This is a genomic window from Acinetobacter sp. ANC_7504 (assembly GCF_056779995.1).
On the sequence record NZ_JBWYIZ010000012.1, the window covers coordinates 1 to 86,041 of the forward strand.

Here is an 86,041-nt window from a genome sequence, read left to right on the forward strand (position 1 = left end):
TTTGCATTTTGACTAACTTGCTGTTGCATCAAACGTTGATCAAATTTTTGAACAAGCTCAGCACGTTTGGCATCTGTGAGCGGTTCACCTTAATATTCAATCACTTAGTAGTGAGTTGAATTGAATTATGCGGATTTTTTTAAGTCTGGTTTAACGAGTGGTTGATTTGGTTTGAAATAAACTTTACATACACCGTTGATAGTCTGTTCACCCACTTTGATTTGAACTTTTTTACCGTCAGTTTGTCCATTGCATGCTTGAAGTTTTGCATTTTGACTAACTTGCTGTTGCATCAAACGTTGATCAAATTTTTGAACAAGCTCAGCACGTTTGGCATCTGTGAGCGGTTCACCTTTTTGTGAACGGTTAGCTTGGGCCGAAGTTGGCTTTTCAGCTTTAAATTGGGCACGTGCTTGCTCATGCATTTTTTTCATATCAGCACGATCCGCTATGAAACGGATATGACAAGTACCATCAATATTTTGTTTATCAGTTTTGATTTGAACAGTTTGACCTACAACTTTGCCGTCGCATGCTTGACGAATTTGCTGCATCATCGCTTTACGGTCAGCACGCGCTTGTTTGAATTGCTCGCGTTGTTCAGGTGTTAAACGTTCTTTATGATGATGTTTTTTATCAAAGTGACCCTTTTTAACTTCTTGAGGTGCTTGAGTTGTTGTTTGACATGCAGTAAGTGCGCCCATACTGATTAAACCAGTGGTCACCAATACAATTTTGTTCATCGCTTTCATTATGTTTATCCCCAAAGTTGTTTGGATTCGGTATAGGTAAAGATTAAATAATAAAGATGAAGAAACAATGGAGAGTTTTTTGAATCAGTGTTAGATACAATACTGAAAAACGAAGAAATAATGTGAGTTCAATTTGAATATACGTCGCGTACCAATCGCACTACGCTTATTTTTTACAGTACTGTTAACGACATTGCTCATTACGACGGTTAGCTTAAGTGTGCTGCATTGGACGATGCAAAAAAACTTCACCAAATATGTAGCTGATGTAGAAATGCAAAAGCTTGATCATCTGATCGATAATTTAGCGGGCGTATTCTCTGTTTATCAGGATTGGGGAAATGCCGTTCAAGCTCAGATTTTACAAATTGAAGGTGAAGCTGCACCCGATGATTATGATCGACTATCACGTTGGTGGTTACGTCGCCAATATGATATTGCATTGCAACAGCGTTATTTCAAAGAGCATACATTAATTAGCGAAATTGAGTCACAAAGAACGCAAACTATTAGCCCTGAAGAGCTGAAAGTCTTAGAAGAAAATTTACCTTCTGCATTTCAGCCATTTGAAGGATTGCGTTTCCCATTAAGTTCAAATCAGAATCAGACAAGAACGACGAACAGTTCTGATAAATCACATGAAAATAAGCTTTCTAGTTTGAGAACTTCTGAATACCAGCAGGGCAAGAAACTATTTATATCTATGTCTGATCACTTGGGTTTAAGTTCTAGACTTTCCTTATATGATGCAAAACAACAGTTTATCTTGGGGGAACCATCAGAGAATATGGTGTCGTATCGACCGATCACAGTTGATGGCAATATTGTGGGGTATCTCGGGCTAAGACCTGTTTTAGATCAAGATGATGCTTTAAGTATTAATTTCTTTAGCAATCAAAAGCGTTATTTATTTTTAATATATATTCTGACATTTATTTCGAGTTTGGTTGCTGCCTTATTATTAGCAACTTATTTTAGAAAGCCAATTCAACGCTTATTAAATGCAACACGAGAATTAACCAAAGGAAATTTTCAGCATCAGGTGAAAGTAAATCGTAACGATGAGCTTGGCGATCTTTCGACTGAAATTAATCAGTTAGCTGTGATTCTAGATCAGCATGAAAACTCTAGAAAGCAGTGGGTTGCAGACACTTCGCATGAGTTAAAAACGCCGCTGGCTGTTTTGCAAGCACAAATTGAAGCAATGCAAGATGGAATACGTAAACCAACGCCTGAACATTTTGCTTCAATGTTGGCACAAGTTTCGAGTCTGAAAAAATTAACACAAGATTTGGCTGCGTTAGCACAAGCTGAAGCACAACAACTCAATTTTGATTTCAATGAAATTGACCCTTGGAGTGTCGTGTTAAATGAGATTGAAAATTTCAAACCTAAATTTGAACAAGCCGATCTCACGATTAGCGCAGAGGGGCATGGAACGAAATTACAATTAGATGTAGATCGTTTTAAACAAATTATGGTCAACTTACTCGGTAATACTATTCGCTATACGGAAGCCGGTGGAAGAATTCATGTGCATACGATCGAAAACGATAAGACTTGGTCGGTGATTGTTGACGATAGCCCATTAGGTCTTACTGATGAGCAATTGGCTCATTTAGGTGAGCGTTTCTATCGAGCGGATGATTCTAGAACACGTAGTACTGGCGGAACTGGATTAGGTCTAGCATTATCGTGCAAAATTGCACAAGGCATGAAGGGCTCCTTGAAGTTTGACCACTCACCATTGGGTGGATTGCGCTGCATCCTCACATTTCCAAAGAAATCGTTTTAAATTGAAGAAGGGTGACATATGAAACATGTGATGCTGGTTGAAGATGAAGTAGAACTTGCTCAATTGGTGCGAGATTATCTTGAAGCAGCTGGCTTTGAAGTCAGTATGTTTCACGATGGTCAAGAGGCTTATGATAGCTTTTTACAACGTAAACCAAGTCTAATGGTTTTAGATTTGATGGTACCTCGTATGGATGGTCTCACGATCACCCGTAAAGTCCGTGAGCAGTCTGATTTGCCTATTATCATGGTGACAGCACGAACGGAAGAGATTGATCGTGTACTTGGTTTGAATATGGGGGCGGATGATTATGTTTGTAAACCATTTAGCCCTAAAGAGTTAGTTGCTCGTGTTCAAGCAGTGTTGCGACGTTTAGATCGTAAAGCAGAACCTGAAGAAAATAATTTATTCCGTATGGACAAAGGTCAACAACGAATTTGGTATCAAAACAAATCTTTAAATTTGACACCTACAGAATTTCGACTTCTTGAATTATTTTTAGAACACGTAGGTCAGGTGTACTCTCGTGCGCAATTATTGGATCATATCAACCCAGACAGTTTTGAAGTGGCAGATCGTGTGATTGATAGCCATATCAAAAACTTGCGCCGTAAAATCTCGGATGCCGCGGAAACAGGTAATCGCCATGAATGGGTTCAAGCTGTTTATGGGGTGGGATATCGTTTCGAATATCCTGAAGATTGATTCTTTGTGATAAAAAAAGCGAATCTAGAAGTTCGCTTTTTTTTGGTGCGTTGGTTTTGGTTAGGGTCTCTACAATTGGCCATTTCATATGCAACTTTCATGTAACTTTGTTAGGATATGAGCTTATTAGAGGTGGCTATCGTATTTTTATTTAAAGTAAGCTTCGACTCTAGCTTTTACTATAGGATCAACATCATCAACCATATAAAAGCAATATCTATATTTTTCGATCAAAACACTAATATATTTTTGTTTATCAGGAACTGTGTGCTTTAACATTATCTGTGCAGCTACGGTTATTAAGTTATTTGATTGGCGCATCAAGGTGATCAGCATCTCATCTTCATATCCCATAACATCTCTAGTAAATGACTGTTTTCCAGTATGTACTATGGAGTTAAGTTGCTTCAAATGATATTTTTTGAAATCACAAAGGGTCTGAATTATTGGCTGAGCAGGTAAGTTTGCAGCACCAAGCTTATCAAGCATTTCAGAAATCATTGGACATGTGTCGAATTCAAATTGCTCTTCAAATGTGTAACTAAATTGCAATTTTGATATTTGATGATTACTTGCAAGAAATAATAACCAATATGCTCTGACTACAGCTTCAAATTGTGATCTAAGTAGAATCATAGCTTGTGTTGGTAGATTTGAAGATAATAAACCACTTACTCCAAGCCCATGCTCAAATGAGATGTAAATACATTGTTTAACTAAGTCCAAACGCGGCCCACAATCGATAATGTCACTATTAATAATTTCTTGTTTTAGCTCTAAGATCATCTGAGTTGATAATCCAAAAAGTTGTTCTATATCCATAATGAATATCGTACTCATAGAGTTGTAATGATATAACCCAGATATAGAATAAGTTTTTCGTATTACTACTATTTATTAATTTAGCGTAATTATTGTTATAGAAAAGCAATTTTTAACTTTATTCAAATGACTCTGAGTAAAGCGATATGCTTTTGTTCGGCTTTTTTAAGGTTCGATACCACAAGATTATAGGAGTTGGAGATCAAATCTTTGATAAGCTCTTCATCCAATTCAGATTCATCATAGATTGAAACCCAGTGTCGTTTATTCATGTGCCATCCAGATCGAATATAAGGATAAATATCTTTTAACATATGTCCACGATCTGGTTCGACTTTTAAATTAATCGCAGCTTTGCCTTGTAAATGAAATGCGAGCAAAAAGACTTTATCCATAATTTTATAAACATCACATCCCTCACCAAACGGTTGACTGACAGTGACTTCAGGAAGTTTTAAAGCTTGTGATGCTGCCAATTGATGTAAATGCATAGTAAAAACGAATGGGTATTGTGGATAATGATTAAATTATCCACAGAATGAGAGAGGTTTGTGAATAACTTATGATGAACAACTGACTTGAATTTCAGGGACGTCGCTAGCTAAAGGGCCTAAGTCTTCTGGTTGTTCAAGATGTTCTTGTTTGGTGTATGGTGTTTGAAGAAGTTTGAACAAGCGATCAACTTCAGAGAAATCATCACGTTCAGCAAGTTCAATTGCTTTCTGTGCCATATGGTTTCGTAGAACGTAGTGTGGATTGGCTGTTAACATCGCTTGATCGAGATCGTCAGTGTCTTGATTTTCCCGTATTGAGAGATATTGGTGAAGAAACCGCTCAAATGCGATACGATCAAGGCAATCATCTTTGATTTGTTCATACGCTTTATTCTGTAAACGAATAAAACTTTGGGTGTAATCAAGTTGTTCTGTTTGTAAAATATGTAGAAAAGCCATACCACAATCAAAGCTATCTTTATGAAAACTTGGTAATCCCATTTTTTGACTTAAACCAAGTTTATAGTGTTCCAGGAACGTTGGTTCATAGTGCTCTAAACAGTAAGACAAGTCTTGTTTCCATTGCTCTCGATCATAATTTTCTGGACAAAGATGAATGAGACTATTTAACCAAGTCCATAAATTCCAGTGCCCGATACTCGGTTGGTTCTGATACGTATAGCGTCCTTGGTAATCAGAATGATTGTTGATCCAATTAGGACGGAAACTCTCCATAAAACCATAAGGTCCGAAATCTAAAGTTGAGCCGGTAATATTCAGGTTGTCAGTATTCATGACCCCGTGCGCAAAACCAATCAGTTGCCACTTGGCGATCATGATCGCAGTACGTTGAATGACTTGAGTTGCAAAAGAAAGAACAGGTTGTTCTGTCTCCAAACATTCAGGGTAGTGCCATTCAATGCACTTTTGTGTAAATTCTTGCAGTAGATCTGGCTGAAATTGATTAATCCACTCAAAGTGACCTAAGCGAATATGTGTATCACACGTACGCAACATCATCGCGCCACGTTCAAGTTTTTCTCGTTGTACACCTTGATCTGATGATACAAAACCAATCGCATTACTGGATTGAACACCTAGGGCATTGAGGGCGTGTCCAGCCAAATATTCACGAATAACGGAACGTAACACTGCACGACCATCGCCTCTCCGAGAATAGGGGGTAGAGCCAGCACCTTTAAGATGTAAATCGACCGTGTTGTTATTTTGATCCAGGATTTGAGCAATGAGTAAACCGCGACCGTCACCAAGCTGTCCAGCCCATTGTCCAAATTGGTGACCCGCGTATACCATCGCCAAAGGTTCAAACTCAGCAAAAGTTTTTTGCCCGCTACAGATTTCTACCCAGTTCATCTTATCTTCTTGAGTCCACAGTAACTCATCTGCAAGTGCTTCATTAAAATGACCAGGTTTAGCCCCTTTTAGCGGAAGAGGTTGTTGATGATGATACAGTCGAGCGGGTAGTGTGTTATAGCGAGAATTGAACTGCATATAATTTTTCAAAATGTGATGAACAACTTTGACTATAGCAAAATTCGATACATAAAACTGTGACTGCTACATTGGAAATGGTATCGAAAAAATAAAAAAAGCCCCGATCAACGGAGCTTTGGAGTAACTGAAGAGTCTCTTGAATGAGTTATTCAGATACTGGTGATTTCTTTAAATTACGAACCAATAAGTTCAATGTCTCTCTATGATGAGATAAACGTTGTTCAACCAATTGGAATTCAACTTTCAGTTTACTATCCATTAGGTGAATTTTTTCAGCAACAGCTGCTTTTTTGGCATTAATTTCTTGCTCTTTAAGCTTCGCCCAATCATTTAAAGTTTGCGTAAATGCTTCATATTCTTGAGCAATTTTTGTTTTAACTGTCACGATATCATCATTCACGTTATGGCCGTAAACAGCGAGATCTTGTTGGGCATATTTAAACTTCATTGCAAGCTCAGCTTTTTTAATATTAAAACTTGGAATACGTCGTAAGTTTTTTGCGAGCCCTAGTTTTGAACACGTCCAGATCAACCATTTAGTTGGGTCGTACTGCCACCATTTTACGCCATTGCGATAGTCGTATTGGAAGATATGATGGTAGTTATGATAACCCTCACCCCAAGTCGCAATAGCAAGAACAAAGTTGTCACGTGCAGTATTTTCATCTGTGTACGGACGTTTGCCCCACATATGGCATAGCGAGTTGATAAAGAAAGTCACATGATGGCTTAAAATTAAGCGCATTAAACCACCCAACAATAATACTCCCCAGACATCACCAACTGCCCATCCAATAGGAAGAAGAATAGCGGCATGAACGACAATCACGAGAGGGATGTAATATTTATCTTGGAACATGACAATTTTGTCAGCCAATAAATCAGGGGCGTTTTTGTAATTTGCTTCAGCTGCTGGATAGTTGCGTAGCATCCAACCGATGTGCGCGTACCAGAAGCCATTGTTAATTGAGTAGGGATCTTTTTCTACATCATCAACATGACGATGATGGGTACGGTGACCTGAGGCCCAATACAAAATGCTGTTTTGTACAGCAAAGGTTCCCATAATCATTAAAATGATTTTGAGTGGTACAGTCGCTTCATAAGCACGATGTGCCCATAAGCGGTGATAACCTGCGGTAATGCCAAGACTGCTCAGACCCAACAGCGCAAACATACTGATCCACGCAGCAAGCGAGAAATCATGATGATAAGCATAAAGTGGAATCGCAATAACGGCGACAATAGGTAAAAACACCAATGCAAATACTGCAATCCAGTTGATTGGGGCTTTGGGTAGGGGAGCATTCATCTCCAACAGCACTCCTAGAACCTTTAATAGGTTAAAACTAAATCCACTCACAAATTTGTGAGGTTAGACTCGTTAATACTAACATGGGCGAACATGTGTTCACTAGCATTATTGTACAGTTGTATTGTTTAAACCGTAACAGAATACATCATTGTATAAATTCGACTTTGGACGAATTCCAAAAAATAAATTAGAAAAAATAATCAAATAAGTTTTTGAATTTGAAAGTATTATAGGTGAGACATCATTAACTTGGGATAATCAGTAATTAAGCCTTGAACTCCTAAATCCTTAAGCTGTTTAGCACGATCTATATGATTGACTGTCCAAATACTAATATTTAAATTTGCGGAAAGTGTGGAGGCAATGATCTCATTTGTAGCAAGTTCGTTCATCCAACCAATTTGACAACATTCAAATTTCAAAGCTTGATCAATGGCTGCATGCTTTATATCGGTTTCAACCAGTAATCCACGCTTAAACCTTGATTTTTGCTGTTGAAGGGCTTGATGAATTTTAGGATCGAAACTGGTGATAATGGCGGAATCTTCAAAGCCTATTAATTGTTGATCTAAGGCTTCGACAATCTTTTCTGCGGCCTTCATCGATTCAACAGCTTTGACCTCAACTTCAATATGATTAAAATTATGAATAATTTTGAGGGTTTGGTCGAGTAGCGGTGTAGCTTCGACTTTATTCCATTCAGACCACGTTACGGCATGATTATACTGCGCTAAATCTTGCTCATCACATTCGTATAAATGTTTAGCTTGGCCTGTAGTACGAATAAAGTCATCATCATGCATCACGATCAGCGCATTATCTTTGAGTTGACGAACGTCAAATTCTACAGCGCGGATACCAATATCTTGAATATATTGAAATCCACCGAGGGTGTTTTCAGGTGCTTCCCCACGCGCACCACGATGACCAATTATTTTCATAAAACACCCTGAAATTTCAGGGTGATTTTAGTGCTAAATCATGAATGAAATATGACGATTTTAAATCAAAATTTTGATCAAAAAAGCATTTTAAGTGGATGGGGCAATCAACATGAAGACCTTTTTTACACTTTTAAGGTCAGGGCTCAATTGTCTCATTGATATTCTTTTGCCAAAGCACTTCTGAGCCACCTTCAGCACGTTGTAAGGTACGAGATGCGACGAATAACCAATCAGATAAGCGGTTCAAAAGTTGTAATGATGTGGCTTGGATATTTTGATCACGTTGATGAACAGACATCACGCTACGTTCAGCTCTACGGCAGACAGCACGTGCTTGATGAGCAAAACTGCAGACTAATGTACCAGCTGGCAAAATAAAGTCTTTTAGCATGGGTAATGCTTCGTTCATACGATCAATATCATTTTCTAAAAATTCAATACATACTGGTTGAACCAAGTTAAATCCAGGAATGCAGACTTCGCCGCCTAAATCAAATAACCAATGTTGAATCAGACTGAGTGATTTATCCCATTGAGCTTTGTCTTCAATGCTACTTAAAGCAATGTACGAACGTAATACACCAATGGTCGCATTGAGTTCATCGACATCACCTAACGCATCGATACGTAAATCATCTTTAGGTACACGTGAACCATCGCCTAGTCCGGTAGTGCCCGTATCTCCCGTGCGGGTATAAATTTTACTTAAACGGTGACCCATGAGGTTTCCTTTAAATTTTTTTAAGTGCTAGATATGAAAAGAATCATGCCATAGGCATGACATGATTCTCAAAAGTATTTATGAGTCAAAGAATGCTTAGTATCTGAATGTCACACCAGCAGAAGCTAAACGTCCACCATTGACATAATATTGCTCACCAGCACTGTGAACAGTTTTATAGTTCACATCACCAACGTTTTCAATATTGGTAAACAGTTTTACATGCGGGTTAAGGTTCCAGAATGCATTTAAGTCTACTCGAGCATATCCTGGAATATCTTGGCTAAAATCCTTTGCTTTTGATTTGGCAACGAGCGAAGCACTTAAACCATAATTTGCATTTTGTAAACCTGCTGAAACAGTAACTGATTGACGAGGACGACGTAATAACTCAGTATTTTTTTCAGTATCTTCAGTTTTGATATATGTATAGCCTGCATTGATAAAGTACTGATCATTTGTCCACTGTGCTGTCAATTCACCGCCTGTCATTTGTGCTTTATCAACGTTTTGGTTTTGGTAAGTTGGGAACGTATTCACCCAATCGCCATCACAAGTACTGACGCAGATTGAATTAATTAGATTATCAACTTTGGTATAGAAAGCAGAAGCACCCAATGAAATATTAAGTGGGAGTTTTTGATCAATACCAATTTCATAAGAAATGCTTTCTTCTGGCTTAAGTTGTTCATTACCACCATAGGCATATAGATCATTTAATGTAGGTGCTTTAAATGCAGTGCCAATATTGGTGTAAATACTTGTTGTAGGAAGCAATTGGTATCTGAGTGCACCCTGCATGACTGTGTGTGAACCAAACTTTTCATTGTCTTCTAAGCGGATGCCAGCTTGCGTACTCAAGCCATCGGCTTGATATTGATGCTGAATATAGTAACCTGTTGAATTAATATCTTCGTTTAATGTATCGGTTTTAGCTTCAGTATTACGTTGGGTCACACCAACTAGAATATTTTGGGCTGGTACAAAATTCCATTTGCTATAAAGCTCAGCCTCTTGAGTCGTACTGTGTACAAAACTATTAGAAGTTACTTGCTCCAAATCATCTTTAAATTGGGATAAACGTGCATGAACTTCAAGCTGATCAGTTGGGTTAATGCGTCCCTTTGCATTTATGATTTCATTTTCAAAATCTTGACTTGAGAATGTACCCCAGTTGTTGTATTCCCCATTTCCTGAGTTCTGACTGAAATCTAAAGATGCAGCATAACGTTTTTGATCTATACCAAACTTGGCACTATAACCTTTTTGATCAAAGCTATAGTTACGTTTATCATTCATATTAAATACTGGCGTACCGTCAGTTTCTAATATTTGACCTCGAACTTGTGCATAGATGCCATTTTCAGCTAAATCTGCGCCAACAATCGATTTATAGGTGTTATTTTCACCAATTTCACCTGTAATAAAAGCTGTAGTTTTTTCTGGTGTGCGCGTGACAAATTGAACCACCCCTCCAATTGCATCAGTTCCATAAAGTACAGATGCTGGACCTTTTAGAACTTCAATTTGTTTAAGATCGGTGGTGTCTAAAAATGGAATCGAGGCAGCACCAGTTGTCGCTGTATTTAAGCGGACGCCGTCACGTAGCACTAGAGTTTGATTTGAATTCGTGCCTCGTAAAAAAATTGAAGTTTGTTGACCGTAACCGCCAGATTGAACCACGTTAATGCTAGGATCTGTTTTAAGTAGGTCTGGCAGAGCTTTAATTGGTGACTGTTCGAGAATCTGTGGCTGGATAATTGAAATACGTGCAGGTACGTTTTCAAGCTTTTCTTCTGAGCGAGTAGCTGTGATTACAATAGTTTCTAAAGTTGCATTAGAAGTTGTTTGTTCTTGAGCAAAAACTGATGTAGTAAAACCCATCGCAATAGCGATTGCACCAACCAAAGCTGTTGGTTGACATTGAATAGACATAACGTGCTCCATACATTCACTTCCCCGTGAATGATTGAGTGGAAGAACACAACAAGCAGGTATCCGGACTCAAATGTAGTAACTGGATTACTTACATTTCCACCTTCCCACATATGACATGCAGTGGTGTAGATCTCTAAAAATCAGAAATCTATTGAGAAATGCTTTTCATTTTTTACCGTTGCGGGGGCAGTGTTGGATTTTCACCAACTTCCCTAAAGCGATTGCTTTGACTTGTTGCAATTTGAGCGCAGTATAAAGAGCGCTTCTCATTTAAACAATCTTCACACCGAATATTCTGAGTGAACTTTACGCAAGATGAAAAAATTGCTTTACAATGAAGCGCCCAAAAATGATAGATCGGCTATGATGAGGGTGGATTAGAGCTAGAATAGATGCGAACTCGTGCAAAAATATGCGGAATTACCCGATTAGAAGATGTCCAAGCTGTTGTGCAAGCTGGTGCGGATGCCATAGGATTTGTGTTTTTTCCACCAAGTCCAAGACACGTAGATGTTGAGCAAGCATCACTGTTGGTTCAAGCGATTCCTGCTTATGTGCAATCAGTTGGATTATTTGTTAATAGTTCAGCCGAAGAGATCCAAAACATACTTAAAAAAGTCCCTTTAGATATTTTGCAGTTTCATGGCGATGAAAGTCCAGAACAGTGCAAACAAATTGCTCAAGCAGTGGGTCGCCGCTGGTATAAAGCAATTCAAGTAAAACCAGAACTAGATATCGTTGAAGAAATCAATAAATATCAAAAGTTTGGTGCGAGTGCTGTGTTGTTGGATGCATGGCATCCAGATTTAAAGGGCGGAACAGGCCACAGCTTTGATTGGACAACATTTCCAAAATTAAATATTCCATTGATCTTGGCAGGAGGACTAAACCCTGACAATATCGAGCAAGCAATTCTTACAACACAAGCATATGCTGTGGATGTGAGCGGCGGTGTAGAGTCCGCAAAAGGTATAAAAGACCAACAACTCGTAGAACGCTTTATGCAAGGAGTCCATCGTGGATCAGCAAACCGTTAATCAACAAGATCAAGTGATTGACTATACCCAATACCCTGATGCAAAAGGGCATTTCGGTATCCATGGCGGACGTTTTGTGTCAGAAACTCTAATGGCTGCACTAGAAGATCTAGAGCAACTGTATTTCCGAATGAAAAATGACGAACAGTTTTTGGCAGAATTCGACCGTGACCTCGCTTTTTATGTAGGTCGTCCAAGTCCGCTTTATTATGCTGAGCGATGGTCAAAGGAGTTGGGTGGTGCACAAATCTATCTAAAACGAGAAGACTTGAACCATACTGGCTCCCATAAAGTAAATAACACGATTGGTCAGGCTTTGCTGGCAAAGTTATCAGGCAAAAAACGTATTATTGCTGAGACTGGTGCAGGTCAACATGGTGTGGCAACAGCGACCATCGCAGCGCGTTTAGGGCTTGAATGTGTTGTATACATGGGTGCAGATGATGTGAAACGCCAAGCGATGAATGTATATCGTATGCGTTTATTGGGCGCGACTGTTGTTCCTGTCGAAAGTGGTTCTAAAACATTAAAAGATGCCATGAACGAAGCCATGCGTGATTGGGTAACAAATGTCGATTCTACTTATTACGTGATTGGTACAGTTGCAGGTCCACATCCATATCCTCAATTGGTACGTGATTTCCAATCGATCATTGGTCGTGAAGCTCGCCGTCAAATTCAAGAGCAAGCAGGTCGTCTACCAGATGCACTGGTTGCTTGTGTCGGCGGTGGTTCAAATGCGATGGGCTTGTTCTATCCATTCCTGAATGATCAAGAGGTGAAAATGTACGGTGTCGAAGCTGCTGGTTACGGTATTGAAACTGGTAAACACTCTGCTCCATTAAATGCTGGTCATGTTGGTGTGCTGCATGGTAACCGCACTTATCTTATGTCGGATGCACAAGGTCAGATTATTGAAACACACTCAATTTCAGCAGGTTTGGATTATCCTGGTGTAGGCCCAGAGCATAGCTTCTTAAAAGATATGAAGCGTGTTGAGTATGTTCCAATTAATGACAATGAAGCATTACAAGGCTTCCGCGACTTAACTAAGATTGAAGGTATTATTCCTGCACTTGAAAGTTCGCATGCGATGGCATATGTGACTAAGTTGGCTCCAACGATGTCTAAAGATCAAATTATTATTGCGACGGTTTCAGGTCGTGGTGATAAAGACTTAATGACAGTTGCATGCATTGATGGCGTGGAAATGGTAGAAATGTAATTCACCCTTTAAGCCTCTCCCTTTGGAATGAGAAGCACTGCTTCGTAAGGGGAGAGGTGCTATTTAGAAAATCGCATTTAAGCCATTGGATGCGATTTTTTTATGCGCTCTAGAAAAGCTAAAATATTTTCCTAAAATTTGATTTTTGGATCGGTGACATGGATGTCGTCTGTATTTCTGTGATACAGGGAAGTATCATCAGAAATACAAAATGATTTTGTTACTTTTACCGAAAAAAAGTAAGGCAGTTTGGAGTGTGAATCTATTTGAGATTCAGATTTGAAGAGCTATTTCATGGACTTACTTTTACGTTACTTTGGAAAAGCCCAAGTAACCGAAGGCTTTCTGTTGAGCAGATATTACATTCTTGTAATATCTGCTCAACGGGGACATCCATGTCGCCACCACGTATCCAATATCGTTGAATTGGTCAGCTTAATCTTTAAACCCTGTATAAAAATCAGTAACACAGCCAATCCATTCTTTTCAGTAGTGGCAAATCCAAATTCAGGTATGATTAATGGTCTTGTCAAAGCCAAAGGAAATCAACCATGCCAAGCCTATTTCTTGTAATGCTCGGTGGTCGTCATGCACGTGCCAATACTGAAGTGCATGATGTGGTTTTGGCTGTTGGGGATTCACTAGAAGAAGTCTATCCTCAACTCAAAAATGCTTGGTTTGGTGAGCAGAAAGGCTTACATATTGATGCTTGGGCGAAGGTAAATGGAGTGGAATATAATGAGCAGCAATTCCAAATCCATTTTACAGATGCAGCTCCTAATGAAAACGAAATGAAACTCTGGTTGATTAATTTAGGTGGGTACCACGTTAATGAGTTCGGAGAGTTACATCGTTATGTATTAGTACCAGCTTTAAATACTGCATCGGCTAAAGAGCGTGGAAAATCATTCTTTGGAAAAGATTGGCAAAAACAGCATACAGATCGGGTTTTGGACGTTGATGATTGTATTGCCATTGATCATGTGCATGGTCGTTATGTGCAATTGATTGAGGGTCAATTTAAAGAAGGGTACTGGGAAAATACATACATCACGATCGGATAATTTTTCATAAAGAACAAATTTACTATTTATATGAATTTATGTGCTAAGAAAATCCAAATAAAATCTTTATGTGGAATAAGTGCTAGAATCCAGAGTTTGTCTATATATCAGTGATTTGAGTGATTACATATCAATAAAACCGCTATTAAATATGTAAAAAACGCATTTTATTGATAGATGAATAAAAGCTATGCTGTGCTTCGTTAAAATTAAACTACTAGCTGTACGCCATGTATTTATATACTGATTTCGATCAGCAACTGATCAATGAACGTGTTGCACAATTCCGTGATCAAACGGAACGTTATTTAGCTGGAAAGCTTACTGAAGATGAATATCGTCCATTACGTTTACAAAATGGATTATATGTTCAGCGTTATGCGCCGATGCTTCGCGTCGCTGTACCTTATGGTTTGATGAACTCTAAACAGCTTCGTAAAATTGCTGAACTCGCTAAAGCGTATGACCGTGGTTATGCACACGTTTCTACTCGTCAAAATTTTCAATTTAACTGGCCAGCATTAGAAAATGTGCCAGACATGTTGCAAGAGTTGGCATCAGTTCAAATGCATGCGATTCAAACATCTGGTAACTGTATTCGTAATACAACAACAGACCAATATGCAGGTGTCGTTGCTGGTGAAATTGAAGATCCAAGACCGACATGCGAATTGATTCGTCAGTGGTCAACTTTCCATCCAGAATTTGCATTCTTGCCACGTAAGTTCAAGATCGCAGTTTCTGCACTTGCTGAAATCGACCGCGCTGCAACAGCATTTCATGATATCGGAGTGTATATCGTTCGCAATGAGGCGGGTGAAATGGGCTATAAAATCATGGTTGGCGGTGGTTTAGGTCGTACACCGATCATTGGTGCTGTGATCAAAGAGTGGTTGCCACGTGAAGACCTTATTGCTTACTTAGAAGCAGTACTTCGTGTGTATAACTTACACGGTCGTCGTGATAACAAATATAAAGCTCGTATCAAAATCTTGGTAAAAGCTTTAACACCTGAAGTTTTTGCTGAAAAAGTTGAAGCTGAATTTGCACATACAATTAAAACTTTAAAAGTTGATGCAGATACTCTGGCGAAAATGGACCAGAACTTTACACCATTTGCGTACCAAGATTATGCAGATGAAGATTTCTCAGAACTGTTTGCTGCACATCCGAAATTCAAACAGTGGTTTAACATCAATACCAATGCACACAAAGTGAAAGGTTACCGCATCGTAACAATTTCATTGAAACGTGCAGGCGTTGCACCAGGTGACGTGACCACTGAAGAAATGAACTTGATTGCTGATCTTGCAGATAAGTACACTTTTGGTGAATTGCGTACCACGCATGAGCAAAATATTGCCCTTGTTGATGTACCGCAAAAAGATTTATTTGAGCTTTGGACGATTCTTGAAAAGAATAACTTGGCTCGCGCGCACATTGGTTTCTTAACCGATATTATCTGCTGTCCAGGTGGTGATTTCTGTTCATTGGCAAATGCTAAATCCATTCCGATTTCTGAAGCGATTTCACGCCGTTTTGATGATCTAGATACAATTTACAACTTAGGTAAATTGGACTTGAACATTTCAGGTTGTATGAATGCCTGTGGTCATCACCATGTGGGTAATATTGGTATTTTAGGTGTCGATAAGAAAGGCGCAGAATTCTACCAAATTACATTGGGTGGTAATGCAGACCATGATGCATCGATTGGTGACATCTTAGGACCATCATTTGCTGCTGAAAAAGTACCAGATGTGGTGGAAGAAATTTTGAACACTTATCTTGATTTACGTCAAGAAGGTGAAGAGTTCATTGATACTTACCGTCGTGTAGGAATTCAACCATTTAAGGAGCGTGCATATGCTTAATACCGCACTACAAGTGCTCTCTAAGGATGGCACGATTGCAGACAATACTTATCAACTGATTGGTGAAGATGGCGTATTGCCACAAGGTGATGTGGTTTTAACGGTGGAGCAGTTAGACCAGCTTGCCAATGTTTCAGGTAAAAAAGCACTTTACCTAACCGTAGATGCCTCACCTGAAAACAATGAATTCCCACTTGATCAGCTTGATGCAATTTTTATTGAGTTTGCAGGTTTTAATGATGGTCGTGGGTATTCATTTGCCGCATTGTTACGTCGCCAAGGCTTCCAAGGCGAACTTCGTGCAACAGGTGATGTATTCAAAGACGTGTTGAACTACATGAAGCGTGCTGGTTTCGATACTTTCGTGATTAAAGAAGGTAAAGACATTGCAGAAGCAGCGGCAGGTTTAAACGACTTTACTCAACCTTATCAAGCGTCGACTGCTGTACCAAAACCAAATTATCAAACGGGTGCTTAATTTTATTAAGTGATAAAAAAGCTGAACTTAGGTTCAGCTTTTTTTATTTAATGGAAACAAGATTTAGGTATTCATAGTTCAGCCTAAGCGCTATTCAAAATGACACATAGAAGGTCAAAGTTTAATCATATGTCTATTTAGAGCAGAATTTTTTAATTCATTCAGAAATATATAGCGACAAAGCCTTTAGTGCAGCGGTTTTTTATATGATTCAATTGATCGATTAACACTGATTTAAATGATAAATTTGCTCCAAAAAAGTGCAGTTTATTGTAGTATGTTAGTATTCATTTGATCATTTTTGGTGCGGGTTTTTCTCCATTCAATCAGACTGTTTTGCGGTATATGTTTAGTACTCAGTCTAGTGATCTTGCCATCATTTAAATAGTGAAGCAGTTGTTATGCAAAATTTGATTCGTATTGGTATTGTCGGTTATGGCAACCTCGGTCGTGGCGTTGAAACGTCAATTCAAAAGAACCCAGATTTAGAGCTTGTGGGAATTTTTACACGCCGTGCACCTGAATCAGTGTCTCCTTGCTTTAGTGACACGAAAGTTTTTCATATGGATGACTTAAATGACCTTCAAGACAAAATTGATGTGTTGATCTTATGTGGTGGATCTAAAGATGATCTTCCAAAACAAACACCAGAATTGGCAAGTAAATTCAACACAGTAGATAGTTTTGATACGCATGCACGTATTCCTGAGTTTTTTGAAGCAGTGAATGAGCCTGCACTTGCTAACAAAAAAACGGCAATGATTTCGATTGGATGGGATCCAGGCATGTTCTCAATTAATCGTTTATTTGGTGAGGCATTATTACCAGATGGTGAAACCTATACTTTCTGGGGTAAGGGTTTGAGTCAAGGTCACTCAGATGCGATTCGCCGTGTGGCGGGTGTTAAAGCAGGTGTTCAATATACTATTCCATCACAAGATGCGATTGATAAAGTTCGTAGTGGTTCACGTCCTGTATTAACCACTAAAGAAAAACATACTCGTGAATGTTATGTTGTGCTTGAAAATGGTGCTGACGCTGAAGCCGTAAAGCAAGCGATTGTGACCATGCCAGACTATTTTGCAGATTACAACACGACTGTGAACTTCATTGATGAAGAAACGCTTCGTAACGAGCATAATCGTATGCCCCACGGCGGATTTGTCATTCGCAGTGGTCATAGTAGTGCAGAGCAGACTCAAGTAATGGAGTTTTCGTTGAAATTAGATAGCAATCCTGAGTTTACTGCAAGTGTACTTGTGGCTTATGCACGTGCATGCTACCGCATGAATCAAATGGGTCAATATGGCGCGAAAACTGCATTTGACGTTGCACCAGGCTTATTGTCAATGAAATCTCCAGAGCAACTTCGTAAAGAAATTCTTTAAGTCTAATAATTCAAAGTTATGCTTTGAATTGAGATTATAAAAAAGCCTCTAGCTAAGTAGAGGCTTTTTGATTTCCCCTCCTTTAGTCAAGGAGGGGTTAGGGGGGAGATTTAGATTAACTCAATCGCTACTGCAGTTGCTTCGCCACCACCGATACAAAGCGCAGCAATACCACGTTTACCACCTGTGCGTTTAAGTGCATGGATTAACGTTAAAATAATCCGTGAACCTGTAGATCCTACTGGATGTCCTAAAGCACATGCTCCGCCGTTGATATTTACTTTTTCAGGGTCGAGTTTGAACTCATCAATAGGACACATCGTGACCATTGCAAAAGCTTCGTTGATTTCCCAAAGGTCGACTTCTGCGACATTCCAACCTGTTTTATCGAGAACCTTTTGGATTGCACCGACTGGTGCAATCGTAAATTCAGACGGATGTTGTGAATTAGAAGCATATGCCACAATTTTGGCTAAAGGATTTAAACCCTTTGCATGTGCTTGCTCAGATGAGCTGATAACCAAGGCTGAAGCACCATCAGAGATCGAGCTGGCATTGGCAGCAGTGATCGTACCATCTTTAGCAAAAGCAGGACGTAGAGTTGGGATTTTATCGATGTTTGCGTTAAAAGGTTGCTCATCTTTATCTACAATGACATCTCCTTTACGAGTTGAAACAGTCACAGGAACGATTTCATCATTGAAGTAACCTTCAGTAATCGCAGTTTGAGCGCGTCTTAATGAACGTATTGCAAAGTCATCCATTTGCTCACGGGTATAGCCTTTAGTGTTGGCCATATCTTGAGCAAATGAGCCCATCAAACGACCAGTTTCAGCATCTTCTAAACCATCGAAGAACATATGATCTTTGATTTCACCATGACCCATGCGGTAACCACCACGTGCTTTAGGTAAGACGTAAGGAGCGTTGGTCATAGACTCCATACCACCTGCAACCACAAAATTTGCTGAACCAGCTTTAATCATATCAGCTGCTTGCATCACAGCTTTCATGCCTGACCCACATAATTTATTGATTGTCACTGCACCTGTCGAGTCAGGTAGTCCAGCTTTGCGCATGGCTTGGCGAGCAGGGCCTTGTTTTAAACCTGCAGGCAAAACGCAACCCATAATGACTTCTTCAATGTCTGCTGGCTGCAAACCCGAGCGTGAGATAGCCTCTTTAATGGTCACTGCACCCAGTTCTGGTGCAGTCACACTTGATAAACTTCCCTGAAAGCCGCCCATTGCTGTACGTGCACCATTAAGGATGACGATATCAGTCATTATTCTCTCCAGTTTATTTAGCTTTGTTTTACAGCTTGAGTATATGTAATATCAGGCCAATTAATATTGGCTATAGTGTGTAAAATGTGACTGATAAGTTGTCATTCACATGTCTTAGTTTCTTCAAGACGAGTCTGTCCCATCATTGAAAGTCTAACGATTAGATTTGATTTATTTGAATGTGCACAGTATTTAAAATGTCCCATTGATCCACGTGGTAAACCAGAGTCTGGTTGGAAGGTGATCGTATTCTTGCTGGTAACACCACCTTTCCAACTGAAATCACCATATTGGTAATCTGTCGAAGTTGCTTGAATAAGCTTTTCGTGAGGATCGAATTGTTGATTGTGATTCTGATCTAGAAAGATGATAAACCCTTTATGCCATTGACTGTTCGTACACGATTTTAACTCTTGAGAAGCACAGATCATCACAGGGCTTCGGTAAATTACAGCATTGGCTTTAGCTTGGCTGATGGCCTGCCGTACCGTGCTAAGAATTTGCGCCCTTTCTTGATTTTCACGAAATTCATGATAATGAGGGAGTGCTAACATCACAAGAATACTAATAATGACGATCGTGAAAATGAGTTCTAAAAGGGTAAAAGCAAGAGATTTACAATAGGAATACATTTTAAAGCTTCTAGTATTTGTTAATTATTTGAATTTATAGATAATCTTGGTGAAGTTATATTATAAGCTGAAGTGCTAAAAAATGATTACTATCACCTTTGAATGCTGTTAATATACCAAAAATGAAAAGATAAGTTATTCATGCAGATAAATTGAGTAAAAAATTACCGAATTACAACGGAAATTGTAAGTAATTTTGTCAATAATTTACTTGATTAAAGTAATCAAACACTTGGAATTCACTTTAAGTGTTTGTATGATTCAACATGAGTAGCTTAAAAAAAATACTGGGGTATAAAAAAGCCTATCTCAGGAAGCCATAATTATTTTAGGCTGAGCTTGAAAAACAATTGTTATCTCTGGAGGATATCCATGAAATTGAGTCGTATCGCACTTGCTATGCTTGTTGCTGCTCCATTCGCTGCTGCTAATGCTGGTGTAACTGTTACTCCACTATTAGTGGGTTACACATTCCAAGACACTAAACACAATAATGGTTCTGATCACCTTACTGGTCAAGGTACTGGATCTAATGCGGTAAGTGGTCCTGAACTTCAGGACGATTTATTTGTAGGTGCTGCACTTGGTATTGAACTTACTCCTTGGTTAGGTTTTGAAGCTGAATATAACCAAGTAAAAGGTGATATCGAAGGCGCAATTACTGGTAACACTCTTCAGAATGCTGAATATAAGCAAACTCAAATCAATGGTAACTTTTACGCTACTTCTGATTTGATTACAAAAAACTATGACAGCAAGATCAAGCCATATGTACTTTTGGGTGCTGGTCATTACAAGTATGAATATGAAGGCATGAGTGGTCTTAAAGACGACGAAGGTACTTTAGGTAATGCGGGTGTAGGTGCTTTCTGGCGCTTAAATGATGCTCTATCTCTTCGTACAGAAGCTCGTGCAACTTATAACATCGACGAAGATTTCTGGAACTACACAGCACTTGCTGGTCTTAACGTAGTTTTAGGCGGTCACTTGAAGCCTGCTGCTGAAGTAGTAGAAGTTGCTCCAGTTCAACCAGCTCCAGCTCCAGTTCAACCAGCTCCACAAGAGTTGACTGAAGATCTTAACATGGAACTTCGCGTATTCTTCGATACGAACAAGTCTAACATCAAAGATCAGTACAAGCCTGAAATTGCTAAAGTAGCTGAAAAATTAAACGAATATCCAAATGCAACTGCTCGTATTGAAGGTCACACTGATAATACTGGTCCACGTGCGTTGAACGAACGTTTATCTTTAGCTCGTGCTAACTCTGTGAAATCTGCTCTTGTAAGCGAATACAACATTGACGCTTCTCGTTTAGCGACTCAAGGTTTCGCTTGGGATCAACCAATTGCTGACAACGCAACTAAAGAAGGTCGTGCAATGAACCGTCGTGTATTCGCTACGATTTCTGGTAGCCGTACAGTAGTTGCTCAACCTCAAGCAGCAGCTCAATAATCTTTACTAGATTGTAAAAAACAGCTCTTAGGAGCTGTTTTTTTTACCCCTTTTTTATAAATGTGATATATTTCACAAAATATAATCAACAACACAATGAGAATAAAGATGAAATATAGCTTGATAGCAAGCTTATGCATTGCTTTAACTTTGGCAGCTTGTACAACGACAAAGACGCAATCAACTAATGGTGTACAAGACTTGGATCAAAAGATACTAATTGAATTAAAACAAGGTCTACCGCTGTATTTTAATCACAATTCCCGTCAAATAGATGTCCGATATGAACCTTATTTAACAGCAGCTTCAAAAATTCTGGCGCAGAATAAAAGTTTTATACTTCAAGTAGATGGGCATACAGATAATCGAGGGTCTATAGCAGCGAATCAAAAAGTATCACTTGAGCGAGCAAATGCTGTCCGTAATGAATTGGTGATGCAATATAATGTTGATCCTAAACAAATTTCGACTCAAGGTTATGGCCCAAATCAGCCAATCGCTGATAACACGACAGAAGAGGGTCGAGCATTGAATCGTCGAGTGAATTTGACCTTAAAAATACAATAAGATCAGAATCTAATAATAAAAAACAGCTCAATTTGAGCTGTTTTTTTATTTTATTAGTCTTGATCGACTTGAATTGGTTTTACATCCATATCTTGATATTGAATCAACTTGGTTTTGTACTTGAACTTATAAACTAGCCATATTGCTAAGAATAAGAAGATCCCAATATATGTGGAGACTACTGCGATCCACTCCCCATCAAGTACGGCTTGATAATTTTGACCTAACACAACGATTGCACACAAAATAAAAGCGAACCACGGTGCAAAAGGGAAAAATTTTGCACGATATGCTAAATCTTCTAACTTATATCCTTGAGCCAAATAGCCTTTCCTGAATCGGTAATGAGAGATTGCGATACCGAGCCATACGATAAAGCCACACATACCAGACATATTCAGAAGCCAATTAAATACTTCCTCTTCACCAATAAATGTCGTCAAGAAGCATAGTGCTGCGATTGCTGTCGTAGCATAAAGTGCATTCATTGGTACACCGCGACCATCAAGTTTGGAGAACACTTTGGGTGCACTTCCATTTTTTGCCATATCAAACAGCATTCGTGTGGAAGAGTACATTCCTGAATTTCCGGCAGAAAGGATAGCCGTAAGAATGACTGCATTCATGACACTTGCAGCGAAAGCAAAGCCTGCTTGTTCATAGAGTAAAGTAAAAGGTGATAATGCAATATTCTCATCTGAAGCAGCTTGCATTAGACGAGGATCATCATACGCAATCAATGTACCGATAATAAAAATACAAACGATATAGAATAAGAGAATACGCCAGAAGATCTGTTTAATCGCAATAGGAATGGTTTTCTTCGGATCTTTCGACTCACCAGCGGCAACACCAACCATTTCAGTACCTTGAAATGAGAATCCTGCGATCATCGCGACACCAATTAATGCTGACAAACCACCTACAAATGGCGCTTCACCCTTTGACCAATTTGCGAAAGTTGCAACATTGGGTGTCATCATGATTTTGGCAATCATGAAAATACCAATGATGATAAATGCAATGATGGCAAGAACTTTAATGAGTGAGAAAAAGAACTCAGACTCACCAAAACCTTTGACTGTTAAGGCGTTAATACCAAAAACGATAGCAAGGAAAATGGCACTCCAATAGAAACCTGGGATATCAGGAAACCAAAATTTCATGATGAATTGAACTGCAACAAGTTCAAATGCGACGGTTATCGCCCAGTTGTACCAATAGTTCCAGCCTAGTGCGAATCCAAATCCACCTTCGACATATTTGGTGCCATAGGTGAAGAAAGCACCTGATGTTGGATTATGTGTTGCGAGTTCGCCTAAGCTGGTCATGAGGAAGTAAATCATTACGCCAATTAAACAATAGGCAAGTAATGCACCACCAGGGCCAGCATTGGCAATTGTTGCACCCGAAGCTAGGAATAGTCCTGTACCGATAGAACCACCAATGGCGATCATATTAAGATGGCGTGCTCCAAGCTTTCGCTTAAGTTGACCGGTTTCGCTCATCGAAAGTTCCTTATGATTTCTTTTGAGTACTTGCAAACAGTACTTTAAAGCCTTGTTGATCAGTCAAAGTTTCACATTGACCAAAATTTTGCTCAATGAGAGTTGGGTAGTTTAAAAAACGATTTGCCACGATCCAAAGTTCACCACCAGATTTTAGATGGCGACGTGATGTCTTACAAAGATTCTCACTCGCATTGTAATCAGTGTATATACCCTGGTGGAAAGGAGGGTTACTGACGATGGCATGTAAAAATAGTGGCGCATCTTCAATGCCAGTCACAGCTTTGATTTCGAGCTGTTCTGGTGACAAATTATTTTTTTCAAATGTTAGGCGGGTGGAGGCGAGCGCAAAAGCATCCACATCAAGCGCAAAAATACGATTTTTGGGATTCAATTTGGCTAAATATGCACTGATAATGCCAGCACCACAACCGAAGTCAGCGATTTTACCTGAACTCACTCGATTGAGGTAGGGGAGAAATACAGCTGTACCAATATCAAGTTTATTTTGACTAAATACACCAGGTAAAGCATAAATCTGTAATTCGCCATTCGGTGTTTGAATTGTATATTGTTGAGCCCAATTCTCTAAAGCTCGAGGCGTAGGAGTCTGATCGATAATTAATTGCCACATTTGACAATGACGAGCGCTGTCTAGTTTGACACATTTGCCAAATGGAGCGAGTTGTTTTGCTGCTCGTTCAACGCCACCTTTCTTTTCACCCACAAGAAAAATTGATCCACCAAGACCGAGTTTTAATACCACACTGTGTAGTAAGTAATTCAAAAGCTCTTTGGCTTTAGGCACAAAAACAATAACTTGATCATATTCTGCTTCAGGGATATCCGTCCCAAAATGAACAGGAGTATTTTGATTTTGGAAAAATAGAAAGTCGTTATAATTCCATGTCCATACTGAAGCCTGAATATTTTTATCGAGCTGAGTGCTTAAGTCATCAGTTGGTGCATTGACTAATAATATTCGACCTTTCAGAAAGTTATGTTGACGAATAACAACTTCACTTTGAGGAACCATATATTTCTCCACAGAATAAAAGAGCCCAGACAATGCTGGGCAGTCTTTGATTCAATCTAAATTATTTCTTTGCTTCAGGTAGAACGAAGTTCAAGATCAAGGCTGCAATGCCGCCAGTTGCTACACCAGAGCTAAATATATTACGAATGAGTTCAGGCATATGTTCAAGAATCTGTGGAACTTGAGCAACACCTAAACCAAGAGCAAGTGAAATTGCAATAATAAGCAATGCACGGCGGTCAAGCTGAATACCAGAAAGGATATTAATCCCTGATGCTGCAACAGCCCCAAACATCACCATGACAGCGCCCCCCAGTACAGCTTGAGGAACAGCTTGGATGATGGCAGCCACTGCTGGTAGTAAACCCAAAATAACTAATAGAGCAGCGATCCATATACCCACGTGGCGACTAGCGACACCAGTTAATTGGATTACTCCGTTGTTTTGAGCAAAAACAGAACTCGGGAAAGTATTAAATAAACCAGCGAGTAAGGAGTTTGCACCGTTGACGAGTACACCACCTTTAATGCGCTCCATCCATTTCGGACCATCAACAGGCTGATTAGATAACTTAGAAGTCGCGGTGATATCACCAATCGCTTCTAATGAAGTAACCAGATAAATAAATGCCATTGGTATAAATAAACTCCAAGAGAAGTCTAAGCCAAAGTGCATTGGTGTAGGGATTTGAACCAAAGGTGCATTTTCTAAGCCAGAAAAATCTAAATGGCCCATGAAGCCTGCTAGCGCATAACCTACAATCAGTGCAATTAATATCGCACTACTCTTAACCCATGTAACATTTAAGCGGTTTAAGAGAATGATTAATGCCAAAACTGTACAAGACATAATGAGATTGTCTGTATTGGCAAAAGTGTTATTCCCCATCGCTTGGTAACCACCACCCATTGAGATTAAACCTTCTTTAATCAAGGTTAAGCCAATGAGAAGTACGACAATACCAGTCACAAGTGGAGTAATGAGTTTTTTCACCCATGGTAATATGCGTGAAACTCCCATTTCAATGAATGAGCCTGCAATCACGACACCAAAAATTGAACCCATAACAGTTTCAACTGGAGTTCCCGCGGCAACCATTGCTGAGCCAATCCCAATAATAGGACCGATAAAGTTAAAACTTGTACCTTGAACAATCAGTAAGCCTGCACCGAAAGGACCAACCTTTTTACTTTGTAAGAATGTCGCAATACCTGAAATCACCAATGACATGGAGAGGATCATGTTTGTATCTTCTTTAGAAACACCTAAAGCCAAACAGATCAATAGACCAGGAGTAACAATCGGAACAATAATGGCAAGTAAATGCTGAATGGCAGCGAGAAAAGCGATGAACGGTTTTGGTTTATCGTCTAAACCATAAACAAGATCGAGTTTCGGTTCTTGAGATTGGTCGGGAGTAGACATGGTCTATACCATCTAGATTAAGCGAAAGTGCCGACATTCTAATCGAGTTACATGCGTTTACAAAACCGAAACATAACCATTCGTCAAAAAAAAATGAAATTGTAAAGAAACAGTCACTATAAAAGTTTAGGATTTTTCTGTATAATTTGCCCTCAAATTTAAAGCGTATCGAATTTACATGTCAGATATTAAAACTCTCCGTAATATTGCCATCATCGCACACGTCGACCATGGTAAAACGACTCTTGTCGACAAACTTTTACAACAATCAGGTGCTTTGGGTGAACGCGCGGGTGAGATCGAGCGTGTCATGGATTCAGGCGCTATTGAAAGTGAACGTGGTATTACCATTCTTGCAAAAAATACTGCAATCAAATGGTTAGATAAACGTACTGATACTGAATACCGTATCAATATCGTGGATACCCCGGGACACGCCGACTTCGGTGGTGAAGTTGAGCGTGTAATGTCGATGGTTGACTGTGTACTTCTTTTGGTAGACTCACAAGAAGGTCCAATGCCACAAACTCGTTTCGTAACGCAAAAAGCGTTCGCACGTGGTTTGAAACCAATCGTAATTATCAATAAAGTTGACAAGCCTAATGCGCGTCCTGACTGGGTAATCGATCAAGTATTCGATTTATTTGATAACCTTGGTGGTACTGACGAACAGTTAGACTTCCCTGTGGTTTATGCTTCTGGTCTTCGTGGTGTAGCAGGTCCTTCACCAGAAGAATTGGCTGAAGACATGACTCCGTTGTTCCAAACAATCGTAGACATCGTTGAGCCGCCAGCAGTGGATGTTGATGGTCCATTCCAAATGCAAGTGTCTTCACTTGACTATAACAGCTTCGTTGGTGTTATTGGTGTTGGTCGTATCCAACGTGGTTCAGTGAAATTGAACACACCTGTAACGGTAATCGACAAAGATGGTAAAACACGTAACGGTCGTATCTTAAAAATCATGGGTTACCATGGTTTGGAGCGTATCGACGTTGAATCTGCTTCTGCAGGTGACATCGTATGTGTAACAGGTATGGACGAACTTCATATCTCTGACACGATTTGTGATCCTAAACATGTTGAAGCATTGCCACCGCTTTCTGTAGATGAGCCTACAGTATCGATGACATTCCAAGTTAACAACTCACCATTCGCCGGTAAAGAAGGTAAGTTTGTGACCTCACGTAACATCCGTGAACGTCTTGACCGCGAATTGATTCACAACGTAGCACTTCGTGTAGAAGATACTGACAGTCCTGACCGTTTTAAAGTGTCGGGCCGCGGTGAACTTCACCTTTCGGTATTGATCGAAAACATGCGTCGTGAAGGCTTCGAGATGGGTGTATCTCGTCCGCAAGTAATCTTGAAAGAGATTGACGGCGAAATGCAAGAGCCATACGAAAACGTAACATTTGACGTAGAAGAACAGCATCAAGGTGCTGTGATGGAACAAATGGGTAACCGTAAAGGTGAAATGACCAATATGGAAGTCGACGGTAAAGGTCGTATTCGTATTGAAGCAACTGTACCTTCACGTGGCTTGATTGGTTTCCGTTCAGAATTCATGACCATGACTTCAGGTACTGGTATCATGACCTCAAGTTTCTCGCACTATGGACCAATGAAACAAGGTTCTGTTGCAAAACGTCAAAACGGTGTGTTGATTTCTATGGTTCAAGGTACATGCTTGGGCTATGCATTGTTCAGTTTACAAGACCGTGGTCGTCTATTCGCTAAACCTCAGTTAGAAGTTTACGAAGGTATGATCATTGGTATTAACTCTCGTTCTGACGATATGGTTGTAAACCCAACTAAAGCGAAACAATTAACAAACGTTCGTGCATCAGGTACTGATGATGCATTAACACTTGTTCCTGCGATTGAATATACGTTAGAACAAGCACTTGAATTTATTCAAGATGATGAGCTTGTTGAAGTTACACCTAAATCAATTCGTATTCGTAAGCGTTGGTTGACTGAAAACGAACGTAAACGTAATAAATCTTAATTGATTTAAATAAAAAAACCGCTCAAAAGAGCGGTTTTTTTATATCTTGACTACATCATTTAAGATATGAAATAAAAGTTGTTGAATTGTTGTAGTTGATTTGGACAAGATCTTGTTTATTTAAACAGAGATACTTATGATTTTGGTGGAAAACCAACGAGTTTAGACGGAAATATCATTAAGAATAATGTATATTATGTCACATTAATGCATAGAAAAATTTTGGAGAAAAAATGAGCATTATTAAAGAGTTTAAAGAATTTGCCGTGAAAGGCAATGTAATGGATCTGGCGGTCGGTGTGATCATTGGTGGGGCGTTTGGTAAAATCATCGATTCAATGGTGAAAGATGTCATCATGCCAATTATCAGTTGGATCTTAGGCGGTGATGTTGATTATTCAAACTGGTTTGTTGTATTAGGAGATAATCCAAATAACCTTACAACGCTTGCTGCCGCTCAAGAAGCGGGTTTAAATGTTTTGGCTTACGGTAATTTCTTGACGATTCTCATCAACTTCATCCTGCTTGCATGGGTGGTATTCTGGTTAGTGAAATTGATGAATAAAATGCGTCGTAAGCAAGAGGAGGAAGCTCCAGCACCTGAAGCTACTCCAGAAGATATCGAATTACTTCGTGAAATTCGTGACGAATTAAAACGTAAAGGTTAATGCTTTTACAATGAAAACGGCGCTAAATGCGCCGTTTTTTATATCTCATCATTTTTTTAAAATCGCCCGAAATCCCCCTTTGTCAAAGGGAGGCTGGGAGGTATTGATTCTTAGCTCTCCCTTGCGAAGCGATGCTTCTCATCTCCTAAAAGGAGAGGGAAATCCAGGAAGTTTAAAAATCCATACGAAATTTAATTTCGAGTAAATGCCAGCCGAATTGACTCTTAATTGGTCCATGTAATTCACGTTCAGCCAAACTAAAAACTGCCTTATCGATAGGACCAACCAATTGTCCTTTCTTTACCTCACCTAATTCCCCTCCTTTTTTTCCTGAGGGACAAGTTGAGTGTTGCTTAGCAATTTTAGCAAAATCAGCACCGTCTTTAAGCTTTTGTTTAAGTTGGATACACAGGTCTTTATCTTTGACTAAAATATGCCGAACAATTGCTGATTTCATTTGGATTTTACCTTTGATACAGGATTCTTTGAGGCTTGAGGTCGCTTAAGCGGTTGACACTCAGGGCAAAAAACAGAAGCACGTTGCCCGAGCTTAATATTTTCTAAAGTTGTTTCACAGTTGATGCACATTTCACCAGCGCGCCCATAAGCCAATAGCGTTTGTTGAAAGTAGCCATTTTCGCCCATGGCATTGGTGTAATCACGTAAAGTAGATCCGCCTAAATCAATTGCTTGTTTAAGTATTCGTTTGATTTCAATGACAAATTTTTCAATTTGTGGCCGTGTAAGACTAGAGGCGGGTTGTGCAGGATGAATGCCCAAATTAAACAGACTTTCAGTTGCGTAAATATTTCCAACACCCACAACAATGTGGTTATCCATAATTGCAACTTTGACTGCAACACTCTTATTTTTAAATTTCTGCTCTAGATAGTCAGCATTAAAAGATTCACTTAAAGGTTCAGGTCCAAGCGTATCTAAAAGTTTGGATTGAGCATGATCATCTAGCCATAAAATGCAACCAAAACGACGAGGATCGTGGTAGCGTAATTGGATATCATCGAATTGTATGATGAAATGATCATGCTTTCTCAACGCATCACGTGAATCACTCAAACGAAAGCTTCCTGACATTCCCAAGTGCCATAACATGGTCACATTTTCAAATTGTGCCAAAATATATTTGGATCGACGTGTTAGCCCTATTAGTCGTTGACCGACCAATTGATTTACATCATTTGGTATAGGCCATCTCAGACTTGAATTATTGACTTGAACAGAAAGTACTTTTTGATTCAGCAAAGGGAGCAAGCTGGTTTTCGTGGTTTCAACTTCAGGTAATTCAGGCATGGAAACTCTGTTAAATGGGCGAGTAGAAAAATATTGGGTTAAATGAGGATATTGCAAGCAGCATCGAGTGAACTACAAGATATTACGCTTGAACAGAATATGATACACAATCCATCTAGTGCCTTCATGGTTAAGTTTTAAAATGTTTTTTAAAGCATTCAATGATGAAATGAACTTAGATGATTTATCACGTAAATGCGTTGTACACTGCTACAAATAAATCAATTTAAAATCAGGGAGATTCAGTGTGGCAAAATTATTTGAGCCAATTCAATTCGGAAATTTATCACTCAAAAATAGAATTATTATTGCTCCCATGTGTCAGTATTCTGCGAATGAAGCAGGGGAGCATAGTTTTTGGCATGAACAACAATGGGCGAGTTATGCATTGTCGGGTGCTGGATTATATATTATTGAAGCAACTGCGGTACAAGCTGTAGGTCGTATCAGTTTTGCAGATTTAGGGTTGTGGAATGATTTACAACGTGCACAATTAAAAGCATTGATTGATAAGGTAAAATCGATTGCTCCAACGCCAATCGCCATTCAGTTAGCGCACGCGGGACGTAAAGCTTCAACTGATAAACCATGGTTGGGACGTGGTCAATTCTCATCGAATCATGAACATGGCTGGCAAACGGTATCTGCAAGTGATTTACCATTTAATCCAGATGATCAGGCTCCTCATGAATTAAGTATCGAGGAAATCAAAAAAATTATCGATGACTTTGCAACTGCAGCAGTCAGATCTGTAGATGCAGGTTTTGATCTCATCGAAGTCCACGCGGCTCATGGTTATCTATTACATCAATTTATGTCCCCTTTATCTAATCGAAGAACAGATGAATATGGTGGAAGTTTTGAGAATCGCATTCGTCTAACTTTAGAGGTTTTTCAGGCGATCAAAAATGCTGTTCCAGACAACTATCCAATCGGTGTTCGTTTGTCTGCAACAGACTGGATGGAGCAAGAAAAGGCATGGAATATTGATGACTCAATTGGGTTATCAAAGGCATTAGAAAAACTTGGTGCAGTTTATATCCATGCATCATCAGGGGGATTACATATCGATCAAAATATTCAGATTGGTCCTAATTACCAAGTTCCATTTGCGGAAGCAATCAAGAAACACGTAGACATTCCAGTGATTGCTGTTGGGCTGATCACTGAACCTCAACAGGCGGAAGATGTCTTACAACAAGGCAAAGCTGATGCAATCGGGCTCGCAAGGGCAATACTATTTAATCCAAGATGGCCATGGCATGCTGCTGCTCAATTAAAAGCAGAGGTTGAAATTAGTCCGCAATATTTACGATGCCAACCGCATGATGTGAAATCATTATTTAAGCCATATGCTGATAGATAAAATAGGCATAAAGGTATACTTAAAAAGTCATCCTGGGTAATTACGGCTGTTGTATGATAATTTGACTAACTCATACAATAGCTAGGGATGCTAAGTCATGGTTTTATCGGTCATTATTCCGATTTTTTTACTGCTTTTTTCGGGATATGCCTCGGTTAAACTGAATTTACTTAGCAAGGAACAAGTCTCTATTGTTGGTACATTCGTCATTCGAGTCGCTTTACCTGCTCTATTTTTACAAGCGCTTTCATCAAAAGATCTTGATGCGATATGGCAACCTAAACTTTTCTACAGTTATATTGTGGTGACTGCCTTTGTATTTGCAATCGCTTTATGGATTTTGGTAAAGCATTTTAAAAACAATTTAAGTGATGCTGCCATTCTCTCAATTGGAGCGTCAATGTCTAATACTGGACTACTTGGTACGGCCATTTTAAGTCTATTGATTGGTCATATCGCGCTTGCCTTTACTTCTTTAATCGTAATTATCGAAAGTGTTTTTCTTGTTCCAGCAGCTTTATTTATTGCGGGATTGCAAGCTCAAAATCAGCAAGCACTACTCAATACATTAAAAAATAACTTTATAATCCTATGTAAAAATCCATTGTTTATTGGTGTGGTAATCGGAATTGTGTGCGCGGTTTTTCAGGTTAAACTGCCGCATTATATAGATCAAGTTTTCTTAATGATTGGTCAGACGGCATCTCCTTTGGCGTTATTTGTGATTGGCGGAAGCATCGCAGGTTTAACCCTAAAATATGTCAATCAGCAGAGTCTTTATATTGTTCTATCGTCCAACTTTATTTTTCCAATACTCATGTATTTGACTCTACGATTTATTGCTCAAGCACCAATGGATATCGTGTATGTAGGGACATTGATTGCAGCTTTACCTACACCTGCATTATTTGGAATGTTGGGAAAAGCATATGGGCTCAATGATCGTGCAATTACACCTTTATTGATGAGTACAGTAATTGGATTTATTGTGACTGCTGGATTAATTATTTTATGGTGGTAATTGAGTAAAACCTAAAATGTAATCATAAATATCCTTTTCATATAAGAAAACCCTATCTCGTGATAGGGTTTTTGTATTTGAGCAGCGGTTTAAAATTTAAATTAATGCTTATGATTTAGCTTTCGTATTTGCTGCAGGTTTTTTTGCATTCTCAGCAATCAGTTTGTTCACGATCGCTAGATTTTCTTTGGCTTGAGGAATATTTTCATCTGCTAAAGCACTAAATATTTTTTTTGCCTCAGGTAGGTTTTGCGGAACGATATTTCCGTTTACGAACATGTTACCAATGGCCATAAGCGCAGGGATGTATCCTTTTTTACCTAAATCTTGAATGCTCGCTAAACCTTTTTTCACAGGCGCTTCAGTTTTGGTTTTGAAGCCTAATGAAATATCGTATAAAGCACGAGCATGAATGGCTGGATAACTTCCTTTCTTAATTAAAGGATCAAGTTTTTGCAAAGCGAGCTTATCAGATTGTTCTTTACCTTCAGAGAACAGTAGAACAGCAGATTCAACAATCGCATCTTCAAAACCTTGAGCTGCAGCTTTATCTAAGTATTCACGAGATTTTTTTTCATTTTTGGTCAGCCCCAAGCCGCCAGTGGCATAGTTTTGCGCCAATACATAATTGGCTAAAGGATAGCCTGCAGTGCCAGCTTGTTCATAAAGTTGTACTGCTTTTTTGTTGTCTTGTTTGGTTCCTTGACCAGCTTGAGTGAGATATGCCAAGTTATAAGTCGCTTGAGGATTCCCTGCTTTTGATAAGCGTTCAAGTTCTTGGTAGGCCGCATTGTAATTCTTTGCTTGAATCAGTTCCTGTACTTTGCTGAATGCAGGATCGACTGGTGCGGCAGCGAAGCTAAATGAGGTGGCAACAGCGAGTAAAGCACCACATAATATTTTTTTCATAATTGTTTTATACCTATCTTAAAAGCAACCCTATTTATTTGATGTAAATAGAGTTTTACACCATTTCATCATAGTCCGAATTATGTGAATGTAAATATAGAATATGTATACATCCTTCAAATTTAGCTTCGCTTTGTGAATAAAGTGTGTGTATTGCAGTATAAGCATATAAACGACACTGGATTTATGTTGTTCAGCCTTGAATATATGGATTTAACCAAAATTTTAATCCACTAGTAGTTCTTCGATGGTTTTGCTTAAATACGCATTGTGCAATGAGGTGTTCAACGATGTTTATAAAAGGCATTAAACGTAATTACGATAAAGTTTTTCAAGATGATTCAATCCCAGATGAACAAAAGATAGATGCGCTCTTATTGAAACTTGGCGAGCAGTATTTGGTGAGTCAGGAGAATCGAGTGTATGTATTCCAAAAAGGTGATTTAACCGTAAAGTTTGATGCTAAACACGCGAGAGCATTTCATTTTAAAGATTATGTGGTGAAGGATATGAATAAATTATTTCATGGCTTTTAGAAAAAAACCTCCTAGCGATATAGGAGGTTTTTTATGAGTCATCTCTCAATCGATTGACAGTTAAAATCTATTCCATCTAACGCCTTGGTCTTATTTTCATATCTTTATCAATAAAAAAACTCTATTATAAAACGATACGAAACGTATCGTTTTATTTGTGAGGATTTCATGACAGTCGATGACAAAAGTGCACGACGCCGATCATGTATTTTAGCTTCAGTCAAACAGGCTTTGAATGAAGTGGAATATCACCAACTGACAGTAGAAGACATTGCTTCACGTGCTGGGGTGGGAAAGTCGACTATTTATCGATGGTGGTCACATAAATCTGAATTGGTTCTGGACACCTTTAAAGAGCTCACACTCTCAATTTTTGAGTTTGAGCCAGAGCTCGACCTTGAACAAAATCTTAATCAACAATTGCTTCGTTTGGCTAAGGCTTTAGATCATCCAGTAGGACGAGCGATGTTGGTGGTTATGGCGAATCATCGTGAATTGGCTGCAACATTCTTCAAGCAATATTTATTACCTAAACGAGTTCAACTGCACCAACTGATCCAACAGGCGATTGAGGCGGGGGAGCTGATTGAACATGATCACTATGATTTGGTACTTGATCGACTGTATGGTCCTATTCATTACCAAATTATTTTTTTTAATCATTTGCCTGATGAGCACTATATCCGTCAATTGGTCAAACTGAGTTTAGATCCATTACGTCCTCACGCCTAAACATTAATGCGACAAGAGTAGATTTTCATGAGTGAAACCACCGAACGACTTTGGAATCGTTCATTTATCTTGTGTGTATTAAATAATTTATTTGTTTTTATTTACTACTTTGCCATGTTGGCTGTCCTTCCGATTTACATTGTGAAGGATTTAGCGGGATCAGTTGAAGAAGCAGGATTAGCGTTAACGCTTTTTCTCGCCTCATCAATAGCAGTACGACCATTTTCAGGCATGATCATTCAAAAAATGGGTAAGCGACTCACTATGCGTGGATCGAGCACGTTTTTTGCGGTCTTTGCATTTGCTTATTTATTCATTGATAACATGTGGTCATTGTTGCTTATACGATTTTTACATGGGATATGGTTTAGTGTGTTGACCACTGTGGCTGTTCCAGTCGCGAATGACTTTATTCCTGAGCATCGTAAAGGTGAAGGCATGGGTTATTATGTGATGTCCACTAACCTAGGTGTGGTATTTGGACCATTAATTGCGCTTACCATGATTCAATTTTATAGCTTCCAAATTTTATTCGGTGCTCTCGCGGTGCTCATCAGTTTAGGTCTAATTTTTAGCTGGCTATTAAATATTCCAGCGAATCAGATACCTCAGCAAAATAAAATGAATAAAAAAGGTTTTAAGCTAGATGATTTTCTTGAGCCTAAAGTTTTTGCTGTAAGTGGTGTTGCTTTACTTACAGCTTTTGCTTACTCGAGTATTACCAGTTTTATTACGGTTTACAGTGAGAGCAAACAGCTGCTGGCGTATACCAGTGTATTTTTTATATTGTTTGCGGTTTCGATGTTAATTGTAAGACCTTGGGTTGGTAAAATTTATGATCGTCAAGGTCCGCGTGCTGTTATCGTTCCTTCTTTTATATTTTTTGCGATTGGACTTGTGGTCGTAACACTAGTCAATAATCAGTGGATGTTGTGGTTATCTGCAATTTTTATTGGAATTGGATATGGTTCAGTATTTCCTTGTTTGCAAACGCTCACCATTCAAACCGTAGATAAACATCGGATGGGGCATGCAATATCAACATTCTTTATTTGTTTTGATATTGGTCTGGCAGTTGGTTCAGTTGTAATGGGATTGGTTATTGCACAATGGAGCTTTGAATTTATGTACTGGTGTTGTGCGGTATTGGTCATATTAAACCTGATCATTTACCGGAAATATGTTCCAAATCCTCAGCCTATTAGTTAATAAAAAAACCTCCTAAATGGAGGTTTTTTTGAATAAATGTAAATTTACCATGAGCCAGAAGCACCACCACCGCCTGAGCTACCGCCTGAATCTCGTGATGAAGATGAGTTGGTACTAGATGAAGAACTATGGCTTGAAGAAGAGCTTGATGAATCCGATGAGTTATTGGTATTAGTCGTGGATTCCTCACTCTTAAACCAGTCAGCATAGAACCTTGGATAGAGGGATTTATTTTGTCTCACAATCAAAATTGTTAGAAGCCACAAGAAGAACAATGGCACACTTAAGTAAAAAAATACAACAAAGACAGATCCGATTGATAACTTATCCACCTTTTTTGCAAAAGCCGCAGCGAAAGCAAAACAAATAGCCAATAATAGAATTTTTTCTTTAATTGAAATAATTTTCCACTTACTGTGTAGGTCATATTTATGGTGAATATACGATAATGTCACCAACAGTAAGAGCGTACTGAAGAAAAGAACGAGAATATTTAATCCAGTTAAAAACCAACAAATTAATAAATGGATGGGCAAAATACCGATCAAAAGTTTTTTATAACCCTTAAAATATTCTTTACCTTTTAATAGATAGTCATAAATAGGTGATAAATAAATGATTAACATAGCACACACTAAAAAATTCCATAGCGCAAAAATCCAGTAATTAGTCACGAATTTAGAAGGTTTACCCAAATTGATTATATTGTTTTCTGTTTTCGAATCGACTAAGGACTCAAATTTAATTTTATTTGATGATGAATTTTCTAAGGATAAATTGGCTATAAGTTTTCTTTGAAGATGTGAAAATCCACTAAAATAATTATGATTTTTAAAGTTAGGTGCTAACGTATTTCTAATTAGGTGTGCTGCCTCTATATCAGTGAAGTCACCCTCTAAACCATAACCAACTTCGAAGCGCATTTTACGATCGTCTTTTGCAACTAAGAGTAATAAACCATTATCGGGCTTTTCGTTGCCAATTTTAAGTGTATTAAAAACATCCAGTGCATATTGCTCAATAGATTCACCATTAGTGTTTGGAATCATTAGAATTTTAAAATCTACATTACTTTCTTGATAAAGCTGTTCATTTTGCTCTATAAGTTCAATGATTTCAGATGTACTCAGCGTATTTGTTGTATCTACCACATTTTCTTTTTTAAGCTGCTCTAATAATCGAGCATCAATTCCAGCATAGCTTAGTGTTGGGGCAATTAGACTAAGCACACAAATAAAAAAAAATAAAAATGTTAAAGCGTAAAGGAAAAGAGTAATACATTATTTGTTATGTCTATTTTTACTTTGCTGACATTTTAAGGGAGTGCATAAAAAAAGCCAGAATAATTGATATTCTGGCTTGTAATTTGAGAATGAACTTTACTGTGGTCTAGCCACATCACCATTTAAATACTCAGGCAAATCTAAAACAGTCACGTCTAACTCTGCTAATGCTTCAGGGCGTGCCACCACCAAAGCGATATAACCATTTTCAAATGCAGCACTATTGACCACTTGTACGCTTTTATCGAGTTGTTCCGCTTCTGCAGGCACAGCACCTGTACCTTGAATCAGATGTAACCACGCTTTCGGTTTGGCTTTAAACCATAAGCGTGCAATGACTTCCTGACCCAAGTAACAACCTTTGTCATAGTGAACGCCTTCACGTTGATGCAAACGAAGTTCTTGGGGTTGGAACACATGTTCAATGGCTTGATCAATATACGCTTGACCTTGTTGAATGGCTTGAACTCGCCAAGCGGCAATGTCTGTTAGTGCTGCTGAGAATGTAGTGGCGTCACCTTGAAGCGTAGGGTACACCTGACCGGCTTCTTCGAGTTTCATTTTGGAAAAAGCACCAAACTTTTTAATGTGTTTGGAAAATTCTTCCGCTTGGTCTTGTGTGGTCACAATCATAAAGCTTTCAGGATTCAGCTTTGTTAGCCATAAACCAAAGTGAATTCGACCTTTTAAATCACAAATTGCTGTGTAGCGCGTGATATTTTCTTCAAGGCGTTCAACATGCAATGTGACCTGACCTTGAAGGAATTTTTGTGCATCGACACCATTTAAGGTGAATGAGGAGAACGCTAAATTGCTCATTTATTCATCTCACGAATCAAGTCTAATACTAAAGAATTAGCCTAATTTTCCACTATTTTTCAAAAAAAAGCACATAACTGCTAATTTAACTGCATTATTTGAAACAAAATATTTCAAAAACCCTATTTTTTGTACCTAAGTGGATGAAATATATAAGATTTGGGAAATGGACTTTCAGCAGTGTACTATGCCATCACAAATGATGAAGTCTCATCAACAACAAAATGTTTAGAAAGTTTAGAAAAAAGATGCTCAAGGCAAGGCAGGAACGCGATGAATAACAACTACCGTAAACCACTGCAAGGTACCCAGCTCGAATATTATGATGTGCGTCAAGCCGTTGAGGATATTCAGCCAGGCGCATACGCAAAACTCCCATATACTTCTAAAGTGCTTGCAGAGCAATTGGTACGCCGTTGCGACCCTGCAATTTTAGAGCAGTCTCTTAAAGAATTAATCTTTAACAAACAAGACCATGATTTCCCTTGGTATCCAGCACGTGTGGTCTGCCACGATATTTTAGGTCAAACAGCATTGGTGGACCTTGCAGGTTTGCGTGATGCGATTGCCGATCAAGGTGGAGACCCATCTAAAGTCAATCCTGTAGTACCAACTCAGTTGATTGTCGATCACTCACTCGCAGTCGAGTACGGTGGTTTTGATCCTGATGCATTTGAGAAAAACCGTGCGGTGGAAGATCGCCGTAATGAAGACCGTTTCCATTTTATTGAATGGACCAAAACAGCATTTGAAAATGTTGATGTAATCCCTGCGGGTAATGGCATCATGCATCAAATCAACTTGGAGAAAATGTCTCCAGTGATTCAAAACCGTGGTGGCGTGGCTTTCCCTGATACGTGTGTGGGTACAGATTCACATACACCACATACGGATGCTTTGGGTGTGATCTCCATTGGTGTCGGTGGTTTAGAAGCTGAAAACGTGATGCTTGGTCGTGCATCTTGGATGCGTTTACCTGACATTATTGGTGTAGAGCTTGTTGGTCAGCGTAAGCCGGGCATTACGGCAACTGATATCGTATTGGCTTTAACAGAGTTCTTGCGTAAAGAGCGTGTAGTCGGTGCTTATTTAGAGTTCTTTGGTGAAGGTGCAGACACCATGTCGATTGGTGACCGTGCAACGATTTCTAATATGACCCCTGAATATGGTGCAACGGCGGCGATGTTCTATATCGACCAAAACACCATTGATTATTTAACGCTGACAGGTCGTGAGCCTGAGCAAGTCAAACTTGTTGAAAACTATGCTAAAGAAATTGGTCTTTGGGCAAGCGAGATGAGACAAGCCAAATATCCGCGTGTACTTCGTTTTGATCTTTCAACGGTCACTCGTAACATTGCAGGGCCATCAAACCCACATGCGCGTGTATCAACAAGCGATTTAAAAGCCAAAGGTATTGCAGGTAATTTAGACGCTGCTCGTGCACAAGAAGCAGAAGGCTTAATGCCTGATGGTGCAATCATCATCGCTGCTATTACATCATGTACCAATACCTCTAACCCACGTAATACGGTTGCAGCAGGCTTGCTTGCACGTAAAGCAAACGAACTCGGCTTAGTACGTAAACCGTGGGTAAAATCATCTTTTGCACCGGGTTCTAAAGCGGCAGCTTTATACCTTGAAGAAGCAGGGGTATTGGGTGATTTAGAAAAACTTGGTTTTGGTATCGTTGCGTATGCATGTACGACTTGTAACGGGATGTCAGGTGCGCTAGATCCAAAAATCCAGCAAGAAATTATCGACCGTGACCTCTACGCAACGGCTGTTTTATCAGGTAACCGTAACTTCGATGGTCGTATCCACCCGTATGCAAAACAAGCATTCTTGGCATCTCCACCTTTAGTTGTGGCGTATGCGATTGCAGGGACGATTCGGTTTGACATCGAAACTGATGCGCTAGGGTACGATAAAGACGGTAACCCAATTTACCTCAAAGACATTTGGCCATCTGATGAAGAAATTGATGCACTGGTAAAAGTTGCGGTAAAACCTGAGCAATTTAAGAAAGTGTATATCCCAATGTTTGATTTGGGTGAGAAAGTTCAAGCTGCAAGCCCATTGTATGACTGGCGTCCGCAAAGTACGTATATCCGCCGTCCGCCATATTGGGAAGGCGCACTTGCTGCACCACGCACTTTAGCCAATATGCGTCCGCTTGCGATCTTGGGCGATAACATCACCACAGACCATTTATCACCATCGAATGCGATTATGATGGATTCGGCAGCAGGTGAATATCTACATAAAATGGGCGTTCCTGAGGAAGACTTTAACTCATACGCAACGCACCGTGGTGACCATTTAACAGCGCAACGTGCGACCTTTGCCAATCCGAAATTGTATAACGAAATGGTAGTGCGTTCGGACGGTACAATTAAGCAAGGGTCTAAAGCACGTGTAGAGCCTGAAGGCGAAGTGATGCGTATGTGGGAAGCGATTGAAACCTACATGAACCGTAAACAGCCTTTGATCATTGTTGCAGGTAAAGACTACGGTCAAGGTTCTAGTCGTGACTGGGCTGCGAAAGGTGTGCGCCTTGCAGGTGTTGAAGCGATTGTGGCGGAAGGTTTTGAACGTATTCACCGTACCAACTTGGTCGGTATGGGGGTGTTACCGCTTGAGTTTAAGGCAGGAACTGACCGTAAAACTTTAGATTTGGATGGTACTGAACTTTATAGCGTGATTGGTAATATTGCACCTCGTTCGACTTTGACTTTAGTTATTGAGCGCTCAACGGCGGATGGTAAAAATCAAACGATTGAAGTGCCTGTAACGTGTCGTTTAGATACCGAAGAAGAAGTGTCTGTGTATGAAGCGGGTGGGGTATTGCAACGCTTTGCACAGGATTTTTTAGAGGGGAATGTTTAATAATCTCCACTAATCCCTCTTTCATAAAGAGGGGAAATCCCTCCTTTTAATAAGGAGGGTTGGGAGGGTTAAATTTGTTGATATTGTTTAAAAAACTACTTTTGAGTGGGTTTTTTATGTAAAAGGTTAAATGATTAAAAGTGTCGGAATTAAAAAAATTAAGTTTACCTGGTGCTGATGGACAACTTGTAGAAATTCAATCAACACAAAGTCTTTTATTTATTGGTGCTAATGGTTCTGGTAAAACTCGCTTAGGGGCTTGGCTTGATAGCCAATCTACCCAAAAAAAAATTAGTATTTAGAATATCAGCACAGAGAGTTATTAGTATTCCAATCAAGACAAGTGTAACAACAATAGATGAAGCAGAAAGTAAACTAGTATTAGAAAAAAACTCTTTTCAATATAACCAGAAATGGAAAAACAAACCCGCAATAACTCCGCAGGCAGATTTTGAGCAATCGATGATTTATTTATTCTCAGAAGAGATTGATACAAATGCAGAGTATAAGAGATTATGTTTAGAGAGTGAGGAAAGAATAGAACCTTTAGTTACAAAATTGGATATATTAAAAAAATTATGGGAAAAAATTTTACCTCATCGCTGTTTGATTATTGGTGGTCTCAAAATTGATACTTGTATAAAAGGGCATAGTGATAAAAAATATCATTCATCTGAAATGAGCGATGGTGAGCGTGTTGTATTTTATTTGGTGGGCCAATGCTTGGCTGCTCCTGAGAATAGTATAATTGTAATCGATGAACCTGAAATACATTTGCATAAATCAATTCAAATACCTCTGTGGAATGAAGTAGAAAAATTACGACCTGATTGTCTATTTGTTTATTTAACTCATGATGTTGATTTTGCTTCAGCAAAAGAAAACTCAAAAAAAATATGGTTGAAAGGGTTTGATGGGCAAAATTGGGATTGGGATGAAATAGCTGAAGATAATAATTTTCCAAATGAGTTACTTATTGAAATTATAGGTAGTAGAAAACCAATAGTTTTTGTTGAGGGTGAGAATGGCAGTTTTGATGTTAGTTTATATAGAGAAATACTTTCAGACTTTTTGGTCATACCACGTGGTAGTTGTACTCAAGTAATTCAATCTGTTAAAGCTTTAAGAGCAAATAGCCAACTTCACCATTTAAATGCTTATGGGATTATTGATCGTGATAGACGTCCACAACATGAAATTGATGCACTCCAGCAGGATTCAATTTATGTGCTAGATGTTGCAGAAGTAGAAAATTTATTTTGTACGCCTGAAATTCTTTCAATAATCAGCAGTAAATTAGAAAGAGATATTGCACAAGATTTTGAAACAGTATCAGTAGCTATTTTTAATCGTTTAAAAAGTGAATTAGAAATCCAAATATCATTACATGTAAGTGGGGAAATTAAATTTTTGCTAAATATGTTTGATGCTAATAAAAAAGGTGAGCAACATATCAATCAAGAATTGCAAAGACTTTGTTCAAGTATAGATGTATCTAAGCTTTATGCTTTAACTAAGCAAAAGTTTGAGAAAGTATTGGTTGATAATAACTATATTGAATTGCTAGCACTTTATAATAGAAAAAGTTTAGCTGCTCAGGCTAGTGAAGCATTAGGATTAGCTAAGAAAAGTTTACCTGAAACTGTTGTAAGGTTTGCAAGAGGTAATAGTAGAGATGAGATAAAGAATGCTCTCAAACCTTACTTTGGTGGATTTGCACAATTAATAAATTAATATTTTTAGCATTTATGCCATCATCATTTGTCGAAATGGACAATAAAAAGCCATTCATAGTTCGTTATAGTGATCTCACCATTTCTAAAATTATACGGAGAACAAAAATGGTTACAGCTGGCTCTAAACCAGGAACAGGTTTCTATTTTTGCGTTAAATGTGGGCATCGTGCTTACTTAGAAATTGGTACTGATCGTTTACCACCGTGTACCAAATGCTTAAGCAATCAATTTAAAAAATAATTCGCTCAAGCAAACACACTAAAACAGACACCACTGTTTTAAACTAAAGCCCTGTTACTCCATAGGGCTTTTTTGTTACCTTAAGAAAATTAAAAACATATAAATAAAAAGGTTTGCTATGGAAACAATACTCGGTTTATGTCTTGGTATAGGATTAAGTGCTGCATGTGGCTTCCGCGTATTTGTTCCCTTATTGGTGATGAGTATTGCCGCTATTATGGGCATTTTTGAACCCATCAAAGGCTTTGAATGGTTGGCGATGCCATCAGTCTGTATTGCACTCGGTTTTGCCACACTGTGTGAAATAGGCGCTTATTACATCCCATGGGTAGACAACTTACTCGATACCATTGCAACACCTGCCGCGATGGTGGCTGGAACATTGACGACCATGGCGGTAAGCTCTGGTGAAATGTCGCAATTTGCAAGTTGGGCTGCCGCAATCATCGTCGGTGGTGGAACAGCAGGAGCAGTGCAACTTGGGACAGTGGCAGCACGGGGTGTATCGACCGCAACCACGGGTGGCGTGGCAAATCCTGTGGTTTCTACAGGTGAGTGGGTCAGCGCATTGGTGATTTCCGTATTGTCATTCTTTATACCAGTATTGGTAGTGATCGTTTTACTAATTGGTGTGGTTTGGGCAGTACGCTGGATTCGTCAGAAAAGACGCATGGTAAAGAATGCCGAAAGTCCCCTTTAAAATCTCAATGGAACATCATAAAAATATGTTGAATCACGATTACCATTCCAATTCATCTAAAAATTATACTGGCTAAAAACATTATAAAAATTATAAAGGAGCTCAGCAGATGCCTGTGCTAAAAATATTAAAGCGTCATGGTATATCAGTGGCGATACTTATGGCATGTTCGATTGCTTCAGTACCGTTATGGGCGAACACTCCACAGCATAAAACACTAAGCCCAGAAGAAATCAAACTTCAACAGCAGGCAAAAAAATTTAAGGACTTTATTCCAGACCAATACTTTCTATTCGATGTCGTAGAAGGTGATTTGAATCAGGATGGTCAAAAGGATGCCGTACTGATTGTAAAAAAAATTGATCCCAAAGGGTGGGTGAACCATCCTGTTCAGGGCAAGCTAGATCGTAACCGACGTGGCATTCTGGTGCTATTACAGAATCAATTCACATATCAAAAACTGATGCAGAATCTGACTGCATTTTCATCGGAAAATGAAGAGGGAGGTGTTTATTTTCCGCCAGAACTCAGTGTTGATATCCGCAAGAATATTCTGGGGATCCATTATGGACACGGTCGTTATGGCTATTGGAGTTATAAGTTTCGTTTAGAGCAGCAGGATATGCGTTTGATTGGTTATGATCTTTCTAGTAATCATGGCCCGTATACTGATTATAGAGTAAGTATTAATTTTCTCAGTCATCAAAAAAAGCATTCACAAAATATCAATTTGGCGGATCGGGGTCTTCAGGAAAAATTTAAGCATACCTGGTCTAAAGTGAATTATTCACCAATCTATCTGTCCAAAATCAAGGACTTTGATGAGCTCAATTTTGAATAGTTTTTTTAATAAGGTTGGTGCGAATTTTGCTTGATCATTTACAGTAAAAATGATTGCAAGAGGAAGAATCACATGGAAATGAGCAGCATAGCTGAAAATGAAAAAACGTTTTTAGGTGTTAAAGTTCATTTGATGGCAGGCTGGCCAATTTTACTGTTACTCATTGGTGGCGCAGTAGGAGCGGTACTGGGCATCGTTGCGTATGTGATTAACCTCAAAATTTACAAATCTGAATTATCTCAACTACAGAAAGTACTCGCTAATCTTATGTGTGGCATGTTTGCCATGATGTTGTGGTGGAGCATTGCATCTTGGATTCAAGCAAGTCTCTAAAATGGAAGGTCAGCTTGAATTTTAATTGCAATATTTAGCTCAAAAACGCTAAAAAAAGTGTATCAATGAGCCTATTTGGGAAAAAATATTATATTTATAAGGTGACATGAAATATTTTTTTATTTGATGCTGAAATTCGTTAATCTTAGGAAATTAATCCCGACGCAGTCTCGCTATTATATATCTCAAGGGTGTGACGGGATCGAAAAGAGTAGATTGCTACCAGTTGCGTACAACGTGCGTGTAGTACTTACCCAAAAGGTCTTGATTCGGCTTAGGACGCTATAAATCAGAAGTTTATAGGCAATAGGGTTATAACTTACAAAGTTATAATAGTTGAAGTAAACAACATGTTTTCCCTGACACCCTCAAAATTCTCTTAAAAAAAAATTATAATTCTCAATTCTCAATTCTCAATTCTCAATTCTCAAATCGCTCATCTTATAAATTGACACTGAGTTGATCAGTTGCTATTTTTCCGCATCCCAAAGAAATGCTCTGTTCACATGCCTTTAGACGATAATTTTGTATATATGCCACCTCAAGGTCCGCTTAACATCGTCTATGAAGATGATGATTTGGTGGTCATTGATAAACCAGCAGGACTATTGTCTGTGCCAGGACGCTTGCCTGAGCATCATGACAGTGCGTATTTAAGAGTGATAGCTCAATATCCAAATGCAAAAATTACCCATCGTTTAGATATGGCAACCTCTGGAATTTTGATGTTTGCAAAACATCGTGATGCTGAAGTGGCTGTGAGCAAAATGTTCCAAGCGCGCACCATGAGAAAAAATTATGTGGCATTGGTGCAAGGTAAAATTGCACAACAGGGACAAGTAGACTTGCCTTTAATTACGGATTGGGAAAACAGACCGAGACAAATCGTTCATTTTGAACTGGGAAAACAAGCCTTAACACTGTTTGAATTGGTCGCTTATGATGCGCATTTAGATGTTAGTCGTGTGTTGTTGACGCCAATTACGGGGCGTTCTCATCAATTACGCGTACATATGCAAGCTATAGGTCATCCGATCACAGGTGATAAACTCTATCATCCAAACCCTAAACTCAGTGATTTAGGGCGTATGGCTTTGCATGCGAGTTATTTAGAGTTTCAACAACCGTTGAGTGGTATTGAAATTAAAATTGTGAGTGAAGTTCCATTTTGAATGAAACGCTTCAAGCAAAATACGTATTGTGAGTGCCTAACTAAAATTTAACAATTACGATCATATAAAGTTAAGAACAATTTCTAATGAATTCTTCTCCAAAATGAAATAAATATAGGCTACTCTAGGATATTGTATACGCAATAACCACAATAAGGATGAACGTATGAGCCGTGATTTAGAACAATTTCCAAATGATGATAATGGCGATGTACTGTGGCAAATGTTCCAGGATGGAGATGATTTAAGCGAGCCGCATGAGATTGAGTACTCAATTGCTTTTAGCTCTAAAGACAAAGCTGAAAAATGTGCCTTGTTCTTGCTTCAGGAAGAACAAAAGATCAGTTTATTTATTGATGAAGAGTCTGAATCCGCAGAATGGATTATCACGATTTATGTGTATATGGAGCCAGAATACTCAGATATTGTGGATTTAGAAGAGTGGTTTACCAAAATAGCCAATGACTATGACGGTGAGTATGATGGATGGGGATGTATGGCATATGTATATGATGATGAAGATATAGAAGATGAGTTTCAAAGCTAAACAAGGCTAGAGCCAATAAAAGAAACTAAGTGATTGAACTTAGGTTTTTTTATTTAAACCTTATAAAATTTAAGGTTTTTTTCTATTCGCTAGATGAAAGTGGTATATTGAGCAAAATTTTTTTAATTTTTTGGATTTTTTTATGTCTTTGCCAAATTGCCCAAAATGTTCCTCTGAATATACTTATGAAGATGGGGACCTCTTGATCTGCCCAGAATGTTCACATGAATGGAAAGAAGGAGAGACACTCGAAGAAGTGGTTCAGATCAAAGATGCAAATGGCAATCTTCTTGCAGATGGTGATACCGTAACGGTTATCAAAGATTTAAAAATTAAAGGTTCATCATCCGTAATCAAAGTCGGTACTAAAGCAAAAAGTATTCGTTTGTTGCCAGATGCAACGGATGGTCATGATATTGATTGTAAAGTAGATGGTTTTGGCGCAATGAAACTTAAGTCCGAATATGTAAAGAAAGCATAAGCTTTTATAATGGCTTCAGTGAAACTGGGGCCAATTTTTTATGCGAAAATAACTCGTCATTGGTTTTCTGATCATAATGATAAGTTTTAATAAATAATGGTTGTTTTTTATCAATTTAAATTGAATTTTAGATACAAATTAGAATAAAAATTTCTTTGCTTGGCACAAAATAACATTACACTTTTTCTTTAAAAGTGTTAACTTCATCACACTAATAACAATAAGGTCACATCATGTCTATTCAGATTGAGGGTAATGTTGTTGCTGCTCATGAAGTATTAGCGCAATTAAAAGAATGGGATTCAGCATTAGTGGGTAATAATGTTGATGCGTTAATCGAAAAATGTGCACAAAATGTAAGTATGTTTGATGTCAGCACTCAACTTGAAGGGGCTGAAGCTTATCGAAAAGAATGGCAAAAATTTAGCCCATATTTCTTTGATGGGATGCAAATCACTCGCCGTGATGTAAAAGTGCATGCGAGTGATCATTTGGTTGTATTACACTGTCACTCTAAAGTGGAACATAAAGCCTTAAAAGGTCAGCTGCAAATGCCTTGGTGTCGTACAACATTATGTCTACAAAAAACCAATGAACAATGGGTGATGGTACACCAACATATTTCTATGCCTGTAGACTTAGCAACGGGAAAGGCTATCATCTTGAAGGATAAATCAAAATTAAGGCTTGTGGTTTAGCTTATCTTGAGCATTTAGATGGGCTTAAACAGTGTTATCTTTCATGAATGAGTTAAATTCTGGAGACGTGTCATGGGATTTTATGATTTTTATCGTTTGAGTTCTCATGCGGTGATCACCAACCCAGAGGGACAAGTCTTATTACTGAAAGCAAACTATTCCAATTACAGTTGGGGGTTGCCAGGTGGTGGTTTAGATCAAGGTGAAACCATACATCAAGCTTTGCTCAGAGAGTGTAAAGAAGAAATAGGTTGTGATGTAAGCATCCAATATTTATCCGGGGTCTACTATCACGCACAGGTAAACTCACATACCTTTATCTTTAGATGCGTGATTGAAAATAATGCCCAAATTCAACTCTCTGAGGAACATACGGAATAAGCATGGTTTAGTCCAGAGCAACTGTCTGAGGTTCAACGCACTCGCGTTCAAGACTGTCTGAATTTTCAAGGTGAAGTTCGGAGTTATTCATTCTAGAATTTAGAAATTAGACAGTTGGCTTAATGTTTTGAAAATGATTGAGCTTAGCAATGATTTCATCTACTTGTTTCAGACGTTTCACTTCATCCCATAACAGTTTTGCTTCAGGATAATGTTTAGACATCATACCTAGCCATTGCTTGTAACGTCCGACCATATTCATTTCTTTTTTATAAGAACCATTTAAGAAGCGAATTTGGAGTGTAATTAAATCGCTCCATTGTAATATCGCTTCGTCTTTATTTTGTCGGATGCATTGTGTGACATCGGGTGTTGTCACTGCTGCACGACCAATCATTAGATCTTCACAACCTGACTCTAGTAAACACTGGCGCGCATCTTGATTATTCCAGATTTCACCATTGGCTATCACATTAATGCTAAGCGCATGACGAATGGGTTGAAGTTTATCCCAAAAGGCGGGTGGGGTATAGCCATCTGCTTTTGTTCGTGCATGAACGGTCACCCAAGCGGCACCAGCATCTTCTATAGCATGTGCATTTTCTAGGGTGAAATTACGATCCATATAACCTAAACGCATTTTTGCTGAAACTGGTATTTCAGCAGGCACTGCATCACGTACAGCTTTAACCAGTTGATACACTGTTTCAGGTTCATCCAATAATACAGAACCACCTCGATGTCGGTTAACTGTTTTAGCTGGACAGCCAAAATTCATATCAATTGCAGGTGCACCTAACTCCACCGCTCGAACGGCATTTGCAGCCAACATGGTTGGATTATTCCCTAAAAATTGAACATGAACGGGTGTTCCTGCTGCTGTTTTGCCATCGTTCAATAATTCAGGACAGTAAGAATGATAGATGTGATCTGGGAGGACAGAATCAGTGACACGGATAAACTCAGTTACACACCAGTCGAAGCTGCCGACATGTGTGAGAACATCACGCATGATGGGATCAGTTAAACCTTCCATGGGTGCTAAAACGAGTTTCACTTGGTCACCTGAATATGGGAAAAACGGTGTTATACGGTGTTTTGTATAGCTTGTCTAGTCAGAAATTTCACACAAAAAAAAGCCCAAACTTATGTTTGGGCTATTCGCTTCCAATTATTGATATTTAGCCCATTGTAGGTCTGCATTTTTAATGGCGATGAAATCATTGGCATTCACATCATCAACTTTATTTAAATTTTTATATTCATTTTTGGGAATATAAATATTTGTACCAGCACCCATTGTATTGTGTTGTTGAACACTAGTATACGGTGGGACACCTTGAGAGCTGATATTACCAAAGATTCCATTTTTTTCACCGATACCACATGCCGCACTACCTTCAACATTGCTTCTTGCTAATACATCACCATAAATTTGTGCACATGCACCAATACGCACAACTTGATTAGACATCAAGGCAACTAAACCTAGTTCTAACTTTGTTGTTTTTTTATTATCAATAATCACTGTATCAAGCGTACCGTCAGGTAATCTATTGGTATTTTTATACATCGTATTCGCATCTTGACACAAATTTACTGGCGTCAAGAATTTGTTCGATAAAGTTGCAGGTGTCGTTGCAGGAGGACTAACACTAAACTTAGTATTAGACGTGGTGGCTAAATTACGTGAACAAATTAAGGCATCTGTTGCATTTGGATTTCGCGTGATATTGCGAGGTGAATAAATACGAGGTGACATCGCAATCGCATCAATATCACCTTCTGCAAGGAAGGTATTGGTGAATACAGAATCAGTACTATCCGCCGCAAGATTCGCTTTACCAGAAATAATTAATTTACCTTCGAAATACAGAATACCTGGAGCAAAACTTGCGTTATCGAATGTAGATGTATCCATTGAACGAATATACCAAGTGTCTGGTAATGTATAATCGTAATCTTTAGGCCAACCAAATATAGTTCGGTCTTTACCATCAAGACCATTAAAATCTAAGCTGACACGTGGAAGATATCCAATAATTTGACTTGTACAATAACCGCTTTTATGGTCAGTACGTAGCCCTAAACTATTGGTCATGATCTGTTCTTCATGAATAGTTTCACAAATAGCACCGACATAATCTTTGCTATTCAAGCTGTATTTACCTAAATAGAAACCTTGTTCATTTAAAAGAATCGGTTCTTGATTCCCTACCTGCTGATATTGTTTTCCATCAATGTAGAGATAGGTTATTTGAGTGCTCTCATTGCGAAGATGATTTAAATAAACGCGAGCAGCACCATACTGGCGTGTAAAGATATAATTTGCATTCTCTTTATACGGTCTTACATCGACTCTGGTTTCAAACGTCATACTTTGAATTGCTTCTTGAATACTGGCTATGGTTTCAGAAACATCGTATTTAGGAATATCTGGAAAAGTACTGAGCTGAGGGATGCTTGTGAGTTTTTCATAAATTTTTCCACTAATTGCATTCTTCAATCCTTCAACTACACCATTCTGGTTTGAAGCACTAAAGTTGGCAAGATAGACATCACCTTTTACATCTTCAGTAATAAGACCATCTAGTAAGCGTAATGGACCGTTAGAATACACATTTCCACCGATCCAACTCGTGCTTAAACGAACCCCAGCTTTAAATGCTCCGATACCTTCCTTCGATTGATTGTGAGCATAGGCTGATTGTTCAATTTTAGAGAGGGTATCAAGATCGATAAACTCTTTAGCTCTTACACTGCCTTTAACATCACTACTAGAAATATTAACTTTCCCGCCTGATGTAATATCACCCGTAACAACACTAGTTCCGATCATTGTTACGTTGCCACCTGCCATGACATTTCCGTTGACTTTACTAGAAACGGAAATATTGACATTCCCTTGGTGTGTGGTGATAGAAGACACTTCGACATTCGTGCGTAGTGTTACATCTTTATTGGTATGTAAGTTTGCAGCATAGCCTCCTTCTGTAAGACTAATATTTCCGTCAGTGGAAATATTTTGAGCCTTAGAACCAAGAGAAAGTGTGACATCACCAATTGCTTTAATATTTTCTGCTTTGACATTGGTTAACAGTTTAACCCACTCACCAGATGAAATATTGCCAAAATTTCCGCCGTTAATAATATGAACATAGCCCTCAGCATTGATGTTAATTACAGCCCCATTTCTTGTACCACAGGCATCAATTAAACAATCAATATAGACATTTCCACCTTTACCATCTTTGTCTTTCTTAACGTTAATAGTTAAGTTTTTGATATTTTGGATTTTGAAACCAGCTTGTAAGGACAGGCTACCACCATCGACATTCAGTTCGACATATTCATCTGGTTTAGTTGGATCTTCGCCGGAAATAGTAGTGCCAGACATAAATGTTTGACCAGTGAAATTAATAACACTCTTGTACTTAATCAGGTCTGCTGCAAGATCATAGATTGCTTGTATCGTAGTAGCTGATTGAGCTGACCCACTTTTCGACAGAATATTTGCGATGACAATACATTTGGTTCCAGTAGAACCATCTGGGTTATTGGTTAAACCATTGCAACCTTTTACATCTTTTACTTCAACCGTGACATAACGTTGGTTGGTATCATCATTTAAAAGCTGAATTTCACCTGTATTTAATAGGCTTTGGCGAAAGTCATTAATATCGGTATCCTTATATTTTTTTAATAAATATTCACGAAAGGCACTAACACCTGACCATCCCATGAGTTGTACGTTGGTTTGTGCATGCGCAGCAACATTTGCTTCTTTGTTGGAGATGAGTGATTTTGCGACAGTCGATGTTATGATCATCACTGTGAGCCCGATGAGCAAGACCAAAAGAATAGTGGCCATGCCTTGCTGCTTTCTTAAACTATTCATCTTTAATCTCGCTCTTAAGGATTAATAATGTTATTGAGACAAACAGTATTACTCACTGTTTGACCAATATTTGAATCTTTCATGTCAACTGCGTATTGACGATTGGCAGTAATCGTCAGTTGGCGCGTACCTTTGGAGTTGTTTTTATCAATTCCAAATGGCGTACAATTTCCCGGTGTTAATACAAAGTTAAAAACGGTGCCTGTTTCTAAGGTCTTAAAGGAAACAATATGCTGTTTTTCATCAGGTTGGCTAAAAGTTTCAATATTTAATACTGCTTCAGAACCACAGTTATTCTTTTTAAGAAAGAACAAGCGATATGTATCACCTTTTTTTTCTTGAGTTAATGCTTCACAGTTGTAATTAATCGTTGTATTTGCAGACATTAAGCTAGTTACAGGATCTGGATTTATTCGCCAGAAAACAGCAGGTAAATTTTGAGTGTCCACTCCTACAGCAATATCTGATGTTTTTCCAGAACCATATCCTGCATTTTGAACCAGCTTCTGTGCGACTGATAATGCTGTACGTATTTGAGCATCGTATTCCGAATCACGAGAAGAACTAATACCAATTTGAGTCGTTTGTTTAAAAAGCATGAGCATCATGATCATACATAGCATGGCTATGACCAAGCCAACCATCAATTCAACGAGTGTAAATCCTTTTTGACTCATGATTTATCTCCCGACTCGATAACAATCTAAACCATCTATACTGCCTTCAGCACAGGTTTTGGCATGAGATTCATTAGTGCTGGCGGCTAATACAGGCCATGTAATTTTTGTGCCCGCGACACCGCTCGTTTCACTCATATTTTCAGAATTCAAATTGCAATAAATGTAGTAGGTATTGCCATTTAACTTGAATGATTTACTCTCGGCAGGTTGGTTATTGAACGAAGCGCAAACATCAGTTGAGTCATTGGATATAGTGATGGTTTGTAAACGATTTTGCAGTTCGTTTATCACTATATTGTCAATATTCATGTATCGTTGCGTGTTCAACATTTTACTGATTGCTAAACCGCTACCAAAAACAATAATTGAGAATATAAGTAAACCAACAAGTGACTCCAACAATGTGAAACCACGTTGATTAGTTGATTTGAATGTTTGCTGATTCATTATTCTTCTCAACTATAATGGTTAAATCTAAATTTGAATTACACGTAGCCGATGCTGAACTTGCAGCAACCAACATCCCATTTGAGTTAAACGATAAACAAAAAAACTCAGCATCATTACCTTTAACTTTAAAAATTACATTCGATGCATAGGGGATTTTTTGAAGGATATAGTTTTGGTCAGGCGAGTTACCGTCACTTGTTGAACACGCATCAGTATTGTCCTTAGCAACACGAATGACTCTAATTTCTTGATGGGTTTTATCTATACAAACAGATGCTGCTGCAAGTGAAGACTCTTGATTATTCGTGTTTCGAATTGCTGCAGAACGAGCTTGATAAGTCGCATTTTTAATACCTGCTAGCGCTCCATCAACATGACTTTGATCTACCCAAGCTCTGGTTAAAGAAGTACCTACAAATAACAAAATAGCCAGTACAACGATCGTAATCATTAGTTCGATCAGCGTGAAACCAAGTTGTTTTCTATAACCAGTATTTTGCATATTATTTCACCCAGTCAGTATATGAACCACAACCGGACACGGTACGAGTTCCATCATTTTTGAGTGTTAATGTACAACCTAAAACTCTTGCTTCAGTTCCTATTGCCTGAACCGCATAATTCACACCATCTGATGAAGTGTACGTAAAATTAAATGAATCAGAACTCGGATTCCAAGTTGTAAATTTAGTTTTTACTGCATTGGTATTTGACAAGGTTTCATTAGGGTAGTTTAGTGTTCTTTGATATGCATTTTCAGCACCTAATGAAAGTGCGATTAAATTGGACTGTGCTTCTTTGATTTTGGCTTTGGTGACGTAGTTTTGATAACTAGGTACTGCAATTGCGGCCAAGATTGCAACAATAATGATGACGATCATTAATTCGATTAAGGTAAAACCTTTTTGCAATTTCATACATACCCCAAAATAATCATCAAAAATATCCATTTACTAACTGTAACATTAGTTACTAACCTAAATAATAACAACTTATAGGAGATTAGTGGGGGCTATTAAGCGATGAATAGATTGTTAATATTAATTAATTAAATAATTCAAATAATATTAACTATTATTTATTAAATCATCATGAAGGTTTAATGTAGTTTTTATTTTAAGTAATTGATTTTTATTACTATTTTCAATATTAAAATTTTATTTATACTTAAAATTTATGTATCTATATTTTAAATGTATTTAAAATATATAAAATTTAATATGATGTGATATTTATTTAATTATTATTTATTGTGATTTAAATCACACAATTGTTATTTTCCTAGAATCATTTCTAATACAAATTTTGATCCAATAAAGCCTATTGCAAGTAAAATAAAACCAATAATGGTAAAGCGTCTCGCTTTTTGACCGCGCCAACCAAAACGATAATGTCCAAATAAAAGTGCACCGTAAACAAACCAAGAAACAATACTAAACGCTGTTTTATGTGCCAAATGTTGTGCAAAAAAATCATCAATCGTAAAAAAGCCGAAGATAAGTGCAGTACTTAATAAAATGAAACCTGTAACAAGCATATCGAATAACAGAGATTCCATTGCTTGATAGGAGGGTAATAGATTTACCCAAACACGATGTTTCTGTTTGTTTTTTAACTCACGATCTTGTAACCACAACAAAACTGCGTGAATTGTTGCCATTAATAGCACTGCATAAGCCGAGAGTGACAAAATAATATGGACATCAAGTCCAAGCGTGTTCTGTTTAAGTGTAAGTGTAGGCTGGCTCAGGGAATAGCCTAAAATTAAACCCAATGCAGCTACTGGTATTCCAATCAGATTTAGCGCAAGTACAGGTCGATAAGTGCTATAAAGCAGGCTCAATAACAGCATGAGTGCTGAAGTAAATGAAAGGAGATTAAAAACATTATAGTTAATGCCGAAAGGCGTTTTCATATCTATCAATAAGACAACAGCATGCAAGATCAAGCCTAATCCAGCTACGAGACTGATAAACCAATGATTAGGGACACGTTTAGTCATTAAATGGGTAAATAAATACCAAAAGGCAGTGGTATAGGCGATCAATGCTAAAATTGTGTAAACCAAAGGGAGGCTAATCATGTCAAACCTTTTTATGGATGCTGAATATTCATCTAATAAGATATAAATTCCAAACGAACTACAGTATCCTATAGCATCTTATGCATAAATTTTCTATTTTAAGAAAGATTTTTTTGCAACAACCATTTTAAGCGGATTTTGCAATGTTTGATACCTTAACAGAACGACTCACGCAGAGTTTAAGAAATGTTACTGGCTCTGGGCAACTGACCGAAGACAATATTAAAGATACGTTACGTGAAGTGCGTATGGCACTTCTTGAAGCCGATGTTGCACTTCCTGTAACTCGTGAATTTATCGCGAAAGTTAAGGAAGAGGCATTAGGTCAAGAGGTGATGTCACAGTTATCTCCAGGCCAAGCATTCGTCAAAATTGTTCATGATGAACTCACCAAAATGATGGGTGAGGCAAATGAAAGTCTTGATCTTGCTGCAAAGCCTCCCGTTGTTGTTTTATTGGCTGGTTTACAAGGTGCAGGTAAAACGACGACTGCTGCAAAATTAGCTCGTTTTTTACAAGAGCGTCAAAAGAAAAAAGTCGCAATGGTTTCTGCCGACGTCTATCGTCCTGCAGCGATTAAGCAGCTCCAGACTGTAGCAGGTGAAGTCGGCGCGATTTTCTTTGAATCAAGTGCTGATGAAAAGCCAATTACGATTGCAAACCGAGCAATTGAACAAGCCAAAATTCAATTTGCGGATGTATTGATTGTCGATACTGCAGGTCGTTTACATATCGATGACGATATGATGGGCGAAATTAAAGAATTGCATGCAGCGATTAATCCTACAGAAACACTGTTCGTTGTAGATGCAATGACCGGTCAGGATGCTGCAAATACAGCAAAAGCATTCAATGATGCATTGCCTTTAACCGGTGTGATTCTTACAAAAACTGATGGTGATGCGCGTGGTGGTGCGGCACTTTCTGTTCGTGCAATTACTGGTAAGCCTATTAAATTCTTGGGGATGGGGGAGAAACTCGATGCCCTTGAACCATTCCATCCTGAGCGTGTAGCACAACGTATCTTAGGTATGGGTGATGTGCTTTCTTTGGTCGAAGAGCTTGAACGTAAAGTCGACAAAGAAAAAGCTGAAAAAATGGCGAAAAAACTGCAAAAAGGCGGCAGCTTCAACTTTGAAGATATGCTGATGCAGTTTGAACAAATGAATAAAATGGGCGGTATGATGGGCTTCTTAGACAAGTTGCCTGGCATGAGTAACTCAGGAATTCAGGATGCGATTGCTCAAGCAAATCCTGAAAAGCAAGTGAAGAAAATGGAAGCGATTATTCAATCGATGACCATCAAAGAGCGTCGCAATCCTGACTTGATGAATCCAAGCCGTAAAAAACGTATCGCAGCAGGTTGTGGTATGGATGTTGCTGAAGTCAATAAGCTGATCAAACAACATGCCCAAATGGCAAAAATGATGAAAAAATTTGCGAATCCATCGGGTATGGCGAAAATGATGAAATCATTAAGCGGTATGCAAAAGAAATTTGGTGGCGGCGGTGGCGTTGGTCCGTTATTTGGTGGCAAAGATCCAAAATAACTCCCATAATTTAAAAAGGCGCTTTGGCGCCTTTTTTCATGCTACATAATTTTGCAAACTTACTATTTAGTTTAAAAAATAATCAATTCATGATGTTGAGAATATAGTCAAGAGTGCAAGAAAATGACACAGGTTTATGTTGTGCATGGATATACGGCAAGCCCTGAAGAAAATTGGTTTCCATGGATACAACAACAAGCTGATCAGTATGGTATTCCATTAAAAGTATTGAGATTAGATCCTTCTGCGACGCCACAATTAGGAACGTGGGAACAACAAATGAAAGAGCAAATAGCTCAAATTGATGATCAAACAATTTTTGTTGCTCACAGTCTCGGGTGTATTGCAACTTTACATTACTTAAGCCAAGTGCTTTTAAACCAAAAAATCAAAAAATTAATTCTAGTTGCTGGTTTCAATGGACGTTTAGGGCGTCTTGAGCAAGTCAATCCATTTATTGATGCTGCTGATATAGATTTTGAACTCATTCGTGACCAAGTTCATGATCGCGTGGTCATTTATTCTGAAGGTGATGAGCGCGTTCTGCCTAAATTTAGTTTCCAGCAAGCTGAAAGTATTGATGCACATGTCGTTGCTGCTGAACATCAAGGCCATTTTATTGATTCAGAAGGTTGTACGGCATTGCCTGAGGTCTGGGCTGAGATTATTCGAGATTAATTCAGAAGCTATAAGCTCTCACTGACGTGTTTAACGTGATGTCACCCACATATTGATTTCTGCTCTAAAGACAAGCGCTTGGTTTTGATCATGGACTTCGATACACGCTACAAATCTATTTGGTATGGATTGACCCGTTTGAATTGGCGTCAGAGGATAAGCAACTGCTGTTAAATCGGTCGTTGCTTTTTTAATATAGTTGACTTGCATACCATCGGGTATCCATCGATGGCTTGGTGGAAGAGTGACTTCTGTCATTAGACCACCAGTAAGCTCTGCCAAATTACACAATGCGATCGCATGTACACTATCAAGGTGATTTAAAACCCTTTTTTCTTTAGACATCTGGACCTGACAAAAATCTGGTCTCAATTCAATAATTTTCGTGCGAATCGACTTGAAATAAGGTGCTTTGAGTTGGATCACTTGATTGAAAAGTATTTTCCCAAAGGGCAGTTTCTTCGCGAATTCCAAACGTTTAACGTCCTGTTATTCATGTTGTTCAGCCTGTTTTTTTGTATTTTGGATGTGTGTACTGACACTGAGTGAATAATTTTTTGTTTTAAGAGACACTCAGTTCAGCAGACCTGATGACCAAGTTATGTTTTTTGTTGCGTGACAGCAAGATAGCGTTGTAAGCCTTTTAATAATAAATCGGTTTCAATTTTCGGGTCATAGGATTGTAAATATTGAGCAAAAAGTGCTGCATCTCCACCTGTAAGGATTAATTTTCTTGGAGATGTTGTTAAAACTTTTTCGATCATACTGACCAATCCCAATAAAATACCATGATGAACAGCATCCATTGTATTTTGCCCAGGACTTAACTCATCAAATGCAGCATCAGGGATTTTGATCCCTTTGGTATTTTGAATAAGTGAGTCTCGTTGTAGATAGAGATTAGGTACGATATATCCCCCTAAATGTGTAAATCCATCTGCTAAATCAATTGTTAAGGCCGTTCCACAACTGATCACGCAATATTTCTCTTGAGGATCGGTGACGACCGCTAGAACTTGTAGCCAACGATCGATACCCAATTGATTCGGTTCTGTATATCCACATTGGAGTCCTGCATATTCTTGATGAACTTTAGCAACGACAATTGGGATATCCAGCAGTTTTAAAATTTTGAGTATACGATCGTTATTTTTCTTGTCTTGAACAGATGAGATACCGACTTCTGATAGGTTTTGAGATTTAAAGTGTTGGATGAGACCCAACATTAAGTCCGCAGGAGATTGTAGATGAAGCTCCGCCACATGCTCCAAGATTTGCTCACCTTCCGTGATCCAATATTTTAAACGCGTATTGCCTATATCTAACCAAAGACGTTTCATCATGTATTCGCTGACCTATCTTTTCTTTATTTTTTTAAGCGTAAACGCCCTTGATACAAACCGATTAAACCTTGTTCAGTCAAAATATTAATTCGACCATCATCTCCAATACCTTTAAAGATACCTTGTACTGTTTTATTCACTTGCTCAAACTCTACAGTCTGATTCATAAAAGCAGCATAGTGATTGAAACGTCCCGAGAGGTTATAACTTCCATGCTCAAACCATTGTCCAGCTTGCATGATTGCGAGATAAAGCTCTGAAATAATCTTAATTCGATTTGGATGAGCTAAACCCAATTGCATGATTGATGTGGTTTGCTGTTCGATTGCTGCATCAGAAACAGGCAATAAATTAATACCAACACCAACAATCGCCTGATGTGGGGTTACAGGCTCTACCAAAATGCCCCCCCATTTGCCTTGCGCACTATAAAGGTCATTTGGCCATTTGATTTGTAAATGATCCAATGACTTAAATGAAGGAATTTGCAAAATATTAAGTGCAATCTCAAGGGATAGTCGACCATCTAAGGGTGTTTTGGTTTCTAGCAATGTGCTTAAATAAATATTCCCGACTGGGGAAACCCATTGTCGTTGATGTTGTCCACGTCCCTGAGTTTGAGTCTCACTGCATACAAGAATACCCTGTACACCTTTTTTGATGAGTGCGCGTACTTCATCATTGGTTGAAGTGGTGCTCTGTTTTAACAGTAAAACTTCTGGAAGTTGTTGAGCTTCAGTTAAAAGCTGACTGAGGTGGCGAGTCTCTAAATCCATGTTGAATCTGAGAAGAGTAAAAGATTTATGGAGTTAATCATATATTTAGCTATTGGTGCAATCGCTGGTTTTACTGCAGGGTTGTTTGGCGTGGGCGGTGGATTAATCATCGTACCCATTTTATTTATTGTATTTACCCAAATGGGTTATGACCCAACTGTCATTATGCACATGGCGCTTGGAACATCATTGGCTACGATTGTGGTCACATCGATTAGCTCGGTTATGGCACATCATAAAAAAGGTGCAGTGCTATGGTCAGTATTTAAAAATTTAGCGCCAGGTTTGGTACTGGGTTCATTTTTTGGTGCTGGATTGGCCAGTATTATCTCTGGACCAATGCTGCAATTGATTATCGGTTGTTTCGCAATTTGGGTTGCATACCGTATGTTCCGTGGTGCTAATGTGGTGGTCGATCAATCTAAGCAACTACCTTCTGTACCTGCTCAATTGGCTGCGGGAAGTGGAATTGGGGTGGCTTCAGCAATTTTTGGGATCGGTGGAGGAAGTTTAACCGTACCTTATTTAAATCATCATGGGGTGGTGATGCAAAAAGCTGTTGCAACATCTGCTGCATGTGGACTGCCGATTGCTTTAGCAGGTGCATTTGGATTTATGTTCTACGGACAAAAAGCACCTGCTGAAATAGAAAATGCCATTGGATATGTTCATGTTTATGCATTCATTGGCATTAGTGTAATGAGTTTTATCACCGCAAAAGTAGGAGCAAAAGTTGCACATAAACTGTCAGCAGCGATGTTGAAAAAATGTTTTGCAGCTTTGCTTACAACTGTAGGGATTTATTTTATTTATCAAGGCGTATTTTGAGAAAAATATGCCAAATCATTCTCGAAAATAATGATGTGTATTGACTTAAAAATTTGATAAATTGTCAGACAAAGACATAGTCAGTATGATGCTATTGGTATAAAAACAATAAAATAGCATCATGCTTGATGAAGTGTGAGTAAAAAAATAAATAGGAATATTATGCAATTGGAAGAAGTGGACAGCCTTTCAGAGCAAATAGCCAGACATATAAGTGAACAGATTATTAGTGGCGAATTGGTCGAAGGTGAACGTATACAAGAATTGCGTATCGCTAAAGAATTAGACGTGAGTCGAGGTTCGGTACGTGAAGCTTTGTTATTACTTGAACGCACGCATTTAATTGAAATTTATCCAAGACGCGGCGCAATTGTGTCAGAAATGTCTGCTCAACAAGTGCGAGCTTTATTTGATACGAGTGCACTTATGTTAGGGCAGATCGTCCAGCGTATGAGTGAAACTTGGCGTAATCATGAAGCTGAGGCGCTTCAGCAACTTATGCAATATTTAATTGAACAAGTTAAACAAAGTAATACTGAAAAATTTTACGATGGTGTATTTCAATTTTTAGCTAAGCAACAAGATATGGTAGCCAACCCATACTTAATGAAGTTTTATCGCGAACTGTTGCCATCTATACGTCGTAGTTATTTTTTAACCTTAAATACTTCGCGTAGAGAGCTTCAAGAAGCACTTGAATTAATTAAGCTTGTGATCGATGCAATTTTGATCCGAAAATCACAACAAGCTACTTTATTTATGGAAGATTTTTGCCGACACTTGCGCAATCTAGTGTTAGAGTCACTGACACGAATGAAACAAATTGAACTAGCTTGGGCGCGGAGATCGCGCAGATAATCAGGACACTATGCGATTAAGCAGCTTAAAACTCTCTGGCTTTAAATCTTTTGCGGATAGCAGCACCTTACAATTTAAAGCCAACCGTACCGCAGTCGTGGGACCAAATGGTTGTGGTAAATCCAACGTCATCGATGCAATCCGATGGGTGATGGGAGAGTCAAGCGCACGCCAGTTACGTGGTGGAAGTATGCAGGATGTCATTTTTACTGGGACAGCAAAACGTAAACCAGTGGGAATGGCGAGTGTAGAATTACGCTTCGAAAACACCTATGGAAAACTAGGTGGAGCATATAACGCTTATAGTGAGTTGGCGGTACGTCGCCAAGTCAATCGCGAGGGTAAATCTGAATATTTTCTTAATGGTACAAAATGCCGCCGCCGTGATATTACAGATATTTTTTTAGGAACAGGCTTAGGTCCTCGTTCGTATGCGATTATTGAACAAGGCATGATTAACCGTTTGGTCGATGCAAAACCAGATGAAATGCGCGTTTATATCGAAGAAGCTGCTGGAGTATCACGTTATCAAGCACGTCGTCGTGAGACGATGCAACATTTAGAACATACTCATCAAAATTTAAGTCGTCTAAATGACATTGCTGTTGAATTAAAATCCCAATTAAAGACACTAAAGCGTCAAGCAGAAGCTGCACTTCAATATAAAGCCTTAGAGACTGAAATTCGAACTTTGAAAGTTGAGATACTTTCATTTCAATGCCATCAAAGTGAACGAATTCAACAAGAATATACAACTGAAATGACTGAATTGGGTGAGCAATTTAAGCTTGTTCGTTCTGAACTCACCACTGTTGAGCATGATTTAACAGCAACAAATGAGTTATTTCAGCGATTAATGCAACAATCCACACCACTTCAGCAAGAATGGCAACAAGCTGAAAAAAAACTGGCTGAATTACAAGCCAATTTGGATCAAAAACAGCAATTGTTTGCTCAAAATACTTTAACTTTAAAGCAGCTTGAAGAGCAAAAAATACAAACCAAAGAGCGGATGCAACTGATTGATATTCAGTTGGAAGATTTGATCCTCCAGCAAGAACATCAAGCAACAACATTGAGTGATACTGAATCAAATGCACAGCTTGATTTACAACAATTCAATGAGCTGAAGGCAAAGCAACTTGAAGCGCAAAAATCATTTTCTGAAATAAAAGCATTGGTTGAAAAGCAACAACAGCAACGTGCACAAATGTTGGCGCAGAGTGATCAATTGGCTAAAAATGTGCTTCGAATTGAGCAGCAAAAGCAAACTTTGCTCGAACAAAAATCTCAAAATCAAGCACAGTATGAACAGGATGATATTGACAATCTCCTGCATGAAAAACATGATGTACAGATTGAAATCGTTCGTCTAGAAGAAAGAATTGAGCAATTAGAAACTCAATTGAAACGTGATCAAATCTCATTGACTGAGCAAAAAAGTAAATGCACAGATTTGAATTCACACATCCAGATTTTGAAATCTGAACAAAAACAATTACAACAGCTTGTGGTGAAAGTCAGTCGACATGCATCGAAGAGCAATGACCCTTTAATGCAAATTTTGAAGCTAAAAGATCAGGCGAAACCATTTACAGCATTGGTCGAAAAATTTCTGTCAAAGTGGCTGCATGCGAATACGTTAAAGAGTGAAGATTTATTTCAGACCGAATCAGCCCGTCAATTAAAAGTTATTCAGCAAGATGTATCTGGGACTGTACTTGGTTTACCCACATTAGCGAGCTGGATTGATTTCCCCCAAAACTCATTATGGTTAAACGTTGCGATAGCTCAAGATTTTGAGCAGGCGCTTCAATTACAGCCTCAATTAAAACAAGGTGAGTCTATTTTAAGTTTGGATGGCTATCATATTGGTCCTGACTGGATGATTGGTCTGTACTTTGATGAGTCGAGTCAAGATGCTCAAGGAGCACTTAGCCACCGAATTCGATTAGATGAAATTGATTCAGAGTTGACACAAATGGTGAAAGCGCATGAGTCAATGACGCTCGAACTCGCTGAGATGCAATTAAAGCTTGAACAAAAAAATAGTGAATGTACGGAGTTACAAAAAGCGTTAAAAAATCATCAAGCTCTTGCTCACCAATTTGAAGTGAAGATTGCAAAACAGCAAATGGCTCAGCAGGCTTTTGAATCGCAAAATCTACACATCGAGTCGCAAATTGCTCAACTTGATGCGCAGCTTGAAGAAGATGCGATGCAAAAAGATGATCTCGAAATCGATTTACATGCATTGATGCTCAAGATTGAGCACAATCTTCCACACTACAAAACTTTAGAGTTTCAAGTTGAAGAATTGAATAATCAGGTTGAGCATCTTCAGGACTTAGTTTACAAAAAACAACAAGAGTTAGAAAAAAACCGCCGTACTCATACGCAAAATCAGCAACAAATTGAGCTGTTGGAAAAAGATGCAAGTTTTCTAAAAACTCAATATAAGCAGATCATCACTCAAATTACACAAGCTAAAAATTTCGTGGATCCGATTCAATTAGAATTACCCACTTTGCAAAGCCAATATGAGGCTCAAAAGCAGCAGACTGAAAAGTTACAAAAGACTTGGTCCTCATGGCAAGTCGAGCTTAATGAAATACAGTCTAAGCAACAAAAATTGACGGAGCTACGGTTAAATCATCAGCAATGTGATGAGCACTTTAGAACCCAGTTAGAAGAGAAGCGTTTAGCATGGCAAGTGGCTAAATCTGATTTACAACATTATGCTGAACAATTAAAAGAGCTTAATGCAGAATTATTAGAAAATGTGAAAATTGATTTGAGTCAGCACCAACAGCAGTTAGAGCAGGCACAGCGTCAGTTTGACAAAATAGGCGCTGTGAACTTAGCAGCTTCAGAAGAGTATGAAGAAGTATCAAAGCGCTATGAAGATTTAAGCCATCAAATTGAAGATCTTGAAAAAACAGTCGCACAATTAAAAGATGCGATGAAAAGCATTGATCAAGAAACTAAAAAGCTATTCATGACTACCTTTGATCAAGTAAATGCGGAATTGCAAAACTTATTCCCAAAGGTGTTTAATGGTGGTGAAGCAAGTTTAAGTTTAGAAGATGATTGGCAATCTGGTGTAAAGCTAATGGCTCGACCACCAGGAAAGCGAAATAGTTCTTTAGCATTGTTATCAGGCGGTGAAAAAGCACTAACAGCACTAGCATTAGTTTTTGCTATATTTCGACTGAATCCAGCACCATTTTGTGTATTGGATGAGGTTGATGCACCGTTAGATGATGCAAATGTTGGACGTTTTTGTAATTTAGTAAAAGAGCTTTCTGAACAGGTCCAATTCATTTACATTACACACAATAAAGTTGCGATGACGATGGCTACTGACTTACTTGGTGTAACAATGCCTGAGCCAGGAACATCGAAGTTAGTCACTGTTGATCTAGAAGAAGCGAAAGAATACGGTTTAGCTGCGGAGTCTTAATATGGAAATCAGTACCATTATCGGAATTGTGATCGCAATCGTGATCTGTTGCATAGGGTTGTTTATGATCCTGCGCAAGCCGAGTGATGCAGCACCGTCATTAGATGCTGAATTACATATAAATGAACAATGTAATCAACCCGTCATTCCTCGTCATGTTCGTAGTCTTTTACAGGCGCAAGCCGCACCATTGGCTTCTTCTGAGCGTGTAGAACCAAGTTTGAAAGACATTGAAGCGAGTGATGTGGCTCGAGTGGATCAAACAGCTGATCAGCATGCTACAAAGACGCCTGAAAATATTCAAAAAACTGTAGAAGTGGTAGATACAGTGCAACTGAATACTTCGGTAGACCTTGCAGAGAAAGAAAGTAAATCTCTGCTCGACTCCAGTAAAAACTCGGACAGCACTGAGACTGACCCACTAGAAAAAAATACAGAAACAGTCGAGAGTAAAGCTCAGTCGATTGATGGTGTAACAGACACTCAAAGTGCAGATCTTATTTCGAAAGATTCAATCGTAGAAACTACAATTGAAGACTCGAAAAAAGTTGAGCCAAGTTTTGTATTAAATCCGAATATTCAAACTGCTGAAATCAAAGAATTTGAAGAAGAAAGCAGCATCTTGGATGTGCATTTACATGAACAGCAACGTTTTGATGATGAAAGTGCTTTAGCAAATGCCGAATACATTATTAGTTTGAATATGTATCCGAACCCTCGAAAAGCACTTTCTGGTGATAAAGCTTTGAAAGTGTTAATGAAATATGGATTGCGCTTTGGCGAAATGAACTGTTTCCATCGTTATGAAACTCCTGATGCAGTTAGCCCATTGCTGTTTTCCGTACTCAGAATCACAGATCAGGGTCCTGCAGGTTTCGATTTAGAAACATTATCTGGTGAACAAGTTCAAGGTTTAGCATTCTTCTTAGCATTACCGCATCATAATGTTCAAAAAGGCTATGACAGTATGGTGAGTATTGCAGGGCTTATTGCACGTGAAACAGATGGTACCGTCTATGATGAAAATAATCTTGAATTTACACCGCAGTTAAAAGAACACTGGCGCCATAAAGCGATCGACTATAGATCAGGTCAAGCTGTTTAATCACCTAGGTGACTTACTGAATTTGTGTAAAGTCATTTATACTGTTTAGGTTGAAATTATTGGGCGGAATTTTCCGCCCTTTTATATGGTGAAAATATGGATCAGAACGCTGTCGTTGCGCAAATGCGCCAACTCATTCAATTATTGGCTCGGCATAACCATGCTTATTATGTGATGGATCAGCCGACAATTGAAGACAGTGAATATGATCAATTGTTTTATCAACTAAAAAACTTAGAAGAACAATATCCTGATTTAGTACAGACGGATACACCGACCAATAAAGTCGGTGATAAACCTTTATCTAAGTTTGAAAATATTACACATACTGTTCCAATGTTGTCTTTGGGTAATGTGTTTAATCAGGATGAACTTTTTGCCTTTGCACGCAGAATTGAAGAGCGTTTACCTAACCAGAAAATCCAATACGACGTCGAACTTAAATTTGATGGGCTTGCGATCTCACTATGGTATGAACATGGTGTGTTGATTCGAGCGGTTACACGTGGGGATGGTGAAACAGGAGAAGTCATAACCCAAAATGTAAAAACAATTCGTAATTTGCCTAAAGTACTCATGATGTCTCAAGGTGTACCACCAGCGTTGTTAGAAGTTCGTGGCGAAGTACTAATGCCTAAAGCTGGATTTGTAAAGTTAAATGCTGAAAATGAGGCCAAAGGTGAGAAAACTTTTGCTAACCCAAGAAATGCAGCAGCAGGGAGTTTGCGTCAACTTGATCCGACCATAGCAGCATCACGACCACTTGCATTCTATGCTTATGGAATTGCGCAATGCATGCCACATCATGGTCTGAGCACGATGTCAGAGAGCTTAAATTGGCTTGAACAGTTGGGCTTTGCTGTTGGGGAAAAACATTTTGTTTGTGACAGTATTGAAGAGGTTCAAGCGGCTTATGAATCTGTAAATCAGGAGCGTCCAAACCTGTCAGTTGAAATTGACGGGATGGTCATCAAAGTCAATGATTTGAAGCAACAACAACAATTAGGCTTTTTAAGTCGTGAACCTCGATGGGCAACAGCATATAAGTTCCCTGCAGTGGCTGCGCTAACCACAGTTGAAAATATTGATTGGCAGGTAGGGCGTACAGGTACTTTAACGCCTGTAGCGCGATTAAATCCTGTATCGGTTGGCGGAGTCACAGTATCAAACGTGACTTTACATAATATTGGTGAAATACATCGCTTGGACGTGCGCGTTGGAGATACGGTGAGTGTCTATCGTAGCGGAGATGTTATTCCTAAAGTTGAAAAGGTTTGGCCAGAATTTCGACCTCTAGAAACCACTGAAATTCAATTGCCAGAACAATGTCCTGTATGTGCTTCTCCAGTTGTGATGCCTGAAGGCGAAGCTTTAGCACGATGTTCTGGTGGGCTTTATTGTGCGGCACAGCGTATAGAGGCGATCCGTCATTTTGTATCACGTAAAGCAATGGACATCGAAGGTTTGGGTGATCGTTGGGTTGAGTCTTTATTACATCTTGAACTCCTCAAAGATGTTGCAGATATTTATCACTTGCATGAGCATCGTGAAAAATTATTGACTATTGAAAAAATGGGTGAGAAATCTGTACAAAATCTCATCGACTCAATTGAAAGTAGTAAAAAGACAACATTAGCGGCATTTATTTACGCACTAGGCATTCGAGGAGTAGGCGAGACTACGGCGCGAATGTTAGCCAATACTTTCCAGACTTTAGATGCGCTGAAATCTGCTGATTTAGAAGCACTGAAGAAAACCCCTGATGTAGGTGATATTACTGCAGAATGGATATTAGACTTTTTCAAAGCTGAACATAATATTGAAGTATTAAATCGATTAATTGAGGCTGGAATTCATTGGGATGCACCGATAGCACCGACTCGACAACCTTTAAATGGTGAGAGCTGGGTGGTGACTGGTACTTTAAGCAGTATGGGGCGAGATGAAGCGACTCAACTCTTACAGGCAGTAGGTGCACGTGTGAGTGGTAGTGTATCCAGTAAAACGAAATGCTTGGTTGCTGGTGAAAAGGCGGGTTCCAAACTTGAAAAAGCAGAAAAACTAGGTATTCCGGTGATGAATGAGGCTGAGTTTATTGCATTTATGATTCAGCATGGTCAGCTCACTGAACCTGAGTCTTAAGTGTATCTTGCACATAACGAAGGGCATCAATAGATGCCCTTTTTTCTCGAGTAATTAGATATTAACCACGTTTTTTGATAATGCCATCGTCAAGTAGCTGTTGAAAATGTTCTACGATACTTGTCTCAACGTCACGATATTGCATGCCTAATTCTTGCTTACTACGCTCAGCATTGAAGTAAATGGGGTAACCCACATTCAAGTCAACGAATTTTCGCGTATAGCCAAACAGAGGAGCAAGTAATTTAAATAAAAACTTGGGTGCAATCATTCGTGGGAAAGGATAGCGTCCACCAAAATGTTGTCGTAACGTTTTGCCCATTTCGAGTAAGGTCATCGTTTTAGCATTAATAATATATCGGCCATGCGCTTGAGGATGAAGTGCTGCTAGGATATGCGCATGAGCGACATCTCGAACATCGACTAACCCATTCCACATTGGAGGAACACCAAATAAAGTCATGCCATTTCCAAATTGTTGAATGACTTCAACACTTCCAGATTGCGTAGAAGGTGTGAGTGATGGTCCAACAACCAATGAGGGATTGATACACACTAAATCCCAACGAGATTGTGCCTTTTGCATATCCCATGCTTTGCGTTCTGCTGCGACTTTAGAGTAAAAATAAGGTTGGTGTTCGGCACTACTGGTGGTATTCCAATGGCTTTCTTCAAACTGGTTCTGCTCAGTTTTCAAAATATCCACTGCATCGCCATAAGTTGAAGCAATACTAGATGTGACAACGACACGTTTTACTGTATCTGTACGATTGACACTGTTCAGTACATTGGTCGTACCTTTTAGTGCAGGGTCAATCAAGTCTGTGATTGGATCTTTAAAGTTAGTCACTAAAAAAGGTGACGCCATATGGATCACAATTTCACAGTCTTTCATTGCTTCATCAAACGAACCTTCTTCTAAGAGATTTGCTTGAAATAACTTTAAAGCGCCTGAAGTTTGAGATGCGATTTGTTCTAAATGTTGAAAACTTGAACTTTTAGTTAAGTCTCGTACAGTGGCGTGAACGGTGTATCCTTGTTCTAATAATTGTTTAATTACCCAACCAGCAATATAGCCAGTTGCACCTGTCACCAAAATCGGGGCAGTAGTCGTCATCATTGTTATTGCCTGATGGTCAAATAGATTCATTCTAAAATTAAAAAAAGGATTTGTCCTTGATCATTTTCAATATCAACTCAAATGTAATGAGAGTCACTTCGATTGGTTACAAAATTAAATAGAGCTAAAATTTGTTTAAAACTGCTCTCGAATTTTTTTAACTGTATGCAAGGGGTTATTTTTTAAGTAAAAAATAAGTGATTCAAACTGCAAATGCGTATGTTTCTCATTTTAATTATATAAAAATCATAAACTTACACATTATATTTTTTGCAAAATAAGCTCTGATTGTTCATAATGTTGCTATTAAAGAATGGAGTGATTGAAATGCGTGGCAATCCAGAAGTCGTAGATTACTTAAATATGTTGATCGGTGGTGAACTGGCTGCTCGTGATCAATATCTCATTCATTCACGTATGTATGAAGATTGGGGTCTCACTAAGATTTTTGAGCGTATCGATCATGAAATGCAAGAAGAAGCACAACATGCTGATGCTATTATTCGCCGTGTCTTATTCCTAGAAGGCACACCGAATATGAATCGTGATGATATTGAAGTAGGTGAAGACGTCGTTTCATGTTTAAAAGCAGATTTAAAGCTTGAGTACGAAGTGCGTGAAAAATTAGCGCAAGGTGTAAAGCTTTGCGAGGAAAAAGGCGATTACGTGACACGTGATATGTTGCGTCAACAAATGTCGGATACCGAAGAAGATCATACCTATTGGTTAGAAAAACAGCTTCGCTTAATTGAACTGATCGGTTTACAAAACTATATTCAGTCTCAAATGTAAGTTAAAACCCAGCAAGGCTGGGTTTTTTTATACCTGAGTTTTGTCTGAATTGAATCATTTTTAATAATTATCTAAAAATCAAAGTGAAATTGAATGATTTGCTCAATGAGTTATTGTGCTTGGCTTTATATACTGACCGAAAACGATCAGCTAAGGATTGGCAATCATGAGTAAAATCTTATTAATTACCGGTTGGGGACTCGGAACAAAACCACTTGAAAACTTAAAAACTACTTTGGATATGGCAGGATTTCAAATCGATCTGATTAATATCTTTAATGCACTCGATCCTGTGGAATTATCTAAACATGTAGAGTTAGCTAAAAAAGTCGATGTCATTATAGGGTGGTCTTTAGGCGGGCAATTAGCAACGTTGCTCACCCAAAAGGTTTTCGAGCTTTCAGGTCAGGCAAAAACGTTAATTACTTTAGCATCGAATCCTTGCTTTGTTGCCAATGAACGCTGGTCTACAGGTATGCCGCTTTCTACTTTTCAAAGTTTTAGAGAATCTTTTGAAAATGACCCCATGACCACTTTAAAGCGATTTTGTTATCTGGTCTCACAGGGCAGCCAAACTGCTAAACAAGATTGGCAATCTTTGCAAAATTCAATTACGAGTGAAGAGCTAGATTTAAAAAAGCAGGGCTTGGATTTACTATATCATCTTAATACTGTTGAGATATTGAAAAATTATGTCGGAAAACAATTACATGTATTTGCTGATGATGATGGATTAGTTAGTAACAAAGTTCTAGATAATATCCGAAAGATAGATGCAAAGTTTTTTAAATTCGAAATTATCCCAGGCTCTCACTGCTTTTCAATTTTTAGAGCTACACAACTAAGTGACAAAATCGTTCAATATCTAAGAAAGAATGAGAAATCCTGATGAATATTGTCTAATCAGGCAATTCATAACAAAAATAATTCGCGTTATGCTCTGTTTAGATTAATAAGGAAATTCTTCCAGGATGGTTGACGAATTCGATTTAGCACACTTATGGCACCCTTATACTTCGATGTTAAACCCACTGCCGACATATAAAGTAAAAAAGGCTACAGGGGTGATGATTGAACTTGAAGATGGCCGTCAACTCATTGATGGTATGTCATCTTGGTGGTGTGCCATTCACGGATATAACCATCCTCAACTTAATCAAGCTGTGTGGGATCAATTGCAGCACATGTCACACATTATGTTTGGTGGGCTTACTCATGATCCTGCGATTGAATTAGGGAAGGCATTATTAAAAATTACACCACCTCAATTAGATAAAATATTCTATGCGGACTCAGGTTCTGTCGCTGTTGAAGTCGCACTAAAGATGGCAGTTCAATATTGGACCGCACAAAATAAGAAAGATAAAACCAGTTTTATCACGACGCGTTCTGGTTACCATGGTGATACATGGAATGCAATGTCAGTATGTGATCCAGTTACTGGGATGCATCAGGTCTTTGGTTCTAGTTTACCTTCTCGTTATTTTGTTCCTGCACCGCAGACTCGATTTGATGAAGATTGGAATCCAGCAGATATTCTTGTATTGGCAGAAACTTTAAAAAACCATCATGCCACTATCGCTGCCATGATTATTGAGCCGATTGTGCAAGGTGCTGGAGGCATGCGTTTCTATCATCCTGAATATTTACGCGAAGCCAAGAGGCTATGCGATCAATATCAGGTGTTAATGATATTTGATGAAATTGCCACGGGGTTTGGGCGAACAGGTAAATTATTTGCTTGGGAACACGCTCAAGTTGAACCAGACATCATGTGTATTGGTAAGGCGCTGACCGGTGGGTATATGACTTTATCTGCAACACTGACCACACGACATGTCTCTGAAGTGATCAGCTCTGGTGAAGCTGGCGTATTTATGCATGGACCTACATTTATGGCGAACCCCTTGGCTTGTGCTGTCGCCTTAAAGAGTACTGAGCTTTTATTGTCACAAGATTGGCAGTCCAATATTCAAAGAATAGAGCAAATTCTAAAACATTATTTACATAGATTAGATGATCAAGCGCATATTCAAGATGTTCGTGTGCTCGGTGCTATCGGTGTTGTTGAGCTTAAACAAAATGTTGATATGAAAACGCTGCAACAGCGTTTCGTAGAACGAGGCGTGTGGATTCGTCCTTTTGGAAAATTAGTTTATGTCATGCCACCTTTTGTGATTTCAGATGTCGAACTTACTGAGTTACTAACGCAGTTGGTGAGTGTTGTGATGGAACTTGCAGAGGAAATGAGATGAATCTGTTGGACCACTACGCAGAGCAGTTAGACTCATTAAAACAAACTGGAAATTTTCGGCAGTTTAAATCCATCGTTCAGCATGGAAAATGGGTTGAGCTTCAGCAACAAAGAATGTTGAATCTATCGAGTAATGATTATTTAGGGATTGCGTCAGATCTACAAATAAGAGAAGCATTTTTTGATCACTGTTCAGCAGATTCAAAAAGAATGAGCTCTTCATCTTCAAGGTTACTCACAGGAAATTATCCTGAATATGAGCAATTTGAATATGACATGAGTCAATCATTCAATCAAAGGGCAGTTCTGTTATTCAACAGTGGCTATCACATGAATATTGGTATTCTGCCTGCGATTGCTGATAGTCAAACTTTAATTCTTTCGGATAAATTGATTCACGCCAGCATGATTGATGGGATTCGCTTAAGTAAAGCGAAGCTGATACGTTATCGACATAATGATCTGCTTCATTTAAAGCAATTGATCGAGCAATATCATGATGATCCCTTTTATCAAAGAATCATTGTGGTAACTGAATCAATTTTTAGTATGGATGGTGATGAAACTGATTTAACTGCGTTGGTGAGTCTGAAATATCAGTTCAGTAAAATCATGTTATATGTAGATGAAGCACATGCTATTGGTGTTCGGGGGAAGCAAGGACTCGGTTGCGCTGAACAATATGCTGTCATAGATGATATCGATTTCTTGGTCGGAACATTTGGGAAAGCACTCGCATCTGTTGGTGGATACATTGTGTGTCATCCAATCTTAAAAGATTATTTAATCAACAAAATGCGCTCTTTGATTTTTAGTACCGCACAACCACCCATCAACATGGCTTGGACGCATTTTATTTGGAATAAAATGAAAAAAATGCAGGAGCAACGTGCTCATTTAAGTGATTTGAGTCTGCAACTGCGTCAATATATTCTTGAGCAAGGTTACGAATGTCCTTCAAGCTCGCAGATTATTCCTTTAATTTTAGGTGATTCTCAGCGTGCACTTGAGCGCGCACAACAATTACAACAATCTGGTTTTTATATTTTGCCGGTTCGGCCACCAACGGTTCCACAAGGAAGTTCACGCCTGAGAATTTGTATGAATTCTCAGCTGAATCAAGATGAATTGGAGCGGTTGAAAGAACAATTATGAATGACTCTATGTTGAACAAATTTATTCAAAAAGAAATGATTGCTACTCGATTTGCAAAATCGCATTGGACTTATGCAGATCAGGCACGTATTCAACAAAATGTAGCGAAGCATTTAAGCGAGCTGATGCGTCTTTATGTTTCATCTTCTGAGCTTGCTAAAGTATTTGAAATTGGATGTGGAACTGGAAATCTAACTCAAGAGATGTTTCATCATTTTAAAATGGATCAAGTCATTTTGAATGATTTATATGCTGATGTTGAGCATACCATCAGTCATCATCAGCCTGTCGAGTGGCGTATTGGTGATGTCGAAAAAATTGAGTTACCCAAAGACCTTGATTTATGTGCCTCAAGCTCTGCATTACAGTGGATGTCTGAGTTTGAAAGATTGATACAGAAAATTTATTCGGCTTTAAAGCCCAATGGTTATTTTTGCTTTTCAACTTATGGGCCTCAGAACTTAAAAGAAATTAAATCCTTAACTGGACAAGGATTAAAATATTTTGATCAAAGCCAAATTAAAAGCTTACTAGAGCAGAACGGATTTGAAGTGATGCACTGTGAACAACAATTGGCTCAATTACACTTCGCGCACCCAAAATTGGTCCTAAAACATTTACAGGCCACAGGTGTGACGGCAACCTCACAGGGGTTTCGTTGGACGAAGCAAAGTTTGAATCAGTTTTATCTAGGTTACCGACAATTTATTGCGACTGATGAGCAAGAGAATCTTGTCTATCCTTTAACGTATCACCCTATATTTTTTATCGCACGGAGTAAGTCATGAGTGCTCAAATCTACTTTGTGAGCGGTATTGATACTGGAATTGGAAAAACATACGTCACTGGTTATTTGGCAAAAATTTGGCGTGAACAAGGGCGGAATGTCATTACTCAGAAATTAATTCAAACGGGTAATGTGGATGTTTCTGAAGATATTGAAAAACATCGTGAAATTATGGGATGTGGTTGGTTAGAGGAAGATACTCAAAAACTCACTATGCCTGAAATTTTCAGTTATCCTGCATCGCCTCACTTAGCGACACGTATAGATGGGCGAAGTATTGATTTCGCTAAAATTGAACAAGCGACTCAACAGTTGTCCTCTTCATATGAAGTTGTTTTGCTTGAAGGGGCGGGTGGCTTGATGGTCCCTCTAACAACACAATATTTAACCATTGATTATTTAGTGGATAAAAAATATCCCATAATTTTGGTGAGTTCGGGGCGTTTGGGAAGCATCAACCATACTTTGTTGAGCTTAGAGGCACTGAAGCATCGTGGGCTTGAGTTATATGCTCTAGCATATAATTTGAATGCTGAATCTGACGATGAGCTTATTTCACGTGATACATCTGCCTACTTAAAAAAGTATTTATCGCAACATTTTCCATCTGCTAAATGGATTGATATTCCTTTTATTGAATAAATGAAAAAAACCGCTCTATTGAGCGGTTTTTTTAGGGATTTAAAAAATTAGAACTTCTTAAAGCCTTTGTTAATACCAAAAGGTTTGCGTTGACCAAATTTATTTTCATTACGTGGTTTGTAATCAACAGAATTGCCGTTTACTTCACCTTTGTTTTCAGGACGCTTATTGCGGAAATCCTGATTTTCAGTGCGAGGGGCACGATTGTTGAATCGATTCTCAAAGCCTTCTTGACGTGGCGCACGTGCATTGAAACGGTTTTCTGAGCCTTCTTGACGCGGTGCGCGATTGTTAAATCGATTATCACTGCGGCTTTGATCAGCACCACCTTGACGGAAGTCACGGCGTGGTTCTTGATGCTCGCCTTCGTCACGGCGTTGTTGGCGTAAATAACCACCACGACGTGCTGCAAGTGGTTTCTCTTGCATACGTTCATTGCGGCGTTTCGCCATACCGTAAAGACCAGTACCTTGACGTGGTTTGAGCTCAACAGACTTAGTTAAGTTATCAATGTCATTTTTATCAAGTTCAATCCAACGACCTGTACGTAATTCTCGTGGCAGAATGACTGTACCATAACGTGTACGTAATAGACGGCTGACTTTCAAGCCTTGTGATTCAAAGATGCGGCGTACTTCACGGTTACGTCCTTCTTTTACAACCACTTGATACCAACGGTTAATCCCTTCACCACCAATTTCAGAGAATGACTCAAATTTTGCTGGACCATCATCGAGCATGACACCATCTGTCATGTTCTTTTTCAGTTGAGGGGTCACTTCACCCATCACACGTACAGCGTATTCGCGTTCAATTTCACTAGATGGATGCATTAAGCGGTTTGCAAGCTCGCCATCGTTTGTGAAAAGTAATAATCCTGTTGAGTTGATATCTAAACGACCAACCATGACCCAACGATCACCCGGAATTGATGGTAATTGATCAAATACAGTTGGGCGATTTTCAGGGTCGTTACGTGAACAGATTTCACCTTCAGGTTTGTAGTAAATCAATACACGACGACGGATTTCATCTTCAATTTGGAACTGTACTTTACGACCATCGATACGAAGCTCATCGGTTGGTTCGATACGTTCACCTACTTGAGCAACTTGACCGTTGACACTAACACGACCGGCAGCAATGACTTCTTCCATATAGCGGCGAGAGCCCAAACCTACACGTGCCAATACCTTTTGCAATTTTTCACTCATAACAGCATAACCTTAGAAATAATCATCAACAGTTCACCTATTTACGACTTGGGTGCGTGAGCATCCAATGCCATAAAAGCTTCCTTGGCATCCTGTAGGGGAGGCAGTTGATTTAAATCACTTAAACCAAAAGCATTTAAAAATTGTGGCGTTGTAACCAACAACGCGGGTCTTCCTGGAAGTTCCCGGAAACCAGACTCTTTAATCCAGTTCCAATCGAATAACGTTCTGAGTTGCTGACTGTTATTCGTGACTCCTCGAATTTGCTCAATATCGGCTCGGGTAACGGGCTGATGATAAGCAATCACTGCTAGAGTTTCTAACAATGATGGTGATAATTTAGTTGGACGTTCTGGCCAAGTTTGTGCAATCACTTGTCGATACTTAGCACGAACTTGAAAGCGAAAACCTTGAGCTGTTTCAGTCAGCTCAATTGAACGACCGTGTTGTAACACTGCAAGCTGTTGCAAATATGCGCGCAGTTGTTGTTTGGAAAATTGGTTTTGAAATGCCTCTTTCAAGCGTGCAATAGAAACAGGCGCTTCACTGGCAAAAATAATAGCTTCGAGCTGCATGAGCACTTCGTGGTGTAACTCATCAACTTGAAAGGAGTTTGATTGATCAATGGTCATATCATCAGCCCTTGAATTGCCAGCGGGGCTTCAATACCTGATGCAATAATTTGAACTTTTTGCTGACGTGTTAGCTCTAATATTGCCATAAACGTCACCACTAACCCCATACGGCCTTGACTTGGTTTTAAAAGTTGATCAAATTTCAAAACTTCACCTGATTTTGTCATCTGTTCAATATAGGCAATACGTTCTTCAAGCAAAACAGGTTCTTGAGTAATCTGGTGTGTAACAGGCTCTGGGCGATTAAAAATACAAAACATTGCATCGCGCAGAAGAGAGGCTTCATAACCTTCATTTACTGTATTAATTTGTCCAAGACTAACGTTGGGTAGAAAAGTATCACGGTCTAAAATTGGCATTTGACCGAGACGCTCAGCAGCTTGCTTGATCCTTAAATATGTCTCTAAGCGATCTATTAATTCTTGTTTTGGATCTTTTTCAATTTGAATTGATTTAGGTTTAGGAAGCAGTAAGCGTGATTTTAAATCTGCTAATAATGCCGCCATCACCATATAATCTGCGGTTAACTCAATATTGAGTGACTTCATACTGTCAATATATGACAAATATTGCGTTGCAATCGGAGCTATATCGAGCTGAAGTAGATCGAAACCGTTTTTTTGGATGAGGTAAATTAAAAAGTCGAGTGGTCCTTCGAAATGTTCTAATAGAATTTCGAATGCTGCAGGCGGTATATATAAATCTTCAGGAATCGTATCTTGCCACTCATCTAAAACACGGATGTGTGGAAGTGCGTCCATGGGATTATGGATAGCTTGAGTCATTACAATTATTAGCCACGCGAATTTTCAAAAGCATGTTGGGCGATTCAGGAGATCACATATCGAAATCAGTAAAAGGACAGTGATTCGAATAGCATAAAAACAATATGGGTATTCTAAATTAAATCGAGTGCTGAATATATCTTTATCCGCAGTTTTACGATAAAAAATTTGAAATAAATAGGTAGTATTTTTTAAGGTTATATAGATATATTTAGTGTTTTAACTAATAAATGTAAACTGGTATTCATTGTTAGCGTGTATTCGACGAGAAGTAAAAGAGTATGAATAATTTTCAAAAAGTAGAACAAAATGTATATGAACAAAGTGTAGGTATAAAAGTTCACTCATATACTCACCCTATAGACTCATTCAAAGCGTTGAGTGGAACGTATGTAAATTTATATCCCTTAAATTTAATTCAAAATATTGAAGAGCTTGCAAGAGATCTATTCCCACTCAAGATTACAGATGAGTTTATTTCAAGCTTTACCTATTTGCCTTACGATGCGCCAACTTCGATTGAAGATTTGTCATATAAACTCTCATCGCAATTTGGTACACAAGGGAATATTTATTATGTTATTCGCATAGCGAAAAAACCAGTGGGGTGGATCGCATTGATGAATATCGGGTTGGATGATGGAGTGGTTGAAATTGGGAATGTATACTTCTCAGCAGATTTAAAACGGTCTAGAGCTGCTACAGAAGTATTATTTTTACTGTTGAATGAGTGTTTTACTTTAGGATTTAGGCGTATAGAGTGGAAGTGTCATGAGTTGAACTTAGCTTCCAAAAAAGCCGCGCTACGATTCGGTTTTCAATATGAAGGAATGTTTAGACAACATAAAGTGGTCAAGGGAAGAAACCGAAACACGCTTTGGTTTTCAATGTTGGATGAAGAGTGGCTGACTTTAAAAGAAAGTTATTTAGCTTGGCTTGAACCAAGCAACTTTACGCAAGAGGGTCAACAAATAAAGACCCTCCAAGTAATTTATAAAGAAAAATCAGCGTAAATTAAATAAAGCGAGATGAATGGTGAGGCATTTTACTCAAAAGCACTCACATCACCCACGCCACGGCGGATAATTTCAGGTTGACTTCCTGAGAGATCAACAATACTTGTTGTTGTTAATGTGCCAAGTCCACTATCAATAAAAACATCAATTCTTTTACTTAATTGTTGTTCTATTTCATATGGATCATCCAAAGGCTCAGTTTGACCTGGAAGAATCAGGGTGCTGGTGAGTAAAGGCTCACCCAGCTCTTTAAGAAGCATTTGACAGACTGGGTTGCTCGGTACACGTAAACCAATGGTTTTCTTTTTGGGGTGCATCAAGCGACGAGGGACTTCACTTGTCGCTTGCAAAATAAAGGTGGTAATCGCAGGTGTATTATTTTTAAGCAGACGATAAGTTGCATTATCCACTTTTGCATACGTTGCAATATCTGAGAGATCCGCACATAAGATCGCATATTGATGCTTAGCACCAAGATCACGGATTTGAGCAATTCGTTCCATTGCTTGCTTATTACCAATTTGGCATCCGATGGCATAGGCCGCATCTGTTGGATAAACCACGACATCGCCTGCACGTATTCTTTCTACTGCTTGAGTAATAAGTCGAGATTGTGGATTGTCAGGATGTACTCTTAAATGAAGCATTTTATTTTCTCCTGATTATTTTTTCGTATTATTGCGTGCATAGACATTCACTTCAATGTCATGAATATATATTTACTAGACTTAATCTAGCGATGCACGAGAAAATTCATCCAAATGTAATGTTTTGCCACTTCTGAGACACTTACAGATGCACTGAATAAAGTGTTGAGCATCTCTTGGAAGCTGAGCGTCACCTGAAAAATAGCGCTGTACTTGAGCATAAACATTGTCTTTAAAAGACTGTCCATCACCACCTTCACCCGTTAAATTGTCCAGAGAAACGCGGAATTTTCGACCAAAGGCTGTGGCAAACATCCATTCTATTGCTTGAGGTTTAATTTCGACTTGTTCAAATAGGGCTTGTTGTTCAGCGGTTCGACCATCTGGTGCATACCAGTAGCCAAGATCAGGAAGAGTGCGACGATGATCTCCTGCGATTGTCCAATGACTTATTTCATGTAAAGCACTATTGAAAAATCCATGTGCGAATTGGATGCGAGCGGGTTGTTGGTCTGAGGCAGGGAAGTATTCAGGTTCAAAGTCGCCTTTGACTAATGTGACATTTAAGTGGGAAAACCAATGATTAAAGTGTAAGATAAGCCAGTCTACCTGTTGAGCTTCTGTTTGCAGATTTACCCAAGGTGCGAGTTGCACGCGGTCTAAGTGATCGGTCAAATTTGAGGTCGAAGGATAGTGTAACTGTAATGAAGTTGTGACTTCAGGTTGCGGCTGCAACTGATGCATGACTTGATTAACCCAAATGATCTGTCTGAATAAGTGCAAAATTGTATCTTAATCTTTGACAGAGTACTTATGAATTTGTAGAATTGCCGCCTTAATTATGTCAGCAAATACCTTTCCGGCACAGATTGAGCCGTTTAAATGGGCTGAACAGGGCTTCACATGGTCAGGTACACTGCCATTGTCGCGCTTTGTTCGTATATCCCGTGAAGCTGTTGGGTCAATTGATAATCAATTGATCAACATAGACTGTAAGCTATCAATGGATGCGTATCATCGTATCGTTTGGCTTGATGGTAGTGTTGAAACGAAGGTTCCAATGGAATGCCAACGTTGTTTGGATACTGTTGAATTACCTCTCGAATTGGACTTTCATCTGGCTTTAGTCGATGATGAGTCACTGATAGAGCGCTTGGATGAGGATGCTGATTTCATCGTCTTAGGTGAGAGTGAAGCAACGACAAAAGGTTCATTTGATGCACCTGCAACCGCTGATTTACTTTCTCTCATAGAAGATGAATTGTTATTGTTGATTCCTTTGTCACCAAGACATGAGTCTTGTGAGCATAAGCATCAACCTGCCCAAGAAGAAGTTGTTGAAGAAAAACGAGATAATCCGTTTGGTGTTTTGGCAGCTTTGAAGGGTAAACTTAACTAATTTTTGTGTTATACTCTTAGGTATAAGACAATCGAATTTGTTCTGATCCATTTTTTCGATCTTTGTAAGGAGCCATCATGGCCGTTCAGCAAAACCGTAAAAGTCGCTCTCGCCGTGACATGCGCCGTTCACATGACGCTTTAACCGAGAATGCATTAACAGTAGACCAAACGACTGGTGAAACTCACCGTCGTCACCACGTAACTAAAGATGGTGTCTACCGTGGTCGCCAATTATTCGCTAAAGCAGCTGATGCTGAATAATTGGTGATGTATTAAGCGTCAAGCTTAGTAGAAAAAATGGGAGCGTAAGCTCCCTTTTTTTATTTCTATTTTTTGTTGTATTTGGCAATTACCAAAGCTTTTTTTTAATGATAAATTTCGCTCCATCAAATCAGTTAAGACTTGAGTTTGATGTTCAAGATGATCGAAATGAATCAAAATTGAATAGTCAAAGCTCTGAATAAAGGATTTTTATATGTCTGCTAAACGCCTCGAGCAAGCCGTTCTTGCGACCAAAACTGCATTTGTTTTTCCTGGACAGGGTTCTCAAAAAGCAGGAATGTTAGCGGAGCTTGCAGAACAGTTTAGTAGTGTGCAAGAAACGTTTGCTGAAGCTTCTGAAGCACTCGGCTTTGATTTATGGCACATTGCGCAAAGTGGTGAAGGGTTAAACCAAACTGAATTTACACAACCAGTACTGCTCACAGCAAGTATTGCTTTATGGCGTGTATGGCTAGAGCTTGGTGGTGTCGTTCCTAAATATTTAGCGGGACATTCACTAGGTGAATACAGTGCGTTGGTTGCTGCAGAATCTTTAAGCTTAAAAGATGCAGTTAAATTGGTGAACTTACGCGGTAAGTTGATGCAAGATGCTGTTCCACAGGGCCAAGGTGCTATGGCTGCGATTCTTGGTCTTGATGATGCTAAGGTTGTAGAACTGTGTGCTCAAGTCACCGCTCAAGGTGAGGGTTCGGTGGATGCTGCAAACTATAATGCACAGGGTCAAGTTGTGGTGGCAGGTGATACTGCACGAGTTGAAGCGTTAATGGCTTTGGTAAAAGAGCAAGGTGCAAAAGCAATTACGTTACCAGTATCAGTACCATCACATTGTTCATTAATGAAGCCAGCGGCAGCAGAGTTTGCCAAAGCTTTAGCAGATGTTGATATTCAATTACCTCGCATTCCAGTGATTCAAAATGTCAATGCACAAGTGGCTGACAGTGTTGATGAATTGCGTACAGCGTTGACATCACAACTTTATGAGTCTGTCCAATGGACTAAAACACTTCAAGTATTGGCTGATCAAGATGTGAGCTATGTTGTTGAATGTGGTCCTGGGAATGTATTAACAAATTTAGCAAAACGTTTAGAACATGTTGAAAAAGCATTGCCTTTAGATACTAAATCTCGTTTAGAAGATGCTTTAAATACTGTATTAGTTGCAGAAGGGAAAATTGCATGACGCAGGAACGTAAAGTCGCGTTAGTGACAGGTGCAAGCCGTGGTATTGGTGCTGCGATTGCACAACAGCTGATCGAAGATGGTTTTTTTGTCGTAGGAACAGCTACATCTGAGTCTGGTGCTAAAAAATTATCTACACAATTTGCTGAACATGGTGCAGGAAAAGTACTTGATGTTCGTGATGGAGCTGCAATTGATGCACTCATTACAGATATTGAACAAAGTTTTGGCCCTGTACTTGTTCTTGTGAATAATGCAGGTATCACAAAAGATAATCTACTGCTTCGTATGTCTGAAGATGATTGGGATGATATCCAAAATATTCACCTTAAAGCAGTATTCCGTCTCTCTAAACGTGTATTGAAAGGTATGACGAAAGCGAGATTTGGACGAATTATCAATATTAGTTCTGTCGTTGCGCATTTTGCAAATCCAGGTCAAGCAAATTATTCCGCTGCGAAGGCTGGGATTGAAGCTTTTAGCCGCAGTTTGGCTAAAGAAATGGGCAGTCGTCAAATTACTGTCAATAGTATCGCGCCTGGATTTATTGCAACTGAGATGACTGAACAGTTAAGTGATGAAATTCAGAAAAAAATGAGTGATCAAGTGGCATTGAACCGTTTTGGTCAGCCTCAAGATATCGCAAATGCAGTAAGTTTCCTTGCTTCTGATAAAGCAAGTTACATTACTGGTACGGTATTACACGTGAATGGCGGTTTATACATGGCGTAATGCGATGTATAAACTTTCAAATATATCAAGATTCAATTAAACTATAGGCATTATACGCCGCCACAAGCAATGAGGAGAATTCCTGTGAGCGATATCGAACAACGTATCAAACAAGCAGTAGCTGAACAACTTGGCTTAAAAGCTGAAGAGATTAAAAACGAAGCATCTTTCATGGATGACTTAGGTGCTGACTCTCTAGATCTAGTTGAGCTTGTAATGTCTTTCGAAAATGATTTCGACATTACTATTCCTGATGAAGACTCTAACGAAATTACAACTGTTCAATCTGCTATCGATTATGTAACTAAGAAATTAGCTTAATCATCAGATTCAGTTCTTTTCGAACTTAAAAGCTACCTTTATGGTGGCTTTTTTTATTAAGGATTAAATTGCAATATTACATTAAGTTACCTTAAGTTTAAGAAAGATAACGGCGTTAGGTATAGTTCTTCTGTATAAAAATTAAGGGATCTAAATTATTTGATCACCAAACTGAAATAACAATAGGAGAATAACAATGGGTCTTTTTGATTTTGTGAAAGGTATTGGGAAAAAGAATACCGCACCAGCTGAGCAACAAGCTACACCAGCAACGCCAGCAGAGCCATCTGCTCAAGAAGTTGCGAATAAATTATTGGGGCATATTAAATCACTTGGCTTACCAGTAACAGGACTGTCTGTAACTTATAATGCAAGCAGTGATTTAGCGACTGTAAAAGGACAAGTGCAAACTCAAGCAGATCGTGAAAAGATCATCTTGGCTGTGGGAAATATTGATCATGTTGCTCAAGTCGATGACCAACTTACTGTTTCATCTCCAGAGCCTGAAAGTAAATTCTATACAGTAAAATCAGGGGATAATCTTTCAAAAATTTCTAAAGAGTTTTATGGTGATGCAAATCAGTACAACAAAATTTTTGAAGCAAACCGACCATTACTTAAAAATGCTGATGATATTTTCCCTGGACAGGTTTTAAGAATTCCAAACTAAAATATCAATGAATCTAAAAGACCGAGATTTAAATCTCGGTCTTTTTTTGATCCAAAATTTATTACTAAGTTTAATTTAATTATTAAAAATGAAGCTAAAAATATAATTCATTTTAAATTTTATTGGAGAAAAATTAAAAATATGATGAAGAAAAATTAGACAATGTTTTTTTTTATCAAAACAAAATTGAAATTGTATAAAAATATATCAAATAATCTTAATTATGATCTAAATTTAAATTAACTGGTAAGCTTATGATTTTTATGAAATATATTTAAATTTATAAAATTAAATTGTTGATAATTAACAATAATATTTATATTTCAGATATTAAACTTATGTTGCATGAGGTTTTATTTTGTAATTTTAAATAAAAACTATAGTAATTTTGTATTAATTATAAAGTCTCTTAAAATTTAATAAGCGAGAATATGTTTACAATATTTATTATATTTGTGATATGAATCAAACAAATGTAATTTGTTGGTGAACAAAACACTAAATATTATTTCTTTTTAAAACATATACTTGTAAATATTTATAAAGAATTAAGAGTAAATACAAAAATTTGTTAATTTAGTTAAATTTTGACTGACATTTTATGACGTTTACTTTGATTTTCTATCTGTTAAAAAAATAGAGGGTTAAAGAATATCTTAATAATACTGGGTGACGTCATGAAAAATTTAGAAATATTATCAAAAAACGATGGGGCGGTTTTAGAAAAGACTACTGCTAATAAAATCGTATTAAACCAGAACTCAATTGTGAAAATTGATGCATCAATCGAAGAGGTCTTAAACTTTCAGAAAGAAGGAAATTCTTTAGTTATTAATTTTAAAAATGGCGAACAATTAGTTGTAGAAAGTTATTTTGACGATCCCTTAAATAGTCATAATATTTTATTTAATGACAATGGTCAGCTTTATTGGGTTGAGTTCACAGATGCTGCCAATGAAATAGCTTCGACTATTAAATATTATCCAATTGATGATATTTCAGCACTTATCGCTGGAAACTCAAGTACAGCTTTGACAGGGTTAACTCCATGGTTAATTGCAGGGGGATTAGCTGCTGGAGTAGTTGCTATTGCAGATAATATGAGTGATTCAGATAAAAAATCTAATTCTGTATCGCCGGAACCAGAACCACCAATTAACGATGAATTAGAACAAGCAAAACAGCTGGTTAATGATGCAGAGAAAGCTTATCAAGATCTTAAAGATTTGATTGAAGATAAATTAAATGATGGGTTAATTACTCCCGAGGAAAAAGCTGAATTAGAGGAAGCATTACAAGATGCTAAGAATGCTAAAGATGCTGCTCAAGATAAAGTCGATAACTTGGTAGATGGCGAGGCAAAATCTGATTTACAAGATCGACTAGATGATTTGGTTGATGAAGCGTTGCCAGCAATTAATGATCAAAATGGTGATGGTGTACCAGACGATCTCGAGCAAGCTTTACTAGATGCTGAAGAAGCTGTAGCCAATGCTGAACAAGCGTACGAAGCATTAAAAGATTTAATTTTAGAGAAGAATGAAAACGGCCTGATTACACCTGCTGAAAGAGCGGAATTAGATCAAGCTAAAGAGGCTTTCGAGAGTGCCAAAGCCTTAGCAGAAACTAAAACAAATTTATTACCAGAATCAGTTCAATCTCAAAAAGATGCTTTGCAGGAACGTCTTGAAGATTTAGTGGATATCATCCTACCTGAAATTAATGATGAAAATGATGATGGTATCGTAGATGATATCGCTGAAGCACTCATTGAAGCAGAGTTGGCTGTTGCGGAGGCTGAAGCAAAGTATGCAGCTGCTGAAAATGCTTTAACTGTTGCAAATCGTGATGGATTAATTAATCCAACAGAGCTTAATGCTTTACAGAATGCTTTAGAGCAGGCACAAATTGCTAAGTCAACTGCTCAAAGTAAAGTAAATGCTCTACCTGAATCTGTTCAGGAACAGAAAGATGCCTTTCAAAATCGATTAGATGATCTGACTGACATAAGTTTGCCTGAAGTAAATGACGCAGATGGTGATGGCATTGTAGATGGCTTACCAGAAGCGATTCAGGAAGCGCAGTCAGCTGTAGAAGAAGCTGAAGCTAAATATGCTGAAGCTCTTAATAATTTAGCTTTGGCTCAAAAAGATGGCTTAATTAACCCGCTTGAACTCAGTATTCTTGAACAGAAAGTACAGGCTGCACTTGATGCAAAAGAAGTTGCTCAAGATAAGGTAAATGTATTGCCAAATGGAGCGATTAAAGATGGTTTACAAGATCGTCTAGATGCTCTTGTAAATATTGACTTACCTGAAGTCAATGATGCAGATGGTGATGGCGTACCAGACGGCGAAGATATTACACTTGAAGAAGCAACAGAGGCAGTAGAGGCGGCTGAAGCAGCATATGCTGAGGCAGAGCAAGCACTAGCAGATGCCGAATCAGATGGTTTAATCACCCCAACAGAACTTGCTGAGCTGACTCAAGCACGTGATGATGCGCTTACTGCTAAAGAAGATGCACAAGCGAAAGTTGATGTACTTCCAGAAGGAGCAGACAAAGACGCGCTGGATGCACGCTTAGATGATCTCGTTGATATCACTTTACCGCCTGTCAATGATGAAGATGGCAATGGTCGTGATGATGCGATTGATGCTGCAGCAGGTCTTGTACAAGAAGCGATTGATCTTAGAAA

Annotated in this window: 83 protein-coding genes, 2 pseudogenes and 1 riboswitch; of the genes and pseudogenes, 51 read left to right on the top strand and 34 right to left on the bottom strand. The window is 38.6% G+C overall.

All coding sequences use genetic code 11. The features are described 5' to 3' along the window. Positions 1-125 precede the first annotated feature (125 nt). Positions 126-752: a hypothetical protein gene (locus AC1M9F_RS12020; protein WP_481597874.1), complete on the bottom strand. Its 627-nt coding sequence runs from the start codon at positions 750-752 to the stop codon at positions 126-128. Positions 753-885: 133 nt separating this feature from the next. Here AC1M9F_RS12020 and baeS point away from each other — a divergent pair, with 133 nt between their 5' ends. Both baeS and AC1M9F_RS12030 read left to right on the top strand, forming a co-directional pair. Continuing rightward, a complete protein-coding gene (gene baeS, locus AC1M9F_RS12025) occupies positions 886-2,547 on the top strand; it encodes a sensor histidine kinase efflux regulator BaeS (protein ID WP_035265564.1) in 1,662 nt (553 codons plus the stop codon). 18 nt (positions 2,548-2,565) lie between these two features. Then, positions 2,566-3,252, top strand: coding sequence for a response regulator (locus tag AC1M9F_RS12030; RefSeq protein WP_092767563.1), 687 nt, complete (start codon positions 2,566-2,568; stop codon positions 3,250-3,252). Positions 3,253-3,399: 147 nt separating this feature from the next. Here the strand turns inward: AC1M9F_RS12030 and AC1M9F_RS12035 are convergent, their stop codons facing one another. From AC1M9F_RS12035 to AC1M9F_RS12065, 7 genes are all read right to left on the bottom strand, one after another. After that, a complete protein-coding gene (locus tag AC1M9F_RS12035) occupies positions 3,400-4,074 on the bottom strand; it encodes a DUF6988 family protein (RefSeq protein WP_481597875.1) in 675 nt (224 codons plus the stop codon). 122 nt (positions 4,075-4,196) lie between these two features. Next, on the bottom strand, positions 4,197-4,565 hold the full coding sequence (locus tag AC1M9F_RS12040; protein ID WP_481591707.1) for an MmcQ/YjbR family DNA-binding protein: 369 nt from the start codon (positions 4,563-4,565) through the stop codon (positions 4,197-4,199). Between the two features lie 69 nt (positions 4,566-4,634). Further along, a complete protein-coding gene (locus AC1M9F_RS12045; protein WP_481597876.1) occupies positions 4,635-6,080 on the bottom strand; it encodes a protein adenylyltransferase SelO in 1,446 nt (481 codons plus the stop codon). 148 nt (positions 6,081-6,228) lie between these two features. After that, positions 6,229-7,395, bottom strand: a complete 1,167-nt coding sequence (locus tag AC1M9F_RS12050) for an acyl-CoA desaturase (RefSeq protein WP_035265557.1) — start codon at positions 7,393-7,395, stop codon at positions 6,229-6,231. Positions 7,396-7,625: 230 nt separating this feature from the next. Beyond that, entirely contained in the window at positions 7,626-8,339 is a 714-nt protein-coding gene (locus AC1M9F_RS12055; RefSeq protein WP_180028285.1) for a glycerophosphodiester phosphodiesterase, read from the bottom strand. A gap of 139 nt (positions 8,340-8,478) precedes the next feature. Continuing rightward, positions 8,479-9,063 carry a cob(I)yrinic acid a,c-diamide adenosyltransferase gene (locus tag AC1M9F_RS12060; protein WP_481591709.1) on the bottom strand — a complete coding sequence of 195 codons (585 nt, stop codon included), beginning with the start codon at positions 9,061-9,063 and terminating at the stop codon, positions 8,479-8,481. Between the two features lie 96 nt (positions 9,064-9,159). Next, positions 9,160-10,998 (bottom strand): TonB-dependent receptor plug domain-containing protein, encoded by a 1,839-nt coding sequence (locus tag AC1M9F_RS12065; protein WP_481597877.1) that lies wholly within the window; start codon positions 10,996-10,998, stop codon positions 9,160-9,162. A gap of 37 nt (positions 10,999-11,035) precedes the next feature. After that, positions 11,036-11,251: riboswitch (cobalamin riboswitch) on the bottom strand. 142 nt (positions 11,252-11,393) lie between these two features. Between AC1M9F_RS12065 and AC1M9F_RS12070 the strand changes: the two genes are divergently transcribed. The 7 genes from AC1M9F_RS12070 (at position 11,394) to AC1M9F_RS12100 (ending at position 18,067) form a co-directional block, all read left to right on the top strand. Further along, on the top strand, positions 11,394-12,038 hold the full coding sequence (locus AC1M9F_RS12070; RefSeq protein ID WP_035265546.1) for a phosphoribosylanthranilate isomerase: 645 nt from the start codon (positions 11,394-11,396) through the stop codon (positions 12,036-12,038). Further along, complete coding sequence (trpB, locus tag AC1M9F_RS12075) at positions 12,019-13,263, top strand: tryptophan synthase subunit beta (RefSeq protein ID WP_481597878.1); 1,245 nt, start codon at positions 12,019-12,021, stop codon at positions 13,261-13,263. Before AC1M9F_RS12070 ends, trpB begins: the two co-directional genes overlap by 20 nt. Positions 13,264-13,557: 294 nt before the next feature. Beyond that, positions 13,558-13,836: a hypothetical protein gene (locus tag AC1M9F_RS12080; RefSeq protein ID WP_481597879.1), complete on the top strand. Its 279-nt coding sequence runs from the start codon at positions 13,558-13,560 to the stop codon at positions 13,834-13,836. Further along, positions 13,815-14,327: a DUF1543 domain-containing protein gene (locus AC1M9F_RS12085; protein ID WP_481591713.1), complete on the top strand. Its 513-nt coding sequence runs from the start codon at positions 13,815-13,817 to the stop codon at positions 14,325-14,327. Before AC1M9F_RS12080 ends, AC1M9F_RS12085 begins: the two co-directional genes overlap by 22 nt. A gap of 230 nt (positions 14,328-14,557) precedes the next feature. Continuing rightward, complete coding sequence (locus AC1M9F_RS12090) at positions 14,558-16,201, top strand: nitrite/sulfite reductase (protein WP_179998965.1); 1,644 nt, start codon at positions 14,558-14,560, stop codon at positions 16,199-16,201. Continuing rightward, a complete protein-coding gene (locus AC1M9F_RS12095; protein ID WP_481587188.1) occupies positions 16,194-16,679 on the top strand; it encodes a DUF934 domain-containing protein in 486 nt (161 codons plus the stop codon). The genes AC1M9F_RS12090 and AC1M9F_RS12095 overlap by 8 nt, the downstream gene beginning before the upstream one ends. 401 nt (positions 16,680-17,080) lie before the next feature. Next, entirely contained in the window at positions 17,081-18,067 is a 987-nt protein-coding gene (locus AC1M9F_RS12100; protein WP_481597880.1) for a diaminopimelate dehydrogenase, read from the top strand. Between the two features lie 110 nt (positions 18,068-18,177). Here AC1M9F_RS12100 and AC1M9F_RS12105 read toward each other — a convergent pair whose 3' ends face one another. Beyond that, positions 18,178-19,353 carry a thiolase family protein gene (locus tag AC1M9F_RS12105; RefSeq protein ID WP_481597881.1) on the bottom strand — a complete coding sequence of 392 codons (1,176 nt, stop codon included), beginning with the start codon at positions 19,351-19,353 and terminating at the stop codon, positions 18,178-18,180. Between the two features lie 101 nt (positions 19,354-19,454). Beyond that, positions 19,455-19,985 carry a GspH/FimT family pseudopilin gene (locus AC1M9F_RS12110; RefSeq protein ID WP_481597882.1) on the bottom strand — a complete coding sequence of 177 codons (531 nt, stop codon included), beginning with the start codon at positions 19,983-19,985 and terminating at the stop codon, positions 19,455-19,457. A gap of 372 nt (positions 19,986-20,357) precedes the next feature. Here AC1M9F_RS12110 and omp38 point away from each other — a divergent pair, with 372 nt between their 5' ends. Together omp38 and AC1M9F_RS12120 are read left to right on the top strand one after the other, a co-directional pair. Beyond that, positions 20,358-21,440, top strand: a complete 1,083-nt coding sequence (gene omp38, locus AC1M9F_RS12115; RefSeq protein ID WP_481597883.1) for an outer membrane protein Omp38 — start codon at positions 20,358-20,360, stop codon at positions 21,438-21,440. A gap of 108 nt (positions 21,441-21,548) precedes the next feature. Continuing rightward, entirely contained in the window at positions 21,549-22,007 is a 459-nt protein-coding gene (locus AC1M9F_RS12120) for an OmpA family protein (protein WP_481597884.1), read from the top strand. A 53-nt stretch (positions 22,008-22,060) separates the two neighbouring features. Here the strand turns inward: AC1M9F_RS12120 and AC1M9F_RS12125 are convergent, their stop codons facing one another. The 3 genes from AC1M9F_RS12125 to AC1M9F_RS12135 all read right to left on the bottom strand — a co-directional run bounded on the left by AC1M9F_RS12125 (position 22,061) and on the right by AC1M9F_RS12135 (position 25,977). Then, on the bottom strand, positions 22,061-23,515 hold the full coding sequence (locus AC1M9F_RS12125) for an amino acid permease (protein WP_092767523.1): 1,455 nt from the start codon (positions 23,513-23,515) through the stop codon (positions 22,061-22,063). A 10-nt stretch (positions 23,516-23,525) separates the two neighbouring features. Then, positions 23,526-24,551, bottom strand: coding sequence for a methyltransferase (locus AC1M9F_RS12130; protein ID WP_481597885.1), 1,026 nt, complete (start codon positions 24,549-24,551; stop codon positions 23,526-23,528). Positions 24,552-24,612: 61 nt separating this feature from the next. Continuing rightward, positions 24,613-25,977 (bottom strand): uracil-xanthine permease family protein, encoded by a 1,365-nt coding sequence (locus tag AC1M9F_RS12135; RefSeq protein WP_481597886.1) that lies wholly within the window; start codon positions 25,975-25,977, stop codon positions 24,613-24,615. A gap of 178 nt (positions 25,978-26,155) precedes the next feature. Between AC1M9F_RS12135 and typA the strand changes: the two genes are divergently transcribed. Both typA and mscL read left to right on the top strand, forming a co-directional pair. Beyond that, positions 26,156-27,988: a translational GTPase TypA gene (typA, locus tag AC1M9F_RS12140; protein ID WP_035270590.1), complete on the top strand. Its 1,833-nt coding sequence runs from the start codon at positions 26,156-26,158 to the stop codon at positions 27,986-27,988. A gap of 233 nt (positions 27,989-28,221) precedes the next feature. Further along, on the top strand, positions 28,222-28,656 hold the full coding sequence (gene mscL, locus AC1M9F_RS12145; RefSeq protein ID WP_035270698.1) for a large conductance mechanosensitive channel protein MscL: 435 nt from the start codon (positions 28,222-28,224) through the stop codon (positions 28,654-28,656). 172 nt (positions 28,657-28,828) lie between these two features. On the opposite strand, the gene AC1M9F_RS12150 is transcribed toward mscL, so the two are convergent. Further along, positions 28,829-29,113, bottom strand: a complete 285-nt coding sequence (locus tag AC1M9F_RS12150) for a peptidylprolyl isomerase (protein WP_180028291.1) — start codon at positions 29,111-29,113, stop codon at positions 28,829-28,831. After that, on the bottom strand, positions 29,110-29,964 hold the full coding sequence (gene mutM / locus AC1M9F_RS12155; RefSeq protein ID WP_481590539.1) for a bifunctional DNA-formamidopyrimidine glycosylase/DNA-(apurinic or apyrimidinic site) lyase: 855 nt from the start codon (positions 29,962-29,964) through the stop codon (positions 29,110-29,112). Before mutM ends, AC1M9F_RS12150 begins: the two co-directional genes overlap by 4 nt. Before the next feature lie 247 nt (positions 29,965-30,211). On the opposite strand from mutM, the gene AC1M9F_RS12160 reads away from it, so the two are divergent. Both AC1M9F_RS12160 and AC1M9F_RS12165 read left to right on the top strand, forming a co-directional pair. Then, positions 30,212-31,330, top strand: coding sequence for an NADH:flavin oxidoreductase/NADH oxidase (locus AC1M9F_RS12160; RefSeq protein WP_092767514.1), 1,119 nt, complete (start codon positions 30,212-30,214; stop codon positions 31,328-31,330). Positions 31,331-31,427: 97 nt separating this feature from the next. After that, complete coding sequence (locus tag AC1M9F_RS12165; protein WP_481597887.1) at positions 31,428-32,351, top strand: AEC family transporter; 924 nt, start codon at positions 31,428-31,430, stop codon at positions 32,349-32,351. A gap of 108 nt (positions 32,352-32,459) precedes the next feature. Here the strand turns inward: AC1M9F_RS12165 and AC1M9F_RS12170 are convergent, their stop codons facing one another. After that, positions 32,460-33,260, bottom strand: a complete 801-nt coding sequence (locus tag AC1M9F_RS12170; protein ID WP_092767509.1) for a tetratricopeptide repeat protein — start codon at positions 33,258-33,260, stop codon at positions 32,460-32,462. Between the two features lie 290 nt (positions 33,261-33,550). Here AC1M9F_RS12170 and AC1M9F_RS12175 point away from each other — a divergent pair, with 290 nt between their 5' ends. From AC1M9F_RS12175 to AC1M9F_RS12185, 3 genes are all read left to right on the top strand, one after another. After that, positions 33,551-33,796, top strand: a complete 246-nt coding sequence (locus AC1M9F_RS12175; RefSeq protein ID WP_092767507.1) for a hypothetical protein — start codon at positions 33,551-33,553, stop codon at positions 33,794-33,796. Between the two features lie 168 nt (positions 33,797-33,964). Continuing rightward, positions 33,965-34,528 carry a TetR/AcrR family transcriptional regulator gene (locus tag AC1M9F_RS12180; protein WP_092767505.1) on the top strand — a complete coding sequence of 188 codons (564 nt, stop codon included), beginning with the start codon at positions 33,965-33,967 and terminating at the stop codon, positions 34,526-34,528. A 27-nt stretch (positions 34,529-34,555) separates the two neighbouring features. Then, positions 34,556-35,737 (top strand): MFS transporter, encoded by a 1,182-nt coding sequence (locus AC1M9F_RS12185; RefSeq protein WP_481597888.1) that lies wholly within the window; start codon positions 34,556-34,558, stop codon positions 35,735-35,737. Between the two features lie 44 nt (positions 35,738-35,781). On the opposite strand, the gene AC1M9F_RS12190 is transcribed toward AC1M9F_RS12185, so the two are convergent. Further along, the gene (locus tag AC1M9F_RS12190) at positions 35,782-36,966 is read right to left on the bottom strand and encodes a TPM domain-containing protein (RefSeq protein WP_481597889.1); all 1,185 of its coding nucleotides are present in this window, start codon (positions 36,964-36,966) and stop codon (positions 35,782-35,784) included. Positions 36,967-37,116: 150 nt separating this feature from the next. Continuing rightward, on the bottom strand, positions 37,117-37,839 hold the full coding sequence (gene ygfZ, locus AC1M9F_RS12195; RefSeq protein ID WP_481597890.1) for a CAF17-like 4Fe-4S cluster assembly/insertion protein YgfZ: 723 nt from the start codon (positions 37,837-37,839) through the stop codon (positions 37,117-37,119). 273 nt (positions 37,840-38,112) lie between these two features. Here ygfZ and acnD point away from each other — a divergent pair, with 273 nt between their 5' ends. The 12 genes and pseudogenes from acnD to AC1M9F_RS12255 all read left to right on the top strand — a co-directional run bounded on the left by acnD (position 38,113) and on the right by AC1M9F_RS12255 (position 47,953). Next, positions 38,113-40,728 carry a Fe/S-dependent 2-methylisocitrate dehydratase AcnD gene (acnD, locus tag AC1M9F_RS12200; protein ID WP_481597891.1) on the top strand — a complete coding sequence of 872 codons (2,616 nt, stop codon included), beginning with the start codon at positions 38,113-38,115 and terminating at the stop codon, positions 40,726-40,728. Positions 40,729-40,868: 140 nt separating this feature from the next. After that, complete coding sequence (locus AC1M9F_RS12205; protein ID WP_481597892.1) at positions 40,869-41,030, top strand: hypothetical protein; 162 nt, start codon at positions 40,869-40,871, stop codon at positions 41,028-41,030. 142 nt (positions 41,031-41,172) lie between these two features. Next, positions 41,173-42,462: pseudogene (locus AC1M9F_RS12210) on the top strand (DUF4435 domain-containing protein); the annotation flags it as partial. 35 nt (positions 42,463-42,497) lie between these two features. Beyond that, positions 42,498-42,704, top strand: coding sequence for a zinc ribbon-containing protein (locus AC1M9F_RS12215; RefSeq protein ID WP_481597914.1), 207 nt, complete (start codon positions 42,498-42,500; stop codon positions 42,702-42,704). 118 nt (positions 42,705-42,822) lie between these two features. Continuing rightward, positions 42,823-43,404 (top strand): DUF4126 domain-containing protein, encoded by a 582-nt coding sequence (locus AC1M9F_RS12220; protein ID WP_481591733.1) that lies wholly within the window; start codon positions 42,823-42,825, stop codon positions 43,402-43,404. 109 nt (positions 43,405-43,513) lie between these two features. Then, the gene (locus tag AC1M9F_RS12225; protein ID WP_481597893.1) at positions 43,514-44,245 is read left to right on the top strand and encodes a hypothetical protein; all 732 of its coding nucleotides are present in this window, start codon (positions 43,514-43,516) and stop codon (positions 44,243-44,245) included. Positions 44,246-44,317: 72 nt separating this feature from the next. Continuing rightward, a complete protein-coding gene (locus tag AC1M9F_RS12230; protein ID WP_481597894.1) occupies positions 44,318-44,578 on the top strand; it encodes a hypothetical protein in 261 nt (86 codons plus the stop codon). A gap of 506 nt (positions 44,579-45,084) precedes the next feature. Next, positions 45,085-45,750 carry an RluA family pseudouridine synthase gene (locus AC1M9F_RS12235; protein WP_481597895.1) on the top strand — a complete coding sequence of 222 codons (666 nt, stop codon included), beginning with the start codon at positions 45,085-45,087 and terminating at the stop codon, positions 45,748-45,750. Positions 45,751-45,916: 166 nt separating this feature from the next. Next, a complete protein-coding gene (locus AC1M9F_RS12240; protein ID WP_035269856.1) occupies positions 45,917-46,297 on the top strand; it encodes a ribonuclease E inhibitor RraB in 381 nt (126 codons plus the stop codon). 142 nt (positions 46,298-46,439) lie between these two features. Beyond that, complete coding sequence (locus tag AC1M9F_RS12245; RefSeq protein ID WP_035269853.1) at positions 46,440-46,778, top strand: zinc ribbon domain-containing protein YjdM; 339 nt, start codon at positions 46,440-46,442, stop codon at positions 46,776-46,778. A gap of 233 nt (positions 46,779-47,011) precedes the next feature. Beyond that, complete coding sequence (locus AC1M9F_RS12250) at positions 47,012-47,476, top strand: YybH family protein (protein WP_179998993.1); 465 nt, start codon at positions 47,012-47,014, stop codon at positions 47,474-47,476. 72 nt (positions 47,477-47,548) lie between these two features. After that, a pseudogene (locus AC1M9F_RS12255) lies at positions 47,549-47,953 on the top strand (NUDIX hydrolase). Between the two features lie 10 nt (positions 47,954-47,963). Here AC1M9F_RS12255 and AC1M9F_RS12260 read toward each other — a convergent pair. The 7 genes from AC1M9F_RS12260 to AC1M9F_RS12290 form a co-directional block, all read right to left on the bottom strand. After that, positions 47,964-48,914 (bottom strand): tRNA-dihydrouridine synthase, encoded by a 951-nt coding sequence (locus tag AC1M9F_RS12260; RefSeq protein WP_481597896.1) that lies wholly within the window; start codon positions 48,912-48,914, stop codon positions 47,964-47,966. Positions 48,915-49,028: 114 nt separating this feature from the next. After that, a complete protein-coding gene (locus tag AC1M9F_RS12265) occupies positions 49,029-51,728 on the bottom strand; it encodes a bactofilin family protein (protein ID WP_481597897.1) in 2,700 nt (899 codons plus the stop codon). Between the two features lie 41 nt (positions 51,729-51,769). Beyond that, on the bottom strand, positions 51,770-52,432 hold the full coding sequence (locus AC1M9F_RS12270; protein ID WP_481597898.1) for a PilW family protein: 663 nt from the start codon (positions 52,430-52,432) through the stop codon (positions 51,770-51,772). A 3-nt stretch (positions 52,433-52,435) separates the two neighbouring features. Then, complete coding sequence (locus tag AC1M9F_RS12275; RefSeq protein ID WP_481597899.1) at positions 52,436-52,882, bottom strand: type II secretion system protein; 447 nt, start codon at positions 52,880-52,882, stop codon at positions 52,436-52,438. Beyond that, the gene (locus tag AC1M9F_RS12280) at positions 52,854-53,387 is read right to left on the bottom strand and encodes a pilus assembly FimT family protein (protein ID WP_481597900.1); all 534 of its coding nucleotides are present in this window, start codon (positions 53,385-53,387) and stop codon (positions 52,854-52,856) included. Before AC1M9F_RS12280 ends, AC1M9F_RS12275 begins: the two co-directional genes overlap by 29 nt. Position 53,388: 1 nt before the next feature. After that, complete coding sequence (locus tag AC1M9F_RS12285; protein ID WP_481597901.1) at positions 53,389-53,802, bottom strand: type IV pilin protein; 414 nt, start codon at positions 53,800-53,802, stop codon at positions 53,389-53,391. Positions 53,803-54,158: 356 nt separating this feature from the next. Next, a complete protein-coding gene (locus AC1M9F_RS12290; RefSeq protein ID WP_481597902.1) occupies positions 54,159-54,968 on the bottom strand; it encodes a cytochrome C assembly family protein in 810 nt (269 codons plus the stop codon). A gap of 143 nt (positions 54,969-55,111) precedes the next feature. Here AC1M9F_RS12290 and ffh point away from each other — a divergent pair, with 143 nt between their 5' ends. Together ffh and AC1M9F_RS12300 are read left to right on the top strand one after the other, a co-directional pair. Further along, entirely contained in the window at positions 55,112-56,518 is a 1,407-nt protein-coding gene (ffh, locus tag AC1M9F_RS12295; RefSeq protein WP_035269264.1) for a signal recognition particle protein, read from the top strand. Between the two features lie 123 nt (positions 56,519-56,641). After that, on the top strand, positions 56,642-57,196 hold the full coding sequence (locus tag AC1M9F_RS12300; protein WP_481597903.1) for an RBBP9/YdeN family alpha/beta hydrolase: 555 nt from the start codon (positions 56,642-56,644) through the stop codon (positions 57,194-57,196). Between the two features lie 30 nt (positions 57,197-57,226). Here the strand turns inward: AC1M9F_RS12300 and AC1M9F_RS12305 are convergent, their stop codons facing one another. From AC1M9F_RS12305 to AC1M9F_RS12315, 3 genes are all read right to left on the bottom strand, one after another. Then, positions 57,227-57,622, bottom strand: coding sequence for a hotdog fold domain-containing protein (locus AC1M9F_RS12305; RefSeq protein ID WP_481597915.1), 396 nt, complete (start codon positions 57,620-57,622; stop codon positions 57,227-57,229). Between the two features lie 173 nt (positions 57,623-57,795). Next, the gene (locus tag AC1M9F_RS12310; RefSeq protein ID WP_035269271.1) at positions 57,796-58,536 is read right to left on the bottom strand and encodes a type III pantothenate kinase; all 741 of its coding nucleotides are present in this window, start codon (positions 58,534-58,536) and stop codon (positions 57,796-57,798) included. Positions 58,537-58,562: 26 nt separating this feature from the next. After that, a complete protein-coding gene (locus AC1M9F_RS12315; protein ID WP_092767469.1) occupies positions 58,563-59,315 on the bottom strand; it encodes a biotin--[acetyl-CoA-carboxylase] ligase in 753 nt (250 codons plus the stop codon). Between the two features lie 27 nt (positions 59,316-59,342). Here AC1M9F_RS12315 and AC1M9F_RS12320 point away from each other — a divergent pair, with 27 nt between their 5' ends. From AC1M9F_RS12320 to ligA, 5 genes are all read left to right on the top strand, one after another. Next, the gene (locus AC1M9F_RS12320; RefSeq protein ID WP_035269256.1) at positions 59,343-60,143 is read left to right on the top strand and encodes a sulfite exporter TauE/SafE family protein; all 801 of its coding nucleotides are present in this window, start codon (positions 59,343-59,345) and stop codon (positions 60,141-60,143) included. 162 nt (positions 60,144-60,305) lie between these two features. Continuing rightward, the gene (locus AC1M9F_RS12325) at positions 60,306-61,001 is read left to right on the top strand and encodes a GntR family transcriptional regulator (RefSeq protein ID WP_481587219.1); all 696 of its coding nucleotides are present in this window, start codon (positions 60,306-60,308) and stop codon (positions 60,999-61,001) included. A gap of 10 nt (positions 61,002-61,011) precedes the next feature. Continuing rightward, a complete protein-coding gene (smc, locus tag AC1M9F_RS12330) occupies positions 61,012-64,464 on the top strand; it encodes a chromosome segregation protein SMC (protein WP_481597904.1) in 3,453 nt (1,150 codons plus the stop codon). 1 nt (position 64,465) lies between these two features. Beyond that, positions 64,466-65,569, top strand: a complete 1,104-nt coding sequence (locus AC1M9F_RS12335; RefSeq protein WP_035269249.1) for a cell division protein ZipA C-terminal FtsZ-binding domain-containing protein — start codon at positions 64,466-64,468, stop codon at positions 65,567-65,569. 96 nt (positions 65,570-65,665) lie between these two features. Further along, positions 65,666-67,711, top strand: coding sequence for an NAD-dependent DNA ligase LigA (gene ligA, locus AC1M9F_RS12340; RefSeq protein WP_481597905.1), 2,046 nt, complete (start codon positions 65,666-65,668; stop codon positions 67,709-67,711). A 61-nt stretch (positions 67,712-67,772) separates the two neighbouring features. On the opposite strand, the gene AC1M9F_RS12345 is transcribed toward ligA, so the two are convergent. After that, the gene (locus AC1M9F_RS12345) at positions 67,773-68,837 is read right to left on the bottom strand and encodes an SDR family oxidoreductase (protein WP_481597916.1); all 1,065 of its coding nucleotides are present in this window, start codon (positions 68,835-68,837) and stop codon (positions 67,773-67,775) included. 321 nt (positions 68,838-69,158) lie between these two features. Between AC1M9F_RS12345 and ftn the strand changes: the two genes are divergently transcribed. The 6 genes from ftn to bioD all read left to right on the top strand — a co-directional run bounded on the left by ftn (position 69,159) and on the right by bioD (position 74,461). Further along, positions 69,159-69,623, top strand: coding sequence for a heteropolymeric bacterioferritin subunit Ftn (ftn, locus tag AC1M9F_RS12350; protein ID WP_481587223.1), 465 nt, complete (start codon positions 69,159-69,161; stop codon positions 69,621-69,623). Between the two features lie 163 nt (positions 69,624-69,786). After that, the gene (locus AC1M9F_RS12355) at positions 69,787-70,512 is read left to right on the top strand and encodes an alpha/beta hydrolase family protein (RefSeq protein WP_481597917.1); all 726 of its coding nucleotides are present in this window, start codon (positions 69,787-69,789) and stop codon (positions 70,510-70,512) included. 82 nt (positions 70,513-70,594) lie between these two features. Then, a complete protein-coding gene (gene bioA / locus AC1M9F_RS12360; protein ID WP_481597906.1) occupies positions 70,595-71,878 on the top strand; it encodes an adenosylmethionine--8-amino-7-oxononanoate transaminase in 1,284 nt (427 codons plus the stop codon). Beyond that, the gene (locus AC1M9F_RS12365) at positions 71,875-73,032 is read left to right on the top strand and encodes an 8-amino-7-oxononanoate synthase (protein ID WP_481597907.1); all 1,158 of its coding nucleotides are present in this window, start codon (positions 71,875-71,877) and stop codon (positions 73,030-73,032) included. The genes bioA and AC1M9F_RS12365 overlap by 4 nt, the downstream gene beginning before the upstream one ends. Further along, positions 73,029-73,820, top strand: a complete 792-nt coding sequence (gene bioC / locus AC1M9F_RS12370) for a malonyl-ACP O-methyltransferase BioC (protein WP_481597908.1) — start codon at positions 73,029-73,031, stop codon at positions 73,818-73,820. The genes AC1M9F_RS12365 and bioC overlap by 4 nt, the downstream gene beginning before the upstream one ends. Continuing rightward, a complete protein-coding gene (gene bioD / locus AC1M9F_RS12375; RefSeq protein WP_092767451.1) occupies positions 73,817-74,461 on the top strand; it encodes a dethiobiotin synthase in 645 nt (214 codons plus the stop codon). The genes bioC and bioD overlap by 4 nt, the downstream gene beginning before the upstream one ends. A 47-nt stretch (positions 74,462-74,508) precedes the next feature. On the opposite strand, the gene rluB is transcribed toward bioD, so the two are convergent. From rluB to AC1M9F_RS12390, 3 genes are read right to left on the bottom strand one after another with little or no spacing between them, the layout of a single operon-like run. After that, a complete protein-coding gene (gene rluB, locus AC1M9F_RS12380) occupies positions 74,509-75,675 on the bottom strand; it encodes a 23S rRNA pseudouridine(2605) synthase RluB (RefSeq protein ID WP_081403293.1) in 1,167 nt (388 codons plus the stop codon). A 41-nt stretch (positions 75,676-75,716) separates the two neighbouring features. After that, positions 75,717-76,307, bottom strand: a complete 591-nt coding sequence (gene scpB, locus AC1M9F_RS12385) for an SMC-Scp complex subunit ScpB (protein ID WP_035269219.1) — start codon at positions 76,305-76,307, stop codon at positions 75,717-75,719. Further along, positions 76,304-77,095 carry a segregation and condensation protein A gene (locus AC1M9F_RS12390; protein WP_481597909.1) on the bottom strand — a complete coding sequence of 264 codons (792 nt, stop codon included), beginning with the start codon at positions 77,093-77,095 and terminating at the stop codon, positions 76,304-76,306. Before AC1M9F_RS12390 ends, scpB begins: the two co-directional genes overlap by 4 nt. A gap of 281 nt (positions 77,096-77,376) precedes the next feature. Between AC1M9F_RS12390 and AC1M9F_RS12395 the strand changes: the two genes are divergently transcribed. Next, on the top strand, positions 77,377-78,108 hold the full coding sequence (locus tag AC1M9F_RS12395; protein WP_481597910.1) for a GNAT family N-acetyltransferase: 732 nt from the start codon (positions 77,377-77,379) through the stop codon (positions 78,106-78,108). Between the two features lie 32 nt (positions 78,109-78,140). Here the strand turns inward: AC1M9F_RS12395 and AC1M9F_RS12400 are convergent, their stop codons facing one another. Continuing rightward, on the bottom strand, positions 78,141-78,758 hold the full coding sequence (locus AC1M9F_RS12400) for an L-threonylcarbamoyladenylate synthase (RefSeq protein ID WP_035269212.1): 618 nt from the start codon (positions 78,756-78,758) through the stop codon (positions 78,141-78,143). A gap of 81 nt (positions 78,759-78,839) precedes the next feature. Further along, positions 78,840-79,502, bottom strand: a complete 663-nt coding sequence (locus AC1M9F_RS12405) for an elongation factor P hydroxylase (RefSeq protein ID WP_180028321.1) — start codon at positions 79,500-79,502, stop codon at positions 78,840-78,842. 97 nt (positions 79,503-79,599) lie between these two features. Here AC1M9F_RS12405 and AC1M9F_RS12410 point away from each other — a divergent pair, with 97 nt between their 5' ends. The 7 genes from AC1M9F_RS12410 to AC1M9F_RS12440 form a co-directional block, all read left to right on the top strand. After that, positions 79,600-80,157 carry a YceD family protein gene (locus AC1M9F_RS12410; RefSeq protein WP_179999015.1) on the top strand — a complete coding sequence of 186 codons (558 nt, stop codon included), beginning with the start codon at positions 79,600-79,602 and terminating at the stop codon, positions 80,155-80,157. Positions 80,158-80,234: 77 nt separating this feature from the next. Beyond that, a complete protein-coding gene (gene rpmF / locus AC1M9F_RS12415; RefSeq protein WP_035269206.1) occupies positions 80,235-80,420 on the top strand; it encodes a 50S ribosomal protein L32 in 186 nt (61 codons plus the stop codon). A 214-nt stretch (positions 80,421-80,634) separates the two neighbouring features. Then, on the top strand, positions 80,635-81,621 hold the full coding sequence (gene fabD / locus AC1M9F_RS12420) for an ACP S-malonyltransferase (RefSeq protein ID WP_481597911.1): 987 nt from the start codon (positions 80,635-80,637) through the stop codon (positions 81,619-81,621). After that, entirely contained in the window at positions 81,618-82,352 is a 735-nt protein-coding gene (fabG, locus tag AC1M9F_RS12425; RefSeq protein ID WP_481597912.1) for a 3-oxoacyl-ACP reductase FabG, read from the top strand. Before fabD ends, fabG begins: the two co-directional genes overlap by 4 nt. Positions 82,353-82,436: 84 nt before the next feature. Continuing rightward, positions 82,437-82,673 carry an acyl carrier protein gene (gene acpP / locus AC1M9F_RS12430; protein ID WP_035269198.1) on the top strand — a complete coding sequence of 79 codons (237 nt, stop codon included), beginning with the start codon at positions 82,437-82,439 and terminating at the stop codon, positions 82,671-82,673. Between the two features lie 196 nt (positions 82,674-82,869). Then, a complete protein-coding gene (gene lysM, locus AC1M9F_RS12435) occupies positions 82,870-83,343 on the top strand; it encodes a peptidoglycan-binding protein LysM (RefSeq protein ID WP_481590517.1) in 474 nt (157 codons plus the stop codon). Between the two features lie 677 nt (positions 83,344-84,020). Then, a partial coding sequence (locus AC1M9F_RS12440) for a GA-like domain-containing protein (protein WP_481597913.1) occupies positions 84,021-86,041 on the top strand: 2,021 nt, incomplete at its 3' end.

Coding starts and splice junctions, on each gene's coding strand:
- AC1M9F_RS12020 (WP_481597874.1), bottom strand. CDS start 752: ATGAAAGCGATGAACAAAATTGTATTGGTGACCACTGGTTTAATCAGT.
- AC1M9F_RS12030 (WP_092767563.1), top strand. CDS start 2,566: ATGAAACATGTGATGCTGGTTGAAGATGAAGTAGAACTTGCTCAATTG.
- AC1M9F_RS12035 (WP_481597875.1), bottom strand. CDS start 4,074: ATGGATATAGAACAACTTTTTGGATTATCAACTCAGATGATCTTAGAG.
- AC1M9F_RS12040 (WP_481591707.1), bottom strand. CDS start 4,565: ATGCATTTACATCAATTGGCAGCATCACAAGCTTTAAAACTTCCTGAA.
- AC1M9F_RS12045 (WP_481597876.1), bottom strand. CDS start 6,080: ATGCAGTTCAATTCTCGCTATAACACACTACCCGCTCGACTGTATCAT.
- AC1M9F_RS12050 (WP_035265557.1), bottom strand. CDS start 7,395: ATGAATGCTCCCCTACCCAAAGCCCCAATCAACTGGATTGCAGTATTT.
- AC1M9F_RS12055 (WP_180028285.1), bottom strand. CDS start 8,339: ATGAAAATAATTGGTCATCGTGGTGCGCGTGGGGAAGCACCTGAAAAC.
- AC1M9F_RS12060 (WP_481591709.1), bottom strand. CDS start 9,063: ATGGGTCACCGTTTAAGTAAAATTTATACCCGCACGGGAGATACGGGC.
- AC1M9F_RS12065 (WP_481597877.1), bottom strand. CDS start 10,998: ATGTCTATTCAATGTCAACCAACAGCTTTGGTTGGTGCAATCGCTATT.
- AC1M9F_RS12070 (WP_035265546.1), top strand. CDS start 11,394: ATGCGAACTCGTGCAAAAATATGCGGAATTACCCGATTAGAAGATGTC.
- AC1M9F_RS12080 (WP_481597879.1), top strand. CDS start 13,558: ATGGACTTACTTTTACGTTACTTTGGAAAAGCCCAAGTAACCGAAGGC.
- AC1M9F_RS12085 (WP_481591713.1), top strand. CDS start 13,815: ATGCCAAGCCTATTTCTTGTAATGCTCGGTGGTCGTCATGCACGTGCC.
- AC1M9F_RS12090 (WP_179998965.1), top strand. CDS start 14,558: ATGTATTTATATACTGATTTCGATCAGCAACTGATCAATGAACGTGTT.
- AC1M9F_RS12095 (WP_481587188.1), top strand. CDS start 16,194: ATGCTTAATACCGCACTACAAGTGCTCTCTAAGGATGGCACGATTGCA.
- AC1M9F_RS12100 (WP_481597880.1), top strand. CDS start 17,081: ATGCAAAATTTGATTCGTATTGGTATTGTCGGTTATGGCAACCTCGGT.
- AC1M9F_RS12105 (WP_481597881.1), bottom strand. CDS start 19,353: ATGACTGATATCGTCATCCTTAATGGTGCACGTACAGCAATGGGCGGC.
- AC1M9F_RS12110 (WP_481597882.1), bottom strand. CDS start 19,985: ATGTATTCCTATTGTAAATCTCTTGCTTTTACCCTTTTAGAACTCATT.
- omp38 (WP_481597883.1), top strand. CDS start 20,358: ATGAAATTGAGTCGTATCGCACTTGCTATGCTTGTTGCTGCTCCATTC.
- AC1M9F_RS12120 (WP_481597884.1), top strand. CDS start 21,549: ATGAAATATAGCTTGATAGCAAGCTTATGCATTGCTTTAACTTTGGCA.
- AC1M9F_RS12125 (WP_092767523.1), bottom strand. CDS start 23,515: ATGAGCGAAACCGGTCAACTTAAGCGAAAGCTTGGAGCACGCCATCTT.
- AC1M9F_RS12130 (WP_481597885.1), bottom strand. CDS start 24,551: ATGGTTCCTCAAAGTGAAGTTGTTATTCGTCAACATAACTTTCTGAAA.
- AC1M9F_RS12135 (WP_481597886.1), bottom strand. CDS start 25,977: ATGTCTACTCCCGACCAATCTCAAGAACCGAAACTCGATCTTGTTTAT.
- typA (WP_035270590.1), top strand. CDS start 26,156: ATGTCAGATATTAAAACTCTCCGTAATATTGCCATCATCGCACACGTC.
- mscL (WP_035270698.1), top strand. CDS start 28,222: ATGAGCATTATTAAAGAGTTTAAAGAATTTGCCGTGAAAGGCAATGTA.
- AC1M9F_RS12150 (WP_180028291.1), bottom strand. CDS start 29,113: ATGAAATCAGCAATTGTTCGGCATATTTTAGTCAAAGATAAAGACCTG.
- mutM (WP_481590539.1), bottom strand. CDS start 29,964: ATGCCTGAATTACCTGAAGTTGAAACCACGAAAACCAGCTTGCTCCCT.
- AC1M9F_RS12165 (WP_481597887.1), top strand. CDS start 31,428: ATGGTTTTATCGGTCATTATTCCGATTTTTTTACTGCTTTTTTCGGGA.
- AC1M9F_RS12170 (WP_092767509.1), bottom strand. CDS start 33,260: ATGAAAAAAATATTATGTGGTGCTTTACTCGCTGTTGCCACCTCATTT.
- AC1M9F_RS12175 (WP_092767507.1), top strand. CDS start 33,551: ATGTTTATAAAAGGCATTAAACGTAATTACGATAAAGTTTTTCAAGAT.
- AC1M9F_RS12180 (WP_092767505.1), top strand. CDS start 33,965: ATGACAGTCGATGACAAAAGTGCACGACGCCGATCATGTATTTTAGCT.
- AC1M9F_RS12185 (WP_481597888.1), top strand. CDS start 34,556: ATGAGTGAAACCACCGAACGACTTTGGAATCGTTCATTTATCTTGTGT.
- ygfZ (WP_481597890.1), bottom strand. CDS start 37,839: ATGAGCAATTTAGCGTTCTCCTCATTCACCTTAAATGGTGTCGATGCA.
- acnD (WP_481597891.1), top strand. CDS start 38,113: ATGAATAACAACTACCGTAAACCACTGCAAGGTACCCAGCTCGAATAT.
- AC1M9F_RS12215 (WP_481597914.1), top strand. CDS start 42,498: ATGGACAATAAAAAGCCATTCATAGTTCGTTATAGTGATCTCACCATT.
- AC1M9F_RS12220 (WP_481591733.1), top strand. CDS start 42,823: ATGGAAACAATACTCGGTTTATGTCTTGGTATAGGATTAAGTGCTGCA.
- AC1M9F_RS12225 (WP_481597893.1), top strand. CDS start 43,514: ATGCCTGTGCTAAAAATATTAAAGCGTCATGGTATATCAGTGGCGATA.
- AC1M9F_RS12230 (WP_481597894.1), top strand. CDS start 44,318: ATGGAAATGAGCAGCATAGCTGAAAATGAAAAAACGTTTTTAGGTGTT.
- AC1M9F_RS12235 (WP_481597895.1), top strand. CDS start 45,085: ATGCCTTTAGACGATAATTTTGTATATATGCCACCTCAAGGTCCGCTT.
- AC1M9F_RS12240 (WP_035269856.1), top strand. CDS start 45,917: ATGAGCCGTGATTTAGAACAATTTCCAAATGATGATAATGGCGATGTA.
- AC1M9F_RS12245 (WP_035269853.1), top strand. CDS start 46,440: ATGTCTTTGCCAAATTGCCCAAAATGTTCCTCTGAATATACTTATGAA.
- AC1M9F_RS12250 (WP_179998993.1), top strand. CDS start 47,012: ATGTCTATTCAGATTGAGGGTAATGTTGTTGCTGCTCATGAAGTATTA.
- AC1M9F_RS12265 (WP_481597897.1), bottom strand. CDS start 51,728: ATGGCCACTATTCTTTTGGTCTTGCTCATCGGGCTCACAGTGATGATC.
- AC1M9F_RS12270 (WP_481597898.1), bottom strand. CDS start 52,432: ATGAGTCAAAAAGGATTTACACTCGTTGAATTGATGGTTGGCTTGGTC.
- AC1M9F_RS12275 (WP_481597899.1), bottom strand. CDS start 52,882: ATGAATCAGCAAACATTCAAATCAACTAATCAACGTGGTTTCACATTG.
- AC1M9F_RS12280 (WP_481597900.1), bottom strand. CDS start 53,387: ATGCAAAATACTGGTTATAGAAAACAACTTGGTTTCACGCTGATCGAA.
- AC1M9F_RS12285 (WP_481597901.1), bottom strand. CDS start 53,802: ATGAAATTGCAAAAAGGTTTTACCTTAATCGAATTAATGATCGTCATC.
- AC1M9F_RS12290 (WP_481597902.1), bottom strand. CDS start 54,968: ATGATTAGCCTCCCTTTGGTTTACACAATTTTAGCATTGATCGCCTAT.
- ffh (WP_035269264.1), top strand. CDS start 55,112: ATGTTTGATACCTTAACAGAACGACTCACGCAGAGTTTAAGAAATGTT.
- AC1M9F_RS12300 (WP_481597903.1), top strand. CDS start 56,642: ATGACACAGGTTTATGTTGTGCATGGATATACGGCAAGCCCTGAAGAA.
- AC1M9F_RS12310 (WP_035269271.1), bottom strand. CDS start 58,536: ATGAAACGTCTTTGGTTAGATATAGGCAATACGCGTTTAAAATATTGG.
- AC1M9F_RS12315 (WP_092767469.1), bottom strand. CDS start 59,315: ATGGATTTAGAGACTCGCCACCTCAGTCAGCTTTTAACTGAAGCTCAA.
- AC1M9F_RS12320 (WP_035269256.1), top strand. CDS start 59,343: ATGGAGTTAATCATATATTTAGCTATTGGTGCAATCGCTGGTTTTACT.
- AC1M9F_RS12325 (WP_481587219.1), top strand. CDS start 60,306: ATGCAATTGGAAGAAGTGGACAGCCTTTCAGAGCAAATAGCCAGACAT.
- smc (WP_481597904.1), top strand. CDS start 61,012: ATGCGATTAAGCAGCTTAAAACTCTCTGGCTTTAAATCTTTTGCGGAT.
- AC1M9F_RS12335 (WP_035269249.1), top strand. CDS start 64,466: ATGGAAATCAGTACCATTATCGGAATTGTGATCGCAATCGTGATCTGT.
- ligA (WP_481597905.1), top strand. CDS start 65,666: ATGGATCAGAACGCTGTCGTTGCGCAAATGCGCCAACTCATTCAATTA.
- ftn (WP_481587223.1), top strand. CDS start 69,159: ATGCGTGGCAATCCAGAAGTCGTAGATTACTTAAATATGTTGATCGGT.
- bioA (WP_481597906.1), top strand. CDS start 70,595: ATGGTTGACGAATTCGATTTAGCACACTTATGGCACCCTTATACTTCG.
- AC1M9F_RS12365 (WP_481597907.1), top strand. CDS start 71,875: ATGAATCTGTTGGACCACTACGCAGAGCAGTTAGACTCATTAAAACAA.
- bioC (WP_481597908.1), top strand. CDS start 73,029: ATGAATGACTCTATGTTGAACAAATTTATTCAAAAAGAAATGATTGCT.
- bioD (WP_092767451.1), top strand. CDS start 73,817: ATGAGTGCTCAAATCTACTTTGTGAGCGGTATTGATACTGGAATTGGA.
- rluB (WP_081403293.1), bottom strand. CDS start 75,675: ATGAGTGAAAAATTGCAAAAGGTATTGGCACGTGTAGGTTTGGGCTCT.
- scpB (WP_035269219.1), bottom strand. CDS start 76,307: ATGACCATTGATCAATCAAACTCCTTTCAAGTTGATGAGTTACACCAC.
- AC1M9F_RS12390 (WP_481597909.1), bottom strand. CDS start 77,095: ATGACTCAAGCTATCCATAATCCCATGGACGCACTTCCACACATCCGT.
- AC1M9F_RS12395 (WP_481597910.1), top strand. CDS start 77,377: ATGAATAATTTTCAAAAAGTAGAACAAAATGTATATGAACAAAGTGTA.
- AC1M9F_RS12400 (WP_035269212.1), bottom strand. CDS start 78,758: ATGCTTCATTTAAGAGTACATCCTGACAATCCACAATCTCGACTTATT.
- AC1M9F_RS12405 (WP_180028321.1), bottom strand. CDS start 79,502: ATGCATCAGTTGCAGCCGCAACCTGAAGTCACAACTTCATTACAGTTA.
- AC1M9F_RS12410 (WP_179999015.1), top strand. CDS start 79,600: ATGTCAGCAAATACCTTTCCGGCACAGATTGAGCCGTTTAAATGGGCT.
- rpmF (WP_035269206.1), top strand. CDS start 80,235: ATGGCCGTTCAGCAAAACCGTAAAAGTCGCTCTCGCCGTGACATGCGC.
- fabD (WP_481597911.1), top strand. CDS start 80,635: ATGTCTGCTAAACGCCTCGAGCAAGCCGTTCTTGCGACCAAAACTGCA.
- fabG (WP_481597912.1), top strand. CDS start 81,618: ATGACGCAGGAACGTAAAGTCGCGTTAGTGACAGGTGCAAGCCGTGGT.
- lysM (WP_481590517.1), top strand. CDS start 82,870: ATGGGTCTTTTTGATTTTGTGAAAGGTATTGGGAAAAAGAATACCGCA.